This window comes from Bifidobacterium sp. wkB344 (assembly GCF_003688305.1).
Classification (GTDB): Bacteria; Actinomycetota; Actinomycetes; order Actinomycetales; family Bifidobacteriaceae; genus Bombiscardovia; species Bombiscardovia mizhiensis.
The window spans coordinates 1-115,343 of the sequence record NZ_NPOQ01000009.1 but is presented as its reverse complement, the minus strand read 5'-3'; the positions used below and the strand labels follow the sequence as shown (position 1 = coordinate 115,343).

The 115,343-nt window shown below is 61.0% G+C and carries 112 protein-coding genes, 6 tRNA genes and 1 pseudogene (1 of these 119 running past the window's edge); 23 read left to right on the top strand and 96 right to left on the bottom strand.

Annotated elements, in window-relative coordinates:
* The 7 genes from CI601_RS02005 to CI601_RS01975 all read right to left on the bottom strand — a co-directional run.
* Positions 1-330, bottom strand: the 5' portion of a protein-coding gene (locus CI601_RS02005; RefSeq protein ID WP_395947997.1) for a ClC family H(+)/Cl(-) exchange transporter. Its footprint begins 1,230 nt before the window's first position; 330 of the gene's 1,560 nt are visible here — the first part of the coding sequence; its start codon is at positions 328-330; the stop codon falls past the left edge of the window.
* A gap of 127 nt (positions 331-457) precedes the next feature.
* On the bottom strand, positions 458-994 hold the full coding sequence (locus tag CI601_RS02000) for a YbaK/EbsC family protein (RefSeq protein WP_183129706.1): 537 nt from the start codon (positions 992-994) through the stop codon (positions 458-460).
* A 73-nt stretch (positions 995-1,067) separates the two neighbouring features.
* Positions 1,068-1,565 carry a hypothetical protein gene (locus CI601_RS01995; RefSeq protein ID WP_121914101.1) on the bottom strand — a complete coding sequence of 166 codons (498 nt, stop codon included), beginning with the start codon at positions 1,563-1,565 and terminating at the stop codon, positions 1,068-1,070.
* Between the two features lie 189 nt (positions 1,566-1,754).
* Positions 1,755-1,839, bottom strand: a tRNA-Ser gene (locus tag CI601_RS01990).
* A 93-nt stretch (positions 1,840-1,932) separates the two neighbouring features.
* Positions 1,933-3,219 carry a serine--tRNA ligase gene (gene serS / locus CI601_RS01985; RefSeq protein ID WP_121914100.1) on the bottom strand — a complete coding sequence of 429 codons (1,287 nt, stop codon included), beginning with the start codon at positions 3,217-3,219 and terminating at the stop codon, positions 1,933-1,935.
* Positions 3,220-3,389: 170 nt separating this feature from the next.
* The gene (gene sdaAA, locus CI601_RS01980; protein WP_121914099.1) at positions 3,390-4,265 is read right to left on the bottom strand and encodes an L-serine ammonia-lyase, iron-sulfur-dependent, subunit alpha; all 876 of its coding nucleotides are present in this window, start codon (positions 4,263-4,265) and stop codon (positions 3,390-3,392) included.
* Between the two features lie 12 nt (positions 4,266-4,277).
* On the bottom strand, positions 4,278-4,955 hold the full coding sequence (locus CI601_RS01975; protein ID WP_121914098.1) for a serine dehydratase beta chain: 678 nt from the start codon (positions 4,953-4,955) through the stop codon (positions 4,278-4,280).
* Between the two features lie 220 nt (positions 4,956-5,175).
* Between CI601_RS01975 and CI601_RS01970 the strand changes: the two genes are divergently transcribed.
* The 4 genes from CI601_RS01970 to rpiA all read left to right on the top strand — a co-directional run bounded on the left by CI601_RS01970 (position 5,176) and on the right by rpiA (position 9,915).
* On the top strand, positions 5,176-6,270 hold the full coding sequence (locus CI601_RS01970; RefSeq protein WP_121914097.1) for a diacylglycerol kinase family protein: 1,095 nt from the start codon (positions 5,176-5,178) through the stop codon (positions 6,268-6,270).
* A gap of 61 nt (positions 6,271-6,331) precedes the next feature.
* Entirely contained in the window at positions 6,332-8,005 is a 1,674-nt protein-coding gene (pgm, locus tag CI601_RS01965; protein WP_121914096.1) for a phosphoglucomutase (alpha-D-glucose-1,6-bisphosphate-dependent), read from the top strand.
* Positions 8,006-8,065: 60 nt separating this feature from the next.
* Positions 8,066-9,109 (top strand): ribonuclease H, encoded by a 1,044-nt coding sequence (locus tag CI601_RS01960; RefSeq protein ID WP_121914095.1) that lies wholly within the window; start codon positions 8,066-8,068, stop codon positions 9,107-9,109.
* Between the two features lie 107 nt (positions 9,110-9,216).
* Positions 9,217-9,915, top strand: coding sequence for a ribose-5-phosphate isomerase RpiA (gene rpiA / locus CI601_RS01955; protein ID WP_024626759.1), 699 nt, complete (start codon positions 9,217-9,219; stop codon positions 9,913-9,915).
* A gap of 87 nt (positions 9,916-10,002) precedes the next feature.
* Here rpiA and CI601_RS01950 read toward each other — a convergent pair whose 3' ends face one another.
* Positions 10,003-10,092, bottom strand: coding sequence for a 30S ribosomal protein bS22 (locus CI601_RS01950; RefSeq protein ID WP_004268639.1), 90 nt, complete (start codon positions 10,090-10,092; stop codon positions 10,003-10,005).
* 67 nt (positions 10,093-10,159) lie between these two features.
* A complete protein-coding gene (locus CI601_RS01945) occupies positions 10,160-10,810 on the bottom strand; it encodes a hypothetical protein (RefSeq protein ID WP_121914094.1) in 651 nt (216 codons plus the stop codon).
* 90 nt (positions 10,811-10,900) lie between these two features.
* On the opposite strand from CI601_RS01945, the gene radA reads away from it, so the two are divergent.
* From radA to CI601_RS01925, 4 genes are all read left to right on the top strand, one after another.
* Complete coding sequence (gene radA / locus CI601_RS01940) at positions 10,901-12,307, top strand: DNA repair protein RadA (protein ID WP_121914093.1); 1,407 nt, start codon at positions 10,901-10,903, stop codon at positions 12,305-12,307.
* A 123-nt stretch (positions 12,308-12,430) separates the two neighbouring features.
* Positions 12,431-13,294 (top strand): ABC transporter substrate-binding protein, encoded by an 864-nt coding sequence (locus CI601_RS01935; protein WP_121914092.1) that lies wholly within the window; start codon positions 12,431-12,433, stop codon positions 13,292-13,294.
* Positions 13,295-13,319: 25 nt separating this feature from the next.
* Positions 13,320-14,177 (top strand): amino acid ABC transporter permease, encoded by an 858-nt coding sequence (locus CI601_RS01930; protein WP_024626763.1) that lies wholly within the window; start codon positions 13,320-13,322, stop codon positions 14,175-14,177.
* Positions 14,174-14,941, top strand: a complete 768-nt coding sequence (locus CI601_RS01925) for an amino acid ABC transporter ATP-binding protein (RefSeq protein WP_121914091.1) — start codon at positions 14,174-14,176, stop codon at positions 14,939-14,941. Before CI601_RS01930 ends, CI601_RS01925 begins: the two co-directional genes overlap by 4 nt.
* Before the next feature lie 21 nt (positions 14,942-14,962).
* Here the strand turns inward: CI601_RS01925 and CI601_RS01920 are convergent, their stop codons facing one another.
* From CI601_RS01920 to nusA, 5 genes are all read right to left on the bottom strand, one after another.
* A complete protein-coding gene (locus tag CI601_RS01920; protein ID WP_121914090.1) occupies positions 14,963-16,096 on the bottom strand; it encodes a riboflavin kinase in 1,134 nt (377 codons plus the stop codon).
* Between the two features lie 119 nt (positions 16,097-16,215).
* Entirely contained in the window at positions 16,216-17,274 is a 1,059-nt protein-coding gene (gene truB / locus CI601_RS01915) for a tRNA pseudouridine(55) synthase TruB (protein ID WP_259465280.1), read from the bottom strand.
* Positions 17,258-17,761: a 30S ribosome-binding factor RbfA gene (rbfA, locus tag CI601_RS01910; RefSeq protein ID WP_121914287.1), complete on the bottom strand. Its 504-nt coding sequence runs from the start codon at positions 17,759-17,761 to the stop codon at positions 17,258-17,260. The genes truB and rbfA overlap by 17 nt, the downstream gene beginning before the upstream one ends.
* Positions 17,762-17,890: 129 nt before the next feature.
* A complete protein-coding gene (gene infB, locus CI601_RS01905; protein WP_121914089.1) occupies positions 17,891-20,659 on the bottom strand; it encodes a translation initiation factor IF-2 in 2,769 nt (922 codons plus the stop codon).
* Positions 20,660-20,842: 183 nt separating this feature from the next.
* Entirely contained in the window at positions 20,843-21,901 is a 1,059-nt protein-coding gene (gene nusA / locus CI601_RS01900) for a transcription termination factor NusA (RefSeq protein ID WP_121914088.1), read from the bottom strand.
* Between the two features lie 140 nt (positions 21,902-22,041).
* Between nusA and CI601_RS01895 the strand changes: the two genes are divergently transcribed.
* Positions 22,042-22,857 (top strand): hypothetical protein, encoded by an 816-nt coding sequence (locus tag CI601_RS01895; protein ID WP_147437924.1) that lies wholly within the window; start codon positions 22,042-22,044, stop codon positions 22,855-22,857.
* Between the two features lie 425 nt (positions 22,858-23,282).
* Here the strand turns inward: CI601_RS01895 and yicI are convergent, their stop codons facing one another.
* The 14 genes from yicI to CI601_RS01825 form a co-directional block, all read right to left on the bottom strand.
* Positions 23,283-25,703 (bottom strand): alpha-xylosidase, encoded by a 2,421-nt coding sequence (gene yicI / locus CI601_RS01890; RefSeq protein WP_121914086.1) that lies wholly within the window; start codon positions 25,701-25,703, stop codon positions 23,283-23,285.
* Position 25,704: 1 nt separating this feature from the next.
* Entirely contained in the window at positions 25,705-26,562 is an 858-nt protein-coding gene (locus tag CI601_RS01885; protein WP_024626772.1) for a carbohydrate ABC transporter permease, read from the bottom strand.
* A gap of 4 nt (positions 26,563-26,566) precedes the next feature.
* The gene (locus CI601_RS01880) at positions 26,567-27,535 is read right to left on the bottom strand and encodes a carbohydrate ABC transporter permease (protein ID WP_121914085.1); all 969 of its coding nucleotides are present in this window, start codon (positions 27,533-27,535) and stop codon (positions 26,567-26,569) included.
* A 112-nt stretch (positions 27,536-27,647) separates the two neighbouring features.
* Positions 27,648-28,940: an ABC transporter substrate-binding protein gene (locus tag CI601_RS01875; RefSeq protein WP_259465279.1), complete on the bottom strand. Its 1,293-nt coding sequence runs from the start codon at positions 28,938-28,940 to the stop codon at positions 27,648-27,650.
* Positions 28,941-29,144: 204 nt separating this feature from the next.
* Entirely contained in the window at positions 29,145-30,173 is a 1,029-nt protein-coding gene (locus tag CI601_RS01870; RefSeq protein ID WP_121914083.1) for a LacI family DNA-binding transcriptional regulator, read from the bottom strand.
* A gap of 134 nt (positions 30,174-30,307) precedes the next feature.
* Positions 30,308-30,393, bottom strand: a tRNA-Ser gene (locus CI601_RS01865).
* 108 nt (positions 30,394-30,501) lie between these two features.
* Positions 30,502-31,464: a tRNA pseudouridine(38-40) synthase TruA gene (locus tag CI601_RS01860; protein WP_121914082.1), complete on the bottom strand. Its 963-nt coding sequence runs from the start codon at positions 31,462-31,464 to the stop codon at positions 30,502-30,504.
* Positions 31,465-31,542: 78 nt separating this feature from the next.
* Positions 31,543-32,187 (bottom strand): 50S ribosomal protein L17, encoded by a 645-nt coding sequence (rplQ, locus tag CI601_RS01855; protein WP_024626776.1) that lies wholly within the window; start codon positions 32,185-32,187, stop codon positions 31,543-31,545.
* 125 nt (positions 32,188-32,312) lie between these two features.
* On the bottom strand, positions 32,313-33,308 hold the full coding sequence (locus CI601_RS01850; RefSeq protein ID WP_015022327.1) for a DNA-directed RNA polymerase subunit alpha: 996 nt from the start codon (positions 33,306-33,308) through the stop codon (positions 32,313-32,315).
* Between the two features lie 75 nt (positions 33,309-33,383).
* Entirely contained in the window at positions 33,384-33,782 is a 399-nt protein-coding gene (gene rpsK / locus CI601_RS01845; RefSeq protein ID WP_015022328.1) for a 30S ribosomal protein S11, read from the bottom strand.
* Positions 33,783-33,862: 80 nt separating this feature from the next.
* On the bottom strand, positions 33,863-34,240 hold the full coding sequence (gene rpsM, locus CI601_RS01840) for a 30S ribosomal protein S13 (protein ID WP_015022329.1): 378 nt from the start codon (positions 34,238-34,240) through the stop codon (positions 33,863-33,865).
* Positions 34,241-34,373: 133 nt separating this feature from the next.
* Positions 34,374-34,487 carry a 50S ribosomal protein L36 gene (gene rpmJ / locus CI601_RS01835; protein WP_015022330.1) on the bottom strand — a complete coding sequence of 38 codons (114 nt, stop codon included), beginning with the start codon at positions 34,485-34,487 and terminating at the stop codon, positions 34,374-34,376.
* A gap of 25 nt (positions 34,488-34,512) precedes the next feature.
* Positions 34,513-34,731 carry a translation initiation factor IF-1 gene (infA, locus tag CI601_RS01830; RefSeq protein WP_015022331.1) on the bottom strand — a complete coding sequence of 73 codons (219 nt, stop codon included), beginning with the start codon at positions 34,729-34,731 and terminating at the stop codon, positions 34,513-34,515.
* A gap of 184 nt (positions 34,732-34,915) precedes the next feature.
* Positions 34,916-35,377 (bottom strand): Hsp20/alpha crystallin family protein, encoded by a 462-nt coding sequence (locus CI601_RS01825; protein ID WP_121914081.1) that lies wholly within the window; start codon positions 35,375-35,377, stop codon positions 34,916-34,918.
* A gap of 383 nt (positions 35,378-35,760) precedes the next feature.
* On the opposite strand from CI601_RS01825, the gene gdhA reads away from it, so the two are divergent.
* Positions 35,761-37,107 (top strand): NADP-specific glutamate dehydrogenase, encoded by a 1,347-nt coding sequence (gene gdhA, locus CI601_RS01820; RefSeq protein WP_121914080.1) that lies wholly within the window; start codon positions 35,761-35,763, stop codon positions 37,105-37,107.
* Between the two features lie 231 nt (positions 37,108-37,338).
* On the opposite strand, the gene CI601_RS01815 is transcribed toward gdhA, so the two are convergent.
* From CI601_RS01815 to CI601_RS01675, 29 genes are all read right to left on the bottom strand, one after another.
* Entirely contained in the window at positions 37,339-39,351 is a 2,013-nt protein-coding gene (locus tag CI601_RS01815; protein WP_121914079.1) for an ABC transporter ATP-binding protein, read from the bottom strand.
* Positions 39,344-41,227, bottom strand: coding sequence for an ABC transporter ATP-binding protein (locus CI601_RS01810; protein ID WP_259465278.1), 1,884 nt, complete (start codon positions 41,225-41,227; stop codon positions 39,344-39,346). The genes CI601_RS01815 and CI601_RS01810 overlap by 8 nt, the downstream gene beginning before the upstream one ends.
* A 242-nt stretch (positions 41,228-41,469) precedes the next feature.
* Entirely contained in the window at positions 41,470-42,042 is a 573-nt protein-coding gene (locus tag CI601_RS01805) for an adenylate kinase (protein ID WP_121914077.1), read from the bottom strand.
* A gap of 241 nt (positions 42,043-42,283) precedes the next feature.
* Entirely contained in the window at positions 42,284-43,612 is a 1,329-nt protein-coding gene (gene secY, locus CI601_RS01800) for a preprotein translocase subunit SecY (RefSeq protein WP_024626782.1), read from the bottom strand.
* A 185-nt stretch (positions 43,613-43,797) separates the two neighbouring features.
* The gene (rplO, locus tag CI601_RS01795) at positions 43,798-44,262 is read right to left on the bottom strand and encodes a 50S ribosomal protein L15 (protein ID WP_029676013.1); all 465 of its coding nucleotides are present in this window, start codon (positions 44,260-44,262) and stop codon (positions 43,798-43,800) included.
* A 2-nt stretch (positions 44,263-44,264) separates the two neighbouring features.
* The gene (gene rpmD / locus CI601_RS01790) at positions 44,265-44,450 is read right to left on the bottom strand and encodes a 50S ribosomal protein L30 (protein WP_024626784.1); all 186 of its coding nucleotides are present in this window, start codon (positions 44,448-44,450) and stop codon (positions 44,265-44,267) included.
* On the bottom strand, positions 44,450-45,211 hold the full coding sequence (gene rpsE / locus CI601_RS01785; protein ID WP_024626785.1) for a 30S ribosomal protein S5: 762 nt from the start codon (positions 45,209-45,211) through the stop codon (positions 44,450-44,452). The genes rpmD and rpsE overlap by 1 nt, the downstream gene beginning before the upstream one ends.
* The gene (rplR, locus tag CI601_RS01780; RefSeq protein ID WP_015022343.1) at positions 45,208-45,579 is read right to left on the bottom strand and encodes a 50S ribosomal protein L18; all 372 of its coding nucleotides are present in this window, start codon (positions 45,577-45,579) and stop codon (positions 45,208-45,210) included. Before rplR ends, rpsE begins: the two co-directional genes overlap by 4 nt.
* A 1-nt stretch (position 45,580) precedes the next feature.
* Positions 45,581-46,120 carry a 50S ribosomal protein L6 gene (gene rplF / locus CI601_RS01775; RefSeq protein ID WP_015022344.1) on the bottom strand — a complete coding sequence of 180 codons (540 nt, stop codon included), beginning with the start codon at positions 46,118-46,120 and terminating at the stop codon, positions 45,581-45,583.
* Between the two features lie 16 nt (positions 46,121-46,136).
* On the bottom strand, positions 46,137-46,535 hold the full coding sequence (gene rpsH, locus CI601_RS01770; RefSeq protein ID WP_024626787.1) for a 30S ribosomal protein S8: 399 nt from the start codon (positions 46,533-46,535) through the stop codon (positions 46,137-46,139).
* 80 nt (positions 46,536-46,615) lie between these two features.
* Positions 46,616-46,801, bottom strand: coding sequence for a type Z 30S ribosomal protein S14 (locus tag CI601_RS01765; RefSeq protein ID WP_015022346.1), 186 nt, complete (start codon positions 46,799-46,801; stop codon positions 46,616-46,618).
* A 1-nt stretch (position 46,802) separates the two neighbouring features.
* Complete coding sequence (gene rplE, locus CI601_RS01760; protein WP_024626788.1) at positions 46,803-47,375, bottom strand: 50S ribosomal protein L5; 573 nt, start codon at positions 47,373-47,375, stop codon at positions 46,803-46,805.
* Entirely contained in the window at positions 47,372-47,707 is a 336-nt protein-coding gene (gene rplX / locus CI601_RS01755; RefSeq protein ID WP_015022348.1) for a 50S ribosomal protein L24, read from the bottom strand. Before rplX ends, rplE begins: the two co-directional genes overlap by 4 nt.
* A 1-nt stretch (position 47,708) precedes the next feature.
* Entirely contained in the window at positions 47,709-48,077 is a 369-nt protein-coding gene (gene rplN / locus CI601_RS01750; RefSeq protein WP_015022349.1) for a 50S ribosomal protein L14, read from the bottom strand.
* Positions 48,078-48,156: 79 nt separating this feature from the next.
* Positions 48,157-48,423 carry a 30S ribosomal protein S17 gene (rpsQ, locus tag CI601_RS01745; RefSeq protein ID WP_015022350.1) on the bottom strand — a complete coding sequence of 89 codons (267 nt, stop codon included), beginning with the start codon at positions 48,421-48,423 and terminating at the stop codon, positions 48,157-48,159.
* A gap of 2 nt (positions 48,424-48,425) precedes the next feature.
* Positions 48,426-48,689 (bottom strand): 50S ribosomal protein L29, encoded by a 264-nt coding sequence (rpmC, locus tag CI601_RS01740; protein ID WP_015022351.1) that lies wholly within the window; start codon positions 48,687-48,689, stop codon positions 48,426-48,428.
* Positions 48,689-49,108 (bottom strand): 50S ribosomal protein L16, encoded by a 420-nt coding sequence (gene rplP / locus CI601_RS01735; RefSeq protein WP_015022352.1) that lies wholly within the window; start codon positions 49,106-49,108, stop codon positions 48,689-48,691. The genes rpmC and rplP overlap by 1 nt, the downstream gene beginning before the upstream one ends.
* 3 nt (positions 49,109-49,111) lie before the next feature.
* Positions 49,112-49,957 (bottom strand): 30S ribosomal protein S3, encoded by an 846-nt coding sequence (gene rpsC / locus CI601_RS01730; RefSeq protein ID WP_024626789.1) that lies wholly within the window; start codon positions 49,955-49,957, stop codon positions 49,112-49,114.
* Positions 49,957-50,316 carry a 50S ribosomal protein L22 gene (gene rplV / locus CI601_RS01725; protein WP_024626790.1) on the bottom strand — a complete coding sequence of 120 codons (360 nt, stop codon included), beginning with the start codon at positions 50,314-50,316 and terminating at the stop codon, positions 49,957-49,959. Before rplV ends, rpsC begins: the two co-directional genes overlap by 1 nt.
* A 21-nt stretch (positions 50,317-50,337) precedes the next feature.
* The gene (gene rpsS / locus CI601_RS01720) at positions 50,338-50,616 is read right to left on the bottom strand and encodes a 30S ribosomal protein S19 (RefSeq protein ID WP_015022355.1); all 279 of its coding nucleotides are present in this window, start codon (positions 50,614-50,616) and stop codon (positions 50,338-50,340) included.
* A 15-nt stretch (positions 50,617-50,631) separates the two neighbouring features.
* The gene (gene rplB / locus CI601_RS01715; RefSeq protein ID WP_015022356.1) at positions 50,632-51,462 is read right to left on the bottom strand and encodes a 50S ribosomal protein L2; all 831 of its coding nucleotides are present in this window, start codon (positions 51,460-51,462) and stop codon (positions 50,632-50,634) included.
* A 35-nt stretch (positions 51,463-51,497) separates the two neighbouring features.
* Positions 51,498-51,800, bottom strand: coding sequence for a 50S ribosomal protein L23 (gene rplW, locus CI601_RS01710; protein ID WP_015022357.1), 303 nt, complete (start codon positions 51,798-51,800; stop codon positions 51,498-51,500).
* 5 nt (positions 51,801-51,805) lie between these two features.
* A complete protein-coding gene (rplD, locus tag CI601_RS01705) occupies positions 51,806-52,480 on the bottom strand; it encodes a 50S ribosomal protein L4 (protein ID WP_015022358.1) in 675 nt (224 codons plus the stop codon).
* Between the two features lie 4 nt (positions 52,481-52,484).
* On the bottom strand, positions 52,485-53,138 hold the full coding sequence (gene rplC, locus CI601_RS01700; RefSeq protein ID WP_015022359.1) for a 50S ribosomal protein L3: 654 nt from the start codon (positions 53,136-53,138) through the stop codon (positions 52,485-52,487).
* Between the two features lie 16 nt (positions 53,139-53,154).
* Entirely contained in the window at positions 53,155-53,463 is a 309-nt protein-coding gene (gene rpsJ / locus CI601_RS01695; RefSeq protein ID WP_006295278.1) for a 30S ribosomal protein S10, read from the bottom strand.
* Between the two features lie 285 nt (positions 53,464-53,748).
* Positions 53,749-56,514: a bifunctional acetaldehyde-CoA/alcohol dehydrogenase gene (gene adhE, locus CI601_RS01690; RefSeq protein WP_121914076.1), complete on the bottom strand. Its 2,766-nt coding sequence runs from the start codon at positions 56,512-56,514 to the stop codon at positions 53,749-53,751.
* A 337-nt stretch (positions 56,515-56,851) separates the two neighbouring features.
* Positions 56,852-57,343: a 30S ribosomal protein S9 gene (gene rpsI, locus CI601_RS01685; RefSeq protein ID WP_015022361.1), complete on the bottom strand. Its 492-nt coding sequence runs from the start codon at positions 57,341-57,343 to the stop codon at positions 56,852-56,854.
* A gap of 20 nt (positions 57,344-57,363) precedes the next feature.
* The gene (rplM, locus tag CI601_RS01680) at positions 57,364-57,813 is read right to left on the bottom strand and encodes a 50S ribosomal protein L13 (protein WP_024626794.1); all 450 of its coding nucleotides are present in this window, start codon (positions 57,811-57,813) and stop codon (positions 57,364-57,366) included.
* Between the two features lie 204 nt (positions 57,814-58,017).
* Entirely contained in the window at positions 58,018-58,650 is a 633-nt protein-coding gene (locus CI601_RS01675; protein WP_024626795.1) for an AbrB family transcriptional regulator, read from the bottom strand.
* A 107-nt stretch (positions 58,651-58,757) separates the two neighbouring features.
* On the opposite strand from CI601_RS01675, the gene CI601_RS01670 reads away from it, so the two are divergent.
* Positions 58,758-59,420 carry a YigZ family protein gene (locus tag CI601_RS01670; RefSeq protein WP_121914075.1) on the top strand — a complete coding sequence of 221 codons (663 nt, stop codon included), beginning with the start codon at positions 58,758-58,760 and terminating at the stop codon, positions 59,418-59,420.
* A gap of 209 nt (positions 59,421-59,629) precedes the next feature.
* On the opposite strand, the gene CI601_RS01665 is transcribed toward CI601_RS01670, so the two are convergent.
* A tRNA-Ser gene (locus CI601_RS01665) sits at positions 59,630-59,716 on the bottom strand.
* 226 nt (positions 59,717-59,942) lie between these two features.
* On the opposite strand from CI601_RS01665, the gene dinB reads away from it, so the two are divergent.
* A complete protein-coding gene (gene dinB / locus CI601_RS01660) occupies positions 59,943-61,214 on the top strand; it encodes a DNA polymerase IV (RefSeq protein WP_121914074.1) in 1,272 nt (423 codons plus the stop codon).
* On the opposite strand, the gene dapC is transcribed toward dinB, so the two are convergent.
* From dapC to CI601_RS01640, 4 genes are all read right to left on the bottom strand, one after another.
* Positions 61,211-62,365, bottom strand: coding sequence for a succinyldiaminopimelate transaminase (gene dapC, locus CI601_RS01655; protein ID WP_121914073.1), 1,155 nt, complete (start codon positions 62,363-62,365; stop codon positions 61,211-61,213). The genes dinB and dapC overlap by 4 nt on opposite strands.
* Before the next feature lie 70 nt (positions 62,366-62,435).
* Positions 62,436-62,753, bottom strand: coding sequence for a ferredoxin (fdxA, locus tag CI601_RS01650; protein ID WP_015022367.1), 318 nt, complete (start codon positions 62,751-62,753; stop codon positions 62,436-62,438).
* A 57-nt stretch (positions 62,754-62,810) separates the two neighbouring features.
* Positions 62,811-64,334, bottom strand: a complete 1,524-nt coding sequence (locus tag CI601_RS01645) for an amino acid permease (RefSeq protein WP_024626799.1) — start codon at positions 64,332-64,334, stop codon at positions 62,811-62,813.
* Between the two features lie 93 nt (positions 64,335-64,427).
* Positions 64,428-65,657 carry an FAD-binding protein gene (locus CI601_RS01640; RefSeq protein ID WP_121914072.1) on the bottom strand — a complete coding sequence of 410 codons (1,230 nt, stop codon included), beginning with the start codon at positions 65,655-65,657 and terminating at the stop codon, positions 64,428-64,430.
* A gap of 392 nt (positions 65,658-66,049) precedes the next feature.
* Here CI601_RS01640 and CI601_RS01635 point away from each other — a divergent pair, with 392 nt between their 5' ends.
* The 5 genes from CI601_RS01635 to CI601_RS01615 all read left to right on the top strand — a co-directional run bounded on the left by CI601_RS01635 (position 66,050) and on the right by CI601_RS01615 (position 73,407).
* Positions 66,050-67,114, top strand: coding sequence for a uroporphyrinogen decarboxylase family protein (locus tag CI601_RS01635; protein WP_121914071.1), 1,065 nt, complete (start codon positions 66,050-66,052; stop codon positions 67,112-67,114).
* Between the two features lie 50 nt (positions 67,115-67,164).
* Positions 67,165-68,355, top strand: a complete 1,191-nt coding sequence (locus tag CI601_RS01630; protein WP_024626802.1) for an ABC transporter substrate-binding protein — start codon at positions 67,165-67,167, stop codon at positions 68,353-68,355.
* 9 nt (positions 68,356-68,364) lie between these two features.
* Positions 68,365-70,185: an ABC transporter permease gene (locus CI601_RS01625; RefSeq protein WP_121914070.1), complete on the top strand. Its 1,821-nt coding sequence runs from the start codon at positions 68,365-68,367 to the stop codon at positions 70,183-70,185.
* Positions 70,182-71,963 carry an ATP-binding cassette domain-containing protein gene (locus CI601_RS01620; RefSeq protein ID WP_081709206.1) on the top strand — a complete coding sequence of 594 codons (1,782 nt, stop codon included), beginning with the start codon at positions 70,182-70,184 and terminating at the stop codon, positions 71,961-71,963. The genes CI601_RS01625 and CI601_RS01620 overlap by 4 nt, the downstream gene beginning before the upstream one ends.
* Positions 71,964-72,075: 112 nt before the next feature.
* Positions 72,076-73,407, top strand: coding sequence for an O-acetylhomoserine aminocarboxypropyltransferase/cysteine synthase family protein (locus CI601_RS01615; RefSeq protein ID WP_024626805.1), 1,332 nt, complete (start codon positions 72,076-72,078; stop codon positions 73,405-73,407).
* Positions 73,408-73,568: 161 nt separating this feature from the next.
* On the opposite strand, the gene rpmG is transcribed toward CI601_RS01615, so the two are convergent.
* The 13 genes from rpmG to CI601_RS01550 all read right to left on the bottom strand — a co-directional run bounded on the left by rpmG (position 73,569) and on the right by CI601_RS01550 (position 83,798).
* Positions 73,569-73,736: a 50S ribosomal protein L33 gene (rpmG, locus tag CI601_RS01610; RefSeq protein ID WP_015022386.1), complete on the bottom strand. Its 168-nt coding sequence runs from the start codon at positions 73,734-73,736 to the stop codon at positions 73,569-73,571.
* Between the two features lie 46 nt (positions 73,737-73,782).
* Positions 73,783-73,856 (bottom strand) — tRNA-Met (locus CI601_RS01605).
* A gap of 4 nt (positions 73,857-73,860) precedes the next feature.
* A tRNA-Thr gene (locus CI601_RS01600) sits at positions 73,861-73,932 on the bottom strand.
* 1 nt (position 73,933) lies between these two features.
* Positions 73,934-74,015: transfer RNA gene (locus tag CI601_RS01595), tRNA-Tyr, on the bottom strand.
* Between the two features lie 116 nt (positions 74,016-74,131).
* On the bottom strand, positions 74,132-75,127 hold the full coding sequence (nrdF, locus tag CI601_RS01590; RefSeq protein ID WP_029678084.1) for a class 1b ribonucleoside-diphosphate reductase subunit beta: 996 nt from the start codon (positions 75,125-75,127) through the stop codon (positions 74,132-74,134).
* A gap of 170 nt (positions 75,128-75,297) precedes the next feature.
* The gene (gene nrdE, locus CI601_RS01585) at positions 75,298-77,493 is read right to left on the bottom strand and encodes a class 1b ribonucleoside-diphosphate reductase subunit alpha (protein ID WP_121914069.1); all 2,196 of its coding nucleotides are present in this window, start codon (positions 77,491-77,493) and stop codon (positions 75,298-75,300) included.
* A gap of 51 nt (positions 77,494-77,544) precedes the next feature.
* Complete coding sequence (nrdI, locus tag CI601_RS01580; protein WP_015022389.1) at positions 77,545-78,042, bottom strand: class Ib ribonucleoside-diphosphate reductase assembly flavoprotein NrdI; 498 nt, start codon at positions 78,040-78,042, stop codon at positions 77,545-77,547.
* A 175-nt stretch (positions 78,043-78,217) separates the two neighbouring features.
* The gene (gene nrdF / locus CI601_RS01575; RefSeq protein WP_259465295.1) at positions 78,218-79,213 is read right to left on the bottom strand and encodes a class 1b ribonucleoside-diphosphate reductase subunit beta; all 996 of its coding nucleotides are present in this window, start codon (positions 79,211-79,213) and stop codon (positions 78,218-78,220) included.
* Positions 79,214-79,278: 65 nt separating this feature from the next.
* Entirely contained in the window at positions 79,279-79,767 is a 489-nt protein-coding gene (gene nrdI / locus CI601_RS01570) for a class Ib ribonucleoside-diphosphate reductase assembly flavoprotein NrdI (protein WP_024626810.1), read from the bottom strand.
* Between the two features lie 178 nt (positions 79,768-79,945).
* Entirely contained in the window at positions 79,946-81,046 is a 1,101-nt protein-coding gene (locus tag CI601_RS01565) for a histidinol-phosphate transaminase (RefSeq protein ID WP_024626811.1), read from the bottom strand.
* A gap of 119 nt (positions 81,047-81,165) precedes the next feature.
* Positions 81,166-81,459: a co-chaperone GroES gene (groES, locus tag CI601_RS01560; RefSeq protein WP_015022393.1), complete on the bottom strand. Its 294-nt coding sequence runs from the start codon at positions 81,457-81,459 to the stop codon at positions 81,166-81,168.
* A gap of 178 nt (positions 81,460-81,637) precedes the next feature.
* A complete protein-coding gene (locus tag CI601_RS01555) occupies positions 81,638-83,068 on the bottom strand; it encodes a hypothetical protein (RefSeq protein ID WP_121914066.1) in 1,431 nt (476 codons plus the stop codon).
* A 76-nt stretch (positions 83,069-83,144) separates the two neighbouring features.
* The gene (locus tag CI601_RS01550) at positions 83,145-83,798 is read right to left on the bottom strand and encodes a GNAT family N-acetyltransferase (RefSeq protein WP_024626813.1); all 654 of its coding nucleotides are present in this window, start codon (positions 83,796-83,798) and stop codon (positions 83,145-83,147) included.
* 80 nt (positions 83,799-83,878) lie between these two features.
* Between CI601_RS01550 and CI601_RS01545 the strand changes: the two genes are divergently transcribed.
* From CI601_RS01545 to CI601_RS01530, 4 genes and pseudogenes are all read left to right on the top strand, one after another.
* Positions 83,879-84,556 carry a 5-formyltetrahydrofolate cyclo-ligase gene (locus CI601_RS01545; RefSeq protein WP_024626814.1) on the top strand — a complete coding sequence of 226 codons (678 nt, stop codon included), beginning with the start codon at positions 83,879-83,881 and terminating at the stop codon, positions 84,554-84,556.
* A 101-nt stretch (positions 84,557-84,657) separates the two neighbouring features.
* A complete protein-coding gene (locus CI601_RS01540) occupies positions 84,658-84,870 on the top strand; it encodes an FmdB family zinc ribbon protein (RefSeq protein WP_024626815.1) in 213 nt (70 codons plus the stop codon).
* 72 nt (positions 84,871-84,942) lie between these two features.
* Positions 84,943-85,281: pseudogene (locus CI601_RS08595) on the top strand (SAF domain-containing protein); the annotation flags it as partial.
* Between the two features lie 688 nt (positions 85,282-85,969).
* Positions 85,970-86,380, top strand: coding sequence for an MscL family protein (locus tag CI601_RS01530; RefSeq protein ID WP_395947996.1), 411 nt, complete (start codon positions 85,970-85,972; stop codon positions 86,378-86,380).
* Between the two features lie 9 nt (positions 86,381-86,389).
* On the opposite strand, the gene CI601_RS01525 is transcribed toward CI601_RS01530, so the two are convergent.
* From CI601_RS01525 to rpsO, 19 genes are all read right to left on the bottom strand, one after another.
* A complete protein-coding gene (locus CI601_RS01525) occupies positions 86,390-86,635 on the bottom strand; it encodes a hypothetical protein (RefSeq protein ID WP_081709208.1) in 246 nt (81 codons plus the stop codon).
* Positions 86,635-90,342 (bottom strand): helicase, encoded by a 3,708-nt coding sequence (locus CI601_RS01520; protein WP_121914065.1) that lies wholly within the window; start codon positions 90,340-90,342, stop codon positions 86,635-86,637. The genes CI601_RS01525 and CI601_RS01520 overlap by 1 nt, the downstream gene beginning before the upstream one ends.
* Positions 90,343-90,350: 8 nt before the next feature.
* Complete coding sequence (locus CI601_RS08500; protein WP_024626820.1) at positions 90,351-91,925, bottom strand: FHA domain-containing protein; 1,575 nt, start codon at positions 91,923-91,925, stop codon at positions 90,351-90,353.
* Positions 91,926-92,319: 394 nt separating this feature from the next.
* Entirely contained in the window at positions 92,320-92,700 is a 381-nt protein-coding gene (gene rplL / locus CI601_RS01510) for a 50S ribosomal protein L7/L12 (protein WP_015022403.1), read from the bottom strand.
* A gap of 103 nt (positions 92,701-92,803) precedes the next feature.
* Positions 92,804-93,325: a 50S ribosomal protein L10 gene (gene rplJ, locus CI601_RS01505; RefSeq protein ID WP_024626821.1), complete on the bottom strand. Its 522-nt coding sequence runs from the start codon at positions 93,323-93,325 to the stop codon at positions 92,804-92,806.
* 280 nt (positions 93,326-93,605) lie between these two features.
* Positions 93,606-94,340 (bottom strand): 5'-methylthioadenosine/S-adenosylhomocysteine nucleosidase, encoded by a 735-nt coding sequence (mtnN, locus tag CI601_RS01500; protein WP_051354083.1) that lies wholly within the window; start codon positions 94,338-94,340, stop codon positions 93,606-93,608.
* Between the two features lie 64 nt (positions 94,341-94,404).
* Positions 94,405-95,625 carry a 3-deoxy-7-phosphoheptulonate synthase gene (locus tag CI601_RS01495; protein ID WP_024626823.1) on the bottom strand — a complete coding sequence of 407 codons (1,221 nt, stop codon included), beginning with the start codon at positions 95,623-95,625 and terminating at the stop codon, positions 94,405-94,407.
* Positions 95,622-96,743 carry a 3-deoxy-7-phosphoheptulonate synthase gene (locus CI601_RS01490; RefSeq protein ID WP_121914286.1) on the bottom strand — a complete coding sequence of 374 codons (1,122 nt, stop codon included), beginning with the start codon at positions 96,741-96,743 and terminating at the stop codon, positions 95,622-95,624. The genes CI601_RS01495 and CI601_RS01490 overlap by 4 nt, the downstream gene beginning before the upstream one ends.
* A 170-nt stretch (positions 96,744-96,913) precedes the next feature.
* Complete coding sequence (locus CI601_RS01485) at positions 96,914-98,278, bottom strand: C1 family peptidase (RefSeq protein ID WP_024626825.1); 1,365 nt, start codon at positions 98,276-98,278, stop codon at positions 96,914-96,916.
* A 114-nt stretch (positions 98,279-98,392) separates the two neighbouring features.
* Positions 98,393-99,376, bottom strand: coding sequence for a CPBP family intramembrane glutamic endopeptidase (locus tag CI601_RS01480; protein ID WP_081709210.1), 984 nt, complete (start codon positions 99,374-99,376; stop codon positions 98,393-98,395).
* Positions 99,377-99,552: 176 nt separating this feature from the next.
* Positions 99,553-101,283, bottom strand: coding sequence for a cell division protein (locus tag CI601_RS01475; protein ID WP_024626827.1), 1,731 nt, complete (start codon positions 101,281-101,283; stop codon positions 99,553-99,555).
* A gap of 144 nt (positions 101,284-101,427) precedes the next feature.
* A complete protein-coding gene (locus CI601_RS01470; RefSeq protein WP_024626828.1) occupies positions 101,428-102,147 on the bottom strand; it encodes a pyroglutamyl-peptidase I in 720 nt (239 codons plus the stop codon).
* 22 nt (positions 102,148-102,169) lie between these two features.
* Positions 102,170-102,961, bottom strand: a complete 792-nt coding sequence (locus CI601_RS01465) for a 2-C-methyl-D-erythritol 4-phosphate cytidylyltransferase (protein ID WP_024626829.1) — start codon at positions 102,959-102,961, stop codon at positions 102,170-102,172.
* Between the two features lie 118 nt (positions 102,962-103,079).
* Complete coding sequence (locus CI601_RS01460; RefSeq protein ID WP_024626830.1) at positions 103,080-104,060, bottom strand: polyphenol oxidase family protein; 981 nt, start codon at positions 104,058-104,060, stop codon at positions 103,080-103,082.
* The gene (locus CI601_RS01455; RefSeq protein ID WP_024626831.1) at positions 104,057-104,938 is read right to left on the bottom strand and encodes an aldo/keto reductase; all 882 of its coding nucleotides are present in this window, start codon (positions 104,936-104,938) and stop codon (positions 104,057-104,059) included. Before CI601_RS01455 ends, CI601_RS01460 begins: the two co-directional genes overlap by 4 nt.
* A 78-nt stretch (positions 104,939-105,016) precedes the next feature.
* The gene (locus tag CI601_RS01450) at positions 105,017-107,164 is read right to left on the bottom strand and encodes a DUF2207 domain-containing protein (protein WP_183129705.1); all 2,148 of its coding nucleotides are present in this window, start codon (positions 107,162-107,164) and stop codon (positions 105,017-105,019) included.
* Positions 107,165-107,265: 101 nt separating this feature from the next.
* Positions 107,266-107,850 (bottom strand): LemA family protein, encoded by a 585-nt coding sequence (locus tag CI601_RS01445; protein ID WP_024626833.1) that lies wholly within the window; start codon positions 107,848-107,850, stop codon positions 107,266-107,268.
* Positions 107,851-107,930: 80 nt separating this feature from the next.
* Positions 107,931-110,684: a polyribonucleotide nucleotidyltransferase gene (locus CI601_RS01440; RefSeq protein ID WP_121914063.1), complete on the bottom strand. Its 2,754-nt coding sequence runs from the start codon at positions 110,682-110,684 to the stop codon at positions 107,931-107,933.
* Between the two features lie 250 nt (positions 110,685-110,934).
* Positions 110,935-111,204 (bottom strand): 30S ribosomal protein S15, encoded by a 270-nt coding sequence (rpsO, locus tag CI601_RS01435; RefSeq protein WP_024626835.1) that lies wholly within the window; start codon positions 111,202-111,204, stop codon positions 110,935-110,937.
* A 319-nt stretch (positions 111,205-111,523) separates the two neighbouring features.
* On the opposite strand from rpsO, the gene CI601_RS01430 reads away from it, so the two are divergent.
* Positions 111,524-111,853, top strand: coding sequence for a DUF4176 domain-containing protein (locus CI601_RS01430; RefSeq protein ID WP_121914062.1), 330 nt, complete (start codon positions 111,524-111,526; stop codon positions 111,851-111,853).
* Between the two features lie 636 nt (positions 111,854-112,489).
* Positions 112,490-113,716 carry a hypothetical protein gene (locus tag CI601_RS01425; protein WP_121914061.1) on the top strand — a complete coding sequence of 409 codons (1,227 nt, stop codon included), beginning with the start codon at positions 112,490-112,492 and terminating at the stop codon, positions 113,714-113,716.
* A 162-nt stretch (positions 113,717-113,878) separates the two neighbouring features.
* On the opposite strand, the gene CI601_RS01420 is transcribed toward CI601_RS01425, so the two are convergent.
* Positions 113,879-114,595, bottom strand: a complete 717-nt coding sequence (locus tag CI601_RS01420) for a hypothetical protein (RefSeq protein WP_121914060.1) — start codon at positions 114,593-114,595, stop codon at positions 113,879-113,881.
* A 488-nt stretch (positions 114,596-115,083) separates the two neighbouring features.
* Positions 115,084-115,341 (bottom strand): hypothetical protein, encoded by a 258-nt coding sequence (locus tag CI601_RS01415; RefSeq protein ID WP_121914059.1) that lies wholly within the window; start codon positions 115,339-115,341, stop codon positions 115,084-115,086.
* Positions 115,342-115,343: the final 2 nt, after the last annotated feature.

Below are 115,343 nucleotides of genomic sequence, written 5' to 3'. Positions count from 1 at the left end.
AGCAGGCATGCGCATGCCATGGATGACCACGCCCTCCACCTGCGGGATGCCAGATCCGGAGGCCATGGGAACCCGGCCGACCATCCAAGCCAGGGCCAGGCCCACCAGCAGGGCGGCCAGCAGCCAAGGAAGAACCATCAGGGGCCGGTCACGCATCTGTGCATAGGTCCATCGAGCGAACTGGGTGCCGTAGCCGATACCCTGGCGGTAGAGCACCACCAGCACTCCCACCAGCAGTCCGCAACAGGCGGCCCTGAACGCTACCAGCCATCGGCTGGCACGACCCGGCCTGATCGCCGGCACCGAGTCGGAAGAATGGGTCTGAGCCATCTCATCTGCCGACGACCCTCTGTTAGACAGATTCAGCCTCACCGGCCTGCTCCTTCCCGCCTTCGCACACAACGGTTTCCAGCATCCCCCCAGGCAAAGACCAGAAGCAATGACCCAGTCGACGGCTTCAACTCTCCGGCAATATGAACACCCGGGATACCAGCTGCCGAGCAAGGTTCGGCAGGCAAGAGGCAGGCAGACAGACGGATACATCGTCGGAACCCAGCGGCAGAGCGGTCTGTTGATCAGTTGCTGTCAAGTTGCCGTCCAGAACGACGGTGTCCACCTGGCCCTGATGATCCACCAGATCCAGCAGCGAGACCCGGCCCGGCACCGTATCCAGACACTGACGCAGGGTGGCAGCCGAGGCCATGTGCAGCCTTCGGCATCCGACCACTTCCCGCACCTGGCGCAAATCAGGCCGCACTATGCCCTTGGCCACCAGGAGTATCAGCAGACCTCCCGCATCCTCCAGCAGCAGGAACTTGGAGAGGTTTTCTACAGAGAGCCCCAGCAGGTCAGCAATGCCCAACTCCATACCCTGGTCGATGGTGTCCAAAGGCGGATGCTGAACGACGCGCCAATTCGTCTTCAAACCGTCCAGGAGCTCTCGCACAGTCGTAGGAACAATCCGGTTTCCCGCGTCCACTGGTCTCTTACCCATACTGCTCAAAGCGCCAAGATCTGCTCTTGCAGCAGGTTCAGTGTTGTCATTGTCTAGGCTCATGAGCACCTTGTCAGTCGTTGACCACCTCTGAGTCGGGCTTCAGCTCCTTCTCCTTCTGGCCTATCCGCTTTCTGTCTATGCGATAGTAAGCGTTGAAGAGACCGCCGGAGGTCAGCAGAAAGACAAGGAGAACCAGCAGCCATATGTTCTCTTCGGCATCGTATGTCTCAAGCAATTCATAAGAGGAGGAGATCATCTTCAGCCAACCTGCAACCGACACGAAGTACCAGGCAGTCGCCTGGTCAAGGAAGCTCAGCGCCCGTCGACGCTCAGACCGGGTCCTGGTGGCCTGACGAAGAATTTCGTGCCCGCGTTTGCGCTCCAAGTGGATCTTGACGATGGGGGCCAGCCACCACCAGGGCGAGACCTCATCCCAATTCTTGCTGAGCTGATCAAAGTCGTCCAGGAGCTCCTGATATTCCTGCAGCTCCATCAGCCCCTGGAAGAGTGGGAATGTGAAAAGCAACCAATCCCCGATCAGAGAGACAATGGCGATGAATTGATCCACGACCCGACCTTTCCCTTGCAGAGCCGACACCCAAGGGTCGACTCGCGTGATTAAGCATGGCTACCGTCCTTTATTGTAGGCACCGAGCTCCAATTCAAACCGCTGAACAACCGCTGACCTAAGGACTGAGAACATAAGCTCCCGCGAGTACAAAAATGCCCCGGATATAGCTCCGGGGCATCCACCAGGCGGACAGGGCGGGATTCGAACCCGCGGTGGCTTGCGCCACAACGGTTTTCAAGACCGTCTCTTTCGGCCGCTCAGACACCTGTCCATAAGACGTGCCAATCAGGCACGTCACTCATCATACGACATCAAGGTTGGTCCAACCACCAACGGAATGTCGACCGATCCCAGCAGAGGCGGTTCAGGCCTCCCAGGTCTTGGGCTCGATGACCTCCTTGCCGCCCACATAGGAGCGCATGGCCTCAGGGATGACGATGGAGCCGTCGGCGTTCTGGTGGTTCTCCAGGATGGCGACCAGCCAGCGGGTGGTGGCCAGGGTCCCGTTCAGGGTGCTGACGGGACGCGTGGAGCCGTCCTCCAGCCGCTCGCGTTCGTTGAGGCGGCGGGCCTGGTACTCGGTGCAGTTGGAGGTTGACGTCAGCTCACGGTAGCGGCCCTGGGTGGGCACCCAGGCCTCGCAGTCGAACTTGCGCGCAGCCGAGGACCCCAGGTCCCCTGCGGCGGTGTCGATGATCCGGTAGGGTACGTCCACCTTGGCCAGCATCTCCTGCTCCATGGCCAGCAGCTGCTGGTGTTGGTCGCGGGAGTCCTCCTGCTTGCAGTAGACGAACATCTCCACCTTGTCGAACTGGTGGACGCGGATGATGCCCATGGTGTCCTTGCCAGCAGAACCAGCCTCCCGCCGGTAGCAGCTGGACCAGCCGCAGTAGCGCAGCGGGCCTTGGCTCAGATCCAGAATCTCATCCTCGTGCATGCCAGCCAGGGAAACCTCGGAGGTACCCACCAGATACTGGTCATCAGGTTCACGCAGACGGTAGATCTCGTCGGCATGGGCGTTCAGGAAACCGGTGCCGGCCATGACCTCGGGCCGGACCAAGGTAGGAGTGATTGTGGGAATGAACCCATGTTCCATGGCCTGGTCCACGGCCATGGTCAGCATGGCGATCTCCAGCCGGGCCACATCACCGCGCAAGAAATAGAATCTAGATCCGGAAATCTTGACGCCCCTGCGCATGTCGATGCCAGCCACGCCCACGCCCAGGTCCAGGTGGTTCTTGGGCTCGAACCCCTCCTTGGCGAAGTCGCGCGGGGTACCGACCTTCTTGACCACCACGTAGTCATCCTCGCCGCCCTCGGGCGCCTCAGGCTCCACTACGTTGCTGAACTTCCACATGAGGTCGGTGTACCTGGCGTTGGCCTCGTCGGAGGCTGACTTGCAGGCGTTCACCTTCTCGGACAGGCTCTTGGTCCGGGCCAGAAGATCGGCTTTCTCATCAGGAGACGCCGAACCCATGCGCTTACCGAGCGACTTCTGCTCGGCCCTGCAGCTCTCGTAATCCTGGAGCGCAGCCCTGCGCTCACTGTCCGCCTTCAGCACCTCGTCGACGAGTTCGACCGATTCGCCGCGTTTGCGCTGTGATTCACGGACAACATCCGGATGTTCCTGAATGAACCTGATATCTAACATATCTGAATTGTATGACTTTCAGAGGACACGAAAACCGGCCCCGCACACCTCTTTCCGGGCCTTATGACCTCTGCTGCAGCCGGTCCGGCCGCCGCCGACCAGCCAGGGGAAGCAACCACAACGGGAAGGCAGACGGAATCCATCCGTCCCTTATATGCATCCGCCATGCATCACTTGCCGAATACGGTCTTTCGGAACCGTTTGCCGGTGGGAGTGCCCGCCAGTCCGCCGATGCCGGTCTCTCTCAGTGATGAGGGCATGCTTTCCCCGATGGACTTCATGGCTGCGATGACCTCATCGGGCGGGATCCTGCTGACGCCACCGGACAAGGCAATGTCAGCAGCGATCAAAGCATTGGCTGTACCGATGGCGTTGCGATTGACGCAGGGCACCTCCACCAGTCCGGCCACGGGATCGCAGACAAGCCCCAGCAGATTGCTCATGGCTATGGCGAAGGCCTGGGCACTGGCGTCAGGATCGCCTCCTGCGCCTTCAACCGCCGCAGCGGCAGCCATGCCGGATGCGCTGCCCACCTCGGCCTGGCAGCCTCCTGTAGCCCCGGAAATCATCGCCTTGTTGGCCGTGACCAGTCCGAAAGCCCCTGCCGTGAACATGCAGCGGATCAGTGCATTGTCATCCAGCCCCAGTCGGTTCTTGAGCACGGTGAGCACTCCGGGCAGGGTTCCCGAGGAGCCGGCCGTAGGCGTCGCGCAGATGATGCCCATGGCCGCGTTGACCTCATTGGTGGCCATGGCGGCCTCGACGGCCTGCAGCATGGCATCGCCGCTCAGGCTGGTTCGCGTCTTCCGGTAATGCTCCATCAGAGCCGCCTGGCCACCGCTCAGCCCAGTCTTGGAAAACACGCCATCGCCCTGGGATCCCCTGGCCGCAGCAGCCTGCATGACCTGCAGGTTCTTGGCCATTCTTTCCCAGATCTGTTCACGAGTCTGGCGCGAACGACGCACCTCCTCGTCGATGGCCACTTCGGATATCGACGAGCCGCGCTCTTCGGCCATACTCACGAGTTCAGCGATCGAAGTGAACATGCGCCATGCCTTCTAGTCGATATAAATCATCCGGGACGAGTGACCGGCAATTTGCTTCTGCCGCTGCGTAGACAGCGGATTGTCCAAATCGAACTCGTACACCGCCATGCCAGCCGGACCCTCGGGCTCATACCTGGTCTGCTTGGTCACGCCCTCTTCCCGGAGCAGATCGCGTATGCGCTCCAACCGCCGGCCGGCGCCGTTCTCGGATTCATCCAGCTCCACCAACAGGATGGGCAAAAGCCCTGGAGGAGTGATCAGGCAGCCGTCCAAGTTGATACTCCGTACTTCAATGGTCCCGCCCCCAATAGAGCAAGCCGCGTAGATCACCCGACCGGCTGGGCCCTGCAAGTCCAGGACGGCGGTGTTTGGGTGGTCGATGGGGCTGGGTTCATCCTCCTCATGGAAGGTTAAATCCATGCCCTGCCTGCGGGCGATGCCGATGGCATCAGGCACCCGAGGATCATCCGGCGCAAAGCCCAACAGGCCACTGATGATGGCATAGTCGGTACCGTGGCCGCTGTGCGTGCGAGCGAATGAATCATAATAATGAATATCAGCACGGCTCGGAGCACCCCCGGCAAGGATGTGGCCAACCCGACCAATGGCCACCGCCCCAGCTGTGTGTGAGCTGGAGGGTCCGATCATGATGGGACCTATGATGTCGAACACGCTCTTGTACTTATCCATGCCTGCCTCCTCTTCCCATACCCCCGGGCTTCCCCAGACTTCCAGCGTACGAAGACTTTGCAGCTCCAGACCGAAGGGACCACATGGACCGAATGCCATCATAACTTTGCGATTTTCATAACTCAATCAGCTCATACTGTCAGCGTGATTGCTGTAGAGGGTTCGTTCACGTCGGACACACCCAAGGGATTCGGGTCGACGCCACGCGCACAATAGAATCATGCCAATTCCAGCGGTCGTCATCCTCGGCATCCTGGCGGTGGCGGCCATTGTCGTCACGGCAGTGGTGCTGATCATTCGCGCCCAAAGACGACATAGGTTCGCCATGCAGATCCTGACCCGAGACGACGACCAGCTCAGCTACGCTTTCGTCATCAACCCCTCCAAGCCTCAGGCTGCCGCTGCTCGCGAGCGCATCCAGCAATACTGCCGGGACAAGGGCATCCGCGAATTCAGCTTCATCGAAACCCAGCTGGATCGGGATGGGAAAGCCTGCGCCCGCATGGCGCTGGAGCGTGGAGCCAACGTAGTCGTTGCCGTGGGCGGGGACGGGACCGTACGCACCGTAGCCAGCGCCATGGCATCCAGCGACCATGTCATGGGCATCATCCCTATAGGTACCGGGAATCTCTTCGCAAGGAACATGGGCATTCCCGTTGGCGATCTGGACGCGGCCCTGGCCGTGGCCACCTCGTACGGATCCACCCAAGTCGACGTGGGCCGTATGGCTCTGCTGGACCAGGACGAGCAGGAGCAAGGCCGTGGTCATGCCTTCCTGATCATCGCAGGCATCGGCTTCGATGCCCTGATGATTGACGACACCGACCCCAATCTGAAGAAGACGGTCAGCTGGCTGGCCTACTTCATCAGCGGCGCCAAGCATCTGTTCGCGCCCAAGTACACAGCCGACATCACCATCACCCGGCCCGACCAGGTCACACAGACCAACACCTCGGTGACCTTCCGCACCTTCATGGCCGGCAACTGTGGGGAGATCCCAGGATTTTCCCTGATGCCCGACGCCTCCTATGAGGACGGCATCCTGGACTTCGAGATCATCGACACCTCCGCTGGACTGATCGGCTGGGCCAACCTCTTCGGAGACGTCATGCATCAGACCATCACCCGAAAGGCCAGCCAGAGCCCTCTGTCGACCAACTCCACCATCGTCCAGCTGCAGGGGACCAAGGCAGAAATCCGCCTGGAGAAGCCCGCCTTGGCCCAGGTGGACGGCGACATTCTGGGCGAGACCTGCCACATCGCAATCAGCGTGGAGCACCGAGCTCTGAACGTGCGGGTTCCCCAGTCCGACTGAGCTGAAGGAGTCCGTTCACCATCTGTAGGCTTTCTCATGCCGGGGTGGCATGATGGGAGCCATGACAGCACAGAACGCGGGCAAGCCTGCCAGCCCGGAAGATCTGATCAACGTAGACGATCTGATCGGCAGGTACTACGATCTCATCCCCGACCCCTCCACGCCCTCCCAGCGGGTGTCCTTCGGCACCTCCGGGCATCGTGGCTCCGCCCTGACCACCTCCTTCAACGAGGCCCACATCGTGGCCATCAGCCAGGCCATAGCCGAACAGCGAGCCAAGGACGGAGTCACCGGACCGCTCTATCTGGGCCGCGATACCCACGCCCTCTCCCTGCCCGCCTGGAAGACCGCTATCGAGGTCCTGACCGCCAACGACGTGCGAGTGCGCATTGACGCCAATGATGATTACACTCCCACCCCCACCGTCTCCCAGGCCATCCTGACACACAACCGGGCGGCCGACGGCACCCAACGCTTCTCCGGCAAGGACCTGGCCGACGGCATCGTGGTCACTCCCTCCCACAACCCGCCTACCGATGGCGGATTCAAGTACGACCCGCCCACAGGCGGACCGGCTCCGGCCGAAACCACCAACGCCATAGCGCAACGGGCCAACGAGCTTTTGGGCGACTATAGACAGGTCAAGCGGATTCCCTTTAAGGATGCCATCAAATCCGACCTGGTTGAGCGCTTCGACTACCGGGAACACTATGTGGCTGACCTGGGCAATGTCATCGACTTTGATCTGATCAGATCTTCAGGTGTCCGTCTGGGCATTGATCCGCTGGGCGGGGCCTCGGTCAACTACTGGCCGCTGATCAACGAAAAGTACGGTCTGAACATCGGCGTCGTCAACCCGAAGGTGGATCCGACCTGGCGGTTCATGACCATTGACCACGATGGGAAGATCCGCATGGATCCAAGCTCCCCCTATGCCATGAAGGGCCTGGTGGACCGCCTGAATGCTGGGGCCTGGGACTCCTACGACCTGGTCGGAGGCACGGATCCGGATGCCGACAGGCATGGCATTGTCTGCCCGGGAACCGGGGTCATGAATCCCAACCACTACATCGCCGTATGCGTGGAATACCTCTTCTCCGGCAACCGTCCCGGATGGCCGCAGGGCGCCGGCATCGGCAAGACCTTGGTCTCCTCCTCCCTGATCGACCGTGTGGCTGCCTCCATCGGTGCCAGGCTGATCGAGGTACCTGTGGGCTTCAAGTGGTTTGTCGACCCTCTCTTCAAGGGCGAGGTGGCCTTCGGCGGTGAGGAGAGCTCGGGGATGAGCTTCCTGCGCCGGGATGGTCGCGTGTGGACGACCGACAAGGATGGGCTGATCCCCGACCTGCTGGCTGCCGAGATCACAGCCAAGACCGGAAAGAACCCGGCCCAGCTCCATCAGGAGCAGGTGGAGCGCTTCGGCCAAAGCTGGTACAAGCGTGTGGACACCCCGACCACCTTGGAGCAGAAGCAGAAGTTCGCCCAGTTGAACGGCGACGATGTGACGGCCTCCACCCTGGCCGGCGAGCCCATCACCGCCAAGCTGACCGAAGCCCCGGGCAACGGAGCCAAAATCGGAGGCATCAAGGTAACCACCCAGAACAACTGGTTCGCCGCCCGCCCCTCCGGCACCGAGAACATCTACAAGGTCTATGCCGAATCCTTCGTTTCCCCTGAGACCCTGGACCAGGTTCTGGACGACGCCGACCAGGTGGTCGCCAAGGCCCTGGGCTGAGCTGCAGACAGGACCATCGCTGGCGCAGGGGTTCTCTATCTGTTTGTCTAGTCTGGAACCATGACCAATGACAAGAATCTGGTCGTCTCCACCGACGGCAGCGCACTGAGCAATCCCAACGGCCCCATGGGCTGGGCCTGGGCCGATCACGAGGGCGGCGATGCGGATGCAGGCGGCGCAAGCAACGGCACCAATCAGATTGGCGAGTTGTGCGCCGTCGTGCAGGCGCTACGAGCCCACCCAGGCGAACGCCCGCTGGTCATCGAAACCGACTCCCAATACGCCATCAACTGCTCCACCACCTGGGTGCCCGGGTGGAAGAGGAAGGGCTGGAAGAACTCCCAGGGTAAGCCGGTCAAGAACCGCCCTCTGATCGAGGCTATCGATCGGGAGATCCAGGCACGGCCGGGATCAGTCAGGTTTGTCTGGGTCAAGGGCCACGCCGGCGACACCTTCAACGAGAAAGTGGACACGCTGGCCCGCGGCTATGCCACAGCTGCAGGCAAAGGCGATCGGGAAGGCTGTCTGCCCGTTGAGGGCTGGCGATCACTGCTGGCCTCCCCCTACGCCAAGGGCACGCAGGTGCCGTCCGCAGTCAAGGAGGAGCTGGACGGAGGACCCCAGGTTCTGGACGATCTTGGCCGCAAAAAGGTTCGCCTGGACCAGAAAGAGCAGAAAGACCTGGCCGAAACCGCCGTCGAATCCGAGGCCGTGGATGCCGAGCAAGCCGAGTCCGTAGCCGCAACATTCTCAGGGTCGCCGGCCGCGGCAGCAGATGAGCGGGACGACGTGCCGTCTGAAGCCATCAATGACACGCCCGCTTCTGGCATAGCCGATGGTCAAAAAGACGACCCCTCGCCGGCTTTCAACGATACTTCGGACACCGACACGATTGATCAAGAGACCAAGAATTCCGGCGCTCGAGGGCTGAGAGCCAACGGCCGGATCCGCATCACGCCACCGCCTTCTGGCAGCAGCATGTTTACTGGACAGGACCTGCATATCGTCGGCAGCATCGATCTGGACGCCGCCATCGACCCTGACGGTTACGTGACCATTGATGAGGCGCCTTTCCGCCTGCATGCCATCGAAGTCAAGGATTGAGCTGTTCATGGACCGTCAAGGGCCATCGTCTACACTGGAGTGAACCTGAACGAACAAGACCCGCGGATATCAGCTGTTAAAAGCATGGCGGGCATGAAGGAGCGTCTATGGACAAGACCGAGCAGGACAGACTGAAGAAGGCCGCCGGCATCGAAGCAGCCAAGCTGGTCGAGAACGGCATGACCGCCGGACTGGGCACCGGATCCACGGTCCGGTTCTTCGTGGATGAACTGGGACGGCGCGTCAAGGAAGAGGGCCTGGAGTTCACCGGCGTGACCACCTCTCGGCGTACCAAGGAACAGGCTGAAGGCTACGGAATCCGTATCGTCGACATCGACCAGGTAGACCACATCGACGTCACCATCGACGGTGCCGACGAGGTCGACAAGAACTTCAACGGCATCAAGGGCGGCGGCGCAGCCCTGCTCTGGGAGAAGATCGTAGCCACCAACTCTCGAAAGATCGTCTGGATCGTGGACGAGTCCAAGGTGGTCGACACCATCGGCCGCTTCCCCCTGCCGGTGGAGGTCATCCCCTTCGGCGAGCGCCACGTCCTGGACCGCTTCAAGGAGCGCGGTTATAACCCGGTACTGCGGCTGGACGACCAGGGGCAGCCGGTTCTGACCGACGAGCACAACCACATCATCGATCTGCATCTGGATCGGATCGAGCACCCGCAGGACCTGGCCCAGGACCTGATTACCACCGTGGGTGTCGTGGAACACGGTCTCTTCCTCAATATGGTTGACACAGTCATCGTGGGTGATCCCAACGGGCCCCGGGTCATGACCAACGCCAACAAGTGAAGATAGACGGATATATATACATGAAGCCCCCCGCGTCCAATCGATGCGGGGGGCTTCGTTGACCCTGATGGGCCATAAGTCATAAAGCTACTTGCGCTGGTGACGAGTCTTGCGCAGCAGTTTGCGGTGCTTCTTCTTGCTCATCCGCTTGCGGCGCTTCTTGATGACAGAACCCATCCGAGCCTCCGATCCTTAGTTACCTGGAAGTGTCCAACTTGCTTATCGTACACCGCTTGGGGGACGATCAGAGCGGAAAGGCCTTGTAGAAAGCCTCCAGCACAGTCCGCTGACCCTGAGCGCGGAAGACCACCGTGTCGTTCTGCCAGATGACCAGTGCCTTGTGTTCGTCGTCACCATCCGCCTTCTCCAGGTAGGATCCGGTGACCGTGCCCCCGCTGCGAACCTTGCCCGAAGCCAGCTCCTTGCCGGACATGCCGGTGGACTGGCTGTCATAGAGGGCCTTGGCATCCTCGCTCCTGGACCACTGGGCCAGGTGGAGGGTCACGTCACCGCCCGACCTGCCGGTGGAATAGACCAAGCTGTACTCCTCTATAGGCGTACGGGTACTCCACTCGCTGTCGGAATCAGCCTTGACTCGGGCGAAGCCACCCACTGTGTCAGGCATGGCCTTGAGCAGCTCCGAGGCCGAGTCCGGCAGGGGCGCCGCTGTGGCCTTCGGGCTGGCCTGGGAGGGTCGTGAAGAAGCGGAGGCCTGAGCTTGTGCATCTGGTTGTTGGCTGCGCACCGCCCAGTGTGGCCATACGAAAGCCGACAAGAGCACCAGAACCACTACCGCAGCCAGGGCTATGACCAAGCCTATACGTCGACGGCGTTGCCGATCATGCGCAGAGGAATCGGACGAAGAAGACAGGGGTGCAGAAGGATTGTCAGCCATGCCTCCATTCTCTCATGGGCGGGGTGTCGGCACTGCGAAGAAGGCGTGAAAGCCCGAATCCTCGTCCCTGAATCCCGATAGCGTGCAGGTATGGCCAAGACGACGACGCAATACGTGTGCACGGAGTGCGGATGGACAGGCGGCAAGTGGTTCGGACGCTGCCCGGAATGCGGCCAGTGGGGAACCATCGAGGAGTTCCACGAAGCCCGCGTGGGTGCAGGAGGGGGTCTGTCCTCCTCAGGAGGCAGTCATACGGCACCTGCACCTCCAGAGACCGGCCTGGCCCGGCCCATCACCAGGGTGGGCACGGACCAGGTCAAGCGCATCCCCACAGGATTTGAGGAGTTCGACCGGGTCCTGGGCGGGGGCATCGTACCCGGGTCGGTCATCCTCCTTGCCGGCGAGCCGGGCATAGGCAAGTCCACCCTCCTGCTGGAGACCGCCGGCCGCGTAGCCAACCGGGGTGGCGAGGGTTGCAAGGTACTCTACATATCCGGCGAGGAGTCCCAGGCCCAGGTGCGGATGCGGGCCAGTCGGGTGGGGGCCCTCAAGGACTCGCTGCTGCTGGCTTCCACGACCGACCTGGCCACGGTGCTGGGGCTGATCGAGCGTGAAAAGCCGGCACTTGCCATCGTGGACTCCGCCCAGACCATCGTCTCCAACCAGGTTGACGGCATCTCCGGAGGCTCCACACAGGTGCGTGAGGTGGCCATCAGCCTGATCGACATGGCCAAGTCGCATGACATCCCCATTCTCCTGGTCGGCCACGTGACCAAGGACGGCTCCATAGCCGGGCCGCGGACCCTGGAGCATCTGGTCGATGTGGTCTGCCAGTTCGAGGGCGACTCCCAGACCGCCCTGCGCCTGCTGAGAGCTGTCAAGAACCGGTTCGGCCCCACCGACGAGGTGGGCTGCTTCGACATGGGCGAACAAGGTATCGAGGAGGTCAGCGATCCCACCGGGCTCTTCCTGTCCACGACCGGGCAGGAGGTGGAGGGCACCTGTGTGACCTTCACCTTGGACGGCCACCGCAGCCTGCCCATCGAGATCCAGGCCCTGGTCACCACCTCGGTTCTGCCCACGCCCAGACGCAACACCAACGGGATCGATGCCAACCGCCTGGCCATGCTGGCCGCGGTGCTCTACCGTCACGGCCGGGTCAACCTGCTGACGAGGGACCTGTATGTGTCCACCATCGCCGGCGGGCTGGCCAAGGAGCCCGGATGCGACCTGGCCATCGTGGCCGCCCTGGCCAGTGCAGCTAAGTCCCGGCCCATCCTGCGCACGACCTGTGCCATGGGCGAGATTTCGTTGACAGGGCAGGTCAGGCCTGTGCCTCAGCTCAACCACCGCCTACAGGAGGCCGCTCGTCTGGGATTTACGCGAGCGCTGGTTCCGCCCGACCGGCATTCAAGAGGTCGCAAGCCCATTCAGGGACTGGAAGTGGTCGAGGTCACCTATCTGGCCGAGGCCCTGGAGGCCCTGGGACTGGTCTGAGCCAGCGGCCGCTGGTCCCCTATCGCACCCTATGGCGCTCACCCGCCGACTCGTTAACCTGCCGGACTAGGATGGAGTCGCCGGAAGACCGACACCCATCATCATCGCGAGGAGCAGATCAGCATGACCATCTTCACCAGGAAAACCATACGCAGGCTGACGGCGGCCGCACTCACGACAGTCACGCTCATGGCCGGCGCGGCCTGTGGCTCCTCATCGGGCAACAGCGGGCAATCAGCAGACAAGCAAGACATCACCCAGCAGACCATCAAACCCGGCACCCTGACCATTGCCACCGGAGATCCGGCCTACGCCCCATACGTGCAGGACAACAAGCCAGAATCCGGCAAGGGCTACGAGGCGGCCGTGGCCTATGCAGTGGCAGAGAAAATGGGCTTTGACAAGGCACACGTCACTTGGACCCGGACCACCTTTGATGCCGCCATCGCCCCGGGCAGCAAGGACTACGACCTGAACATCCAGCAGTTCTCCATCACCCCGGAGCGCCGTCAGGCTGTGGACTTCACTCCCAGCTACTACAACTCCACCCAGTCGCTGGTCGTCAGAAAAAACTCGCCATATGCTTCTGCCACCTCCCTTGCTCAGATCAAGGACGCCAAGATAGGAGCCATGGTCGGCTCCACCTCCTACGAGATGGCCCACAAGCTGGTCAAGCCTGACATCGATACCTTCAACGACGACGTGGCCTCGTCCCAAGCCTTGGATGCCAACCAGATCGACGCGCTGGTCGTGGACACCCCCTCAGCCGTGACCATGGTCGATTCCAAGCAGGTCAAGGATGCCAAGATCCTCGGGCAGATCAAGGGATCGCAGGACCCGGAGGGCATGGGCATAGTCCTGCCCAAGGGCTCCAAGCTGACCCCGGCCGCTTCCAAGGCTGTCACCACCCTGAAGAAGGATGGAACCCTGGACAAGCTGCAGAAGCAGTGGCTGCACGTCTACACCTCCCTGCCCACCCTGGGCTGAGAGAAGAAAGGAAACCTTGTCGTTCATGGCCCCCTCGGCACAGGACGCGGTCAGCGATATCCAACGGGAACGGGAACGCTATGGCCGTCGACAGAATCTGCGCTCCGTGGCAATCAGCATCGCCAGCACGCTTGTACTGGCCCTGCTGATTGCCCTGGGGCTGCACGCCTCACCCGGCTGGCCCCGCGTCAAGCAGTCGTTTTTCTCCGGCGCCTACTTCGCGAAAGCCTTCCCCAAGGTCCTCCAGGGGCTCTGGCTCAATCTTGAGGTTCTCTTCTTCGCAGTCATCGGCGTGGCCCTGCTGGGCACCCTGCTGGCCATGATCCGCACCAGCCGGAACCCGCTGCTCTTTCCCCTGCGGGTGCTGGCCCAGGTCTACACCACGATCATGAGGGGCATCCCCATGATCGTGGTCCTCTACCTGATCGGCTTCGGCATCCCCGGATTGGCCATCTTCAACCGGATTCCGGCAGCCCTGCTGGGCACCGTGGCGATCATCCTCTCCTATTCGGCCTACATCGCCGAGGTACTGAGGGCAGGATTCCAGGACGTCGGCCCATCCCAGAGGGCGTCGGCCCGCTCACTGGGTCTGACCTCGGGACAGACCATGCGTCTGGTCGTCATCCCCCAGGCCCTGCGCAAGGTGGCTCCGGCACTGATGAACGACTTCATCTCCATGCAGAAGGACGTGGGGCTGATTTCGGTTCTGGGAGCCGTTGACGCGGTCAGAGCGGCCCAGATCATCGTGGCCACTTCCTACAACTTCACTCCATACGTGGTGGCCTCGGTGCTCTTCATCGCCACCTCGGTCCCCTTCATCCTTCTCAACGACTGGTATTCCAACCGACTGCGCAAGCGCGAACAGAGTGGAGGCATGGTATGAGCGAACAGGCAGGCGCCGAACAGGACCAGCCAGTGCTCCGTCTGGAGGATGTGCGAAAGACCTACCCGGGGGGTAACCAGGTTCTGCGTGGCATCTCCATGACCATCATGCCCCATGAGACCGTAGCCCTGCTGGGCCCCTCCGGCTCGGGCAAGTCCACCCTGATGAAGTGCATCAACCTGCTGGAGACGGTCAATGACGGACGGATCTGGCTGGGCGGCACCGACATCACCGATCCTCGGATCAATCGAGATGCCTGCCGGGCCCGGATCGGCGTAGTCTTCCAGCAGTTCAACCTCTTCCCCCACATGAACGTCCTGAAAAACGTGACCCTGGGAGCCATCAAGGTCCACGGCATGCCCAAGGATCAGGCCAGGGAACGAGCCCTGGAACTCCTGGACCGGATCGGCATGAGGAAGAAGGCCGGAGCCTACCCCGACCAGCTCTCCGGCGGTCAACAGCAACGGGTGGCCATCGCCCGAGCCCTGATGACCGACCCGGAACTGCTCCTGCTGGATGAGATCACCTCAGCCCTGGACCCCATGCTGGTGGGCGAGGTTCTGGCCATGGTCTCGGAGCTGACTGCCGGGGGCACCACCATCCTCATGGCCACCCACGAAATGAGTTTCGCCCATCATGCGGCCAACCGGGTGGTCCTGCTGCTGGACGGTGTCATCGCCGAGAACGGAACACCGCAAGAGGTCATGGACGAGTCCGAGAATCCGCGCACCAGGGAATTCTTCAGCCACTTCCGAGGACTGTGAGTTCCCAGGTGCCTACAGTTTTCAGTTGGCGGAAAACGCTCTTTCTGCCGCCTGGGTCAGTTCCAGGGTGCGATCAGCGTCCAGGGCCAGCTGTCGTTTGAGCGGCTCCTCGCCCGCATATCGATTCTGACCACGCAGACGGCTGAGGAACTCCACGCGGACCCGGTGGCCGTACAAATCCACCCAATCCGGCCGTACAGCGTTGGCCTCCAGGATTCTTGGCATCTGTTCTCCTGGGGCTAGGAAGGTCTCCTTAGTGCCAATGGAGATGGCGGCAGGCATTCGCCAGGGCGAACCCTGAGCCAGTCGACCCTCTCGTCCCTCCGGCGTCGCCATAGGATCCGTAGGCAGACCCAAGTCAACCAGCCAACCCGCATAGACCCCGTCTGCGGGCATCATCCCCTGACTGTCGGGTGCAAGATTGGCAGTCGGGAATCCCAAGCGGCGGCCCCGCTGCTCCCCATGGACCACAGTGCCTTGAACCATGTGTGGCCGGCCCAGAATATCCAGGGCCGTATCCACGTCGCCATCCAGGATCAGCTGCCGAAGATGAGAACTGCTCCAGGCCCTTACCCGACGTCGCGCCAGGCCGTCAGCGTCAGGCAGGGTGCAGTCACCCGGACCCTGGTCATCCACGACTTCCAAGTTGAACAGTCCTGTATCTGCCAGATCACCAATGGCCTTGATATCGCCGACTCGCCCTGCGCCCATCTGCGCGTCGCGGCCCAGGACCAACGTCCGCATGGCCAACTGTTCGGTAAGCTGCTTGAGGAAGAACCGATAGGACTTGGCTGCAAAGGCCAGCGTGTATCGCACCACCACAACCTGTTCCAGCCCCAGTTGGGCCATGAGCCGCAGGCGCTCCTCCAGCGGCATGATCTGATCAGGGTCATGGCGAATCAGGTCCAGGGACGGTTCAGTCATATCATGGCTGTCAGCATAGCTGTGGACCAGTTTGGGACTGGGGTCGAAGACCATGGCCATGGACCGATCCCGACCCTTGGCCGCGAGCTCGACCACCCGGCGCAGGAGCGCCTGATGACCCCGATGCATGCCATCGAAGACACCGATGGTGACCACGCTGGACCGGGCCCCCAAGGTTCCCGGCCACCTGACAATGCCCGACTCATCCGGGCTGACATGGCTGACCTTCATCCGCTTCCCATCACTTAGTCATGGCGGCCCCCGAACCCGGGCGCCGAAAATTCCTTAAGCACTGTATGCCCACCGTCGCACCCTGGCAAGACCCTGGGGCCAAACCCGAGCCTGCCCGCTCAGGCCTCGGGATGGAAGACCACATCCGGCTTGGCCCCGCCCCGTGGACTGGGCACTAGGATGGCAGCCAGACGTTGCCTGCTCTCAGGTCCGGCCATGGCGGCCGTGGGCCCAGCGACAGGCAGATCCAAGAATCCACCATTGGCCACTCTGGCGGCCTGATCGGCATCCAGGCTTAGGACGGGCATGCTCATACGTGCCGCCTGTGCCAAACTCAGCGAACCGTCCAAGATCGCCTGCCGGTCACGGTCCAGAACCATACGACTGCGGACAACCGTCTCACCTTTTCGGTTCCGGTAGGTGTGAGGGGCCACATGACCGCCCAGTACCCTGGATGTCAGGTCGGAATCCTCCAGGTCGAATGGACCCACACGAATCCTTCTTAGTGCAGTCAGGTGGCCGCCCAGATCCATTCGCTCTCCCAGGTCGCGAGCCAGGGCACGGATGTAGGTGCCGCTGGAGCAGGTCACTTCCACATCCGCATCGACCACCCTGGTGCCCTGGTCGGGCAGGTCCACACGGCGCAAGTCCAGCAGACGGAAGGATGCAATCCGAATGCAGCGGGGTTCCAGCTTGACCTCCTGGCCTGCCCGAGCCAGGTCATAGGCCCGCCTGCCCTTGACCTTAATGGCGGAAAAGGCATCGGGTACCTGGTCGATCCAGCCAGTGAAGCAGCGATCAATCAGATCCTGCAGACCCTGGGCTGTCAGCTCGTCCACCCTCTGCGCAGCTCCAGGACGCACAGGCAACAAATCCCCGTCCGCATCATCCGTGGTGGTGCCCAGCCCCAGACGCATGGTGGCCCGGTAGGTTTTGTCATGGCCGACGATAACCGTCAGCAAGCGCGTGGCCTGACCGAATCCAATAACCAGCAGGCCGGTGGCCATGGGATCCAGGGTGCCGGCGTGGCCTACGCGGCGCATGCCGAGGCTGGACCGGACGGCTGCCACCACGTCATGGCTGGTCACACCGCTCGGCTTGTCAACAAGGATGATGCCCGAGGTCGGTACCCCATGGCCGGAATCCATCATGTCCGACGACTCAGCGGTCGGCTTCATCCGCATCCTCAGCCGCAGACTCATCAGGAGCAGAGTCCGAACCATCGGCCTCTTCCTCGTCGTCATGACGGTATGGATCGGGGTCGCCAGCATAGCTGGCATTGACCCGGGCCTTGGCCATGGCCTCGTCCCGGTGACGGGCTGCAGTCAGCACATCCTCAATCTCGGTCGCCTCGGCAGGCACCTCATCATAGATGAAGCGCAGCGTAGGTGTCAGCCGCAGATCAGCCCGGGCACCGACCAGGGTGCGCAGCCGGCCGGAGGCCTGCCGCAGGGCTTGCTGGGCGCGCTTGCGTTCCCCGGCCTCATGACCGGACCTACCCAGCTGGGTCCAGTAGATCTTGGCTATTTGCAGGTCGTTGGTGACCCGAACCTCAGTGACGGTGACCCCTGCCAGGCGCTTGTCGTGCATCTGGGACTCCAGCGCAGAAGCCACGACCCGTTGTATCAGGGCCGCTATGCGTACAGCGCGGGGATTTCCAGCCATCATGATTCCTTTCTCGAACCGTCTATGACCAATCGTCGTATTCATGGACATCCGCCCCGGCCAGGGAATACCCAGACCGGGGCGGATCACCACAGATCCTCCGACATATAGTCGGAAGGTCGACAGGCTCTACTTGCGTTCCACTTCCTGCATCTCGTAGGTCTCGATGATGTCGCCCACCTCGATGTCGTTGAAGGAGCCCAGGTTGATGCCAGCCTCGTAGCCTTCGGACACCTCGTTGACATCGTCCTTGAACCGGCGCCGGGAGGAGATCTCCAGATCGTTGATGGTGACCACCCCGTTGCGAGCGATGCGGGCCTTGGTGCCCCGCTTGACGGTGCCGTCCTGAACCATGACACCCGCGATGTTGCCGAACTTGGAGGAACGGAAGATCTCGCGGATCTCGGAGTGGGAGGTGGTGACCTCCTCGTACTCCGGCTTGAGCATGCCCTTGAGCGCAGCCTCGATGTCCTCGATGGCGTTGTAGATGACCGAGTAGTACTTGATCTCCACACCCTCGCGATCGGCCAGATCCTGGACCTGCCGGTTGGGCCTGACGTTGAAGCCGATGATGACGGCCTTGTCGACCGTGGCCAGGTTGACATCGTTCTGGGTAATGGCGCCCACGCCCCGGTGGATGACCTGGATCCCGACCTCGTCGGAGACCTCGATCTTCATCAGGGAGTCCTCCAGGGCCTCGACCGAGCCGGAGGAGTCGCCCTTGATGACGATGTTGAGCATGTCCACCTCGGACTTGGCGAACTGCTCCTTCAGGCTCTCCAAAGAGACCACCTTACGGCGCTTGGCCAGCTGAGCGGCACGGGCCGAGGCCTCGCGCTTCTCGGCGATCTGTCGAGCGGTGCGATCGTCGGGCGCAACCAGGAAGAGGTCGCCGGCGGTGGGCACCGAGGTAAGCCCCAGCACCTGGACAGGTGTGGAAGGACCGGCGGCATCCATCTGCCGACCGTTCTCGTCCAGCATGGCGCGCACACGTCCATAGGCCGATCCAGCCACGATGGCATCGCCCACATGCAGGGTGCCCTGCTGGACCAGCACAGTGGCTACAGCTCCGCGGCCCTTATCCAGACGGGCCTCGACCGTGGCGCCTCGAGCGTCCATGTCGGGGTTGGCCCGAAGGTCAAGGTCGGCGTCGGCAGTCAACAGGACGGCCTCCAGGAGCTTGTCCACATTGGTGCCAAGCTTGGCGGAGATGTCGACGAACATGGTGTCGCCGCCATACTCTTCGGATACCAGACCGAACTCGGTCAACTGACCGCGCACCTTCTGGGGATTGGCCCCCTCGACATCGATCTTGTTGACAGCCACCACGATGGGTACATGAGCAGCCTGGGCGTGATTGATGGCCTCAACGGTCTGAGGCATGACGCCGTCGTCTGCGGCCACCACCAGGATGGCCACATCGGTCAGCTCGGCACCACGAGCACGCATGGCCGTAAAGGCCTCGTGGCCAGGGGTATCCAAGAAGGTGATCTTGCGATCCTCCCCGTCCAGGGTGACCGTGGCCTGGTAGGCACCGATACGCTGGGTGATGCCGCCGGCCTCCTGGGTGGTCGTATTGGTCTTGCGGATGGTGTCCAGCAGACGGGTCTTGCCGTGGTCGACGTGGCCCATGACCGTAACCACCGGAGGCCTGGGCTGCAGGTTCGCGTCATCCTGGCCCTCACGTTCTTCGTCCAGGTTGATGTCGAACTGCTGAAGAAGCTCCTTGTCCTCCTCCTCGGCTGAAACGATGCGGATCTTCCATCCGATCTCGTCGCCCAGGATTTGGAAGGTGGCCTCATCCAGGGACTGGGTGGCCGTGGCCATCTCGCCCAGGTGGAAGAGCACCGTAACCAGAGCGGCGGGATTGACGTTGATCTTGTCGGCCAGATCGGCCAGGGTGGCGCCCTGACGCAACTGGACAGTACGACCGTTGCCTGCAGGGATGCGCACGCCGCCGATGACGGGTGCCTTCATCTCCTGGAATTCATGCCTCTTGGCCATCCGATTCTTGCGGGCCTTGGAGGACTTGCCTCCCTGGCGACCGAAGGCTCCAGCAGCGCCGCCACGACCGCGACCGCCACGGCCTGAACCGCCGCGGAAACCGCCTGAGGGTGCCGACGAAGCGCCGCCGAAACGGCCGCCGCCCTGATGCGTCTGCTGACCGGGACGGCTATGGCCCCACTGCCCTGGACGGGCGCCCTGCCCGGAACGGCCACCACGACCGTTGCGGAACCCGCCCCGGCCCCTGCGGGAGTCGTTGACGGTGGGCCTGGCCATGGGGTGTGGCCTGGGGATGTCTGAAGGCATGGGAGCCTTCATCCCCTGCTTGCGGCTGAAAGGATTGTTGCCTGGACGAGGAGTGGACGCTCCCGGCCGTGCGCCATGACGCGCTGCTGCAGCGTTGGATCCGCCGGAGCGACCATTGTTGCGCGACCCCTGAGGGCCGGGCCTACCCATGGCTGAAGGCTTGGGCCCACGGGACTGACTGCGCTGCTCATGCTCATTGCGGTTGCCCTGAGGGGCACCGGGCTTGGGGAAGTGGCCACCGGGACGCTGCTGACCCCGTGGGGCGTCGCCACCCGCCGAGGGCCGATGGCCCTGTCCGGGCTTGGGCGCAGACATGGATTTCTGAGTGCCACCGGACTGCGGGCGGCCATGCTGACCCTGGCCGCTTCCATGATTAGGGCTGCCGGGGCGTGCATTTCGTGCGGCGGCCTGACCGGCGTCACCCTGTCCCTTTTGAGGGAAAGCGTTCTTGAGTCGACGAACCACTGGGGCCTCGACAGTAGAGGATGCGGACTTGACGAACTCACCCATGTCCTTCAATTTCGCCAGAACAGTCTTGCTGTCTACGCCAAATTCCTTGGCCAGCTCATACACGCGTGCTTTGGGCACTTACTTTCTCCTTACCGGACCGCGCATATGACCGGCGCGATCACTCTTTGATGACGGCGAACATATCCTGTCTCATCGTGCGACCATGATCGTGTTACCTCGTCTCTGTGCCGGGGCCGACGGCATGAACCACCGGACTCGGGATACCGGATCCAGCATACTCGCGTCGTCGGATGTTTGCTCTCAGGCGTCTTCACCAGCAGCCGAAGCTGATTGCGCCTGCAGCTCACGCAATTTTTGCTGGTGGGCCTCCTCGGACTCGATGCCGATCTTCCAGCCGGTCAACTTGGCGGCCAGACGGGCGTTCTGGCCCTCTTTGCCGATGGCCAGGGAGAGCTGGGCATCCTTGATAAAGGCGATGGCCGTGCGGTTGGACTCGCTGACGATCTGCACCTGGCGGACCACAGCCGGGGACAGGGCCGCCGCTACGAACTCAGCAGGATCCTTGGACCAGTCCACAATATCGATCTTCTCGGGTCCCAGATTCTCCATGACGGCACGGACGCGAGCGCCAGCAGGACCGATCAGCGCACCCTTGGGATTGACCCCCTTGGTGTTGGCACGGACCGCAATCTTGGTTCTGGCCCCGGCCTCACGAGCGATGGCCATGATGGAGACTGCGCCGGAGACCAGCTCAGGCACCTCCCGCTCAAAGAGGCGACGAACCAGCTCCGGATGGGAACGCGACACGATGATTTCCGGCCCCTTGAGCCCACGGGAGACATTGACCACGTAGACGCGAATCCGCTGGCCGTGCCGGTAATGCTCTCCAGGCACCTGCTCGCGGCGGGGCAGAATGGCTTCGACATTGTCTACGGCCACATGCACATTGCCTGGATCGCTGGCATCCTGCTGCACGACTCCGGTGATCAGATGGCCCTTCTGACCCGAGAAAGCCCCGAAGACACGCTCGTCATCAGCCTGGCGGAAGAGCTGGCGGATGACCTGGCGGGCCGTGGAGGCCGCCAACCGATCGAAGTCCTTCGGTGTGTCGTCATATTCCTCGCCAAGATCATATCCCGGTTCAGGCTCTTCTGGCGTGGGCTCCCGAGCGATTTCGTCTTGTGCCCAAATGGTAAAAGTCCCCGCACGTTCGTCCAGCTCCACCCGTGCGTGCTTGGCTGCGTGAGGCGACTTCTGGTAGGCCAGAAGAAGGGCCTCGCTCAATGCTTGATCCAAGGTCTCGGCATCAATCCCTTGTTCGTGTGCCAGCTGATGAATTTCAGCCAGGTCCAGTTCCATGTCAAGACCTCCTATGAAGTTATTCAGACTGCGCTTCTTTTAGTCTGCAATGCCTACTATTCTAGCCTTTCATGCAGACACAGCCGGTTCCTGAATACCACGGGTGGGCGAGTCGTCGGCCAGCGATCCTGGCACGACGGATGAGAGCCGGTATCGGCGTGCTTCTGCTGGCCGTCACCATCTCAGGATGTGCACCCTCAGCGGTGCACGTCAGTCAGCACGACCCCGACAATCTCCGCCCCACAGCCTGTGAGCAGGCGTGGACACAAGCCCGGCAGTCGGAGCGGGTTCAGCAGGATCAGGCAGACAGCCGGGCCCAGGCATGGGTCCAAGCGGCCCGCGAGTGCCCTGCTCGCCTGGACGAAGCTACGGTACACGCGGCCCAGGCTTTGACGGCCTCCCAGGACGACGCACAGGCAAATCGCCAAAAGGCTACGCTCAGGCTGGTCCAGGCTGCACAGCGGTTGGATCCGCTGGCCAAGGCGCTGCCCACCGAATTAGCCGATCAGGCCATCACCGGCGAAGACCGTTCCGGTTTCGAACTCTCGGTCCTTGCGGCCCGCAAGACGGATGCTGCATGGATGCTGACCTTAGCCGATGCACACACTACTGCGGCGCAGATTCTGGTCGGTCACACCAAGCACGATCCCCGGCAGGGGGTCTATCCCACCACTGATCTGCTGGCGCACCCTGACGAGTGCACCGATCCCGCCAACGGAATACAGGCCCCCACCCCTGCCCTGATCGAGATGGATACGGCCCGGACCCTTCTGACTGTGGGGAGAAAACTGAACGGCTCCTCAGGGACAATACGAACTGACGCCAGCCAGAACGCGCAAAGCCGCCAGGAAGCCACATCGGCCCTGGTCGACATGATCGTAGCCCATATAGCCATGGCCATGAACCTTGGCTACCCGACCACTTCGTCAACCCTGCTGCAGACACCAAAGCGCTGACTTCCAAGACGGATCAGCCGCCCGCAGGCCGCTCTGATCGCACCCTCAGGTTTCCTCATCCGCATATACGAACAAGCCCTGCCAATGCGTGCTCAAGACCTGATCAAACATGAAGATCAATCGCCAAGCACAATAGATTAACCATCACTCACCGTAGATTTCACGAAACTTTGCGAGTGGCGTTAAAGGTTCAGACAGTGATACTATAGAACGTGTTCCACAGGAGCATTCCATAGGAACGCGGGGGGTATGAACCCGTGCAATGCAGGAGGCGACCCGGTGCTGGCCATCGCATCGCCTTCTGCATTGGACGGTCTTTTTCATTTGCTCAGCTCAGAGCTGTGTCAGGCTGCCTGTGGTATTACGCGAACATCCGACCCGACCGGCAAACCGACAGCCTTCTTTACGGATGCAGCCCTCCTTGTTCAATCTGCTGACAGAACCAGACGCCCGTTCCGGGAAGCCTTACCCTCGCCCATCCCTAGGCAACCGGTGAATTCCCGACCATCGGAGGAAGTGATGGTCACTGCGTTTCCTGAGCGTTCCGCCTGGAAGACAAGGCTGCTTCCATCTTCCTCGGTTACCGTCGCACTGGCTCTTCCATCGTGAGCCAGGAAGACTGAGACCGTAGAATCGGTTCCATAGGCATATTCTGTAGAATCCTGTCCCGGGCGAGTGACCAAAAGAGTGCCATCACGCACCCAGAGCGGAACCGTGTCGAAGCCATGCTTTTCGTGCATCCACTGGCCGGACTGTCGGCAGTCCACCTGCCGGCCGGTGAACCAATCCGTCCATACCCCCTGGGGCAGGTAGTATTGCACATCACCCGTATAGGAAAAGACCGGCGCCACCAAAAGCGAGGGCCCGAGCATATACTGGCGGTCGCAATCCAGTGCCGTCCTGTCGTCAGGGAACTCCATGAACATGGAACGCATGACCGGGACACCGCGCTCATGTGCGCCAAGTCCGACCTGGTAGAGGTAAGGCATCAAGGATATCTTCAACCTGGTGAACTTTCGCAGCACGCTCACTGCAGTCTGCTCAGGAGGATTGACCACTCCCCTGCGCTGATCCTCCTCATCGAAGAGCCAGGGGACCCGGTAGACAGTGGATCCATGCAGCCTGGAATGGGAGGAGAGCAGACCGAACGCTATCCAGCGTTTGTAAACGGCAGGGTCGGGTCTTGCTCCCTCAAAACCGCCGATATCATGGCTCCAGAAACCAAAACCGGAACTTACCAGCGATAGGCCAGCCCGCAGGGTCTGGGCCATGCCATTGAAGGTGGACTCGCAGTCACCGCCCCAATGAACGGGCTGCTGCTGGCCTCCCACCGTGGCGGATCGGGCATACAGGCAAGCCTGCCCTTTTCCGTAGACCTCTTCGATGGCCTTGAAGACGGTCTGATTGTACAGTTGCGTATACCAGTTATGCATGCTCGCGGGATCCGAACCGTCGAACCAGACCACATCGGCAGGGATGCGCTCGCCGAAATCGGTCTTGATGGCATCTACGCCCTGCTTGAGAAGATGCTTGACGTTCTCTTTGAACCACTTGCATGCGTCTGGATTGGTGAAATCCACCAACCCCATGCCAGCCTGCCAAAGATCGGTCTGCCATATGTCTCCATTAGGCTTGCGAACCAAGTAGCCCTTGTCGGCAGCCTGGTCAAAAAGGACACTTTCCTGCCCGATATATGGATTGATCCAGGCGCACACGTGCAGCCCCTTCTCCCGGTGGAGGCGCCCCAGGGTCCCCTCTATGTCAGGGAAGAAGCGTCGATCCCATTGGAAGTCTGTCCAGTGGAATTCCCTCATCCAATAGCAGTCGTAGTGAAAGACGCTCAGGGGAATATGCCGTTGAGCCATGCCATCGATCATGGATGTCACGGTCTCCTCGTCATATTTCGTGGTGAAGGATGTGGTCAGCCAGAGCCCATACGACCAGGCGGGGACCTTGGCCGGACGACCCACCAAGGCCGTGTATCGCTCCAGGATTCGTTCAGGGTTCGGACCGGCGATCAGATAGAAGTCCAGAACTTCGCCAGGCACACTGAACTGCACGGTCTCCGTGTTTTCTGTGGCCACTTCGAAGGAGACATGCCCGCGGTTGTTGACCAGTACACCGTAGCCCTTGCTGGTCATATAGAAGGGAATGTCCTTATACCCTTGCTCGCTGGCTGTGCCGCCATCTTCGTTCCAGATGTCTATGCTCTGCCCGTTCTTCAGATAAGGGCCGAATCTTTCGCCGAAGCCGTAGACCCTCTCCCCGACTGTCAGCCCAAGTTGCATGGCAGTGAAGACCGGAGACTCATCATAGGCCCTGGCCGTGGGCGCGACGCCGAACTCACCCACCGGTTGCGTACTTACGGCGGCGTCGGGAGCCAGAGCGAACCTTGCCAAAGACTTGCCCCTGGCATGGGTGAGTTCCTTGCCCTCGCAGGCAAAGGCCATGTCGAAAACAGGACCCTTGGTCATGGTCAGGCTCAGGTTGCCCGAGGTCAGAGTCACCGAAGCCCCATCCTCCCCGATCTCGCCGTCGCCAGCGCCTTGAGCGGTAGCCTTGACGAATCCGGAATCAGGATCCTGCTCGTGCACAGGGAAGCCCGGACAGGTCCTGGTCCCCTTCCAATGGGTTGCCTGCACCCGGATGATCCCCTCAGCCGGCGAGGTGGCATGGATCCGGAAGGTCGGCAGGTTCAGAGTGTCGGCCCTGCCGGTCACGACCCTGGTCGTAGCCAGGACATCGATGCTCCTCCCATCAGGTCCTACCGATAATTCATAGGGAGAACGTGCGTAGAGAGCCTCGACGCCGGGCCGGGTCAGCCAATATCCATTGGTGAACTTCATGTTATTTCACAGCTCCTGTAGTAATGCCCTTGGAAAGGGTTCTTTGGAAGATCAGATAGAAGATCAGCGTAGGTACGATGCTGATCAGCGAGGCCGCAGCCGTGGTGGTCACATCCATCAGCCTGTCTCCGGTCAGCGACGCGATGGCAATGGGCACCGTCTGCTTGGAATTATCGATCAGGAAGGCCATGGGAATCATGTACTCATTCCAGGTCCAGATGAAGAAGAAGACCAGCATGACGCTCAGCGTGGGCTTGGAGATGGGGAAGACGATGTCTTTGAGAATCCTCCACCGGCTGGCCCCGTCGATTGTGGCAGCTTCCAAAATGGCCTTGGGGAAGGTTCCGTAGACGCTGGACAGAAGATAGGTGCCGAATGCGCTCTGGATGACCGTGAATATGATGACAATCGACCATTGTGAGTTGTATAGGCCCATGGCCTTGAACATGATATAGAGCGGATAGAGCAGAGCTTCCTGCGGCATCATGTTAGCCAGCATAATCAGCAGGACGATCCAGCGCCTGCCCTTGACGCGGCCGATGCCCAGAGCGAAGGAGTTGAGCACCGACAGTCCGACAGCCAGGAATGACACCAAGGCACAAATCCATACGCTGTTCCAGACTTTCTGCGGGAATCGAACTCTGGTCCAGAATTTCACCAATCCAACGGCGCTGAATTCGTGCGGCCAGGAAAGAGGACCTGAGGCATTGTAGTCCGCCGTGGTTTTGAAGGCGTTCAGCAGAAGAACAAAAAACGGAAAGAGCATGATCAGTCCGCCGACGATCAGCAAGGCCAGAATCAGCCAATCTCCTGTCGTCCGATTCTTCCGTGCCTTGGGAATCTTGCTTACAGCTGTCATGATGTTACTCCTCGTCCTCTTGCTCGACCCGCTGCTGGACGTTGGTGAAAACGACAGAGATCACGATGATCACGATGGTCAGAGCCGTGGATATGGCGGCGCCATAGCCGACCTGTTGAGATTGGAAGAACTGCGTGTACGAATAGTATGAGGGCACGATGGTGCTGTCGCCCGGCCCTCCCTTGGTCAGCATGTACACCGGAGCGAAAACCTTCAAGGCTGCGATGGTGCAGGTCAGGGCTACCACGAAGATTTCCGGCTTGATTGCCGGCAGGGTAATGACTTTGAACCTCTGCCACCAATTGGCCCCGTCCAGACTCGCCGCTTCATAGAGCTCAGGATCGACACGCTGCAGACCGGACATGAATATGACCAGGGGATAACCCAGCTGGATCCAAATCATGATGATCATCAGGAATATCAAGGCGGTATCGGGCGATCCCAGCCAGTTATGCTGAAAACGTCCCAGCCCCATCCCTTTGAGTATGGCATTGAGAGCGCCGTTTTCGGGTCGGAAGATCCAACCCATGACCAGAGCCGCCACCGAGATAGGCAGAAGCTGAGGGAAGTAGTAAACAGCGCGCATGGTTGAAGCGGTCTTGGCTCCGAACCGTTTTTGGACCACATCGAAGACCAGCGAGGCCAGAATCAGGCCGATCAGAATGGGGATAACGACCATGGCCACGATCATCCAGATGGAGTTGCGGAAAGAAGCCCAGAATGTAGCATCCCTGATCAGCCGCGACCAGTTGTCAATCCCGATCCACCGCGGAGGCCGTATCCCGCGGTAGTTGGTAAAGCTTAAATAAATGTTCCAGATTGCCGGCACGATGATGATCCATAAAAGAACCAACAACCCCGGTATCAGATACCACCAGAATCGATTTGAGGGATTGCCCGGTATCCTGGACATCCCGCGTTCCTCATCGGTCTTGGCAGCGACCGGTGCAGGATTTGCACTTCGAGATCCCATTGTTCGTTTCTCCTCAGCCTGAAAATGTGTCTATCAGGGCCCGCTGCAGATGGCAGCGGGATGGAAGCCGGCGAGGCCGTATCAAGAGCGCACCCGCCGGCCTATGGTTTGACTACTTTTTCAGCCCCGATGTCTCGACGCCTTTGTCATATTTGCCCTGAAGCTCCGTCAGCACGGCCTTGGTGTCCTTGGTCCCGTTGACCAATTCCTGTAGACCCGCGTTGAGCTCGTCATAGAAGGTTGAGGTAGGCCAGTCCGGATAGTAGCCCAGACGATCATCCTTGATGACCTGGTTGAAACCGGCGATCAGCTCCTTGCTCTTGGGATCGTTTATCTGTGCAGGATCTGCTGCAATGGGCAATCCGCCGGAGTTGCCCATCAGGTTCTGATTCTCTTTGCTCAGCGTCATATCAATGAACTTCGCTGCAGCGTCCTTTTTCTTGGAACGCTCGGGAATCACCCAGATGTTGCCCGATCCGCCGGGGATCTTCTTGGTTTCAGGGAAGAGGCCGACCTCCCAATTGACATTGGGAATGTCGCTTTGGAAACGTCCGAACCACCAAGAGCCCGAGAACAGCATGGGATAGGTCCCCTTCATGAAGTTCTGTCCTGCATCCTCGGCTTTGAGCCCTGTCGAGTCTTTGCTGATGTAACCCTTGTTGACCCAGTCCTTGATGGTATCAGTCGCATAGGTCATGGCCGGGCCTTGCCAGTCCACCTTCCCGTCGTAGCGCTGATAGGCGTCGATCAAGCGCTGGTCGGCTTTTTGCAGGACCAACTGCCACCAGAGATGTTGGAGCGGGTATTCAGCCACGCCCTCGGACAAGGCTGTGACGCCATTGTCCTTGAACTTTTGCATGGCCTGCTCCAATTCGGGCATGGTCTTCGGTATGGCTATGCCGTACTTGTCGAACATGTCCTTGTTGTAGTACATCATCACCTCCTCGCCATAGGTGGTGATGCCGTACCAGTCGCCGGATCCCATGACGCCCTTCTCGTCATACCGGCCCGGGACCGCCAAGGATCCAGTGATCTTCTTGTTCCACTGGTATTTCTTGACATAGTCATTGAGGTTGGACAGCAGACCCTGGCTTGAGAGCAGGCCCGCAGTGGCGTTGCCTTTGTTGTATTCCATCACATCTGGGGCGTCATCAGAGTTGAGGATCTGGCTGGCGTTTTGTCTGATTTGCTCGAAGGTCTTCTTCTCGAAGTTGACCTTGATACCGGTCTTCTTCTGAAAATCAGCAATGGCCTGCTTCCAGGCCTTGCCCTGGGCGCCGTTATCCTCCTCGTAATACCAGATCTTGATGGAATCAGGATGCTCCTCTTGGGCGCTGTCACTGCCGCCGCATCCGGATAAGGCCATGATGCCCGCCAGACTTGCCACAGCCGTAACAGCTGCCATGATTCTCCGGGGAAACTTCATCGCTCCTCTTTTCCTAGCTTCATCGCTTGATGATTCTCCGTATTGGACAACCATTTATTAATTTAATGATTTGACTATAATTGACATAGTATTTCGATGTTTTTCGATAACCTATGACACTACCGGGGCTCAGGTTTTCCGCCAATGTGGCGGCCTGGGCACCATAGAAATCGCATACGGCCCTCAGCTCTGTGGCCGGACCGGGCCAACAGATCCCCTGCGCTTGTAGTCGGAACGCATCAGCTCCACTGTTCCTGGCTTTTTCCCAAGGCCCTCCAAACACTCCATCAGCATGTCCACCCCACGAGAACATGTTTCATGCGGCATCATGGGAATCTCGTCAAGAGGACGCTCGAGAACGGAAGCATTGCCAAAGGTGCTTAAAGCCAGCATGGAAATATCCTTCGGGATGGAAAGCCCTCGTTTTGACAGCGCAACAATGATGTTGTTCATGTGGCTGATGCTGGTCTGGGCCATGATCGCTGTGATCTCCGGGTCCAACCGAAAAGCCTGATCGATCAATTGACTGACGTGCCTGGCGTCGTCGCCAGTGGAGCACAGGAAAGTCATCTTCATACCCAGCACCTGGGCCCTGTCTATGACAGCCTTTTTGGTCCGAACCAGGAAGTTGGAACCTTGCTCATAGGACTGACTGTTGGCTCCGACCATAAGCAGATGCCGATGGCCCATCCGATAGAGCTCATCGACGGCGCGCCGACCCATGGCACGAAAATCCACATCAACAGAAATCAAATTGGACGGATTTCTGGCATACCCAATGGAGACATAAGGCACCAAGGAAGTATGTGCTTGAGCTACACGTGGATCCTCCATGGTCACGTCCAAGAGGAGCACGCCATCAATCATGCCACTGTATGACATTCGCAGGAGTTCGTCCGTATCATCCTCATCCATCAAAAGCACCACGTTGTAGTGATAGTGTCTAGCTCTGGCGGCTACGGCGAAGAAAAAGGTGGCGTAGTTCGAATAGTCGGTATAAGGATGCATGGGCGAGCTCAGCACGATCAGATGGGTTCTGCGATCCCTTCGCAACATGGCGGCTCCGGATCCGGGGTGGTAATCCAATTGCTGAACCGCCTTGAGGACCCTGATCTTCGTTGCATCGCTTACAGGCCGCTTGCCCGAAAATACATAGGAGACAGTGCTTATGGAAACTCCAGCCAGAGCGGCAACGTCCTTGATACCGACCAAAGGACCTCCTTTAGCAGGAAGACATGAGTCCCTTCATCTTAAGGTTCAGTCTTGCACACCAAGGCTCATGCACATACCCTCACCAGACAGTATATGAAAAAAGGCCCCGACCGTCGGGCCGGGACCAATGGGGGCGGTTGAGGCGAGATTCGAACTCGCGGAGGGAGTTGCCCTCACACGCTTTCGAGGCGTGCTCCTTAGACCGCTCGGACACTCAACCATGGTCGTTGCCCGACACTGCCGAACAACAACTTTTCTATTATGCCACAGAGTCCCTACCTGGCAAGCGGCGTGGCGCAGTCAACGGTTACCACAAACAGCCAGAGGGTCATAGTGTGCGGCGGGCCCGGATGGCCTGCGCCCGTTCAGCCAGCTGGTCATCAGGCGGGTAGGCCACATGCTCCAGGGTCAGGCCCCGGGCATCTATGGGACCGGTGGAACCTTCGCGCAGGGGGTGGGCTACCTTGTCGGCAAACCATTGCACAGACCGGCGTCCCAGGCCCACCTGAATGCAGGCTGCAACCAGTGACCGGACCATATTATGGGCAAATGCATCAGCTACGATCCGAAAGACGGTCAGCCCGGATTCCATGAAAGCCGGAAGGTATCCGACGGTGCTCTGGCCCGGAGCAGTACCGAACAGATTCGCAGTCGGAACCAGATCCCAGTGTGCGGCCAGGACCTTGCGGATGGTCGTGCCGCCGGGGTTTGGCCTGGCGAAAGACCCAAAGTCATGCAGCCCGATGCACTCCGCTGCAGCCTCGTTCATAGCTCGCAGATCCAGGCTTCCCTCCAGATTCAGCACAAAGCCTCGCATGCGAGGATCCCCTGGCTGACCCCCCTGGCTGACTCGATACAGATAGGTGCGTTCCAGGGCAGAAAAGCGGGCATCGAAACCCGCTGGGGCCAATCTGAGACCGAGCAGAACGATGTCAGCAGGTAGCAGGTGCCGGAGGCGGCGTTCCAGGGCTTCAACACCATCGACCTCCATATGGCCCCTGCAGGACTCGAGCACAAGATCGGGAATGTCCAGGTGAGCCACCTGGTGGGATGCGTGAACCCCGGTGTCGGTCCTACCAGCCACGACCAGTCTTGGTTCCCAGACGTCGTGGTTATGAGGAACTCCGCCTTGTGAGCCGCGGGCTCCGGTGATCAGAGACAGGGCCTGCTCGATGCAACCTTGGACCGTGCGAAGCCCTGGCTGCCGGGCCCAGCCATGGAAGCCGCCACCGTCATAGGCCAGATCCATGCGCAGCCTGACAAGGGACATCTTCCCCTCCTGACCTTCCATCAAGACCTCCCTGGCAGCAATGACAAACGGGGCCGGAGAGCCATGCTCCCCGACCCCGTCATCGAATGCAATAACCGATTACTCGGCAGACTTCTCGGCATCCTCAGCCACGTCGGCATCTTCCTCAGCCTGGGCTTCTGCCTGATCCGCCTTGTCGGCGGTCTGTTCCAGATCCTCGGCGGCCTGGTCAGCCTGGGCCACGTCCTGATCGGACTCATTGGCCTCGACAGCCTGGTCAACGGCATCCTTGGCAGCACCTTCAGCGACAGCGGCATCGGTGGCTGCCGCCACCTCGGCATTGTCGTCCTTGGCGGCCACCTTTGCTGCGGACTCAGCCTCCTTGACCACGGCCTTCTTGGCCGACAGGGGCTCAGTGACCAGCTCGATCACGGCCTGTGGGGAGTTGTCTCCACGGCGGGGCGCGATCTTGGTGATGCGGGTGTAGCCACCTTCACGCTGCTGCATCTGCTCGGCGATCTGCGTGAACAGGATGTGGACCACAGACTTGTCACGGATGACACGCATGACACGACGGCGGGCAGGTAGATCCCCACGCTTGGCGAAGGTGATCAGCCGCTCGGCCAGGGGACGCAGGCGCTTGGCCTTGGGCAGAGTGGTCGTGATACGGCCGTTGGCAAAGAGGCTGGTGGCCATGTTGGCCAGCATCAGCCGCTCGTGTGCCGGGCTGGAGGCCAGACGTGGGCCCTTGCTAGGTTTTGGCATTGGATTATCTCCTTACGGCCCGGGAGGACAGGTGGGCATACGCCCGAACATCCGACTTCCCGGAATTGCTGTCAGCAGGCAAAGGAACCCTTCCCCTCGCCCACTCATACGAAGGCTGCGGCCTCTCACTCGTCGTCAGGCGAGAAGAAGGTGCCCCCCTCGAGATTATTGGTGTCGAAGCCCAGCGGGGAGGCCTTCAGCGACAGCCCCATGCCCTCAAGCTTCTCCTTGACTTCGTCGATGGACTTCATGCCGAAGTTGCGAATGTCCAGCAGATCCTGCTCGGTGTGCGAGACCAGCTCGCCGATGGTGTGGATTCCCTCGCGCTTGAGGCAGTTGTAGGAACGCTGCGTCAGGTTCAGATCCTCAATCGGCACGGACATCTGCGGATCGGCTTCTTCCACCACAGGCTCGGGTCCGACCTCCACGCCCTCAGCCTGGGTGTTGAGCTCGCGGCAGAGGCCGAAGAGTTCAACCAGGGTCGACCCGGCGGATGCCACCGCGTCACGCGGCGAGATGGCCGGCTTGGTCTCCACATCCAGGATCAACTTGTCAAAATCCGTGCGCTGCTCGACACGGGTGGCCTCGACCTTGTAGCTGACCTTGAGTACTGGAGAGTAGATGGAATCGACCGGGATGCGGCCAATCTCATCGTTGTCCTGCTTGTTGAGCTGGGCCTGGACGTATCCACGCCCACGCTCCACCGTGAACTCGATCTCCAGCTCGCCATCCTCGGCCAGGGTCGCAATATGCAGATCAGGATTGGCCACGGTGACACCGGCCGGCGGGGTGATGTCCCCCGCGGTGGCTTCGCCCTTGCCGCTCTTGCGCAAATACATGACCACAGGCTCGTCGTACTCGCTGGTCAGCACGATGCCCTTGATGTTGAGCAGGATCTCAGTGACGTCCTCCTCCACACCAGGCAGCGTGGTGAACTCGTGCAGGGCACCCGAGATGCGGACCGAGGTCACAGCCGCACCGGGTATGGAGCTCAGCAGGGTACGACGCAGGGAGTTGCCCAGGGTGTACCCGAATCCGGGCTCCAGCGGCTCGATGGTGAAACGGGAGCGCTGGGCATTGACGACTTCTTCAGTAAGAGTCGGACGCTGTGCAATAAGCACTGTTGCTATCCTTTCAGCTCCAACCGGTGGTGCACTCACCGGTCTTCGCGGGTGGATTCATGGGTTTTTTAGTGCTCAGACGCGACGGCGCTTGGGAGGACGAACGCCATTGTGTGCCTGTGGGGTCACATCAGAGATGGAACCGACCTCCAGGCCTGCGGACTGCAGGGAGCGGATGGCGGTCTCGCGGCCCGAACCCGGGCCCTTGACGAAGACATCCACCTTCTTGACCCCATGCTCCATGGCCTTGCGGGCTGCGGATTCGGCGGCCATGCCCGCTGCGTAAGGAGTGGACTTGCGGGAGCCCTTGAAGCCTACGTCGCCGCCTGAAGCCCAGGCCACTACAGCACCGGAAGGATCGGTGATGGAGATGATGGTGTTGTTGAATGTTGACTTGATATGCGCCTGCCCGACCGGAACCGACTTGCGATCCCGACGACGAGGCTTGCGCGCGGCCTGCTTTGCTGCTGCCATTGATCCTCGTTTCCTTGTCACGAATAACTGATTGCTAGTGCGATTTGTCGGGGACCCTCATCCCCGTTTCGCATTCGGCCTTACTTGGTCGCCTTCTTCTTTCCGGCGACGGTGCGCTTGGGTCCCTTGCGGGTGCGGGCGTTGGTCTTGGTCCGCTGACCACGCACGGGCAGACCCCTGCGGTGGCGCTGGCCCTGATAGCAATTGATCTGGATCTTACGGCGAATATCAGCGTCGATCTCACGACGCAGATCACCCTCGATCTTATAGTTGCCTTCGAGGTAATCACGCAGCGTAATGAGCTGCTCATCCGTGAGATCCTTGACGCGGGTGTCCGGATTCACTCCGGTCGCGGCAAGTGTTTCCTTGGCGCGGGTACGCCCAACACCGAAAATGTAGGTGAGGGCTATCTCTATGCGCTTCTCGTTGGGGATGTCGACTCCGGCAAGACGTGCCATTGCGATTCCTTTTTTGTTCTACGCAGGTCGTGCACCGAGTCTTCCGGTCTCCCGGCCCGGGCCTGCGCACCCGGGGTTCAGCCTGTTGGCTGTGACTCAGCGCCTTTGGTGTTCGTTGCCGCTGGGAATCCGCTCAGCCCTGGCGCTGCTTATGGCGTGGGTTTTTGCAGATCACCATGACGCGGCCGTGACGACGAATCACGCGGCAGTTCTCGCAGATTCTCTTCACACTAGGGCTGACCTTCATGGTTTTCCTTTGCTTGTGTACCTTGTTACTTGTACCGGTACGTAATCCGTCCGCGGTTCAGATCGTAGGGACTCATTTCGAGCACCACCCGATCCTGGGGCAGAATGCGAATGTAGTTCTTACGCATCTTGCCGGAAATGGTGGCCAGCACCAGGTGCTTGTTCTCGAGCTCGACGCGGAACATCGCATTCGGGAGAGCCTCGACCACACGCCCTTCCACCTCGATCACACCATCTTTTGCCATAAGCCTTCTATCCGATCCTCGGCCGGTTACACAGCGCGTCGAAAGACACGCCAAATGGTAAGTATAGCATGAGTAGACCCAGAATTGGGCAATAGCGTGTTGACACGACAAAAGGGCCGTCTGGACGGCTGCCGCTCAATCAGTATAGCAGTCATTCAGGCGGTCCGTTACGGATCCGAGTCCCTCAGTCTTCGATGGCGATGTTCTGCGTGTTGTCAGCAGGTTCGATGCTGGTCTTGGGCAGAGTCACCTCCAGGGTGCCGTTGGCATAGTGGGCATGAATGTCCTCCTGGCGGACCTTGTCACCAACGTAGAAGCTACGGGAGCAGGATCCGGTGTAGCGCTCACGCCGAATCCACCGTCCCTGGTCATCCTTGTCACCCTGGTCACCGTTCTTCTGGGCGGAGACAATCAGGTAGCCATCCTCCAGACGCAGGCCAATGTCCTTCTTGTCGAAGCCAGGCATGTCGATGGAGAGTTGGTACTGTCCATCCTTCTCACGCACATCCGTGTTCATCAAGGGGCTGTTCAGCGCGTTCTTGGCGCTCTGGCCCTGCCGACGCCCGTCACGCCAGTTGTTGAAGAAGGGATCGTCGAAGAAGTCGCCGAAGATTGAATTGTTCATCAATGCGGGAAACATAGCCATAATCACATCTCCTGATTCTCTAAGTCATAGTTTCTGCGGACCGGAACCCCAGGTGGACATCCTGACCTGTCCTCCCGGGCTCCCTGCCCTTCACTTTGTCCAAACCGCAGGCCCCGGGTTCCATGCCCAATGTTCACCCAAGGAATAAAAGTTGAGTCTCTTAGACTCAACTTTTGACAGTAACCCAGCTTGCTCTTCCTCGTTCTCTCATTCTTCGGGCCTTCAATGACCACATGTCAGACATTACGAACCAGAATTCTTGTGACGTAACTTTGAGGCATTTACCATAGGATAAGATTCCGCCAGCCCCCGCAGGCTCTTGAGGGCGGACCCAATCGCATGTGGACCGGACGGACCGGCCATTCCTAGTCAAAGGAGCTCAGATGCTCACCAACGAATACATCAAGCGCGTATACCAGCAGGTTGAGAAGCGCGACAGCGAACAGCCGGAATTCCTGCAGGCTGTTCGCGAAGTTTTCTCCAGCCTGGAACCCGTGGTGGAGCGGCATCCCGAGTATGAGGCCAATGGCGTGCTGGAGCGTCTGGTCGAGCCCGAACGTGCAGTCAAGTTCCGTGTGGCCTGGACCGACGATCAGGGCCACGTTCAGGTCAACCGCGGCTACCGGATCCAATTCAATTCGGCCATCGGTCCCTACAAGGGCGGCCTGCGCTTCCATCCGACCGTGACCGAGTCGGTCATCAAGTTCCTGGGCTTCGAGCAGATTCTGAAGAATTCGCTGACCGGTCTGCCCATGGGCGGCGCCAAGGGCGGATCCGACTTCGACCCCAAGGGCCGTTCGGATGCCGAGGTCATGCGCTTCTGCCAGGCCTTCATGACCGAGCTGCAGCGCCACATCGGACAGTTCACCGATGTGCCCGCCGGCGACATCAACGTAGGATCCCGCGAAATCGGCTACCTGTTCGGCCAGTACAAGAGGATTCGCGACGAGTACTCGGGTGTTCTGACCGGCAAGGACCTGACCTTCGGCGGCTCCCTGGCCAGAACCGAGGCCACGGGATATGGCCTGTGCTACTACACCCAGGAGGCCCTGCAGACGCTGCGCAAGGATTCCTTCCAGGGCAAGACCGTCGTCATCTCCGGTTCGGGCAACGTGGCCATCTTCGCCACCGAAAAGGCCCAACAGCTGGGCGCCAAGGTGGTAACGGCATCCGACTCCAACGGCTACGTTTATGACCCCAATGGGATTGACCTCGACGTGGTCAAGGACATCAAACTGGGCCACCGCGGCCGAATTCGCGAGTATGCGGACCGCGTGGACTCCGCTGAGTACCACGAGGGCTGCAAGGGCGTCTGGACCGTGCCCTGCGACATCGCCCTGCCCTGCGCTACGCAGAACGAAATCGACGAGGAATCCGCAAAGACCCTGGTCGCCAACGGATGCACCGTGGTATGCGAGGGCGCCAACATGCCCTCCACCCCCGAGGCCATCCAGGTCTACCAGGATAACAAGGTGCTCTACGGGCCCGCCAAGGCCGCCAATGCCGGCGGCGTGGCCGTCTCCGGCCTGGAGATGAGCCAGAACTCCCTGCGCCTGCAGTGGACCTTCGACGAGGTGGATCAGCGACTGAAGGACATCATGACTGGAATTTTCCAGAAGTCCTACCAGGCCTCCAAGGAATACGGGCGTGAGGGCGACCTGATGCTGGGCGCCAACGTGGCCGGCTTCACCAAGGTGGCCGATGCCATGGTGGCCCAGGGCATCCTCTGAGATCGAACCTGATTCCTATTCATAAAGGGCCTGACCTGCTGAATTTGCAGGTCAGGCCCTTCTTTTCATGGGGATACCAGTAGTTCAGATGGGGATTGAATTTGCCAAGCCATAAGCTACGTGTAGGGGCGGGAGCATCAGTCACGTGCCGCCCCGCCCCACTGGTTTTGCTTATTGCCGAATCGCAAACTATCGGTGCCTTCTCCCAAGGTTCGGCAATTCAGGAGAACCCTACTCCAGTTCCAGGGCTCCGGTGTAGAGCTGGTAGTACTCGCCGTGCCTGGCTATCAGCTCATCGTGATTGCCACGCTCGATGATCCGTCCGTGATCCAGAACCATGATCACATCGGAGTTGCGGACCGTGGAGAGCCGGTGGGCGATGACGAAGACCGTTCGGCCGCGCATCAATGCGTCCATGCCCTGCTGGACCACCTCCTCGGTCCTGGTGTCGATTGAGGAAGTGGCTTCGTCAAGGATCATGGCCGGCGGATCGGCCACCGCCGCCCTGGCAATGGAGATCAGCTGGCGCTGACCCTGGGACAGTCCGCTTCCGTCGCCCTCAAGAACGGTCTGGTAGCCCTGGGGCAGCATACGGATGAAGCTGTCGGCGTTGGTCATCCTGGCAGCTTCGATGCACTCCTCGTCCGTGGCATCCAGGCGCCCGTAGCGGATGTTGTCCAGGACGGTGCCCGTGAAGAGGTTGACATCCTGAAGGACGATGCCCAGGGAGCGGCGGAGGTCAGGCTTACGGATGTTCCTCACATCGATCCCTTCATAAAGGATCTGCCCCTGCTGGATGTCATAGAAACGGTTGATCAGGTTGGTGATCGTGGTCTTGCCGGCCCCCGTGGCGCCAACCAAAGCCACTTTCTGCCCGGGCTTGGCAAACCAGGTGATGTCGTGCAGAACAGGCTTGCTCGGGTCATACCCGAAGCTGACATCGGTGAATCGCACATCCCCCTGGAGGAGGGTGTATCGGCCATCAGGGGAGGTGATGGCCTGGTCCTTGGCCTTCAGAGCCACATCGCGCGCATCGCCGGGAAGCTTCATGGCGGCCTCCAGCGAGCGCCTGCCATCGTCATCGGCCTCACGCTTCCAGGCCCAGTGCCCTGTTTCATGGTCGACGGGGGTCATGGTCCGGCCGTCCGAAGCCAGTTCGACACTGACCAATCTGACCGTACCCTGGTCGGACTCGACAGGCTGGTCCATCAGGTCAAAGATCCGGGAGGCGCCGGCTAAAGCCATCATGACCATGTTGAACTGCATGGAGACCTGGCCGATGGGGTTGATGAAGGAGCGGGAGAGGGTCAGGAGGGAGACGATGGTTCCCAGGGTCAGCGGCCCCGCCCCGGTCAGTCCTACATTGCCCATGCCCGCGATGCCAGCCAGTCCGCCGACGATAGCCAGGATGACATAGAGCAGATAGCCCATGTTGCCCACGACCGGCATGGTGACGTTGCCGTAGGTGTTGGCCTGGGCCGAAGCATGGAAGAGCTCCTCGTTCCTCTCCTCGAAGACCTTGGCGGTGGCGTCCTCATGGTTGAAGACCTTGATGACCTTCTGTCCGTTGACGGCCTCTTCCACGAAGGCATTCACCTGGCCCAGATAGCGCTGCTGGTGAACGAAGTACCGGCCGCTTCGGGTGACCAGAATCCGGACCACCACAATCAGGACCGCGGCGAAGACCAGGGTCAGGACGGTGAAGGGGATGGAGAGCCAGAGCATTGAGATCAGGGCTGCCAGTGCGGACAGAACCGAAGAGACCATCTGCGGGAAGGACTGTGAGATGGCCTGACGGAGGGTATCCGTGTCATTGGTGTAGCGGCTCATGGTGTCGCCGTGCTCATGAGTGTCGAAGAAACCGATGGGCAACTCCTGCTGGTGGGCGAACATCTGGTCGCGGATGGTCTTCAAAGTGCCCTGCTCCACCTTGACGATCAGCCAGTTCCAGAACCAGGAGCAGAAGGTCCCCACTGCATAGAGGCAGCCCATCAGAATCAGGGTCCTCATGAGCGGTCCCCAGTCAGGGTCGGCGGCCCCGACCAGCGGCAGGATGTAATAGTCAATCAGCGGTTGGAGGAAGAAGGCCGATGCCGCCTGGGCCCCGGCGCTGATGATGATGCAGACCACGATCACCGCCAGCTGCCAGCGGTAGGCCAGCAGGTAGCGCAGGATGCGACGGGTCGTTCCCGGCGCGGCTTTGTCCAGGCGGGGCTTGCGGTCCTTGAATGATCCGTCACTCATGGTCCTTGTCCTCCTCGCTCTGGTTTCTGGTCTGTGATTCGTAGATGGATCGGTACTCCTGACAGGTTCGCAGGAGCTCCTGGTGGGTGCCCTTGTCGAGAATCCTGCCCTCCTCCAGGACCACGATCATGTCGGCGTCCTCCACAGAGGCCAGACGCTGGGAGATGATGATCTTGGTGGTGTCGGGGATCTCCTGGCTGAAGGCGTGACGGATCAGCTGGTCGGTCTTGGTGTCCACGGCGCTGGTAGAGTCATCCAGAATCAGGATGTCGGGCTTCTTCAGCAGGGCACGCGCTATGCACAGACGCTGTCGCTGGCCGCCAGAGAGGTTGGTGCCGCCCTCGTCCAGGTAGGTCTGATAGCCGTCGGGAAACTCCCGCACGAAACCGTCGGCCTGGGCCAGAGTACAGGCGCGCACCAGCTCTTCGTCCGTGGCTTGAGGATTACCCCAGCGCAGGTTCTCGGCGATGGTCCCGGTGAAAAGGACATTCTTCTGGAGCACCATGGCCACCTGGTCGCGCAGGACGGTCAGGTCGTATTGTCGTACGTCCACACCGCCCACCTGGAGGGACCCCTCGGTCACGTCATAGAGACGGGGTATGAGCTGGACCAGGCTCGATTTGGAGGAGCCGGTCCCACCCACGATGCCCAGGGTGGAGCCCGAGGGAACGTCCAGATTGATGTGACTCAGAACGGGGCGTTCGGACCTTTCCGAGTAGCGGAAGGTCACATCCTGGAAGCTGATGGACCCGTCGGCCACCTTCATGACCGGCTTAGCAGGATCATGCACAGTGCTGACCTCATTCAGCACCTGGCAGATGCGCTCCGCCGAGGCCTGGGAGATGACGACCATGACAACGATCATGGAGACCATGTTCATGGCCATCATGATTTGGATGGCATAGGTGACTAGGGCGGTCAGATCGCCTGTGGTCAGTCCCAGGGCCGCATTGTTCCCGGATGCCACAATCTGGGAGGCGCCCATCCAGGATATGACCAGCAGAGAGGCATAGATGCAGAAGTTCAGCAATGCCGGGTTCAGGCTCATGATCCGCTCGGCCTTGCAGAAGGCACGGTAGATAGCCAGGGAGATACCGTTGAATTTGCGCTCCTCGTAGTCCTCCCGGTTGTAGGACTTGACCACCCTGATGCCCTGAAGGTTCTCGTCCACCACATTGTTGAGGTGGTCGTAGGTGTGGAAGACCCGCTCGAAGATGGGATGAACCAGCAGGGACAGACCGATCAGGCCAAAGCCCAGGATGGGGATGGCGATCAGGAAGACCAGGGATATGGGCCTGGAGATCCTATAAGAGAAGAGCCAGGCCACGATGACCATGATCGGCGCCCTGACCCCGACCCTGATCACCATCTGATAGGCGTTCTGCAGGTTGGTCACATCGGTGGTCAGCCTGGTGATGATGGACCCCGTTGAGAAGCGGTCGATGTTGGTAAAGCTGAAGGATTGCACTTTGGCGAACAGATCGCTGCGGACATTCTTGGCCAGGCCGGAAGAGGCGATGGCCGCATACCGCCCGGACATGAACCCGGAGAATAGGGAGACGGCCGAGCAGGCCAGCAATATCAGCCCGAACTTGAAGATGGCCGGCATGGACCTCCCCGAGACCCCTTGGTCAATCAGGGAGGCCATGATGGTCGGGATCACTATCTCGAGGACGCTCTCCAGAAAAACGAAGGCCGGAGCCAGAAAACTGGCCTTTCGGTATTCGCGCAGGGAGCGCAGAATAGTTCGGATGGTGTGCTTTGGACGCGCTGGTTCCTGCTTATCCGATCTGACCACGGATGCCGTAGAGCCCTTCAAGTAGACCTCTTCTGTTACTGTACTGGTTTCTGTATTTTCCCGGCCAATCACCGACATGCAATACCCTCGCCAGAGGGTCTGAATGCACCAAGGCTATCACCCTGTCCGCCAGTGTTGGGCGGACGCGCAGGGATTTCCGCCCTCCACAAAAAGAAGCTGTCATGCCACTTGGGTCATGCAGCTTCTTTGCCTTAGCCAGCCTTATCAGCGTCTTTTGAACCAGCCACTCTTAATCTTGGTTTTTATCTGTCAATGTCTGATTCAAGGGGTGACAGGCCTCCCGCCTGACGGGTGATGAGTTAACGCTCGTCAAGCTGAGTGATGATCTGCTTGGATATCTGATCGACCTCACCCTGGCCGTCCACTGCGACCAGAAGGCCACGGGTCTTATAGGTGTTCAGCAGCGGGGCGGTCTCTTTGGCATAGATATCCAGCCGCTTGGCGATGGCCTCGGGGGTATCGTCCGCCCGGCGCTCCTCCTTGGCACGCTTGGCGATGCGCTGCATGAGCACCTCATGGTCGGCATCCAGGGCCACCACAGCTGTCAGCGGTGTACCGAGCTCTTTGAGCATCTTGTCCAGCGCCTCGACCTGGGATGCCGAACGGGGGTAGCCGTCAAGAATCCAACCCTGGGCGGCATCATCCATGCCCAAGCGGTCCTTGACAATCTTATTGGTCAGCTCGTCTGGAACCAGTTCCCCCTTGTCGGTGTAGGCCTTGGCCTGCTTACCCAGCTCGGTTCCGTTCTTCAGGTTGTAGCGGAAAATGTCACCAGTGGATATGGCCGGAATCCCATAATGTTTACTGAGCAAGGCCGCCTGCGTGCCCTTGCCTACACCTTGAGGTCCCATGATCAACAGTCGCTGTGCCATTCCCTATCCTTTGTTTGATGTTTTTGGTCTACAATCCTGGCGGATCAAACCGCGCAGAACCCTCTTTACCGTATGCTAGCGTCTGCCCGGTCCAAGAGCAGGTTCAGCACACTCACACTCATACGAACTGTCATCCTGGCGCAGGCCTGACACAAAATGGTCCGGCTCCATGCCAACAAGTGACAGGGTCGGACCATAAGCTGCTTGGATCGATACCGCGTGCAGGTGTCTGGCCGAAGGGTCAGCCCTCCTTGTGGTCGCCCTCCAGCAGGAAACCGGTGTACTGGAACTGCTCGGTCTGCGCCCTGGCCTGGCGCAGGGTGTCCAGACCGACGCCGGCGATAATCAGTATGGTGGTCCCGCCGAAGGGTAGCTTGGAGTTGATCTTCAGCAGCATGATCAGCACCGTGGGAATCAGGGCCACGAAGAGCAGATAGATGGCTCCAACCGTGTTCAGCCGGTTCATCACGTATGACAGGTACCGGCTGGTAGCCCGTCCGGCCCTGATGCCCGGGATGAAGCCGCCGTACTCCTTCATATTGTCGGCCGTCTCATCGGGGTTGAAGGTGATGGAGGTGTAGAAGAAGCAGAAGAAGACGATCATGACCGAGTAGAGCACGATGTACCAGACAGAGGTCGTGTTGGCCATGTTGGCGTTAATCCACTTGACCCAGTTCTGATCGGACTTGCCGAACTGGGCGATAAGGGTGGGAATAGCCAGAATAGAGGAGGCGAAAATAGGGGGAATCACGCCTGACATATTGATCTTGAGCGGCAGATAGGTGGATGATCCGCCGTACATCTTGCGGCCGATCATTCTTCTGGTGTACTGGACGGGGATGCGGCGCTGTGCCAGCTCCACGTAGTCGACCAGAATCAGGATGACCACCAGAACAGTCACCACAATGCCGAATTTGACCCAGTCACCGTTCTTGCCGTTGGTCCCCCAGCCGATGTTCCAGAGCTGGGGCAGGAAGCCGGAGCAGATGGAGATGAAGATCAGGACGGACATGCCGTTACCGATGCCCTTGTCGGTGATCAACTCGGCCATCCACATGATCAGACCGGTGCCGCCGGTCATGATCAGGACCATGACCACCAGATTCCAAACGGAGCTGTCGGGAATGACCTGCTGCTGGCATGCCCCGTTGAAGAGCGCGCCGTTGCGGGCTGTAACCAGAATGGTCGTGGACTGCAGCACGGCCAGACCGATGGTGAGATACCTGGTATATTCGGTCAGCTTGGCCTCGCCCGACTGGCCCTCCTTGTGCAGAGCCTCGAAGCGAGGAATGACCACGCGCAGCAACTGCACCACGATGGATGCGGTGATGTAGGGCATGATGCCCAGTGCGAAGATGGACAGCTGCAGCAGAGCTCCGCCCGAGAACAGGTTGACCAGACCGATGAAGTCCTCATTGCCGGCCGTGGTGATGCACTTCTGCACGGAAGGATAATCCACGCCTGGGGTAGGTATGAACGACCCAATGCGATAGATGATGATGATGCCAAGAACGAAGAAGATTTTCTTCCTCAGCTCCTTGGTCTTGAAGGCCTGGATTAACGTCCTCACCTAAGTTCCCTCCCTACGCGACCGCGCGTTGGTCTCGGTGCATCGCACCTTCTTGCTCCGACCAGCTTAACCGATGGTTCCGTCAAATCATGATGGCAACCGGGTCGGAAACGAATTCCGGCCCCCGCCCGCTTGGAGCGGGGAGGGCCGGAATCATCTGCCTTGCGGTCTGTCCCCTGCGAGTATCAGTTCTCGGAGACGGACCCGCCTGCGGCTTCTATCTTGCTTCTGGCCGAGGCCGAGGCCTTGACGCCCTTGAGGGTGAAAGCGGCCTTGACGTCGCCGTCACCCAGGACCTTGACAGGGCGGCCCTTGCGAACCGCCCCCTTGTTGACCAGATCCTCGACGGTGACCTCGCCGCCCTTGGGGAAGAGTCCTTCCAGAGCACCCAGGTTGACCACCTGGTACTCCTTCTTGAAGGGGCTCCTGAATCCACGCAGCTTGGGCAGCCGCATGTACAGGGGCAGCTGGCCGCCTTCAAAGCCCGGACGGACCTGGTAGCGTGCCTTGGTGCCCTTGGTGCCACGACCGGAGGTCTTGCCCTTGGACCCCTCACCGCGACCCACACGGATGCGGTCGCGCTTGGCGCCCGGAGCAGGACGCAGATCGTGCATCTGCAGGATGGTGGGCTCTTGCTTGTCGCTGGCCATAATCAGTCTGCCTCCTCTACGTTCACCAGGTGGCGGACCTTGTTGGCCATCCCCCGGTAGACGGGGGTGTCCTCACGCAGGACGGTCTGGCCGATCTTGTGAAGGCCCAGAGACCTGACGTTCTCCTTCTGGCGGTCGGTGGCATGAGCCACGCCCTTGACCAGAGTGATCTTGATCTGCTTGGTCATCACTCACCTGCCTTCGACTGCTCGTCAGCCTTGGCCTTGGCCTCTTCGCGTTCCTTGCGCTCGTCGGCAATGCCGGCGGCACGTGCGCGCAGGAGGGAATCGGGGGCGACCTCCTCCAGGGGCAGACCGCGGCGTGCCGCGATCTCCTCGGGCTCCTCCAGCTGCTTCAGGGCAGCTACAGTGGCCCGCACCATGTTGACGGCCGTGGCCGATCCCATGGACTTGCTCAGGATGTCGGTGATGCCGGCGCACTCCAGGACGGCGCGAACCGGACCGCCGGCGATAACGCCGGTTCCTGGGGCTGCAGGTCGCAGGAGGACAGTACCGGCCGCATCGTGGCCGATCACCGGGTGGGTGACGGTGCCGCGGATGCGGGGAACAGTGAACATATGCTTCTTGGCATCCAGCTGACCCTTGGAGATGGCTGCGGGAACCTCGCGGGACTTGCCGTAGCCAACGCCCACGGTGCCCTTGCCGTCGCCCACGACCACCAGGGCCGCGAAGCTGAAGGTACGACCTCCCTTGTGGACCTTGGAGACGCGGTTGATGGTCACGACCCTGTCGAGCATGTCGTCACGCTCGTCGCGGTCGCGACGGCCACGACGGCCATCCCTACGGCCGTCACGGGAACCGCCCCGACGACCGCCTCGGCGATCATCGTTCCGGTCGTTCCGATCCCTTCTGCCACCCTGGCTGGACTGAGCGTTTGTGGAATCTTCAGTCACCTGGGTTGTTTCCTTTGTCGTTTCGTTGTCGCTCACAGTGCCAAACCTCCCTCACGGGCGCCTTCCGCAACCGCTGCGACCCTTCCGTGGTACTTGTTGCCACCACGGTCGAAGACCACGGTGGTGATGCCAGCTTTCTTGGCCTTGGCCGCGATCTGCTCGCCGACCTTGCGTGCGGCCTCGGTCTTGGTGCCCTTGAAGGAGCCGTAGTCCGAAGCCATGGTCGACTCGCTGACCAGGGTGACACCCCTGGTGTCGTCGACGATCTGGGCGATCATATTGCGGTTGGTCCGAGTAACCACCAGACGGGGACGCTCTGCCGTGCCAGAGACGTGCTTGCGCAGACGGGCATGGCGGCGCAGACGGGCGATCTTCTTGCCTTTGCCTAGTATCGAGACCGTCATATCACTTACCAGCCTTTCCAGCCTTGCGCAGGATGTGCTCATCGGCGTACTTGATGCCCTTGCCCTTGTAAGGCTCGGGAGCACGCAGGGCGCGGATGTTGGCCGCGGCCTGTCCGACAGCCTGCTTGTCGATGCCGGAGACGACCACTTCGTTGGCGTTCGGCGTCTCGAAGGTGATGCCCTCCGGGGGGTCGACAGTGATGGTGTGCGAGTAGCCCAGCGAGAACTCCAGGGACTTGCCCTTGGCGACCACACGGTAGCCGGTGCCGACGATCTGCAGGTGCTTGCTGTAGCCCTTGGAGACGCCTTCAACCATGGACGCCACGATGGAGCGGCTCAGTCCGTGCTTGGCCTTGGTGGTGCGGTCCTCGTCGGCGGGGGTCATGATGATCTCGTTGCCCTCGACCTTGCCGGTGATGCCCTCAGGCAGCGTGTATCCGTCGGAACCCTTGGGGCCCTTGGCGGTGAATTCCTGGCCCTTGAAGGCCACCTCCACACCTGCCGGAACGGCGATGGGGAGCTTACCAATATGCGATGCCATGTTCAGCTCTCCTTTCTCACCATACGTAGGCGACGATTTCGCCGCCGATGCCCCTGTCGAGGCATTCCTTCTGGGTCATCAGTCCCGAGCTGGTCGAGATGATGGCGATTCCCAGCCCGCCCAGGGGCATGGGCAGGGAATCCGACTTGGCGTACCGGCGCAGACCGGGCTTGGAGACGCGCTTGATGCCCTGAATGGACTGGCGTCCATCGGGACCGTACTTGAGCGTGATCTCCAGATCCTGCCCGACGCGCGCCTCCTTGGCGCGATAATCGGCGATGAAGCCTTCGCGCTTGAGAATCTGCGCGATGTTCGCCTTGAACTTGGAGTACGGCATGTCAACTGTTTCATGCTTGGCCGCACTCGCATTACGCAGACGTGTCAGCATGTCTGCGATGGGATCTGTCATTGTCATGTGGGCTTATGCCCTTCCTCGCCGTGGTTTCCGCCGCCGGGCAGCAATCTGCCCTGACCGCGGACCTTCAGCGTCGATCTTTACCAACTGGACTTCGTCACACCCGGCAGCTCGCCGCGATGTGCCTTCTCGCGAAGGCAGATGCGGCACAGGCCGAACTTGCGATAGACGGAATGAGGACGACCGCAGACCTGGCAGCGCGTGTAGCCACGCACCTTGAACTTCGGCTTGCGTGCCGCCTTGTTTCTCAGAGCGGTTTTTGCCATATCAGTTCTCCTTGAAGGGGAAGCCCAGCTGCTTGAGCAGCGCCCGGGCCTCCTGATCGTTCTTGGTGGAGGTCACCACGGTGATATCCATACCACGCTGGTGATCGATCTGATCAGGATCGATCTCGTGGAACATGGACTGCTCCGTGAGACCGAAGTTGTAGTTGCCCTGGCCGTCGAACTGACGGTCGCTGATGCCGCGGAAGTCGCGGATACGGGGCAGTGCCAGGGTCAGCAGTCGATCCAGGAACTCCCACATGCGCACGCCGCGCAGGGTGGCGAAGGCACCGATGGCCTGTCCCTCACGCAGGTGGAACTGCGCCACGGACTTCTTGGCCTTGGTGATCTTGGGCTTCTGGCCTGTGATGGCCGTCAGGTCCTTGACCGCGCCCTCAATCAGCTTGGAGTCGCGTGCCGCGGCCCCCACGCCCATGGAGACCACAACCTTTTCGATCCTGGGCACCTGCATGGGGTTGGAGAACTTGAACTCCTTCTCCAGCTCGGGCACGATGCTCTCGCGGTACTGCTGCAGCAAACGAGGGACTGCCGGTGCTTCAACGGTGGTATCGCTCATGACAGCTCCTTGCCTGACTTCTTGGCGAAGCGGGTGCGCACGACCTTGACCTTGCCGTCACGCGCCTCCTCCTTGATGTTCACGCCGATGCGAGTCGGCTTCTTGGTCTCCGGGTCGATGACCATCACGTTGGAGCGATGGATGGGCGCCTCGGTCGGGACTATGCCCGACTCCTGCCCTTGCTGGGTGGCCCGCACATGCTTCTTGACGATCTGAATACCCTCGACGATCAGACGGTCATTGGGCAGAATCCGCAGAACCTTGCCCTCCTTGCCGCGATCCTTGCCGCGGATGACCTTGACCTGGTCGCCTGTCTTGATCTTGGCTACCACTTCAGATCACCTCCGGTGCCAGGGACACGATCTTCATGAAGCGCTTGTCGCGCAGCTCACGACCGACCGGTCCGAAGATACGAGTACCGCGGGGTTCACGGCCGGTACCGAGGATGACCGCCGCGTTCTCGTCGAACTTGATGTAGGAGCCGTCATGACGACGATGCTCCTTGACCGTACGGACGACGACCGCCTTGACGACCTCGCCCTTCTTGACCGACCCGCCGGGAATGGCATCCTTGACGGTGGCGACAATCACATCGCCAATGCCGGCATAGCGTCGCTTCGACCCGCCGAGCACGCGGATGGCCAGGATCTCCTTGGCACCCGTGTTGTCGGCGACCTGAAGCCGCGATTCCTGCTGAATCATTGATTCTCCTTAGCCGCGCTGGTTCTCCGCAGACACCCCACGCCGGGGCGGAATGAAATGCGGAGCCTGGCCGAACTTGTTACTTGGCGCGCTCGACGATGGAGTCGAGACGCCAGCGCTTGGTCTTGCTCAGAGGACGGGTCTCCATGATACTCACGAAGTCGCCCACATGGGCCTCGTTCTTCTCATCATGGGCCTTGACCTTGCGGTTGCTGCGGACGACCTTGCCGTAGAGGGGGTGGGTCGAACGCTGCTCCAGCTCTACGGTGATGGTCTTGTCCATCTTGTCGGACACGACGTAGCCGCTGCGAACCTTGCGGAAGTTGCGCTCCTGCTTGTCAGCCATGCTTACTTCTCCTCAGCTTTGCTCTCGGCCTTTGCTTCGGCGGGCTCCTGGCTGATGCCCAGCTCGCGCTCACGCAGAACGGTGTACATCCTGGCGATGTCGTGCTTGACGGCCTTGAGGCGGGAGGTGTTCTCCAGCTGTCCGGTGGCCGACTGGAAGCGCAGGTTGAACAGCTCTTCCTTGGACTTCTTCAGGAAATCCTCGATCTCCGCATTGGTCTTTTCATTCAGATTCTTGATGGAATACTCGGCTGTTCCGACTGACATCAGATGTCACCGCCTTCACGTGCAATAATCCGGCACTTCATGGGGAGCTTGTCAGTAGCGCGGCGAAGGGCCTCGCGGGCCACATCCTCGCTCACGCCGCCGATCTCGAAGAGCACCCGGCCGGGACGGACGTTGGCCACCCAGAACTCGGGCGCACCCTTGCCGGAACCCATTCGGGATCCCAGTGCGTGCTTGGTCAGGGGGCGATCCGGGAAGACCGTGATCCAGACTCGGCCACCACGCTTGATGTACCGGGTCATGGCGATACGGGCCGCCTCAATCTGGCGGTTGGTCAGGTAAGCCGGAGCCAGGGCCTGGATGCCGTAATCGCCGAAAGCGATCTCGTTGCCGCCCTTGGACATGCCCGAACGACCCGGACGATGCTGCTTGCGGTATTTAGTCCTCTTTGGGATAAGCACGGCTCACTCCTTTGCTTCGGTTGCGACGGGTGCCGAGGCGGTCTGCTCCTGAGTCGCCGCCGGCGGCGTGGCCACACCGCTGTTCTGCTTGGCTGCATCCTGCTCGCGGCGGGTACGCCCCTCGGAGGGACGGACGCCACGACGGGGACGACGATCGCCGCGCCGACCGGGGCGGTTGTTCTGCTGAGCCTGCTGCTCCTCGAACTGACGCTCGGTCATATCGCCCTTGTAGATCCAGACCTTGACGCCGATGCGACCGTAAGTGGTCCTGGCCTCGAAGAAGCCATAGTCGATCAGGGCGCGCAGAGTCTGCAGGGGCACACGACCCTCGCGGTAGAACTCCGAGCGGCTCATTTCGGCTCCACCCAGACGGCCGGACAGCTTGATCCTGATGCCCTTGGCGCCGGCCCGCATGGCATCCTGCTGAGCCTTGCGCATGGCCCGGCGGAAGGTGACGCGGTTGGTCAGCTGCTCAGCGATGCCCTGAGCCACCAGCTGGGCATCGATGGAGGCGTTCTTGACCTCGAAGATGTTCAGCTGGACCTGCTTGCCGGTGATCTTCTCCAGCTTGGCGCGTACACGCTCGGCTTCGGCGCCGCGACGGCCGATGACGATGCCCGGTCGGGCGGTGTGGATGTCGACGCGCACACGGTCACGGGTCCGCTCGATGACGATCTTGGAGACGCCTGCGCGCTCCAGGTCCTTGTTCATCTCCTTGCGGATCTTGTCGTCCTCAAGCACGAAGTCGCTGTAACGCTCCCCCGCCTTGTTGGAGTCGGAGTACCACTTGCTGCGGTGCTCCTCGGTGATGCCGAGTCGGTACCCAAACGGGTTGATCTTCTGCCCCATTATCGGGCTCCTTCCTTGTCGGCCACCACGACGGTGATGTGGCTGGTCCGCTTGTTGATGCGGGCCGCACGACCCTGGGCGCGGGCACGGAACCGCTTCAGGGTGGTTCCCTCGTCCACGTAGGTCTCACGAACCATCAGCTCGTTCTCGCGGAAGGGCTGGTTGGCCTTGTCCGCCTTGACGCGAGCGTTGGCGATGGCGCTCTCCAGGCACTTGCGGACCGGAACGGCCGCGTCCTGGGGGGCGAACTTCAGAATGGTCACGGCCTCGGTCGCCTGCTTGCCTCGGATGAGGTCGACGACGCGGCGAGCCTTGCGAGGCGTCACGCGAACGTGACGTGCAATTGCCTTAGCTTCCATGTGTCTCTACTCTCCCTCGCCTCAGCGGCGTGCTTTCTTGTCGTCCTTCACGTGACCCCTGAAGGTCCGGGTGGGGGCGAACTCGCCGAGCTTGTGGCCGACCATGGCCTCGGTGACGAAGACCGGGACATGCTTGCGGCCATCGTGCACAGCGAAAGTGTGCCCGATGAAGTCCGGGGTGATCATGGAACGACGGGACCAGGTCTTGATGACGTTCTTGGTGCCCTTCTCGTTCTGCTCGTCGACTTTCTTCTGCAAGTGGGCGTCGACGAATGGGCCCTTCTTGATGCTACGAGTCATCTTTCCGACACTCCCTTACTTGCGGTTCTTACCATTTGGACGACGACGCACGATCATCTTGTTGGAGGCCTTCTTGGGCCTGCGGGTGCGAACCTCGCCCTTGCCCCAGGGAGACACTGGCGGCTTGCCGCCACGGGTGCGTCCGCCATGCGGGTGGTCGACCGGGTTCATGGATTCACCACGGGTGATAGGCCTGCGTCCCATCCAGCGGGCACGTCCTGCCTTGCCGAGCTGGACGTTGGCGTGGTCGTTGTTGCCGACTTCGCCCACCGTTGCACGGCAGCGGGAGTCGACGTTGCGAATCTCGCCGGAGGGCATACGCAACTGGGCGTAGGCCCCGTCCTTGGCCACCAGCTGGACGGCAGCACCGGCCGAGCGGGCGATCTTGGCACCGCCCAAGGGCCGCAGCTCAATGGCGTGGACGATGGTGCCGGTGGGGATGTTGCGCAGAGGCAGGTTGTTGCCGGGCTTGATGTCGGCCTGGGGACCGGTCTCGATGACGTCGCCCTGCTTGATGCCCTGCGGAGCGATGATGTAGCGCTTCTCGCCGTCTGCAAAGTGCAGAAGGGCAATACGGGCCGAGCGGTTGGGATCGTACTCGATCTCAGCCACCTTGGCGGGCACGCCGTCCTTGTCCCAGCGACGGAAGTCGATGAGACGGTACTGACGCTTGTGTCCGCCGCCGCGGTGGCGGCTGGTGACGCGACCATAGGAGTTGCGTCCGCCGGTCTTGCTCAGCTTGCGAACCAGCGACTTCTCGGGCTTGGAGCGCGTGATTTCGGCGAAGTCCGAAACCGAGGCGTTGCGACGGCCCGCGGTCGTCGGCTTGTATGTACGGATAGCCATAATCTAGTTCTTCCTTAACTTTTCTCGGCTAGCCTTCAGTTGTTGGTACCGAAGACATCGATCGACTGGCCCTCGGCCACCTTGACGATGGCGCGCTTCTCAGCGGCGCGACGACCCCAGCCCGTACGGGTCCGGGTCCGCTTGCCCTGCCGATTGAGGGTGTTGACCGATGTGACCTTCACATTGAAGATCTGCTCGATGGCCTGCTTGATGGCGACCTTGTTGGCATCAGGGTCCACCACGAATGTGTACTGGCCGCGGTCCGAGTTGGCGTAGCTCTTCTCGGAGACGACCGGGCGCAGAATGATGTCGTGCGCTGGCTTGTGAATAGCTGCCATGAAAATCAGGCCTCCTTGACGGTCTCGGACTTGGCGCCGCCCTTGACAGCTAGGAAGGCATCGAAGCCATCCTTGCTGAAGACGACATCCTCGGCCGTGACCACATCGTAGGTGTTGAGCTGATCGGCGAAGAGGACATGGACGGTGGGCAGGTTCCTGACGGAGAGCCACTCGTTGATGTTCTCGCGGGACAGCACGACGGTGGTGAATCGGTTGTCGACCAGGGGCAGCAGTGCTGCCTTGGCGGCCTTGGTGGACGGGGTCTCGCCAATGCCGAAGTCGACCACGTGCACGCGTCCGGCGTTGACCCGGTCGGACAGGACGTAGCGCAGGGCTGCGGCCTTCATCTTCTTGGGGGTGCGCTGGGAGTAGTCACGCGGCTGCGGGCCGTGGACAATGGCGCCACCAGTCCACTGGGGAGCACGGATGGAGCCCTGACGAGCACGACCGGTGCCCTTCTGCTTCCAAGGCTTGCGGCCGCCGCCGGAGACGGTGGACCGGGTCTTGACCGAGTGTGTGCCCTGGCGGGCCGCAGCCAGCTGGGCCACGACCACCTGGTGGATCAGCGGCACATGCGAGCGGACATCCTCCTCGGCGATACCGAAGATCTGCTCGGGTGCATCCACGGTCCCGGTGTTCTTGCCCTGGGCGTCGGTGATGTTCAGAGTCAACTTAGCCATGGTTTCAGGCTCCCTTCACTGCCGAACGAACCAGGACGATGGCGCCGCGGGGCCCGGGCAGGGCACCCTTGATGGCGATGACGCCCTTCTCGGCATCTGCGGAGACGATGGTCAGGTTCTGGACGGTCGAGGTGTCATGACCCATACGGCCGGCCATCCGCTTGCCCTTGAGGATGCGGCTGGGCGTGGCGCAGGCACCCACTGAACCGGGACGGCGCTCGTTCTTATGCGAGCCGTGGGTGCGGCGGTAGGACTTGAAGCCCCAACGCTTGATGGTGCCGGCAAAGCCCTTGCCCTTGGTGGTGCCGGTCACATCGACCTCGCTGCCCTCGGGCAGCAGATCCAGGCCCAGCTCCTGGCCGGGCTGATAGCTGTCGGCATCGGCGGTGCGGACCTCGACCAGGTGGCGACGCGGGGTCACTCCGGCCTTGGCGAAGTGTCCAGCCAGCGGCTTGGTCACCTTGGTGGGGTCGATCTGTCCGTAGCCGATCTGGATGGCCTGGTAGCCGTCCTTTTCCTGATTCTTGACCGCGGTCACCACGTTGGTGGACACATCCACCAGGGTCACCGGGACGAAGAAGCCGTTCTCGTCCCAGACCTGGGACATGCCCAGCTTGCGGCCCAGGAGAGCCTTGCGGTTCCTCTGCTCTTCAGCCATGCGGTTTCCTCCTCCCCTACAGCTTGATCTCAATGTTGACGTCCGCCGGCAGATCGATGTGCATCAGCGAATCCACAGCCTTGGGCGTGGGATCCACGATGTCGATCAAGCGCTTGTGGGTGCGCATCTCGAAGTGCTCGCGGGAGTCCTTGTACTTATGAGGAGAACGGATGACGACATACACGTTCTTCTCAGTCGGCAGCGGAACGGGGCCAACCACAGTTGCGCCCGCGTTCGTCACCGTCTCGACGATCTTCTTCGCCGATTGGTCGATGACCTCGTGGTCATAGGACTTTAGCCTGATGCGGATTTTCTGTCCCGCCATTGCCGTCCGCCCTTTCTAGCGATCTATGAACTGATTACCCAGTCTGTTTCGAGGGCACGGAACGACAGCCACAGGAGACATTCCTCCCGACAGGCCTCAGCCGGATCCATGCGCAGCCGTGGAGAATCCCGTGGGGATGGGACTCCTCGCTGCACCCGCTATTGTGATTGACAAAATGCGAGCCCAAAACAGGCAACTTTCTTATTAAAGCACGAGGGTTCCCCTAGAAGAATCCGGGCGTGTCGCGCCGCTTCCAGGGGAACCCTCGCCTCAATTCCGGCCCTGTCAGGCCCGCTGGGAGGCCTCCTGGACCACATCTTCGCCCTGGCGGGCCACCCTCATCCGGTGGCCCTCCTCCTGGCTGACCCCATAGTAGGCGGCCACGGCGATGTCCTTCATGTCCTCAATCAGCGGAATGCGGGGGTTGGCCGGCGTGCACTGGTCCTCATAGGCCCGCATGCCAATCTGATCCAAGGACTGCCAGTAGAGGTCTTCATCCACTCCGGCAGCCTGGAAGGAGGCATCCATGCCCAGGCGCTCGTCCCTGTAGGATTCCACAGCACGGGCCAGGAACTCCACCCCCTCCTCGGGAGTAGCGGATTCGATACCCAGCACATGGGCCAGCTGCCTGTAGCGCTCCGGGGCCACATACTCGCTGTACTTGGGCCAGCTGGTCGGCTCCTCCGGGATGCGTCCGTTGTAGCGGATCACATAGGGCAGGAGGATGGAGTTGGCGCGCCCATGGGCCACATGGCAGAGGGCTCCGATGGTATGCGCCATGCCGTGGCACATACCCAGGAAGGCCGAGCCGAAGGCCATGCCCGCCATGGTCGCCGCATTGTGCATCTTCTCCTGGGCGCGTACCTTGACCTCGCCGCCCGCGGTGCCCACGGCAGGCTCCAGGTTGTCCCAGATCAGCTTGGCCGCATGCAAGGCCATGGCGTCGGTGTAGTCGTTGGCGTAGACCGAGACGAAGGCCTCCACGCAGTGGGTCAGGGCATCGAAGCCCGAGTCGCAGGCCAGCCTCTTGGGCTGGGTACGGGCCAGAACCGGATCCACGATGGCCACGCTGGGGGTCAGGGCATAGTCGGTGATGGGGTACTTGTATCCGGTCTTATGGTCGGTGATGACCGCGAACGGGGTGACCTCCGAACCTGTGCCCGAGGAGGTGGGAATGCAGACCAGCTTGGCCTTGGTGCCCAGCGGCGGAATCTTGAAGGCCCGCTTGCGGATGTCGAAGAACTTCTCGCGGACATCGGCAAAGGAGATCTCCGGATGCTCATAGAGCAGCCACATGATCTTGGCCGCGTCCATGGGACTGCCGCCGCCCACGGCGATGATGGTGTCGGGGCCGAACTCATCACGCATCATAGTCGCGCCGCGCTCCACCGTCTCGACGCTGGGCTCCGGCTCTACGTAGTCAATGATGCGGAAGGTGACCGGCTCGGGCCGGGCCCGCAGCTGATCGATGATCTTGTCAACGATTCCCAGCTGCTCCATGACCCTGTCGCAGACGATGACGGCCCGGCGAATGCCGAACATGTCACGCAGGTAGCGGACGGAGTTGGGCTCGAAGTAGGTCTTGGCCGGCACCTTGAACCACTGCATGTTGTTGTTCCTCCGAGCAATCCGCTTGATGTTGATCAGATTGACCGCCTGGACGTTGCCCGAGACCGAGTTGCCGCCGTAGGACCCGCAGCCCAGGGTCAGGGAAGGGGCGATGGCGTTGTAGATGTCGCCGATGCCACCCAGGGAACTGGGCTGGTTCCAGACAATCCGGCAGGCGTGCATGCGCTGGCCGTACTCGCGCACCAGCCTCTCGTCATCGGTGTGGATGGCCGCCGTGTGCCCGGCGCCGTAGCGCAGCATCTGCTCGCAGAGGGTGAAGCCCTCCTCCTTATTGCTGGCCTTGAGCACGGCCTGCACCGGAGCCAGCTTCTCCAGGGTCAGGGGTTCCATGGGGCCGACCTGGTCGCATTGGGCTGCCAGGATGGTCGCATCCTCGGGGATCTCGAAGCCGGCCTGGCGGGCGATGAACTGGGGGGACTTGCCCGGAACCTCGGAGTTGAGCCTGGGAGCGGGAGCATCAGCACCAGCATGAGCCCGCACGCCGAACATGTACTCCTCCAGCTTGGCCTTCTCCTCAGGGTTGACGAAGTAGGCCTTGCGCCGCTTCATCTCCTCGACCACCCGGTCATGCACATCCTGATGGGCGATGATGGCCTGCTCTGTGGCGCAGATCATGCCGTAGTCGAAATGCTTGGACAGGATCAGGTCGTTGACGGCCCGTGGGACGTTGACCCTGCGATCCACATAGGCCGGGGCATTGCCTGCACCTACGCCCAAGGCAGGCTTGCCTGAAGAGTAGGCGGCCTTGACCATACCGGTACCGCCGGTGGCCAGAATGGTGGCCACGCCGGGGTGCTGCATGAGCGCGCCAGTGGCCTCGACCGAGGGGTGTTCGATCCACTGGATGCAATCCTGCGGTGCGCCTGCCTCGATGGCGGCGTCGCGGACGATCCTTGCCGCCTCCACCGAGCAACGTTGGGCGTAGGGGTGGAATCCGAAGACGATGGGACAGCGGGTCTTCAGGGCCAGCAGCGATTTGAAGATGGCTGTCGAGGTGGGGTTGGTCACCGGGGTCACGCCAGCCACGACTCCCACCGGCTCGGCCACCTCGATGATGCCGTCCACATCGTTCTCACTGATGATGCCCACAGTGCGCTGCCTGGCCAGGTAGTTGGTCACATGCTCGCAGGCGAAGATGTTCTTGGTGGCCTTGTCTTCCACCAAGCCTCGTCCGGTCTCCTCGACGGCCATCTGTGCCAGGGGCAGGTGCTGGTTCAGGGCCGCGATCGAGGCCTTGGCCACGATCCGATCCACCTGTTCCTGGTCGAGCTCCTCAAAGGCGTGCAAAGCCGACTGCGCTCGGACGACCAGGGCATCCACCTCCCTGCGGGCCAGCTCAGTGCTGTCGGCCCGGGCGCCTTCCCTGCCGGCTTCTGGCTCCTTCAGTTGATGGTCATGCTTCTGCTTCTGCGTTCCAGCCAAGATATTGGCCCTCCTCATGTTCCGCGAATACCGATGAGGGCCAGCAGAAAGTCTGAGGCGGTCTCAGACCGCGCCGGTCCACGAAAGGCATCCGTCATAACGTGACGAAAGTCACAATATAGACCAGAGGGGGCACCTTTGAGCCCCAGGATGAGCGAACGTTCGCTTGAAGCGTGTCGTGTGGGAATTCGTGGTTTTTCTGGTCATTTTCCGCACCCAAACGTGCGCTTTGCCGTTCGCTTCAGACTGGGCCGTCCAGGTATGAACAGGCATGAATCCAGGCATGAAAAATCCCCAAGGTCCGGGGGAACCTCGGGGATGGAAGAAACTGCAGACGTCAGCGCTTGGAGAACTGCGGGGCGCGACGGGCCTTGTGCAGACCGGCCTTCTTGCGCTCCACCACGCGGGCGTCACGGGTCAGGAACCCGGCCTTCTTCAGGGCAGGACGGTTGGCGTCCCTATCGATGGCGTTCAGAGCACGTGCGACGCCCAGACGGACTGCGCCGGCCTGACCGGTCACGCCGCCGCCCTCGACGCGCACAACCACATCGAACTTGTTCTCGAGTTTGAGCAGCACAATGGGCGAGTTGACCTCGCGCTGGTGCAGCTTGCTGGGGAAGTACTCCTCCAGGGTGTGTCCGTTGATGCTCCACTTGCCAGAGCCCGGAATCAGACGAACGCGGGCGACTGCCTCCTTGCGGCGGCCGGTGCCGTAGCCCGGCTCGATGGCGGAGGTGCCGGTACCTGCACCGGCGTTGGTCTCGGAAGTGTAGGAAGCGCTGGTCTCCTCGGCCTCAAGAACCGCGGAGCTGTTGTTGTTGTCAGCCATGGTGATTATCTCCTCTGGTCCTACTTGGCCTGCTGGGCGACCTGATGGATCTTGTACTCAATGGGCTGCTGAGAGGTGTGAGGATGTTCCTCGCCTGCGAAGACCCGCAGCCTGGTCAGCTGGACCTTGGCCAGCTTGTTCTTGGGCAGCATGCCCTTGACCGCCGTCGTGATGATGCGCTCGGGGTTGTGCTCCATCAACTGCCCATAGGAGTCGCGACGCAGGCCGCCAGGACGGCCGGAGTGAGTGTAGAGCACCTTGTCGTTCTTGTTGCCCGTCAGCACCATCTTGGACGCATTGATGACGATGACGTTGTTGCCGGAGTCGGCGTAGGGCGCATAGGTGGGCTTGTTCTTGCCGCGCAGCAGATCGGCCACCTGAGCTGCCAGACGCCCCAGCACCACACCGGAGGCGTCGACGATATACCAGTCATGTGTCAGATCGGCTGGTTTCGGGGTGAAAGTCTTCACGATTCAACCTTTTCCTTGCATTGTGTTTCGGGCTCTCCGCACCGCATGCTGCCATGCTGGCCGAAAGCCATGTATTCCGTGGGCTCCCTTAAAGTCCTAGACGGCGAGTGGGAAAAGCGCTTTGAGGACCCCTTAGGGAAACACAACAATCCATTATTGTAACGCCTGAGTGCCGTTCGTCAAAATTCGCGTCGGCCCTAAGTTTCAGCGCGAGGCGGCTGCCCGTGCCACCTGCCCATCAGGGTCCTTGCGCAGAGCCTCAAGGGTCGCCTGCCCGGTGTTGGGATTCAGGGCCACCGCCCGGCGGACCATGGCGGCCAGCACATGGGGGGCATTCTGCTCGTCGCGAGTGCCCAGGGCCCCCAGAAAGTCCAGGGTATCGGCATCGGTGCGCTCATCCTGGGCACCCTCCAGGCGCATCTTCCAGGAGGTCATGGGATTGGTCAGCGCAGCAGCCCTGACTCCGGCGTCCTGGTCCTTGGTGAGCAGACCGGCCAGCCAGTTCTTGTCATCCTTGTTGGCAGCCACCGCCCGGCGGACATCTGCGCTGGAATCCTGGGAGAGCTTGACCAGAATGTTGGGGAAGGGCATGGTCTGCGCCAGGTAGACCCTGTCCTCCACCGGCGTGTGCTCATTGCCAGCCACCGCCTCCAGCAGTGCCGTGAAGCGTGAGAAGGCGGCCTGGTCGGACCTGTCGGGCAGAGGGCTGCGGGCGAATTCGTGCAGCTCGGCCGTATCTGTGGAGTGCCTGAGCCTTTCATAAAAAACGGTCAGGGCCTCATGGGGCTTGCCGGGTGATGGGGATTCGGTTTCCGGTTGGTCCTGGGGATTGGTCATGCGGTCAGCTTAGGTCGCCTCCTTGATATCAGACCCGGCCCGAGATCCCCTTTAGCATGGAGATAATGCAAGAACCGAGGAGACGATAAGCATAGGAGGCAAGCCGATTGCTCACCATACTGGATACGCCGCAGAAACCGGCTACGGGCTCCCTGACTGAGCGGAAGTCCGAGTTCATCGGCCAGGCCTGCCATGTGGAGGATCAGGAGGCAGCCATGGCCTTCGTCCAAGAGGTCCGTGTGCAGCACCCCAAGGCCCGGCACGTCTGCCACTGCGCGATCTGGGGACCGGAGGGCCGCACCAGCGAACGCATGAGCGATGACGGGGAGCCCTCTGGGACGGCCGGCAAGCCCATACTTGAGGTCATGCGTCGGCAGGGGGTGACGGACTGCGTCCTGACGGTGACCCGTTACTTCGGAGGGATCCTTCTCGGGTCAGGGGGGTTGATCCGGGCCTACTCCTCAGCAGCCTCTTTGGCACTCAAGTCGGCAAAGCAGGCACGTGTGCTCCCGACCCAGCGATTCACGATCACCGTGGACTATTCGGAGTACGATCCCCTGCGCCGTCTGATCCGCACCTCCGGGGGGCAGGTAGAGACTGAGGATTTCACTGATCAGGTCCAGCTGACCTACGACCTGGAGCCCGCCGCAGTGCCAGCCTTCCATGGTCGGCTGGACGACCTTCTGCAAGGCCGGGCTCAGCCGAGCGCATTGGGCGAAGGCCGCAGGCTGATCCCCCTGTCTGGGAACCAAGCTTCGTCTGCCTCATGACTGTCGGGAGGGTCATACAACCATTGCTCGGTTGCAGCCTTACCCGCCGGACAGGCTCACGCCGCACGCCGTCGCTCTTCCGCCATGTAGACCGCGACCTTCCAAGCCCGAGCTCCACAAAGGAAATGGGAATAAGCACCCTCGGCAATGAACGCCAGTAATGAATAAGACCGGCGATCGTGCAAAATCAGCGATCACCGGTCATCAGGCGGAGACGAGGAGATTCGAACTCCTGGACCGCTTGCGCAGTCAACACCTTAGCAGGGTGCCCCTTTCGGCCACTCAGGCACGTCTCCATGCAGGCTCCCGATTCAGGACTCCAGTCCCAAAGTCTCGAGAACAAAACAATAGAATACCATGATAGACCGACCTGACTCGCCGGTGCGACAGGGTGCAATGCAGCACAGTGCGGATTCGTCCATTTTCATGGATAAAAACCATAAATGTGAATCTTTTCCAAGAATTTACGACTGAGAATAATTTATTGCATGTTCCTCTGGGACCCCCTTCTATCATGGAGCCATGAGTACCGCACCAAGGCTTGCAGCCGCCAAGAAAGACTGGGGACATGACGAGACCGGCTGCACGGTGCTGCACATTGACATGGATGCCTTCTACGCCTCCTGCGAAGTCGCCCGACACCCTCAATTGCAGGGCCGGCCGGTCATCATCGGCACCGGACGGCGTTCGGTGGTCTCTGCGGCCAGCTATGAAGCCCGGGCTTTCGGCATCAACTCGGCCATGCCTCTGGCACGTGCCGAACGACTGTGTCCTCAAGGGGTCTTCCTCCCGGTCGATATGACCTATTACCGGAATATCTCACGAAGGATATTTGATACGGTTTTCTCACGAATTACTGATCAGATCGAGCAAGTCTCGGTAGACGAGTGCTACATGGACGTGTCCGGGGCACTCATGCGCTGGGGCATGCCCACGGCCATAGCCCGGTGGATTCGAGCCAGCGTGGCCCGCCAATTCCACGTGACCTGCTCGGTGGGCATCGCCACCAACAAACTGGTAGCCAAGATGGCCTCCACCAACGCCAAGCCCGACGGCATGCTGCTGATTCCCAAGGCCCGACAGGCCGAGTTCGTCCAGCTGATGCCCCTGCGCGGCATCCCCGGCATCGGACCGGCCCTGGAGAAGCGGCTCAACGCCTGGGCCATCAAGGACGTGGCCGACCTGGCTACCATGAGCGAGCGGGATCTGACTCGGGCCACAGGTTCGAACCTTACAGCCAGGAAGCTGGCACAGGCCTCCCACGGTCTGGACGACGATCCTGTCCAGCCGCGAGCGCCAGAGAAGTCCCTGGGTGCGGAACGCACCTTTCTGCACGACACCACCAGCATGAAGCAGGTCTGCGACCTCCTGCGCGTCTGCAGCAACGAAGTGGCGACCGGACTGCGATCGCACGACCTGATCGCCCGAACCATCACCGTCAAACTACGCTTCGATGACCTGCGCTATATGACCAAGGCCCACACCCTGGAGACCCCGGTCAACTCAGCCAACCGCATCTATCCGCAGGCAGTCGGTCTGCTCAAGGCCATGCTGGGGCTTCCCGATGGCGTGCCTATGGACACACCCCTGCCCAGGCTGATCCGTCTGGCCGGTGTCAGCGCATCCGGTCTGAGCCGGGTGGAGGACACTCCCATCCAGCCATCCTTGGATGACATCATCCACGAGAGCAAACGCCGCACCGGCAGCGAGGCCCAGCGCCTGGATCAGGCAGAGGCCACCATGGACTCCATCAGGAGCCGCTACGGCAAGGGCTCAGTTAGCATGGGCCTCTAAGCGGCGCTCCGCAGACGCCCCAAGGCCAGCTCCAGCTGCTCGTCAGTGATGGTTGACGAAAATCGCAGATAGTGGCCATCCCCGTAGAACTCCCCGGGACTGGCCAGAATACCCATACGGGATAGGTCTGCCATATCGGCCCAACAGTCGCCCGAGCGGGCTTGTGCCCAGATATATAGGCCGCCTTGCGGCATGACGGCATCATATCCGTAAGATCTGAGACCTTCAGCCAAGGCATGCAGGCGGCGGGCATAGATGTCGCGCTGGGCCTTCACAGCATCGCCATCCTCCAGGGCAGCCCGCATCGCCCGTTGCACCGGACCTGGCACAATCAGCCCCACCTGCTTACGGTAGGCGGTCATGGCCTCCACCAGATGAGCATCTCCCGCCACCAAAGCTGCCCTGTATCCGGCCATGTTGGACTGCTTGCTCATCGAGTACAGACAGAGTATCCCGCTGGCATCGCCGCCACAGACTTGGGGCTCCAGGATGCAGGGCGAGGCGGTGATCTGCACATCCTGCCCGACTTGAGCGGGTCCTGACCAATCCAACAGGGCGTAGCACTCATCGCTCAGAACCGTGGCCCCTATCGAACGGGCCGCCCGTACAATCTTCGCCAGCCCGGCTCGGTCGATGATCCGCCCACTGGGGTTGCCTGGCGAATTGACCCATATTGCTCGCACGCCGGGCTGATTCACCCATGAAGCCGTGTCAGTCGGATCGTCCACGGTCGTCACTTGTGCCCCAGCCAGCTGGGTTCCGATGGCATAGGTGGGATAGGATACCGTCGGCTGCACCACCCGGTCCCCCGGTCCCAGATGCAGAAGGGAGGCCATGAGCGCCACCGCCTCCTTGGACCCGACCGTGGGCACCAGATCCGCGCCAAGAGCATTCAGATCTACCCCCCGGCGACGACGGAACCAATCGGCCGCAGCCTGCCTCAGAGATCCATCACCGGCAGTTTTGGGATAACCTCGTGCCTGACCATCATCCGAAGCGGCAGCCAAGGCATCCCTGACCGACCTGGGTACAGGGTCCACCGGCGAACCTACCGACAGATCGACCAGACCGCCGGGGCATTGCTCAGCACGCCTCCTGTAGGGGTCAATCCTCGACCAGTCGTATGGGGATTCGAAGGAGTGGAAACCCATGGTCAGCCTTTCTCGTATAAATAAGCCGCGGAGGGATGGCTCCCATCCGCGGCTCGTCAGCCTGAATCGACTACTTGTTTGGGGGCAGGGCTGCCACACCCTCCGGATCATGATCGTAGGGGCCGACCGCAGCAGCGCCGCCGGCATCCCCCACCTGGGCGAAGAAATCAGTCGCCGCATCCTTGTACCAGGTCCACTCCTCGGGCAGATCATCCTCGTAGAAGATGGCCTCTACCGGGCAGACCGGCTCGCAGGCGCCGCAGTCCACGCACTCGTTGGGATTGATGTAGAGCGAACGGACGCCCTCGTAGATGCAGTCCACCGGGCATTCGTCCACGCAGGCCTTGTCCTTGACGTCCACGCAGGGCTGAGCGATGACGTAGGTCATGGGTTACCTCCTGAGTATGCGAGTATTCACTCTACACTGCAGCGCCGACGCTCCAGGTCAGTCCAGACCGGCCTGGGTGGCCTTGGATATCTTCCCGCTGAGCTGATGACGACCGAGCAGGGAGTGCCGGTAGGAATAGCCGAAGTAAATGGCCAGGCCTGCAGCCAGCCAGACCACGAATCGAATCCAGGTCAGCACGGTCAGGTTGAGCATGAGCCAGAGGCAGGCCAGGGCGATCAGAATGGGCACCCAGGGGTTGCCGGGCATCTTGAAGGACCGGGGCAGATCAGGCCGGCGCTTGCGCATGATGGGCAGGGAGATGGCCACCAGAAGGAAAGCCGAGAGCGTGCCGATGTTGACCATGTCGGACAAGACGTCTATGGGGAAGCAGGATGCCACCACGGCAACCACGATGCCACCCAGGATCTGAATGCGGGCCGGGGTGCCATGGCGGCCGGTGCGGGACAAGGCACGCGGAAGAAGCCCGTCGCGGCTCATGGCGAAGACAATGCGGGTCAGCCCCAGCAGGAGCACCATGACCACGGTGGTCAGCCCCACCACGATGCCGAAGGAGATGATCTTGGCAGCCCAGGGAGCCCCCACCATCTCGAAGCCGGTGGCCAGTGAGGGGTTCTTGGCCTTGGCAAGATCCTTGTAGGAGACCATGCCGGTGGTGACGATGGCGACCAGGATGTACAGGGTGATGACGATCAGCATGCCCAGGCCGATTCCGCGGGGAATGGTCTTGTGGGGCTCCTTGGCCTCCTCGGAGGTGGTGGCGACGATATCGAAACCCACGAAAGCAAAGAAGACCAGGGCCGCGCCTGAGAGGATGCCGGGGATACCGTAGATGGTGGGCTGCATGCCAGAAACCCACTGCCAAAGGGGTTGGCCCATGATCCCTGGCACGCTGGCACCCGGAACGGCAGAAGCAGGCTCAGAGGGCGGGATGAAGGGCCGGTAGTTGTCCAATTTGACGTAGAAGAAGCCCACCACGATGACGAAGACCACAATACCGATCTTGAGGACGGTCAGGGCACCGTCGAACCGGGCTGAAAGCTTGGTGCCCAGGACTAGAAGGACCGTGAAGAGGGTGACGACCGCCAGCGGAGCCAGGTCCACATCCAGGCCACCCAGATGGAAGCTGGAGCTGAAGGAGGTACCGCCCATCAGGTGGATGAAGTCGTTCAGGTAGACACCCCAGTACTTGGAGATCACCGATGCGGCCATGAGCATCTCCAGAATCAGGTCCCATCCGATGATCCAGGCCACCAGTTCGCCCATGGTGTTGTAGGTGAAGGTGTAGGCCGAGCCTGAAACCGGGATCATGGAGGCGAACTCCGCGTAACACATGACGGCCGCAGCACAGACGATGCCTGCGATGACGAAGGAGATAATGACGGCCGGACCCGCATGGAAGGCCGCTGCCTGGGCGCCCACCGAGAAGATGCCGGCGCCCACGGCCACTGCGACGGCCATGATGGCCAGATCCCAGGTGGTCAGCGTCCGCTTGAGCGACCTGCCCTCCTCCCCGGTCTCTGCCAGGGTCTGTTCAACCGATTTCTTCCTGAATAACTCCATCTTGCTCCCGACTCACGTGTCCCGCTCCGGCCAGTAATCATAGGATATGGTGTCGTACAAAACCGAAATACGCTCATCAGGTGAAAGCAGGAGCTACCAAGCCAGATCGATGCCAGGGGTAACAGGCTCGGGAATCAGGCGGATGCCGAAGGTGGAATCCACGCCTTTCTGGATGGCACGGGCCAGGGCCACCATGTCATCGGAACCGGCACCTCCGCGGTTGGTCAAAGCCAGTGTGTGTACGTCGGACAGGGCGGCAGCCGACGTCTCCTCCAGGGCGAATCCCTTGTGGAAGCCTGAATGATCGATCAGCCAAGCCGCTGAGGTCTTGACCAACGCTGAGTCTTCGACAGGATAGCGCGGGGCATCCACCGGTAGGGCATCCGCGGCCTCAGGGCTGATGATCGGATTGGTGAAGAAACTCCCGCAACTATGACGGTCAAGCAGCACCCGCTCGCCCCTGGGGCCGTGAAGGTCATCCTGGACTGCCTCCAGAGCTTCTTCCAGGTCGGAGGTTCGACGGCAGGATCCCATCCAATCGGTCAGGTACCGGTAGGGATCCTCCAGCATCCCCTTGCCTGCTCTGACGGTCAGAACCGCCCGGCGGATCCGCTCCAGGGGAAGGGTTGCCCCAACCTCCACACCCAAGGCCTTAGCCAGCTGGGCGGAACCCACCTGAGCGGCGGACCCATGTCGTAGGACCAGGGTAACCGAAAGGACCACGTAGCGCGGCGTGGGGAAGAACCGTGCGTCAGGCACAGCCGGCGCCTGATACATGGTCTGCTTGAGCAGGGAGGTCCTGTATCCGAAATCCAGATCCGAGGCCCGCAGATAGGCAGTGACCTTGTCCTGGCGGTCCCAGACCTCGACCGAGTCAACCAGGCGGCCGACCTCCTGGCCGTATGCGCCGATGTTCTGGACCACCGAGGCCCCGACAGTCCCGGGGATGCCGGATAGGCCCTCTACCCCGATCAGGTGCATGCGCACGCAGTAGGAGACCAGATCATCCCAGTTGGTCCCAGCCGTTGCGTTAATGTGAACAACAGGAGCACCACCTTCAGGCGGAGCCACCTCGTCGGGCACGCTGATGTCCTGACGGGTGTCACGCACAACCACGCCGGGAAAATCCTGGTCGGAGGCCAGCAGGTTGGATCCCCCGCCGATCAGGCAGAGGGGCAACCCCTTGGAATCCGCGTCCTCCACAGCCTCGATCATGCCCACACGGCTTTGGGGCTGAACGAAGGCGGCCATGCTCCCGCCCACACCCACAGTGGTGATATCGGCAAAGGTCGGAATGGTGTCTCTGGAGGATACGTCAGACATGCAATTCACTGTATCATCGTTCCCTTATGAGGGCCTCTCCCGAGCAGGAGCCATGCCAGACCTGAAATGCCCTTGTCGCCCTTGGCGATCATCAATCGGTCATACTCGGATAGCAAAGCAAGGACATCAAGGTGACTGCGAAGTCCTGTCTGACCCCCCTATCAGCTTTTCCTATAGCTTTCGCAAGACCCGCGCAGGGTCAGGGGACGATTAGCGGCGATAGATATTACCTATATGCCAGGTCGTTGACGGGCCTGCTTCCTGGGGGTTTTATGTGACAAGAGCTTTGGGAAGGGGAATCTCCAAAGCCCTGTTTCCGGACGAAGGGCACCGGAACCACCTGGACACCTGACCGGGCGTTCATAGGACACATACCAGGAAATGAGCATGCAATGACAGAAGACAGAAGAACCCAGTTCCACCAGATAGCCCATGGCCAGGGGAACCAAGCCTGGCTGACCTCCGCCTGGCAGCACCACATCGGACACGAGTACGGTGCTGAGAATTTTGCCGCAGCCACCTTGGACTTCGTTCGCAAGTGGGATTGGGACTGGGTCAAGATCAACCCGAGGGCCATCTACTACGCCGAGGTCTGGGACGCAGTCTACGACAAGGATCACTATGACTGGCTGATCCCGCGCACCGTCCGCACGGCCATCCAGGAGGCAGGGGATATCGCCCGCATCGATCACCGCGACCCCGAAACCAACAAGGTGCTCCAAGAGCAGATCCAAGCTGCCAGAGGCATCCGAGACGGCCTTGAGGACCGAGCAGTCATCGACACGGTCTTCTCCCCGCTCTCAGTCCTCCTTCAGTTGGCCGATCTCCCCCTCTATCCCGAGGGGCAGGGCTCCGCGCAGGAAGATGACAGGGGTCTGAACAGACAGACGCTGATCTTCGACCAGCCCGAGGCGGCCAAGTCGGCGCTGGACAACATCGCCCGGACCCTTGCCGACTACGCAGCCCTGCTGGTCAGCCGCAAGGAGCAGGGCGGGGCTGGTCTGGACGGCATCTTCTTCGCCGAGACGGGTCTGGCCAGCCATGGCTACTTCAACCAGGCGCAACTGGAGGAATGGGCCAAGCCCTATGACCGGATCGTGATCCAAGCAGTCAGACAGGCCAATCCGGAAGCCCTGGTCCTGGTGCATACCTGCCGGGAGGATGCCCATCCCGAAGAATTCACCGACCTGAATCCCGATTTTCTCCACTGGGACCAGTTCCGCCCAGGCAATCCTGAAATCAGCACCGACTTTCCAGCGGTACCCGTGGGAGGAGCCGACTTCGAACTCTTCAACCCAGGCGGCGATGTAAACCAGATCCGCGAGGAATTGGACCAGACCATCCAGGCTCGTCAAGGCCGTCCCTTCCTCCTGGCACCTTCATGCACCATTCCAACGCCCGCCGACGAGGAGGCCCTGCGGGTTCTGAGCGGAACCCGGGCCCCCAAGGAACTCTGAAGCCACAAACAACCCACCGACATCAACCGTCAAACTCCAAGGGAGACATCATGGTCATCACATCAAAGCAGCACCGGCAGCACAGTGGCACCATCAGGGCAATGGTTGCCCTCATGACCACCATGGCCATGGCCGGAGCGCTGTCGGCCTGCGGATTGGGAGGCGACAAGGGCTCCTCCGCAGGATCGTCAGACCATGTGACCATCGCTGCCATCTACCCTAAGACCGGTCTTTACGCCGAGTACGGAAAGATGTTCCAGCAGGGCTTCGACCTGGCCAAGGACCAGGTCAACAAGAAGGGCGGAATACAGGGCAAGCGCCTGGACATCGACTACTACGACACCCAATCAGATGCCAAACAGGATGCCGCCGTCGCCCCAAAGATCGCCTCCGATAAATCAGTCATCGCCGTTGTGGGCGACTACTCCTCGCCGGCCTCTTCAGCCGCATCGCCTATTTTCCAACAGGCCGGGCTGGTTCATTACGGCTTCAACAACTCCTCGCCGACCTTCACGAATTCGGGCGATCATGTATGGACACCTCAAATATCGCAGAAGACCTACCAAGAAGCCAACGCTGAGGCGGTGTCCAAGCGAGCCAAGAAGATCTCCGTCGTCTATATAGAAAACGACTGGGGGAAGGAATCCTTCCAGTACTTCAAGGAGGCTGCGGAACGGCTCGGGGTGCAGATCGTCTACCAGTCCTCCTATCTGCCCGATTCCACGGACCTGACTCCAATACTGATCCCGGCCAAGAATGCCGCCCCCGAGGCCGTGGTGGACATCGGTTACGGACCAGATGGGGCGCTGATCGCCAACACCCTTCGGGACAAACTGGACTATAAGGGACCCTTCTTCGGCGGTCAGGAGACCAAGGAGTTCCTCTCCCTGACCGGAGCGAACGCCCAAGGGGCCATCATTACCGGCGTCTTTTCGGCAACAGGCACCAAGGATGCGAAAGCCAAAGCCTTCGTCAAGAGCTTTGAGGACCGGTATCACACCGTCCCCGGCAACTTCGAAATCACTGCCTACCAGGCCATCAAGGACCTGGCCTACGCGGGCGAGAAGACCAGCCCCACTAGGGAGGGCATCCAGGAGGCCCTAAGCAAGGTCAAGGACTTCCCGCTCTACCAGGGCCAGGGAGGGACTTTCCGGTTCAACACCAAGACCCGCCGGGCAGATACGATCAAGCCCATCCTCCTTCAGGTGGATCAGGGCAAATTCAAACAGATCGAGGAGTGAGCAGCGATCATGGTCGAGACGCTCTTTTCCGGACTCATCCACGGCGGCGTATACGCCCTGGCCGCCGTGGGTATGTCCCTGGTCTTCGGAGTGACCAATGTGGCCAACTTCGCACAAGGATCCCTGGTAGCGGTCGGGATGATGACGGCCTGGTGGGTAGGCTCCTCCCTAGGCTGGGGACTCGTTCCCACCATCCTGGCCGTCGTCCTGGTCACGGGCCTGGTCGGCCTGATCACCAACCTCCTGGTCATCACTCCCCTGGAGGGTCGGCAACCGATCGCCTCCCTCCTGGGCACCGTGGGTCTAGGACAGGTCCTGGATAACGGGATGCAGCTGATCTTTGGCTCTCAGACCAGGCCCTTCCCCCAGCTGTTGCCCACCCACAACCTGCATGCGCTGGGCATCAGCTTCGGCACCTCCGACCTGGTCATGGGTCTGGTGGCCCTGGCCAGCATGGCTGCGCTCTGGGCCTTCCTGACCTACGGCAGGACCGGACAGGCCATCAGGGCCACCTCCCAGGATTCCCAGGCCGCATTGCAGATGGGAGTACCGGTCACCTCCATTCGCACCATAGCCTTCGTTATCGGCTCGGTCTTGGCTGGTATCGCCGGAATTTTCATCGGTCTGTTCAAGACGAATATCAACCCCATGGACGGCAACGCCATCGGCATGACGGCCTTGGTGGCCGCCGCCATCGGCGGACTGGGCTCCATCCCCGGAGCCATTATCGGCGGCCTGGTACTGGGTTTGGCCGAGGCCGTAGGCGTAGGACTCTTCGGCGATGGTGTGCATGATCTAATCACCTTCGGCACCCTTCTGCTGGTTCTGATCCTCAAACCCTCAGGATTCCTGGGCCGCAAGGCAGACATGGGCAAGGAGCCCATGACCGGAACCCTCCCGGAAGCCGCCAGACCCATCCGACTGCCACTTTGGGCCAACCTCGGCCTTGCGGCAGCCGCTCTGGCCACCCCCTTCATTTTCTCCGACCATCTGGCCGGCATCGGGACCCAGGTTGCCATATACGCCATTGCCGCAGTGGGCCTGACGCTGATCTCGGGCTCGGCCGGGCAGACCATACTGGGGTTGGCGGGACCTGTGGCCGTGGGAGCCTACGCTTCGGCTCTATTGACCATGCGTCTGCATTGGCCTTTCACGCTCTCCCTGCTGGGCGCGGCTGTCATCGCCGCCCTGGCCGCATCCCTGCTGACATTCCCGGTATGGAAGCTCAGTGGCCACTATGTGGCTATCGCCACCATAGGGGTGGGAGCAGTCATGGTCGCCATCATCCGCATCTGGGAACCTCTGACCAGGGGCTCGCTAGGTCTGCAGGGCATTCCGCTGCCAACATTCCTGGGCAAGCCGCTCTACACCCAGCAGATGCAGTACCTACTGGACCTGATCGTTCTTCTACTAGTCCTCGCAGTGATCTCTCGGATCAGGTCCTCACACCTGGGTCACGTCTTCGAAGCCATCGGCGAGGACGGACAAGCGGCCTGGTCCCTGGGGATCAGGACAGGGGCCTACAAGGCGCTGGCCTACGCCCTGGCATGCGGATCGGCGGGTATCGCTGGTGCTCTGCTGGCGCACCAATACACCTACATCGATCCGACCCTCTTCAACCCGACCATGTCGACCCTGATTCTGACCATCATCGTCCTGGGCGGCATGAAGTCCCCGACCGGAGCCGTGATCGGCTCCCTGATCCTGGTAGGGGCCCCTGAACTGCTGCGCATCCTGCCCGAGGTGAGAATCATGGCCTACGGACTCGTCCTGATCATCTTCATCATCTGCAGACCACAGGGTCTGTTCTCAACCAAAAGGAGGGCATGATGACGGGCAGCCGACACAATACCGAACCCGTACGCGACAGTCCCGATCAGCCCCTGCTCAGCGTGCGCAATCTGAGCAAGAGCTTCCAGGGACTGCAGGCAGTGGCCGAGGTGAACATGGATCTGGCATCCGGCCAGGTGATAGGCATTATCGGCCCCAACGGATCAGGCAAGTCCACGACCATCAACCTGATCTGCGGCTTTCTCAAGCCCGACTCGGGCCAGATCAGCCTTAAGGAACGCACCGTGACCGGCCTGCCCGCTACGGACATGGCCGAGCAGGGGGTGTCCCGCACCTTCCAGAACGGCAGGGTCTTTCCGACCATGAGCGTTGAGGAGAATGTGGCTGTAGGGTTCCATAGACGCCTGGAAGCCCGCAGACCCTTTCGCCGCCTGGAGCGGTGGCCCATCCTGCGATGGATCCCCCTGCTGACGCAGACCTGGCTGACGCTGATGCCCGGTCCCGCCTGCCGGAGGGAGGCGGTCGTCGAGCGCAAGGCCGTCCAGTCCGAAATCGACAGATTCAGCGAGCGCCTGGAGGAACATCGCACCCAGGCCGCCTACACACTCTCCTACGCCAACCGGCGCCGCACTGAGATAGCCAGAGCCCACGTCAGCTCCCCCGACATCCTGGTTTTGGACGAGCCCACGGCAGGAATGAACCAGTCGGAGACGGCCGAGGTGCTGCAACAGCTCCTGGAGCTCAAGGCCCACGGGCAGACCATGCTCCTGGTGGAGCACAAGATCGACCTTATCGAAGCACTGTGCGACCAGGTCATCGCCATGGACGGCGGCAGGATCATCGCCTCCGGACCTCCCAAGCAGGTCAGTGCCGATCCCCGCGTCATCGCCGCATACCTGGGCGACCGCAGACCCCGCAACGATGCCCCCATGAACGGGCAGGCAGATGTTCTGGCCCGGCAGAACGCCCTGGCTCCGGCCACCGTTGTAGAACCGATCGATGGCCAGGATTCCGACAGCACAGGAACCAAGCTAAAAACCAAAGCTGAGTCGTCTGATGACAATGAGGGGAAGCCAACCACCGAGGGGGATCGAACCTTGCTCTCCCTGGATGCCGTGGATGTGAGCTATGGCCCGGTCAAGGCCCTGGACCATGTCAGTCTTCGCGTTCCCCAAGGCGGCATCGTCTCCCTCCTGGGCGGAAACGCTTCAGGCAAGTCCACAACCATGAAGACCATCCTGGGCCTGCTCGCTCCAAAGGAGGGAACCATCCGTTTGGATGGACGGGAAATCACCCACACCCCCACCAAGGATCGGGTCCGTTCCGGAATCGCCTCGGTGCCTGAGGCGAGAAGGGTCTTCGCCGCCATGAGCGTGGAAGAGAACCTGCGCATGGGTGCCTACACCCAAAGGGAACGCAGTCAGATTGAGCAGGATCTGGAAGCTATATATGAGCGCTTCCCCCGCCTGGCCGAACGTCGTGGGCAGCAGGCCGGCACCCTTTCAGGAGGCGAACAGCAGATGCTGGCCTTCGGCAGGGCCCTGATGAGCCATCCCCGGTTGATATGCATGGACGAGCCGACCATGGGTCTCTCCCCCAAGCTGGTCGACCAGGTGCTTGAGCAGATCGCCTCCCTTCGGGACCAGTTGGGCATCTCCATCCTTCTGGTCGAGCAGCAGGCCGAGCTGGCCCTGTCCATCGCCGACTACGGGTACGTGCTGCAGAACGGCCTGATCCGTCTGGAGGGGCCCGCCCGACAGCTCTTGAATGATGAACGTGTCCGCCAGGCATACCTGGGCAAGGCAACCTCCCGATAGCGGGCAATAAGGAACACCTATGAGCGGAGCCTTGCCCGAGACCCTGAAAGAAGATTCGATGGTGGGCTAGCGAAGGATTCACGACCGGACATAAGCAGAGGAAGACACCCGCATGAGCAAAGGATTTGCAACAAAAGCCGTCCATGACGGCTATGACTGTCAAAGCCAGGGCGGAGGCGCGGCCAGCGTCCCCATCTACCAGTCGGCAGCTTTTGACATGGTCACCGCCGACCGGGGCGATGCCCTGGCCGCCGGCGAAATTCAAGGGTTCTCTTACTCACGCCTGGCCAACCCCACGGTCAAGGTCCTGGAGGAGCGTCTGGCCAGTCTGGAGGGTGGCAAGGGGGCTGTGGCCATGGCTTCAGGGATGGCCGCCGTGTCATCCACCCTCATGTGCGCAGCCGAAGGTGGCGGGAGGCTGATCTCCCCTGTCGATCTTTATGGAACCTCCGTGGATACCATGAAGACCTTCTTTCCCAACTTCGGCATTGAAACGGATTTTGTGGACGACATCAACGATCTTGACGCGGTGGAATCCCTGATCCAGGACAACACCAGGGCCATCTTCGCCGAGTCCGTGGCCAATCCGTCCACGGCCATAGCTGACATCCCCGGCCTGGCCGACCTGGCCCATCGGCATGGGCTGGCCCTGATCATCGACAATACGGTGCCCACACCGTACCTGCTCAACCCGATCGACTTCGGTGCCGACATCGTCGTCCATTCGACCACCAAGGGGATCAGCGGCCATGGCAACTCCCTGGGCGGGGTCATCGTGGATGCAGGACGGTTCGACTGGGGCAACGGCCGCTTCCCGCAGATGAGCCAGCCCGAACTGATCATCAGCGACGAGCGGCACGGGTCCATGGTCAGCTTTCTGGATGCCTTCGGCAAGATGGCCTTCCTCCGCAGAGTCCATACCAAGTACCTGCACACCTTCGGAGCGGTCATGAGTCCCTTCACCGCCTACCTGCAGCTGACCGGCCTTGAGACTCTGCCCCAGCGGGTCGCCACCGAGGTGAAGACAGCGACCACTCTGGCCCGCCACCTGCTGACCATTCCCCAGGTGGAGCAGGTCAACTATTCGGGCATTCCCGAGGGTCGGCACCAAGGGAATGCAGACCAGCAGGACCGCCTGGCCTCGACCCTGCTGCCCAAGGGTGTCGGCACGATCCTCTCCTTCAAGGTCCAAGGAGGCTATGAGCAGGTCAAGCGCATCGTGGACTCGGTGCATCTCATGAGCTACATGCCTAACATCGGCGACTGTCGCACCCTGATTGTGGACCCGGCCAGGATCACCCACAGGGAGGTTCCAGAACCCTACCGCCTCAGCGCCGGTGTGGGCGACGACCTGATTCGAATCTCCGCAGGCCTGGAGAACCCGGACGACCTGATCGCCGATCTGGATCAGGCATTTGCGACCGCCTACCAGGGCACTCTCTAAGGCTGAGTCCCCTACATCACCAAACCCGTTCTGCTCCCAGCAGTATCTTCAGATAATGCGGAGTAGGCATATAGGCAGATTTGCATAAAGAAGAACCTGTACATAAAAAAAGGACCCGGCCAAATGGTCGGGTCCTGATGAAGCCAGAAGACGGGAAGAACTCAGCGGGTCTCCCGGTGCAGGGTATGCTTGCCGCAACGGGGGCAGAACTTCTTGAGCTCCAGACGGTCAGGAGTGTTACGACGGTTCTTGGTCGTAATGTAATTACGCTCCTTGCACACGGTGCACGCCAGCGTAATGCCAGGACGGATATCTGCGGCTTTTGCCATGGTTCACCTCTATAGTCGTTGCACGACCGACGTATGTCGGCCACAGTAGCGAGGAAGAGACTCGAACTCTTGACCTTACGATTATGAGTCGTACGCTCTAGCCAGCTGAGCTACCCCGCCAGAGAGCCTCGGGTGAGAATCGGACTCACGACCTCTTCCTTACCAAGGAAGTGCTCTGCCACTGAGCTACCGAGGCGTGGCGGATAGAGGATTCGAACCTCTGAAGCATTACGCGGCTGATTTACAGTCAGCTCCCTTTGACCGCTTGGGAAATCCGCCATGTCGCACTAGAACCGGAGCTCCGTACGGCAACTTGCCTATAATGACATGTTTTTCTGTTTTCCGCAAGTCCCGCTCCAACGTCGTGTCTTCCGTGTCAGAGCGGGACAGACAGGTTAGAAATCCCAGTCGTCGTCGTCCGTCTCCACGGCCTTGCCCATGACGTAGGAGGAGCCCGAGCCGGAGAAGAAATCGTGATTCTCGTCGGCGTTGGGGCTCAGGGATGCGATGATGGCAGGATTCACATCGGTGGTGTCCGAGGGGAAGAGGGCGGGATAGCCCAGGTTCATCAGGGCCTTGTTGCCGTTGTAACGCAGGAACTTGGTAACATCCTCCACCAGGCCCACCCCGGAGTACAGGCTCTCGGTGTATTCCACCTCGTTGTCGTACAGGTCGCCCAGGAGCTCGTAGGTGTAGTCGCTCATGGCCTGGCGCTCGGAGTCGGAGACCTTGGCCAGCCCCTTCTGGTACTTGTAGCCGATGTAGTAGCCATGCACGGCCTCGTCACGGATGATCAGACGGATCAGATCGGCCGTGTTGGTCAGCTTGGCATGACTGGAGAAGTACATGGGCAGGTAGAAGCCCGAGTAGAAGAGGAAGGACTCCAGCAGGGTGGAGGCCACCTTGCGCTTCAGGGGGTTGTCGCCCTCGTAGTAGTCCAGGACAATCTGGGCCTTGCGCTGGAGGAACTCGTTGTGCTCGCTCCACTCGAAGGCGGCATCGATCTGAGGGGTGGAAGCCAGAGTCGAGAAAATGGAGGAGTAGGACTTGGCATGGACCGACTCCATGAAGGCGATGTTGGTGTAAACAGCCTCCTCATGAGGGGTCAGTGCATCCGGGATCAGGCTGACGGCACCCACGGTCCCCTGGATGGTGTCCAGAAGGGTCAGTCCGGTGAAGACCCGCATGGTCAGAGTGTGCTCCTCCTCGCTCATGGCCTGCCAGGAGGGCAGATCATTGCTGACGGGAACCTTCTCGGGCAGCCAGAAGTTGCCGGTCAGACGATCCCAGACCTCCAGGTCCTTCTCGTCCTCCAGACGGTTCCAGTTGATGGCGGAGACCCGGTCGATCAGCTTCAGCGGCTGCCGGGGAATGGAAATGGGTGGGACCATGGTTGATTGCTCCTTGTTGGATAGGTGTTCGACAGTGCGAAGCGGATCACGACTGGACCGTCAGTCTACCGCATGGACGGACCCGGCCTGTGGATGTGGATACCAAAGGGCCGGCGCCGCCCTCAAAGACGGCACCGACCTGGGATTGCATATGCCTTGGGGCAGACGCCTTAGAGCATGCAGCTGACGCAGCCCTCGACCTCGGTGCCCTCCAGCGCCTGCTGGCGGATCCTGATGTAGTAGAGGGTCTTGATCCCCTTGCGCCAGGCGTAGATCTGAGCCTTGTTCAGGTCGCGGGTGGTGGCCGTGTCAGGGAAGAAGAGGGTCAGCGAGAGCCCCTGATCCACATGCTGGGTGGCCTCGGCGTAGGTGTCCACGATCTTCTTCCAGCCGATCTCGTAGGCATCCTCGAAGTAGTCCAGGTTCTCGTTGGTCATGTAGGGAGCCGGGTAGTAGACGCGCCCGATCTTGCCCTCCTTGCGGATCTCGATCTTGGAGGCGATCGGGTGGATGGAGCTGGTGGAGTGGTTGATGTAGGAGATGGACCCGGTCGGGGGGACGGCCTGGAGGTTCTGGTTGTAGATGCCGTCCTTGAGGATGGCCGCCTGAAGCTCCTTCCAGTCCTCAACCGTGGGGATGTGGACCTGGTACTGGTCGAAGAGGTCCTTGATCCGCCGGGTCCTGGGCTCCAGGGAACGGCTGCCATCGGTGTACTTGTCGAAGTAGTTCCCCTGGCCTGCCGGCTTGGCGTAGTCGGACTTGGCGAAGGAGGCGAAGGCCTTCCCCCGCTCCACGGCCAGGGCGTGGGAGGCCCTGTAGGCGTGGTAGGCCACGGTCATGAAGTACATGTCCGTGAAGTCCAGCCCCTCCTCGGATCCGTAGTGGATGCCCTCGCGTGCCAGGAAGCCATGGAGGTTCATCTGCCCCAGGCCGATGGCATGGCCCTCATCGTTGCCCCGCTTGATGGAGGGGACAGCCTCGATGTTGGTGTGGTCGGAGACGGAGGTCAATGCCCGCACCGAGGTCTCGACCGTGTCGGCCAGTCCGCCGTCCATGGCCTTGGCGATGTTCAGGGACCCCAGGTTGCATGAGATGTCGCGACCGATATGCTCATAGTCCAGGTTCTCGGAGTAGGTGCTGGGCTCCTGGACCTGCAGGATCTCCGAGCAGAGGTTGGACATGGTGATCCGGCCGTCGATGGGGTTGGCCTTGTTGACCGTGTCCTCGAAGAGGATGTAGGGGTAGCCGGACTCGAACTGGATCTCGGCCAGGGTCATGAAGAAGTCACGGGCGTCGATGTACTTCTTGTGAATCCGCTTGTCCTTGACCATCTCCTCGTAGTGCTCGGTGATGGAGATGTCAGCAAAGGGCTTGCCGTAGACCCGCTCCACGTCGTAGGGCGAGAAGAGAGCCATGGGCTCCTTGCGCTTGGCCAGCTCGAAGGTGATGTCGGGGATGACCACGCCCAGGGCCAGGGACTTGATGCGGATCTTCTCGTCCGCGTTCTCCCGCTTGGTATCCAGGAAGCGCATGATATCAGGATGGTGGGCCGACAGGTAGACGGCGCCGGCACCCTGGCGGGCACCCAGCTGGTTGGCATAGGAGAAGGAGTCCTCCAGGAGCTTCATGACCGGGACCACGCCGCTGGACTGGTTCTCGATGTGCTTGATGGGTGCACCCATCTCACGCAGGTTGCTGAGCAGCAGGGCCACGCCGCCGCCCCTCTTGGACAGCTGCAGGGCGGCGTTGACACCACGGGAGATGGACTCCATGTTGTCCTCGATACGCACCAGGAAGCAGGAGACCGGCTCGCCGCGCTGGGCCTTGCCCAGGTTCAGGAAGGTGGGGGTGGCGGGCTGGAAGCGTCCGGAGATGATCTCATCCGTGTACTTCATGGCGGCCTGCTCGTCCCCGTCGGCCAGCTCCAGGGCCACGGCCACGCAGCGCTGGGGGAAGTCCTCCAGGTAGCGCTTGCCGTCGAAGGTCTTCAGCGCATAGGAGGTGTAGAACTTGAAGGCACCCAGGAAGGTTTCGAATTCGAAGCCGCTCTCGGCTGCATGCTGATAGATCTTGTCCAGGAACTCCGGGGTGTAACGATCAAAAACCTTCCGGTCGTAGTACTCGTGATCCAGGAGGTAGGCAATCCTCTCGGCCGTGGAGGGGAAGGTCATGGTGTTGGGCCGCACGTGCCGATCCATGTACTGGCGCTCGGCCTCGTGGTCCTTGTCAAACTGAATCCTGCCGTCCTTGTCGTACAGATTCAGCATGGCGTTCAGGGCATGGTAGTCGTGAGCCGGATCGAAGGTCTCCTCATCCTCGGATGCGGTCCTATCCAGGGCCAGGGACGTGTCCTCGTTTGCTCCCATCGGGTGTCCTTTCATGAGTATTGCGGTGATAGTGCGTGTAATGAAATTGGCTCAGGACTCGGGGTGGTTGCGGAAGAAATCCACAACCCCACGGCGAACCTTCTCCTGGTCCTCCTTGGTGCCCATGAGCTCGAAATAGTAGAGGAAGGGTACATTGCACTTGCGGGAGATGATGTCCCCCGCCATGCAGAAGGCCTCCCCGAAGTTGGTGTTGCCCGAGGCGATGACCCCACGGATGCCGGCCCGGTTGGCCGGATCGTTCAGAAAGCGCTTGATCTGCGGCATGACCGCCTTCTTGGCTGATCCGCCCCCATAGGTGGGAACGATCAGAATGTAGGGCTGTCGAATGTTGAGCGGCGGATCCTTGGGCCTCAGAGGGATACGGAAGACGTCAATCCCCTCGTCATCCAAATGGCAGTTGGCGATGAACCGGGCGGTGTTGCGCGAGGCCGACGAGAAGTAGACCACGGCCCCCAGGCGCTGACCCTGGGCGGCGAACTCGGGAGCGCTGAGCTCCGAATCAGTTCCGGCGGTCTGCTGTTGCTCCATGCTTCCTCCTGATCAGGCCATCCAGAGCCTGTCTTGACGGTGATGCCCGCCCTGAGGACGGACCGATCAGAACCCGCCCAGCGCGAGCCTGAACTACTATATGTGCTGTTGATATCGGAAACGGTGAGCATATCTAGGGTTTTCTGTGCCCAATATCACACCGGTTCCGATTCGTTCAGAAGTCCCAGTCGTCGTCGTCCGTGGACTCGGAGTGCCCCATGACGTAGGAGGAGCCCGAACCCGAGAAGAAATCGTGGTTCTCGTTGGCCGATGGCGATAGGGCCGCCAGGATCTCCGAACTGACATCGGTCTGGTCGGCTGCGAACCGGGCCGGATAGCCCAGGTTCATCAGCGCCTTGTTGGCATTGTAGCGAACGAAGGCGAAGACATCCTCGACGAAGGGGAATCCCTCATAGATCTGCCCCGAGTAGACCATCTCCAGGTCGTAGAGCTTGTCCAGCAAATCGTTGGTGAACTTCTCCAGCATGGCCTGGTCGGCCTGGGTCCTCTCCTCCAGACCCCGCTGATACTTGTAGCCCGAGTAATAGCCATGGATGGCCTTGTCGCGCAGGATCAGCCGAATCATGTCGGCCGTGTTCATCAGCTTGGCATGACTGGAGAAGTAGAGGGGCAGGTAGAAGCCCGCGTAGAGCATGAGGGAGGAGAGCATGGTGGAGGCCACCTTGCGCTTCAGGGGATCCTCGCTGACGTACTCGTGCAGGACCGTATGGACGCGCTCCTGGAGGACGTCGTTGGCCACAGCCCAGCGGTAGGCCTTGTCGATCTCCTCACTGGAGCAGAGGGTGGAGAAGACCGAGGAGTAGGACCGGGCGTGGACAGACTGCATGAAGGCGATGTTGGTATAGATGGCCTGCTCCTGCTCGGTGCGGGCGTGATCGATCTGCACCAGCTCGCCGATGGTGGCCTGGGTGGTGTCCAGCATGGTCAGTCCGGTGAAGACGCGGACGGTGGTCTGACGCTCATGATCGGTCAGGGTGTTCCAGGATGGGATGTCGTTGGACAGCGGCACCTTTTCGGGCAGCCAGAAGTTGGAGACCAGGCGGTTCCAGACCTCCAGATCCTTCTCGTCGGTGATGTTGTTCCAGTTGACCGGACGGATCCTGGCTTCAGGGGTGACACGGTACTGGGGCGGGGTGATGGACTTGCGCATCATCTCGTCGTCGGCATAGACACCGGCCTCTGGCTTGGTGCTCTCTTTGGTGCTTTCCTGCTGGCTCATGACAAAACCGCCTTTCGTGAATCAGTCGACTGCTGCTGGAGCTGCACTCCCATTCCGGCCAAAATGGCTCTGACCGCCTGAACATCCTCCGAGGTGCCCAGCAGCTCGAAGCGATAGAGCTCGGGGACACCGCACCGGCGGGCTATCAGCGGGCCGGCCGCGCAATAGGCGCTGCCAAAATTCCGGTTACCCGAGGTGACGACCCCGCGGATCAGTCCGCAGTTGACCGGATTGTTCAGGAAGTGGATGACCTGCTTGGGCACGGCCCCCTTGGCTGACCCACCGCCATAGGTGGGCACCAGCAGAAGGTAGGGCGCATCCATAACAGGCATGGGCTGGCGCCGCTCGTACAGGGGGATACGGATGGGCTCCTCCACGCCCAGCCGCTGTACAAAGCGGTGGGTGTTGTTGGAGACGCTGGAGAAATACACCAGCCTGGAGGCACCATCGGGAGGATCGTGCCGATCCATATCTGCTGAAGACATAGGGACTGCTGCTCCTTGGTAAACACTATATATTGGATTGACTTGGCCAGCCAACCACAATATATAGGTTTATCCAAGACGACACAAGTTCACAGAAGCAAAACCGCCTCCGCTGTGAGATTCCATACAAGGACGGAGACGGCAAGCATTTGCCTTTACACTCGCACCATGGCGACCGTCAGTCAGAGATTGGCCCCTGCGGCAGACCCTGTCGCCGCAGGTCGGCGCAAACCTCCAGGACCCGGTCGTTGGCCTCCCGCTCCCCCACGGTGATGCGGATGCCCTCACCAGGGAAGGTTCTGACCGACAGGCCTGCATCGCGGAAACGCTGATCAGCCTGCGTGGCGGCCTGACCCAGAGGCAGCCAGTAGTAGTTGGCTCGAGGTTGGGGGATATTCCATCCCTGCTCCTGCAAACCAGCCAGGATTCTGGCCCGTTCCTGCTTGAGTGCCTGGACCCGTTCGGCCAGGCGGTCCTGTGCGTCCAGGCTGGCCATTGCCGCCGTCTGGGCCACATCGGAGACGCCGAAGGGCAGGGCCACCTTGTTCATGCCGGCAATGATCGGCTCGGCAGCCACGGCGTATCCAATCCGCAGCCCCGCCAGTCCGTAGGCCTTGGAGAAGGTCCGGGCCACTATCACATTGGGATGCTCGCGCATGAGCGACAATCCGTCGGCGCGGTCAGGGTCGTCGTTGAACTGTATATAGGCCTCGTCAAAGAGCACCGGCAGGTCGGTGGGCAGGGCCTGCAGCAGACGTTCGGCCTGGTCGCGGTCGACGTTGGTCGCAGTCGGATTGTTGGGATTGTTGACGATGACCAGTCTGGTGTGGTCGTTGACCGCGGCGATCATGGCATCGATGTCATGCCGCCCCTCTTTATCCAAGGGCACAGGCACCCCTGTGGCTCCAGCCGAGGTGACGATGATGGGATAGGCCTCGAAACTGCGCCAGGGATAGACCACCTGGTCGCCATGGCCGGCCACCAGGTCAACCAGCTGGGTAATGACCTCAGTGGACCCGCATCCCAGCTGGATACATGCGGGATCCACCCCGTGCAGCTGGGCCAGCCGCTCTACCAGACGGGTGCCACGCATATCCGGATAACGGTTCAGATGGCCCAAGGCCTGTTCGGAGACGGTCTGAACCACGCCCGGCAGGGGCGGATAGGGGTTTTCGTTGCTGGAGATCTTGTAGCTGGTCAACCCGGGAACGGCTGGTGCCGGGCTGCCCTGCCGGTATCCGGGAAGGGAATCAATGCTGGCGCGATGACGATAGTACATGGGCACCATGCTAGTGGCCGCCATATGCTCCTGCGGTGTCTGTTCCGCTGCACGGTCCTCCCGAGACGCGAATGGCCCCCGGTCCTTGCGCAGGACCAGGGGCCACTATCACCGTCTCTTTACTTGAGGATGGCCAGAACGTCGCGCGCGGACACGATCAGGTAGTCCTCGCCGCCGTAGTTGACCTCGGTGCCGCCGTACTTGGAGTACAGAACCTTGTCGCCAACCTTGACATCCATGGGGATGCGCTCGCCCTTGTCGTCACGACGGCCGGGGCCTGCCGCCAGCACCTCGCCCTGCTGGGGCTTCTCCTTGGCGGTATCGGGGATGACCAGCCCGGAAGCGGTCTTGGTCTCCGCCTCAGCCTGCTTGATGACGATCTTGTCTTCCAACGGTGTGAGTGAAATCGACACTGTGGACCTCCTACATCTTGTGAGAACAGCCAATGAACCCACGCCGGAACGTCGATGAGAGGCTGACGAACACTCACCACGCATTCCTTTGCGCTACAAGTCATAGTAGCGCGAAATTAGCACTCTGCCAACTTGAGTGCTAACGCTGGTGGTGAAAGAATGATCGCCGATTGGTCCCTCAGGACTTGTCTGCCGGACGACGCCGAGCCAATATGGCCTCCACACCGATGGACAGGGAGTCCTCGCTGCGGTCGGGCACCTCGACCTGAGCCTGCATCTCCCTCTTGTGAAAGTCGTCGGGCTGCCCATCGGCCTTCTTCTTCTCGGGGGGACGGGCCACGGAGACCTGCCGGGTGGACTTGATCTCCAGGCTGTGAGGACCCTCGTCTTCGTTATTCTTGCCGCCCTTGTCCGATCCCTCACCACGGGCTGAACCCAGGGAGAAGGAGATCAGATCCTGGCCCGCCGCCATGCCGAAGGCGTCCAAGGCCGGAGAGGGATTGATGCGCTTGAGTTCATTGGTGGCATCGTCCTGAGCCTTTGCTGAGGACGATGATCCCCCGGATGTGGAGGACTGAGCCGACGAAGCTGAGTGCACTTTGCCGGCAGACGCAGAGGCCGATCCAGACTTGCCTGACCGGGTAGCAGCGGATTGCACGGATGCCGACTGCGGAGAGGCAACTGACTTGCCCACTGACGACTTGGGCGCTGCTGGCTTGGAGGCAGCCTTTTGAGCCCTTGAAGATTTGGTAGTTGCCGGCTTCGAAGCCTCCGGTCGAGAAGCCGTTTGTTTGGCTGGGGTCCGTTCAGAGGCTTTCTTGGTAGTGGACGGCTTGTTCGACATATGTGCGGTCTGTGCGGCTGTCTTCTCGCTCGACTTGACGGACCCGGCCGAACTCTTGGCCTTGCTGCTACTGACTGCAGACTTCGCAGGCTTGGCCGAATTGTGCTGCCTGGCCTTGAGGGCTGCCTGCTGATCAGCCTTGGCCTGGGCCAGCGTTTGACGAATCTCACCCTGATCAAGCACATCCGTGGCAGTTTCCGTGCCGCCTCCATTCTTGGCCTGCCCAGGTTTGCTGGGGGTCCTGCTCTTAGTCAGAATGGCTGCCTGCTGACGACGCTGCCGGGCACGCCGCTGGGCTAAATTGCGCTCCCAGGCTCGGGCCTGGGCCGAAGCATGCGCGCCAGCGACCAACACCACTACCACCAGCGCCAGGGGAATCAGAGTAAACCATGGGCTGTAGTCCATAAGGAAGGAGCAACCAGCCACCAGCAGGGTGACGACCAAGAGGGCAAGGACCAGGATGCGACGACGACGTATGGCCGCGCGGCGCAACTGTCTGATCTGCTTGATGCGCTGGGCTTGACTGCGCCGGTTGCCATCCTGCTGCCCTTGCTGCATGACCAACCCTTTCACCGTCCTCGACTGCCTGTCGCAGAACCTCATGCCGTCTTCCCGACCCACCATATGCAGGGAGGTGGAAAGCCTGTCCTGGCGATGCTCCGAGGCCCGCTTCATGCCCTTGACGGTGCGAAACGGCAACCAACCCAGCACCAGAATCACTGCAATCACCAAAACCACGATGCTGCTGAGTGATTCATAAACCATAGGTACTACGTTAGTTGACGGTATGCCCCAAGCGGCAAGTCAAACTCAGCGTGTCGACCATGTCCGTCCCAGGGGCTCATAGACGAGCCAGCAAATCCGGATCGAATTGGTCGCTGATCCAGGCAAAGGTCAGGTGGTCCCGCCACTGTCCGTTGACATACATGTAACTGCGGCGCAGCCCCTCCGGCTCCATGCCCAGCTTCTGGACTACGCGCAGGGATCGTTCGTTTTCAGGCAGAATCGCCACCTCAAGCCGGTGCAGATGGGGTCCCCTCCTGTCTCTGAATGCCCAGTCAGCCAGCATGGCCAGAGCCAGGGGTGCGAACCCATGACCAATCCAATCCTGATCCACCCAGTAGCCCGCTGTCGCTGTACGCATGGATCCGTAGCGGATGGCGCCCAGGGAAATCTGCCCCACGATGCTCTGATGAAACTCCATCAGAAAGACCGCGGAAGTGCCCTCCTGCCGGGCACGCTCCAGCTCCTGCATCCACTGAGCATAGGTCATGCCAGGCCCGTGGCGGGGATCCCCTGACTCCCACGGGGCCAGCCAATCGCGATTTCTCCATCGGACCGCGTTCCAGGCTGCTTGGTCGCCCTCGCGGATGGGCCTCAGTAGGAAGTCCCCATGACCCGGGGGCGCAGTCAGACCGTCAGGCAAATCCAGGGCATGGTCCGAACGGGCTCGGGAACCCTGCCAGACCTGGCGGAAGGTATGCAGAACCGACATGACTCCATGTTCTCACCGAACGGCAGCTGAGGCAGACATGCGTCCACCAGGGAGAACCCCCTGCTGGTAGAACTGAGGACATGAACGAGCAGGAACGCATCGATAGGGACAAGCAGGATCGACGCAGCCGGCTGCTTGAAGCCCGACGACGTATCGACCCGACCCAGTGCCTGGACGCAGGGCGCAAGCTTGCCGATCTGCTGGCAGGCCAGGTACTTGCCAGGGTCGAACGCTCCCGAGGCGGCCAAAGCCTGACCGTAGCTGCTTTTGCCTCCATTCGCGGGGAGATAGCCATGGACCCCAGCCTGGACCTGCTACTGGGCCGGGGCGACCAGGTGCTCATCCCCATGCTGGGAACAGGCACCCAGGTAGGTTGGGGTCGATTGCAATCCCGGCAGGATCTGGATGACATGAAGCGGATTCCAGGTTGGCGGCCTGACGAACCCGATATGCCTGCCCTGCCGGCACGGGTCTTGGGTAAGGCCGATCTGATTCTGGTGCCAGCGCTGGCCATCGACCATGCCGGCATTCGTCTGGGTCGGGGCGGCGGCTGGTATGACCGGGCTCTAGGCCTGCGTGCCGAACAGTCCCCAGTGGTGGGCATCTGCTGGCCCGGCGAATTCGTGGAAGCCCCCCTGCCCCATCTGGACCATGATCTCCCCGTGGATGCAGTCCTGACGCCTGAAGGTTTCACGCCCACAGCCACAGGTCTGTCACGAAGGCCCGGCACAGACCATAATGGTGATGAACAAGGCTGACGAGAGGCCCGGTACCGATTCTTCTGGTCGAAGCCACCACTAGGATATTGGGTGTTGAACCAATCGTCGCGCGAACCGACCATCAGCGGAGGGAAAGAACGGTGCCCACCTATCATTATCGCTGCAAGAACTGCGGATACGACTTCACCAAGGAGCAGTCCTTCAACGACGAACCCATCACCATCTGCCCCAAGTGCGGGCAACAGCAGGTCCGTAAGATCTTCTCCGCAGTGCCCATCGAGTTCAAGGGCCATGGCTTCTACCGGACCGATGGAGCCTCATCCTCTTCTTCGAGCTCCACAAGCAGCAAGTAGACCAAGAGGCACATTCGACCACATCGACCATGCAGACCCTGACGCCGGCCAAGCTTCTGGCAGGCTGGGGACATGGTCGATTTTTCTATTTTCAGCAACAAGGGTAAGCCTTCAGCGGCAGCCGGATCCCTGACCCGCCGACGGCGACTTTTTCGGCTGAGGCGCCTGGGGACCGCCCTGGCATTGGGGCTGGCAGTTTTCTGCACCTTGCAGATCCTGACCCAGGCCCAGGGCCGCCTGTCTATACTGGTCGCCGCACGACCCATTGCACGAGGATCAGCCATCGAACCTGCCATGGTTGAAACGCGGATCATGCATGGCAGGGAAGGTCTGCCCGGCCTGATCTCCTCGTTTGCACAAGTCCGCGGACGGCGGCTGATGATCAGCGTCCATTCGGGGCAACCGCTGACCACGGCCATGATCAGTAGCAGACCGGCACAGCCACCCGGAACGACCCCGGTGACGGTCCGCCTTGCCGACGATCCGGGCAACCTGCAGGCTGGCGACCAGGTGAGTTTGCTGGCTTCGGGGAACTGCCCAGCCGCCGCCAGCCCGCATCCCGCCCAAGACCGACCAGGTTCTGATAGGACGCCAGGGATTCCCCATAGCCAGCAAGCCAGCGACCTGCAGACACCTACTTCCGGGCAGGCCTCAGACGGCGGACACTGCATGATAGCCGAGAAAGCTCTGGCGCTACAACCGGCGCAGACAATCCCCAGGGACCGATCCGACCCGGAAGGACGGGAGGGCGACCAAGTCCGGCAAGCGTCCCAGGCCGTCTTCGCCCTGAACGCTGGTCAGGCTCTACTCTTGTTGTCGCTGGATCCATCCACCCCCGTCATCGCCATCCGCCCCGACAACACTCCCGCACCAACACCCTCTAATCATGTCGGAAAACCGAAACCATTCTGGGCCCGCGATAATGGAGGAAGAAGCAGGCATGGGCACTCCATGCCTCACATCAGCTACGGAAGGATGCAGGATGGCCTCGATCAATCAGGTGGCGGCCAAGGATACCGCCGAAGCAGTCCACAAAATCTCACAGATCAGCAACAAAGGCGTGCTGGGCGAATTCAAGCAGTTCATCTCGCGCGGATCCATGGTGGATATGGCCGTGGGCGTGGTCATGGGTTCGGCGGTGACCAGCGTGGTCAACGCCATCGTCAACAATCTGATCAGCCCGCTGATCGCCATGATCTTCGGCAAACCGGACCTGTCAGGACTCCTGACCATCAGCTACCGGAACGCCACTATTTCCTTTGGTGCTATTCTGACGGCTCTGCTCAACTTCCTCTTGATCGCCATCGCCGTCTACTTCTGCATCATCATGCCCATCAACAAGCTGCGGCAACTGAGCCGGGCAGCCTCGGGCATCAAGGACCAGCCCAATGCACCCAGCCCGCAAGACCAGAGCCTGCAGTTGCTTCGCCAGATCGCCGACGATATCCACCGGTCAACAGGTGCAGACAGGCAACAGGACGGAACCGAACTGCCCAAGGGTCAGGATTAGGATCAGCGGTCAGTCGCCACGCTCATTGGGGAAGAGCCCCCAATGCGGAGGTAGCTCGCCCAGGATCCTCCGGTCATCCCCGTCAAGACGATCCTGCGCGCAGACCCGGTCCTGAGGATCTTCCTCGATGCCATCGACATCGAACCGTTCCCTGCCTGGTCGAACCACCCGGTGATGCCGACGCGGGCGCGAAGTTGCAGGCCCATCAGGCTCACCGGTCTGCTTCCCGCGTTCTGGCTGATCATCCTTCGCCATTAACGCGCCTGCTGGTAGATATCGGCAAGGCGGGCGACGATCCTGTCGGCTTCTTTGTCGGGGTTGACAAAGGCCGAAACGCTCCAAACGGTCATGACCGACCATCCGAGATACTGCAGGTCCTCGGTGGTGAAACGGTGACGTTCCCGGGTGGACTGGGTATGCATGAACTCGGCGTCGTCTGTCAGCACCGCCAAAGCATAGGGCTTGTTCTTGAGCCCGACCACCAGCGGAATTCTGGGCGCCTGGTCGTACCCGTAATCCAGGGCTACATCCAGCCCTCGGGTCCGCAGCCGCTGGGCCAGATCCCGGAAGAGCACATTGGTGGACTGCTCGGCCTGCTCGGGTCGGACCGGTTCCGCATCAGGGTGCTCAGCCCAGGTCAGCAGATCCTTGAGCAGACGCGGCCCGGGCTGGTGAAGGCGGTCGTCCTCCAGATCCTCGGCGGAAAATGCCGCGACGATGTCCAGATTCCGATCCGGCAGAACAAGAGCATCCAGCAGCATACCCTTGCCCCCTTCGCCTTCCAGATCGCCAAACTGCTGCAGGAGACGGCCGTGAGTGGTCTTGGCAAAGCCCAGAGTGAGGATTACATCCGTGGCTCGAGCACCACAGACCTCGTCAATGCCGACGATGCGTACATGCCGCAGGAACTTGGCGAAAACCCTGTCCTTGGCTGCTGCTGATTTGAGTTCGGCGCCCAGCCGGGAACGATGGGTTGCCGACAGGGTGACCACAGTCAGCAGATAACTGTTCGGCACCAGGGAGAAGGATCCTGCCCTGCGCTTGAGCATGTCGACAACGGCAGCGACCTCCTGTTGACTGGACTCGACCAGACCGGTGGCCATGACCGGGACGCCAGCGCCCTCCACCCTGGTCAGGGTCACCCTGCCAGGTTCCCGACAATCGGGGACAGGTGCCGACAGATCCCCATAACCGTGATCCTTCAGGAAGGCGTCCAACCGAGTCGAGCGGCGTGAGGGACGGGCTTTGACGGTGACCGGGACCAGATGGTCGATCAATTGCAAAAGGCCATCCGAAGTGATGGTAGGCCGGTGGGCGATGACCGCCACCTGCCGGGCCCGAGCCAGCACAGTCAGCACCTGGATGGAGGGCATATGGGCCCCGGCATCGATGATGACCGTGTCAGCCAGCTGTGTCGGATTGGTCCTCGTTGCCAGTGTGGCCGGAGTCGCGATGATGATGGGCTTGGCTGCCGACAGTATGCCAGGGTGGGCCTGTTGGAAGACCGCAAGGGAGGCACCGGGGTTGCCGGCTAGCATGGTGTGCAGCTGATTGGCCTCCTGGGTGCGCGAGAAGAGCAGCTCGGACAGACGCTTTTCGCTCTCCTGGGCAACCATGGGCCCTACGCTGGCCACATGCTGGGCATCCACCTGGCTGAAACGGTCGGCTGCATTGGACAGGGCGGAACCATCCTGGTTGGAGATGATCTGCGAGGAGCGCATGATGTCGTCGAAGACCGTGGTCCACCAGGCCAGTTGCAGCTCGGCCCGTACCGCCTTGCCTTCAACCTGACGGTTGCGCAGGTCCTGGACCAGGTCCTGCAGCCCTGCCTCGTTGAATTCACCCTCCAAAGCGCAGCGCTCGGGCAAGGTATCCAAGGCTGTATGGTCGTCAAAGAGCGCCTTGAGCCGCTCCTCCACCTTGTTGAAGTCCATGGTCTCCAGATCGCCGCCTGCCGGAGTCGAGTCCAGGACGGTGTCCAGAGCTGTCATGTCGCGGATCAGGGATTCCTGCGTGTCGATGATGACGTCCAGTTTGGGCGGCAGGACCGGCCAGCCGCCGTGGGGGACGAAGGTCCGCCACTGCTCGGCCTGCTTGGAGACCACCACCAGCGACTCATGCAGATCCTCGACCTGGGCGCCGGGCCTGAGCAGGCTCTTGGCCTCCTTGACCAGACGTCTACGTTCCCAGAATCCCAGATTGGTGCCATTGGCCTTGCGATCGGCCTTGGACTTGGTGGCCTCGATCATGGCGGGGATGTCGCGCTCGAAGATGGAAGGCTGGAAGACATCCAAGACCCGGCGCAGGTTCTTGAGAACCACCACCTGCCGTCCCCAATCCTTGACGGTGGCCGGCACAGGGAATCCGCAGGTCTCTACAGTGGATTTGACCTGCTCACGGGTGTCCGGCAGAAGCCGCTGCAGAAGACGAACCACGCGGGAGTAAGCGTCCACAGCCTCGTTCTCGCTGACCAGGGTGGCGCCGTACCAGGGGGTGTCCTGGGGACCGATGACGAATTCACCCAGCTCGGCAGCCCTCTCCAGCTTGTCCGCCCACGTATCCAACTCGGGCTGCAGGTTGTGGGCCGTAGCCGCGCCCAGACGGACACGAGTGGCAGGATGCGTAGGCATATTGGCAATGTTGGCCAGATTCTGAATGGTCTGGTAGGCCGAAACCCCCCAACTGGAATCCACCCCATGCAGATCGCCCAGGTAGCGGGTCAGTCGGGAGCGGACACCCACAAGCTCGTCAGCCACCTGATCAAAATGCTCGCTGGACTTACCGGGTTTGAACCCCACTGCATCGATCAGTCGTTGGTCCAGGATCCTGCCCAGTTGGTCGTCGGTCAGATCAAGGGCCATGTCAGCCATCCCAGCGGCATCCAAACGATGCTGGAAACGCCGCTTCTCCTCCACCACGCAGGGCACATAGAGCACGGTCCTGCCGGCGGTGACGCAGCGCGAGGCAATGGCCAGGGCGTCATCGGCGCTGTGGCGGCCGGTCTGCTCATCCACGAGCACGCTGTGCCCGGTCGCCACCAGCTGGGCGGCATAACGGACCCGGTTGTCCACATCTCCAGCCTCAAACTCGCTGTGAGGGTCAGCATCGAAGGGGCTGTAGTCGGGCACTGGTCCGCCCTTGAGCCGCTCGGAGGCCGCCTGGTCGCCAGCCAGGGCATCCAGCAAATCGTTGCCGGTGGATCCAGCGGTCATCCGGTCCAGAATCCGCAGGCTTTCGCCCAGCAGCTGTGCCGATGGCTCGATAAAGCACCCCAGAACGATTTTCCGCTCAATGGTGAAGTCGCTGATATGCGGCGTGATCAGAGCCGTCATGTCCTTGAAAAGCGATGAGGTTTCAGGGGTGCCGCCCTGATAATGGGAGGCGGAAAACAGACGATCCGGATCCAGGGTGATGCCCCGCTCGCGCATGGCCGAGATCAAAGCAGGATTAAGATCCACCTTGCCTGTGAATCTGATAGAGGCCCTGGAGGCCCCCTGTGTGCTCTCATCGATGCGCACGGGATAGAGCAGTACGGGCATGTCGCGCCCCTGCCAGGCAGCCACCCCCACCACCATGGAGAGCTGGGCGAAACCGCTGGCACGCTCCTTGGCAGCCTGATCATCCAGAACCCGCTCCATGCGACGGTGGGCCGCACGCAACATGCCGCGATCCCGGAAAAGCGCATCCAGATGAACCTGGCCGCTGGCGAAAAGCTGGGCAATCCCGGAAGGATGCGCGTGCGTCAGATCCATCTGCGCGGCCAGCTGCGACACATTCTCCAAGGGAGTCAGTCCCACCTGGTTCTGATAGTCCTGGCGCCATCCCCGGATTCGCTCCAGGGGAGTCAACGGAGCCTTGACCTCTTCTGCCGCGCGCTCGGAGGCGGACCCAGCCGTTGATGCCTGTGCATCAGCCCGTTTGTCCTCTTCCGATCCACCGGTGCTCATTACCGTCTCGCTCATCCGTCCACTCACTTCCGCACGGCGTTCAGATATTCGTGATACCCGTCATTGTTGCGCAGGGCCGCGTCGATGTCCTGGTCGCCCTGAGCCTCCAACCAGGCGTACAGATCATCATAGAGGGCCGGATTCATCGCCAGGAAGGGCAGCAACTGGCGATGCTTGGCCATGGCGAACTGCAGGGCGAAATCCCCGGTGCGTTTGGCATCATCGGAGCTCATCCCATCCACTTCGATGGCCTCCTGACCACGGTCATAGTCACCCTTGGAAACCCGCTCAAAAACGGATCCAGGCTCGAAAGCCGGCTGATACCGCTGGTCATCATCCGGCTGATCCGCTGGCTGAGGACGCCGATCCTGATCTGACTCCTTCTTGGAAAGGCGGGCCAGCTCTACGGCTCCCAGCGGAGTGAATCCCTGGCCCGTGTCCGCTTCGCTCACCCGGCCTTGCCGAGATTGACCATCTGCATAACCCCTGCGGCCGGAAGCTGCGCGATCATCACGATGATGGCGATCATCACGGGCATCGCGAGCATCCTGGTCATAGCGATCCTGATCGGGGGCCGATTCAGCGGAACGGGAACGACGAGCATCAGCGAAAAGATCGCGATCGACCGGCTGGCTATCCTCCTCGCGAGTGCCGACCAAGGGCAGACTCTGCTCGGATTCGCGTTCCTGCCATGGCAGAGGCTGGCGGGCTTCGCCACCACGCCGGTCACCTTCGCGGTCCTCGAATACTCCATCATCCGGCTGGTCGGAATAGGCTCCGCGAGGGTATGATTCCTGGCCCTCAGCCGAGCCGACATCGGCCAGTCTCCTGTCGGTCTGGCCATGCTCGGCTGAATCAGCATTGTCAGAATACCGAACTTGCTGGCCTCGGGAATCTGCTGGCTCCGGTCTTCCTGAGAAAGGCGACGACGGATTGCCCTGTGAACCGCGAGCGGCTGGGACATTCCTAGGACGATCTGGTGAAGCGCCTCCGGCCTCTGGGGAGGAATCGGCTGTCTTGGCAGCGCCCAAGGCCATATCGTGAAGGGCAGTGACCCGGTTGCGAACCCCGTCGGCCTTGAAGATGCCAGTGGGCTCGCCGGCGCGCATGTCCAGAATGTCGTCGACGGACATTTCAGCCGCATCAGGCTCCACCATACCCCGGGGCTGTGTGGAGTATGAGAAGAGGTCAGGCACCCGGGGCGAGGGATTGGTCGTATCCTCTTCGGGATTGTTGATGCACACGAAGTCGACCGGGACATCACCGAACTGGAAGCGAGCCGAGCTGCTGGACAGGGGGAAGGCGGCATCCACAGGCAGCCTGACCAGGGAGCCGTCGGACTGGATCAGATAGGAGCCGTTGGTGGAACCCATATCGCGCAGGGTGGCCAGACCGTCCTGGTCGACGGAAAAAATGGCATGTCGTTTGGACATGGATTTAGTCTGATCAGGCACCTCCAGACGGCGCCGACCGTCATCGGCCAGCGGACGCAGGGGCTTGCGGCCAATCTCGACGGTCTCGCCAGGCTTGAGCCGGGTCTCTTCCGCCCCATTGAACTTGATTATCCACACCTGCCCCGGTCGCCGATCGTCACTCACGTTTTCGACCTCCCAAATCTGCAGCCGCCTTCACTCGGTACTACCGCCTATTCTGTCATGAAACCCAGAGATAGGATTGATTGCGTGCCGAATTACCTGATAAAGGACACATGAGAGGCTCGCAGGCATAGCACACCTCTTGGAGCCGTCCGGATCGGGAGTATCTGCAAGTCTGATTGTGGTAAACGGCAGGTGGTTCATTGCCTGCCATGAATCAATTTAGACACTTCGATCCACTCTTGTGCGGAAAGCAAGCGACTCATAATCGTTTGGTCCAAAGCCGACCCAACAGGCACACCCATCCCCCAGGGTATGGCCGGGTATGGGAAAGCCCCGAGCCGTCGGTGACGACACAGGGCTTTCCAGCATGCAAGGGCTCGGAAAGAGCCGATGACTACTTGAGCTCGACGGTGGCGCCGGCCTCTTCCAGCTGAGCCTTGGCCTTGTCGGCGTCCTCCTTCTTGGCACCTTCCAGGACGGTCTTGGGGGCACCGTCAACCAGAGCCTTGGCGTCGGCCAGGCCCAGGTTGGTGATGGCCTTGACGGCCTTGATGACCTGGATCTTCTTGTCGCCGATAGCGGAGAGCACGACGTCGAACTCGGTCTTCTCCTCCTCAGCAGGAGCAGCAGCACCGGGAGCGGCAGCGGCCACGGCCACGGGGGCGGAGGCCTCGACGTCGAACTCGTCCTCGAACTTCTTGACGAAGTCGGACAGCTCGACCAGAGTCATTTCCTTGAACGCGTCGATGAGCTCGTCAGCGGAGAGCTTGGCCATAATGGCTTCCTTTCATTTGTGGCGACCGGCATTGACTGGTAGGCCGATCACCGAACATCTTTTTTTGTGTTTGCCGTATGGATCCGGGCCAGTGGCCGTGGACTCAGGCGGCCTTTTCCTGCTTCTCGCGCAGGGCGTCGAACGTGCGCACAGCCTTGGTAGGCACAGCGACGAACAGGTTGGCGGCCTTGGACATGGTGCCCTTGAGCGCGCCGGCCATACGGGAGAGCAGAACATCGCGGGATTCCAGATCCGCGATCTTCTTCATGGCATCTGCATCAGCAACGGCTCCATCGATGAAGCCGCCCTTGACAATCAGTGCCGGGTTGTCCTTGGCGAAATCACGCAACGTCTTGGCGGCATTGACGTAATCACCCTTGACGAAGGTGATGGCGCAGGGGCCGGCAAGCATCTCATCGAGACCCTCGATTCCAGCCTCTTTGGCCGCAATCCGGGCTAGCGTGTTCTTCGCCACGTTGTAGGAAGTATCGCGGCCTAGCTTGTTTCGCAGATCGGCGACCTGCGGAACACTGAGCCCGCGGTACTCGGTGAGGATGATGGCATCGGCGTCACGGAACTTGTCCGTCAGCCTGGCGACAGCCTCTTCCTTTTCGGGCCTTTTCATGGCGTTCCTTCCTAGACAGACCTCTGGAGGGAGCCGGACGACCGAGCATGGCAGGCAAAAAGAAAGCCCTGCCGACAGGCAGAGCGGAAAACAGGCCACGAGGACCAATTGAAAACTCAACCTGTGCTGGCTCGATCAACCGAACTTAGGAGACCCAAGGGTCCCGACCAACGGTCTTTGGTATGCAAGGGGTAATAATACACAGGTCAGCTGCAGCCGTCAAGTTCACAGGCCCATAGGTGCCAAGCTGCACGGCCGAGGGCTCCTTGCTGATCGGCGCTCAGAGCCCGCGCACGATGCCCAGCACCAGCCTGGCGGCCGTGTCGGCATATTCGGAGATGTCGAACTCGCGGAAGACCTCATAGTCGGTGTCGGCATTGTCGCTCAGAGCGCGAATAACCAGGGCTGGCACCTTGTTGCGGGCCGCCACATGGCAGACAGCTGCTCCCTCCATCTCGACCGCATCGGCCCCGGTCTGCTCCTTGACTTCGGCAATCTTCTCAGGGCTGTCAACAAAGTAGTCACCTGTCGCAATGGTGCCGACGATGTGCTTGATCCCCATGGAGTCCAGGGTCCGGCTTGCCAGATCCAGCAGATGAGGATCCGAGTGGAACTCCTCGGTGCCGGGGGCCGACTGGGCCACCAAGCGCATATCAGTGTCCAGATACCGCAGGGTGCCTCCAAGGACCACGTCGTTGATGTGCAGATCCTTGTTCAGGTTGCCCGCAATACCAGAGAAGATAACGGCCCTGGGATGGAAGGCATCGATCAAATACTGTGTGGTGGCGGCGATGTTGACGGTGCCCATGCCACCCACGGTGGCAGCCAGACGAACCGGGCCGTGTGCCCCATCAAGGGTGCCACATATGACCTTCAGGCCAGCATCACCAGCATGGGGATCGTGATCCGCCTGCTTCAGACCTCGGCCGATCAGGGCCACCTCCTCATCCATGGCCCCGATGACGGCAACCGGCCGCCGATCTTCACCCTTCAGGGAAGCATCCGCTTCGCTCATACCTGACTCCTTATCCAAGATTTCACCTGCAACTGCAGCCCGACCAGACTACTGCAGGCGCAAGTCAACGAGCCACGCTTCGACGGCGGTCCACTGCTCCTGCCAGCTCCTCCAGCAAATCCTGGGTATCAGGCCAGGAGATGCAACGGTCGGTGATCGAACACCCGTAGACCAGCTGGTCCAATGGGGCCGGCTTCTGATTGCCTCCGCGTATGAAACTCTCCATCATCAGGCCAGTGACGCCTTCCTCACCGTCACCTATCCGCCGGGCCAGCTCATGGACAACCTGAATCTGGCGCCGCTCGTCCTTGCCGGAATTGCCGTGGGAAGCATCAATGAGCAGTCCGTGGGCAGCCGCGCTGTCCTTAGGCATGCGCTTGCGTAGCACGGCAAGGGCTGCCCGCACCGAATCCTGATCATAGTTGGGGCCGGACTTGGAGCCACGAAGGACCAGATGGCAGTCGGGGTTGCCCATGGTCGCCACTGCCGCAGCCTGACCCTCATGGTCTATCCCGAAGAAGGTGTGGCGCTGAGAGGCCGCATAGCAGGAATCAATGGACACATCCACGCTGCCGTCCGTGGCGTTCTTGAAGCCGATGGGCATGGACATGCCACTGGCCAGCTGCCGGTGGACCTGGCTCTCCGTGTTCCGGGCACCAATGGCCCCCCAACTGACCGCATCAGAAATGTACTGCGGCGATGTAGGCTCAAGAAATTCCGTGGCCGCCGGAAGTCCGGTTTCCAGCACCCCTAGCAGAATGCGCCGTGCCAGGACCAGGCCCTTCTGGATGTTATAGCTGCCATCCAGGTCGGGATCGTTGATCAGACCCTTCCAACCGACCGTGGTCCGAGGTTTCTCGAAGTAGACCCGCATGACGATCAGCAGCCGATCCTTCAACCGCTCATTGACGGCCGACAGACGACGAGCATAGTCCAGTGCGGCATCGGGGTCGTGGATGGAGCAGGGGCCCACAATGACCAGCAACCGGTCATCCCGCCCATGCAGGCAATCCACGATCTCCTGCCGGGAGCGGATGACCAGGTCCTTGGCCGGTCCATCCAAGGGATAACGAGTCAGCATCTGCGCGGGCGAGGGCAAACGGTCAAGCTCAAAAACTCGCCTGTTGACGATCCGGCCTATGCCTACCTCGTCCTCCCACCTGGGCACGTTCCCCGTCTGCAGGGGGTTGACGCCAGCCGCCAGCGCCTTGTGCACCAGTTCAACTTCATAAGCCTTACTGGGTCGGGGCAGGGGCTCCTGCGGCTCGTCCTTCATCCGGCTCATGCCTTCATCCTTTCCCGACGAGCTTGCACAGCATCGGCCAGGATCTGCAGCAGTTCCTCGGTCCTGTCCCAGGAAATGCAGGCGTCGGTGACGGACTGGCCGAAGACCAGCTGATCCAGCGGGGCCGGTTTCTGGTGGCCGCCCTCAAGAAAGCTCTCCATCATGATGCCTGACAGGCCCTGCTCACCCTTGGCGAGGCGGTCTGCCAACTCTTCAACCACCTGGGCCTCACGCACTGGATCCTTGCTGCAGTTGCCATGGGCTGCGTCGACGATCAGGCCCCGGCAGGCTCCAGGACCCAGCGGAGCCTGATGCATGGCTTCCAGGGCGGACCGGACGGATTCCGAATCGTAATTGGGGCCATGGCTGGAACCGCGCAGAATTATGTGGCAGTCAGGGTTGCCCCTGGTCTCGGCAGCGATGACATGGCCGTCCAGATTGATGGACAGGAAGTGATGCTCGGATGCTGCTGCCAGGCAAGAATCAACCGCTGCCTTTACGCTGCCCTCGGTCGAATTCTTGAAACCCATGGGCATGGACATGCCGCTGGCCAGCTCCCTGTGGACCTGGCTCTCCGTGTTCCGAGCACCGATGGCCCCCCAGCTGACCGCGTCAGAGAGATACTGTGGGGTGATGGGATCCAGCCATTCTGTGGCCGCCGGGATCCCCTGTCCCAGAACCTGCCAGAGCACCTGACGAGCCAGGCGAATCCCCTTGCGAATGTTGAACGTTCCATCCAGGTCGGGGTCATTGATCAGCCCCTTCCAGCCCACCGTGGTCCGGGGTTTCTCAAAGTAGACCCGCATGACGATCAGCAGCCGATCCTTCAATCGCTCATTGACCGCCGACAGGCGACGGGCGTACTCCAGCGCAGCCTTCGGGTCGTGGACTGAGCAGGGGCCGGTGATGACCAGCAGCCGGTCGTCCCTGCCATGCAGAACATTGCGAATGGCCTGGCGGGAGTCCCGTACCAGCTCCATACGCTCCGGATCCAGGGGTCGCGAGCGCAGAAAAACCCTGGGAGCCGGGATGGGATCCAGCTGACGAATGTTGACATCCACTGTTTCGGGAAAGACGGCCGTATCGGCAAAATACTGCCGCTCCTCTTCCGGGATGATATCCGGTTCCTTGACGAATGCCACGGTCGCTCTCCTCTCTGTCGTACTGCGACGATCTTGCCCGAATTCCTTATGACCACCCGCATCCGGACCAATGCGGACGGTTCGTTCCCGCAGCCCATGCAGACCGCGGAAACGAACAATTAGATGGATAAATTAGGTGTGGTTGCTCAGGCTAGGGCACCCATGGGATCCCAGGCGGGCAGCATGATGGCCTCTTGATCGAAGGCCTGGCGATACTCCTCGGACAGCATGGACTTGGGCACGGCCACCTCGTAGACATACTGGCTGAACCAGTCGTCGCTCATAGTGAAGTAGCCCTTGTTGGCGATGTCACCGCCCCAGGAGTTCTCCACCCTCCAGCGGTTGGTGGTCCGGCCGTCGTCGGCCACATCCACGCCCACGAATGCCATGGCATGGTTCTGGGCCGAATCGCCGAAGCGCACCCTCTGCTCCTTGTCCATGTCGAAGTCCACTCCGTAGACCCTGCCATACTCGAACAGATCAGTCGCCCACTGACCGGCCTTGCGGTCCATCATGGGGTGGCAGTCGGCGCCGAACCAGACCGGCAGGCCCTGCTCGCTCATCAGACGACGGGCGCAGTCCTTCATGACCTCTACAGGAACGTTCAGGTACTCGGTGGGATCGCCACCAGCAACGTTGCCCAGATGTTCGATGCCAATCTTGCGGCCCTTGGGGTGCTCGGGGCGTGGATCGTCGACCAGGCAGACATAGTCTTCAAGCCCGGCATTCACGTAGCGCTTCCAGAACTCCTGTGGGGTGATCCGCCCATCCCGGTGGAAGACGCCGTCCTTGTCGGTCCACTCCCAGTCGAAGCTGGTGGGCGGAGTGCCCAGATGAATGGTCAGGATACGATGACCGGCCTCCAGGGTTCGATCGACGATCTCGTCGATCCCGTCCGGATTGGCCACCATGTGAGCCGTGGCCTGGTGGAGCAGGCGACGCAGCTGATCGTTCATCTGGCTGGTGTTCTGCGAGGAGGCGGTCTCGGGATAGAACTGCTTGGGCACTGCGCCGTACTTCTTATAGATGTTCATGGCCATGATCCACTGGCCGCCATCGCCCATGACGTCGCCCATCATGAAGCGCATGAGCTGGGAGTCGACGGGCTCGCCAGCACGCACCAGAGCCGCCACGTCGCGTAGGAAGTAGTTGACACGCTCAAGCTTGTCATAGTACATGGCGTAGTTCTGGGACAGCTCGAAATCACCCATGGGGTTGGCTGTGCTTTCACCATCGATGTTCAGCGCCTTGCGGGCTATGAATCGGGCTACGTTCAGCGAGCTGAAGAGCCAGCAGCGGCCGGAATGCGCCTGCGAAGTGACCGTGCCATTATCGATGCTGACCGAAAATCGGTGCTGGAGCAGACGGGAGCGGTTATAGTTGTGGGCCACCTCGTCAATGCCTACCTGAGTGACGGCGTTCATGGCGACGTGGTTGGCCTCGCGCTCATCGAAGGCGGTGCGCAGGCCCTCCAAACGGGTCTGATCCAGTGGTGTCAGTACTGATGTCATACGGTCTGTCCTTGTTTCCTTTCATGCGGATGTATCTGCATCCCTGCATCCAGCATAGCGGGAATCGGCCCTTAAGGGTTCGCCTGGCGGAGGATGTGGACAACTGTACCCTTGTCAAGCCAGGGAGAAGCGCTGTGCCGCATTGACGACGGCCAGGGCCACCAGGACGGCCAGCCCGAAGGAGATCCAGCCCTTATAGGTGCCGTGGCGTGAACGATTGGCGCGGAGGCGGTCTGCCAGCTTTCCCCGAATCAGCCAAAGGACGACCAGTCCCCCAACCAGGCCCAGAAGGGTCATCCCCTGGTTGATCATCATGCCGGTGCGGGCCGGCACCGTCTGGATCAGCCACATCGTGGCGTCAGCCAAAACCAGGTTGTTGAAGATATGCAGGGCAATGGACCAGAGGATGGAGTATTCCATGGCGATGACACCCAAAACCAGACCCAGCAGGAAGGTGAACAGGCTCTGGGTGATGTCTCCGTGCAGGCAGGCAAAGATGAAAGAGGAGGTGACGATGGCGAAGGTTCGTCCGTAGGGCTTGAGCCTGCCCATGACCACGCCGCGCAGCAGGAACTCCTCGACGACGGGGACCAGGATGGCCGTGTCCAGGGGTGACAGGAACCCATGCTGGCCCGCCGCGATCTGGGAGGTGGTGGAGTGGTAGACCAGCCCCAGGGCCTGGGATCCCTGGTTGACCACCCAGGTGAAGCCGGTCTCGATGCTGCTGGCCAGCATGATCAGCAGGATGGCCCCGATCAGCACGGCCGGACCGGGATTGGTCTGCGCCTTGTACTGCACAGGGTTGGAACCGCGCCCGAGCAGATCCTGACCGCGGGTGCCGAAGAGAAAGACCAACATGACCAGATCACCCAGCAGATCCCCCAGCCCTGGCTGACGGGCAATGCCCAGGGCCGCAGCCACAGCGGGCAGATTCAGAATCCCTGCGATCAGGTTGGCCACCACCAGATACACCAGGGCATAGAGGGATTGCAGGTCCACTCCACGGCGCACCTGGGCACTCCATGGGCGAGAAGCCGCAGCCGACCCGGACGACCCCGTGCCAGACACATGTGATGATGCGTGCCGTGATTGCTGCATGACGCTCTCCCAACCCCGTGACCCTTGGCCTGCACCTCTTCACTACCGACTCTAGGCCTCAGCAGGGGTTCAGGCCGAGATTGACGGCCACCCAACTTCCGAGCAAGGCAGAACGACAGGGCCGGATCGCAGACCATACCTACGATCCGGCCCCAAGGAACAATGTCCTTTGCTAATCAGTCCCGATCGGTCGGGGTAGCGTCATCGTTGATGGGCGGAATAACCGTAGTTTCCTGATCGGTGACTGCCTTCTCCACCTGTCCGGCCTCATCCTGGGCCGGCGCGTCATCGGCCTGGGCGGATGCATCGGAGAGGGCGCTCGGCGTCGGAGAGGGCAGAACCTGAGTAGGCATATTGGCTGAGGATCTGACAGCCGCAGCCACGTTGGCGTCCTCCTCGGAATCACTGGTGGAATCAGTGGCCACGCCATCGGTCGGTTGGCTGGCTGGAACCGGATCGACCGGTGTCTGAGGGGCTTCTACCTGGGCATCGGCAAGGGGCTGATCGACGGCCTGATCCTCGCCTTCAGCCTCCGAGGATGTCGCCGAAGCCGACGAAGCAGGAGCCGGCAGCGGATCCGCGGCAGGTACAGCGTTGACCACGGGCACGCTGGGCGCCTGCCCCTCGTCCTGGTCATTGATCACAGCCTCGTCATGGAAGCCGTCGAAGTTGCCGAAGGACTTGGAGAAGATGTTCCGCAGCTCGTCGACCCGAGAGGTAATGGTGGCCTCCCGGTGCTGCAGCTTGGCGATGTGGTCCTTGAGCCCGTCAAGCTCGGATTGGGCGGCCTTGCGCTGATCCTCGATCTCGGTTTGGGCGCGCTGCTTGGCCTCCTCCAGCAACTGGTTGGCCTTGCGCTCGGACTCCTCCCGCTTGAAGGAGGCGAACGAATCGGCATCCTTGCGGGTGGCCTTGGCCTGTTCTATCAGCTCCTGGGTCTCCTTCTCGGTCTTGACCCGCCGATCCTCCAGGTTCTTGAGCAGCTCGCCCACCTTCTTGGTGGCATCCTCCTGCTGGGCGGCAATGTCGGAGCGGACCTGCTCGGCCTCGGCGTTGACCTTGGCCATGGTCTCGGCGCTGGTGACCTTGGACTCGTCCACGATCTGCTGGGCCTCGGACTTGGCTTTGTCGGTGATTTCCGAAGCCTGCCTACGGGCGTCATTCAGGCTCTTGGAGACCTGCTCACGCACGTCGGCCAGCTTCTTGTTGGCCTCGGCCAGGGCCTTCTGGATCTGATCGTTGGCCTCTTTCTTGAGCTTGGCGATCTCCTCGTCGCTCTTGCGCCGCTTGTCGGCAATCTCCTTGGCGGCCTTGGCCTTCTGTTCGGACAGCTCCTTGTCCTGGGTGGCCTTGCTGGTGGCCAGCCGCTTCTCATGTTCCTCGCGTGAGTTCTGCAGCTCCAGATCCAGGGCCTGGCGGCGTTCGGCCACGACCTTATCGGCTGCGGCCTTGTTCTGTTCGCTCTGCTGCTTGGCGGTGGTGGTGACGGTCCTGGCTTCGTCGTTGGCGGCCTCGACGATCGACTTGGCCTTGGCGTTGGCCTCGTCCACGATGTGCTTGGCTTCAAGCTGAGCCTTGTTGACCAGGGTCGTCGCCTTCTCTTGGGCAGAGGTCTTGGTGGATGCCGCATCCTGCTTGGCGCGGTTGAGCAGCTCGGTGCTGGTCTGCTCGGCCGAGGCCAGCAGCTGCTGGGCGTTGGCCCCCAGGGAAGCAAAGGAGTTGCGCGGCTGTTCGGGCTTGCGGGACTTGACCTCCTGGAGTTCCGCCTCCAGCTTCAGAATGCGATCGTCATCGGCCTTGATCTGCTGACGCAGCCGGGCTAGATTGCTCCGCGAGGCCGCCAAGGCCTGGTCGACCCGCTCCTTGTCATAGCCTCGCAGGACAACGGGAAACTGATCTTCGGCCATGGAAACACTCCTCTTCGCCACCAGGACATGCCGGGCCGTGACAAAGATGTCTTCGGTCCGGTGGATTTACCTTGACTCTACCCCATGACCGACCAAAAGTCGCCGTCTGACCTGCCGCCGACACATTGGCCTTACATACGGGTCTCAGGCAATAAGAATGGGGCTGGAGGAGGGCCTACGATAGTAGCGAATGGTCTCGTTGACCACCTCGCGCACAGCCTCTATCTGCTGATCCAGGGGCAGACCGCACTCCTGACCGCCGCTTTCGTTGACCAGGGGAAGGCTGACGAACCCGGCCAGGACATCCTTGTGTCCTGCAGCCCAAGCCAGCAGGTTGTAGAAGAGCGCGTTGCAGACATAAGTGCCCGCGTCCGAGCTCAGCGTGGCAGGAATGCCGCAGGTGCCGAAGTCGTGCAGGATGGCCCTCAGCGGCAGTCGGGTCCAGTAGGCGGCCGGACCCTGGGAGTCGATGGGCTGGCGGTTGGCATGACGGACGGTATCTCGAGACTCCTGCTCCCCCAGATTTTCCCGATCGTCAGCGTCGTCCTCCTTGAGGTTGACGGCGCAGCGCTCCATGGCGATGCCGCGAGCCCGACGCTTGAGCCCTGTGGCGATGATGATATCCGGACGCACACGCTCTATGGCCTCATGCAGTATGGGCCAGGCCTTGGCGAAGCTGACAGGCATGGTGACGGAGGAAATAGCCAGATCCACGCCCTCCAGCGGATCCTCCTCGGTGGGGCCGACTGGCCGCATGCCTTCCATGCCATGCTCGGCCAGAGCCTGTGAGACCTGATAGGAGGGGTTGACATCAACACCCTCGTAATGATCGTATCCGGCGACGATGACCTTGATCTGCTCCATGTGCCCCATGGTACACAGGACTTCACCCGGCCAGGGAGCGCGCTATCCATTCAGCCATGGGCACGTCCGAAGGCAGGGTGATCTTCATGTTGGTCACACTGCCGGCCACGATGGCCACCGGTTCCTCGGGCAGGCGATCCACCACCACCCGGGTATCGTCGGTGGGATGGAAGTCGGGGTCTGCGGCAGCCAGGTCGTAGGCCTTGCGGAGGGTGCCGAAGCGGAAGGCCTGTGGGGTCTGGGCCCGGAACATGTTGTCTCGGTCGGGCACCTGACGGACCACCTTGCGATCCCCCAGATCCCCGGCCATCAGCATGGTGTCGGTCGAGGCCACGGCCACGGTTGCGGCGTTGAAAGTATCCAGGGCATCGATGCAGCCATTGATGGACTCCTGGCTGACGAAGGGGCGTACCGCATCGTGGATGAGCAGCTTGGCATCCTGGGGGATCTCCGCTTCGGCCAGGGTCTGCAGGGCCGCCTCGGTGCTGTCCATGCGCTCGATGCCGCCCTGAATGACCATGCGGACCTTGTCGTAGGTGTCATCGCCCACGATGGCCTCGACAGCCTCCCGCACCCGATCGTTGACCACGACCAGAATGTCGGTGACCCGGGCATTGAATTGGAAGGCGTCAATTGACCAGGTGATGATGGGTTTGCCGCCCACCTGCACCAGCTGCTTGGGGTTGCTCTCGTCAAATCGAAGGCCCAGCCCGGCCGCCAGAATCACCGCCACAACTGGCTGAATCTGCTCCTCTGGCTCGGCGTTATCCTGACTGACCTCGGACGGGGCTGCTGATGCTCTGCTCTCACTCATAAACTCAACGGTACTCACGCGAGGACAGGAAGGGGCGCAGACCCGGTGCTATCTGCACCGAACATCTGCACCCGAGGCCTGCTCCAGCTGTCAGAAGCCAGTCAATCAACATACTGCATCAGTCGTCGGCCAGGATAAGGGCCAGCATGCGCCCCTCCCCCGCCTTGCTGGCCAGCGAGGCCCGGCGGTGGGAGTACCAGAGCGGATTCTCCAGGGTACACAAGGGTCGGCGCAGGTCCTCAAGACGCCTCGACAGGGAGGGGCCCTCATTGTCATGGCTGCAGAGCTCTTCCAGATCCGGATCCTGGCAAAGGTAACTGGTGGCAGCAGCGACCCGCGGGGTGGAGTCAACGATACGGGTCACTCCTGCCGCCTTCAGTTCCATTCTGGCTGCAGCGGCGATGTCGATGGCGATTCCGCCGAATCGGCATGGTCCGGATGCGCCAGGGAAGCGCTTCTCGAAGTCATCAGCCAGGTTCGAACACACCTGATAGCAGTCTGCGCAGATCCTAGGCCCCAGCGTTGCCACGATCCTGGAGGGGTTGGCGCCCTTGTCGGCCATAGCCTGGACTGTGGCTGGAATGACGCCAGCCACCAAACCACGACGACCGCAATGTGCCGCACCCGTCACGCCGGCCTGGGGGTCGGTCAGCAACACAGGAAGGCAATCGGCCGCGAAGATGCCCAGGGCCAGGTCACGACGGGTGGTCACCTGCGCATCGGCTTCGCAGCGCCCCTGGGGCTGACCCTGGTCGGCGTCCCAGACCCTGGCTGAGTGAACCTGATCCACCAGGACCATGGGACGGTCCAGCTGGCGGCCCAGGGCCTGACGGTTGGCAGCCACCGCCTGCGGGTCGTCGCCCCCCTTGCCGCCGAGATTCAGCTGGGCATAATCGCCCGAGGAGACCCCGCCCAGCCTGGTGGTATAGACCACTTTGATCCCAGGCGCCAAGGCTATGGGAATGGTGACTGGGATCGGCCGGCCCTGATCGTCCAGTGACGGCAGGGGACTGCTGTCCAGTAGGGTCCGTTCCCGATCCCAGGCTTGGCCCTGATCGCTCTGGGTGCCCTGCTCTCTTGGTTCAGGCTTGGGACTCATGCAGTCGCCGCCCGGTTCAGGCGGTCCATCTCGTCCTCGCTCAGTTCCATGTCAGCCGCCTGTAGGGAATCCAGAATGGTGGCCGCCCTGTGAGCCCCGGGAACCACAAAGACGTTGCTGTTCTGGGACAGTTCCCAGGCCAGGACCACGCGCTGGTGGGAGACACTGCGCTCCTGAGCCACCTGCCGGAAGGCATCATAACGGGTTTCGTCCTTGGGCGCTCGGAAGCCTCCCAGGGGGCTCCAGCAGACGAAGGCCAGACCCAGTTCAGCCGCATGGTCCAGCTCCTGGCGGGAGCTGGTGAAGGTGGGTGAGAACTGGTTCTGCACGGCTACGAGATCATCGCCCAGAATCTTGCGAGCCAGGTCCATCCGCTCAATATCTACGTTGGAGACACCCAGGGTCCGGGCCACGCCCTGCTTGGCCAGCTCAGCCATGGCCTCCAGCGACTCCTGGTAGGGCACCTGTGGGTCAGGACGGTGCATATAGAGCAGGTCAATGGTGTCCACGCCCAGGGCCTGAGCGGACTCCTTGGCGTGCCGGATCAGGCTCTCCGGCCGACCATCCACAGCCCAGGTGGGTCGCCCGTCAGTGAAGTTGCGGTAGTGCCCAACCTTGGTGGCTACCAGCACGTCCTGACGGGGGCCCTTCCAGGAGTCCAAAGCCTGGCGAACCAGTCGCTCGTTGGTCTGTTCGGGGCCGCCCGATTCGTAGTATGACCAGGCGGTATCCAGATGTCGGCAACCGGCATCCAGGGCCTGGTGGATGACGTCGATGGCCGTTGCCTGGTCCGGCTTGCCCTCGATGGACAATCCCATGCAGCCCAGTCCGACCGCTGTCGTAGTAAAGGGCCCCAAGGCCCGCATCGACGATGTCATGCATGTACTCCCGTCTTGTAGATTGAGGCCGGCTTCGACACCGCCGGCTCCCCATCGAGCTTAGCTTGTGGCCCAGTATCAACGACCGCCGAAGGAACCACCACCGGAGCCGCCACCGGAGCCGCCGAAGGAACCACCACCGGAGCCAAACCCACCAATACCACTGTCGGAACTATTGCCGCTGGCCTGGCCGATCAGGCCGCCGATCTGTTCGAGTCCCTGGGTCAACTGAGTACCCAGATCAACCACCCCGCCTTGGCCAAGCATTGAATTTGCAGCCAATGCTTCAGGGCCACTCACGGAGGAAGCCACCGGAACATTCTGGCTGTAAGGCAGGAAGGTACAGTAGAGCAGGCTCCCGCGCGCATTATTATTCAGCCAGTCGAAGTCGGTCAGTTCAGGGCTGGCCTGTGCCAGCTGAGCGACAACCCGGTCACTTATACCGAAGGCCGCAGCGTAAACCAGGTAGCGGTCCCAGAGCACCAGATCCTCCACGCCCCGGTGGCTAAAATCGCTGAAGTCCAGCAGATAGCGCCGAAGCCCTGACACCTGACCAGCCATGAGCTGTCCATTCCTGCTGAGCACTTGCCAACTACCATAACGAATGGAGAATGCTGCAACAGCCACCAGAAGCACGGCCAATGGCGCACGTACCAGCACGGTGCCCGGTAGGAATCCAGCCAGCAGGATGAAAGCGGCCAAGAGCACGGCCAGGAAGGGCAAGACCTCTATACCATGACGATAGGCACGCAGGTCAGCATTGTTGGTCTCATACTTGACGGCCTTGTCGAAAGCCTCCAGATAGACCTTGCCATGATTAGCTTCGGTGCTGGAGAAGAGAGCAATCATCTCGTACAGGTCGAAACGTTCATCCTTGGACCCCATCAGAGCGGAAGCACCTTCCAGCATGGTCAGGCAGGCTTCCTCGCTTAAGGACAGGGCCAGGGAGGCTCGATCCTGACTACAGACCGGATTAATGACCACCTCCATGGACTGCCGTTTGCCTTTGTGGAGCAGCGAGCGCATCACCTTAGTCAGGGAACCTCCGCCGGAATTCGCCCGGTCCTTATACTTGACCGGAATCAGAGCGATGGCCCGCTTGGAGGCCAGGGAGAGAATGGTGGCTGACAATTGCCTGCCAATAGGGGATTCTCTGGTCAGCATCAAATCGTTGATAACAGCGGCCACGGCCGGTGACAGATCAGGAGGCTGACGGTAGTAGATAATATCGCCTCGGTACTGGGAGTCTCCATAGGTGCGGAAGGCCTGCCAGAGCATCACTACAATCAGCGCGATAGCAGCTAAGACGGTCAGTACACCAGCCAAAAGTCCGATCCGCGCCCGTCTGGTCTGCTCGGCGTGCCAGTGCTCATACTGCTGGCGCTCCTGCTTGATGATGCGGTCACGCGCCGGTTGAGAGTCGGTCCTGACCACGGAGGAAACCCTCTTCGCATCGAAGAGAACCACCAAATCCAGATGCTGACCTGGCCCGATCTGGTCAGCTGAAAAGTGGATACGGCTGTCATCGCCCACCTGGTAGGAACCCTTGCCAGCGAAATGGAGCCAGGCCTTGGCATCCTTGTCCTTCTCTGTTCCTATAAGCTTGGGAAGCCTGACATCAGCGCTCATATGCTCGACGGAAATCTGGTTGGTGTCGCCCACGGGCTCCCATTGGAATTCAGCCACATCGGGATGGGCAGTAGTGACACCGTGGAAGGTCATGTCGATGCGGAAGCGCCGACCTGAATCCTCGGCAATCTGCGGAATGTTCCAACCCAGCTCCACCTGACACCGGTCCCCCTGGGCGCCGCAGGCGGATCCTTGGTCCGAGTCGCCCGGCTTGTAGGATTCCAATCCTGAGTCCGAGACTGTGCCCATATACCAGGTGCCAGCCATGGTCTTATCCCAGTCGGGAACCTGATCGAGGTTATCAGGATCCGTCGGCGGATCGGCTTGCCTATATGTAGAGCCATTGGTCAGGTCGCGCACGCTTATGTCACTGATGCCCGTCAGCCGGTCAGGCTTGATCTGATAACGCTGGTAGAGCTCCCTCCAGGGACGTTTGTCGCCGTTGTCGTCCTCACGGGAGTTCATGGTTACGGTCAGGTCCTGACTGATGCGCAAATCGCCGTTATCCAGGACCTGGACATCATAGTCCACTGAATCGTATACCAGGTCCGGCCAATTCTTGTTGAAGATAAGCAGAGCAGCGACTATGCACGTCACCAAGGCTGCCACCAAAGCCAGTGCCAAGGCTCGGAAAAAGCGGGAAGTGCTCCAGGAGGGATGGCCTGAGACCGGTTTCCCAGAGGAGGCCGCTGGGGCGTTCACTGTCCGAAGTCCACTACGGGCGCCTGGCGGCTACCCTCGTCAGCCTGGAAGTACTGGGCCTGACGGAAGTGGAAGAGGGATGCGATGATGTTTGAGGGGACCGTCTCGATGCGGGTGTTGAACTTCTGAACCACATCATTGTAGAACTGCCTGGCGTAGGCGATCTTGTCCTCCAGGTCCTTGAGCTGACGCTGCAAGTCCAGGAAGTTCTGGTTGGCCTTGAGCTCAGGGTAGGCCTCCGCCCGAGCCATCAGAGTGACCAGGGATCGACCCAGCCGCTGCTCAGCAGCGGCACGGGCCTGCATCTGGTCTCCGCCAGCCGTCTGGGCCTGGGCCACGTCGGCGCGGGCCTTGGTCACCTCCTCCAAGACGGTGGACTCGTGTGAGGCGTAGCCCTTGACCGTCTGGACCAGGTTGGGCACCAGGTCGGCACGCTGCTTGAGCTGGACGTCAATCTGGGCCCAGCCATTGGCGACCCGGTTGCGCAGGTTGACCAGACCGTTGTAGATACCGATTCCCCAGATGACCAGCAACACGACCAGCAAAACGATGATGATGAGCACGATCATTGATACGGACATGCCATCATTCTCTCACTAAATTCAGAAGAGACAAAAACGGGACCCCGTCCAATGGAACGGGGTCCCGGCATCAGTGGGAATCAGTCCTCACTGTCGAAGGGATCGAAGTCCCTGCGCACGCGGCGACGAGGGCGCTCTGAGCGCTCCTCCCGGTCGGCCCGGTACTCGTCATAGTGCTCGTCGGCAGCGTAGCGCGGATTCTCCCTGCGGCCACGGTAGCCGCCACGTCCGGAAGAGCGACGCTCATGACGACCGCCACGGTCGCCACGGCCACGACGCTCGCCACGGCCACGGCCACCACGATCATCGTCATCATCGCGGGAGACCCGACGACGATCGCGACGTGAGCCACGGTCCTCGTCCTCGAACCAGTCTCCGCCATCCTCATAGTCGCGGTCGCGGCTCTGACGACGGTGCCGGGGACGATCCTCCTGATCCTCGTCGTCGTAGTAGCGATCATCACGCTCGGAGCGGGAACGGCGCGGGGCCTCATACCGATCCTCGCGCTCTGAGGAACGGCTGCGGCGATCACGACGATCACGGTCACCACGTCCGCCGCGCTCACGACGATCGCCACCACGGTCACGACGATCTCCACGACCACCGCGATCACGGCCACCTGCGGACTCCTGATCCTCGAAGCCGGGGATGGCCAAAGAGATCTTGCCGCGGTCGTCCACACCCTGGACGATGACCTCGACGGTGTCGCCCTCCTTGAGGACGTCCTCCACAGAGTCGATGCGCTCGCCGTTGGCCAGGTTGCGGATCTGCGAGATGTGCAGAAGCCCGTCGGTGCCAGGGGTCAGATTGACAAAGGCGCCGAAGCTGGTGATCTTGACCACCTTGCCGTTGAAGGTCTCCCCCGCCTCGGGCACGTGCGGGTTGGCGATCTGGTCGATGACCTCCTTGGCCTTGGCCGCTGCCTCGCCGCCCTCAGAGGCGATGTAGACCGTGCCGTCGTCCTCAATGGAGACGTCGGCACCGGTGTCCTCCTGGATCTGGTTGATCATCTTGCCCTTGGGTCCGATGACCTCACCGATCTTGTCAACCGGAACCTGGGTGGTGATGATGCGCGGCGCATAGGGGCTCATCTCGGCAGGCCCGTCGATGCACTCGTTGATCACGTCGAGGATGGTGGCCCGGGCTTCCTTGGCCTGCTGCAGGGCGGCGGCCAGGATGTCGGCGGGGATGCCGTCCAGCTTGGTGTCCAGCTGCAGGGAGGTGATGAACTCGGAGGTGCCGGCCACCTTGAAGTCCATGTCGCCGAAGGCATCCTCGGCACCCAGAATGTCGGTCAGGGTCTTGTAGGTGGGCCGACCGTCGACCTCGCCTGTGACCAGACCCATGGCGATGCCCGCCACAGGGGCCTTCAGAGGCACGCCGGCAGCCAGCAGGGACAGGGTGGAGGCGCAGACGGAGCCCATGGAGGTGGACCCGTTGGAGCCGATGGCCTCGGAGACCTGACGGATGGCGTAGGGGAACTCCTCGCGGCTGGGCAGAACCGGGATCAGCGCGCGCTCGGCCAGGTTGCCATGGCCCACCTCGCGGCGCTTGGGCGAACCCACGCGGCCGGTCTCGCCGGTCGAATAGGGCGGCATCTCGTAGTTGTGCATATAGCGCTTGGTGGTGGGGCCGGACAGGGCGTCGATGGTCTGCTCCATCTTCAGCATGTTCAGGGTGGTGACGCCCAGCACCTGGGTCTCGCCGCGCTGGAAGAGTGCGGAACCATGCACGCGGGGCACCACGTCCACCTCGGCGGACAGGGTGCGGATGTCGCGCAGGCCGCGGCCGTCGATGCGGTAGTCCTGGGTCAGGATGCGGCGGCGGACGATCTGGCGCTGGAGCTCTTTGAAGGCGTTGCCCAGCTCCTTGTCCTTCTCGGCCTCATCCATTTCGGTGAACTCGTCAGCCAGGGCCTCGCGGACCTTCTCCTTGATCTCGTGGATACGATCCTGGCGGGGCAGCTTCTCCGCGATGGAGAGTGCCTGGTCCAGGTCGGCGTGCGCCACCTGGTCGATGCGCTCGTAGAGCTCGTCGGTGTACTCAGGGAAGAGCTGGAAATCCTTGGTGGGCTTGGCAGCCTTGGCCTTGAGCTCGCTCTGGGCCTCACACAGAACCTTGATGAAGGGCTTGGCGGCCTCAAGACCTTGGGCGACCACCTCTTCGTCGGGCTTGATCTGGCCCTCGTCATAGATAAGGCTCCAGGCGTTCTTGCCGGCGCCTGCCTCGATCATGGCGATGGCGACGTCCCCGCCCTCGACCACACGGCCGGCCACGACCAGCTCGAAGACGGCGCGCTCGCGCTCGCTCCAGCGGGGGAAGGCCACCCACTGGCCATCGATCAGGGCCAGGCGCAGACCCGAGACCGGCCCCTCGAAGGGCAGTCCGGAAATCAGGGTGGAAGCAGAGGCCGCGTTCAGGGCCAGCACGTCATAGGCATCCTCGGGGTTGACAGCCAGGATGGTCTCCACGACCTGGACCTCGTTGCGCAGGGTATGCGGGAAGAGGGGGCGCAGGGGGCGATCAATTAACCGGCAGGCCAGGATGGCCTCGTTGGAGGGCCGACCCTCGCGGCGGAAGAAGGAGCCGGGGATCTTGCCCGCAGCGTACATCTTCTCTTCCACATCGACGGTCAGCGGGAAGAAATCGTAGTTCTCCTTGGGGCTGGACCCGGCGGTGGTGGTGGACAGCACCATGGAATCGTCATCGAGATAGGCGGCTACTGCCCCATCCGCCTGCTGGGCGAGACGACCCGTCTCGAAGCGCACCGTGCGCTTGCCGTATGATCCGTTATCGATCGTGGCTTCTACAGCCGTGATTTCGGGACCCTCCATAGGGTTCCTCCTTTTGTTTACTGCTTGTTTACTACCTGATGTCAGGATGCTCGGCATCAATTGACTGCCGGAGATCCTTCTACTTCGGTCTGGTCCTGCCGAACCCCATGTCCGGCTATCTTCATTCCTTGCGGACCAACCTTGCATTTCAATTCAGCACCATCTTCTACAACCCCATCCCGGGGTTAACGGTGCCTGGTTCAGTCATGCAAAAGCGCCCGAGCGCTAGGCCCGGGCGAAAGCATGCATATTAGTGGCGTAGTCCAAGACGCTCCACCAGGGAACGGTAGCGGTTGATGTCCACCTTCTTGAGGTAATCCAGCAACCGGCGACGATGGCCGACCATGAGCAACAGGCCGCGACGCGAATGATGGTCGTGCTGATGCTGCTTGAGGTGCTCGGTCAGGTCGGAGATGCGCTTGCTCAGCAGAGCCACCTGGACCTCGGGGGAACCGGTGTCACCCTCGTGGGTCGCGTATTCCTTGACGATTGCCTGCTTCTGCTCACTCGTAAGAGCCACGGCTCCTCCTCTTGCATTCTTCCGTTACGCGGTGCACCAGCCCTATGCTGAAGCGCTCTCGATCCGCGGGCGAAACACGCCAAAAGTCCATTATACACATTTTGCGGACCAAACAAACAGCGACGGAATCAACAAAATGAAGGAAAGCATAACGACAATTTGATAAGCGCCAAGGAGGAATAAGTCATTTCACTCCGATGTAGCGAAGATGTCGCACTGTGTTGCACGAACCGACCGTGATTTACCGTGTAGTCCTACCATAGGTTGTTAGAGAAGTTGAGGGAATGTAACTTCATTCATCCACCAAAGAGGGCACCTAATGAAACAATCCGAGCAGAACTCCATCAAATCAGAAAATATCATTCTTCCTTTGGGATCCGTGGTGAAAACCAGAAGAGACCCGGGTACCCTGCTAGTTATCATCGCCCGCGCTCCGTTGACAGTCATGCATGGAACAACGGGTTACTTTGACTATGGTTCCGTACAATTCCCGTATGGCATGACTGATCCGGCCAAGATCGTTTTCTTCAACCGCCAAGACGTGACGGAAATAGTGTTCATGGGATATATCAACGCCGAGGAACGATCCTATGAACGAAGGTTTGATGAAGTCACCAAATCAACCTCCTACCCCCACCTTCATCTCTGATTCAGTTACCGGTCACATAGGACATACTCGATAAAAGGGATAGAGGGGAGAAGACCAAAAACGACCTTGACGGATGCGTTAATGAAGCAACCGCCTAGGCTATGCAACTGAGCACGTTGAACCGCTCTTTCATGGTCGGCGATTTTCTTTCTGGCGGTTTTTAATCAATGAGCGGCATTGCTGATTCCTTCGGCACATACTGACAACAGGCAGCTACCCAAGATGCTATGGCTCATGGCCTGATCACTGCCTCTGGTGGTGTTATCGGTGCTGCAGCATGAGCTGCCGCTGGAGCAGTTGTGGGATTCAATCGCCCCTGAACCAAGTACGATTGTAGGAGGTGGAATTGGTTTAGCCGTAGGATACCTCGGTACAGTAGCCGGCAACGCTTTTTACGACGATTCCGTCAATCGCGGGAATGGAGATGGCAGTGGGGCCACATGAAGGACAATCTATGGTAGCTTTCCCGCTGTCTCCCGCATTGCCATGTGCGCGGCTCGGATTGAAACCAGGGATGATATTAGTGGGTGCGTACTGATGGTGTACCTATTGATAGATGTCGTATTAGGCTCTCCGGCGATGCTGGTCTGGTTGTTTGTGTTGATGTCGTTCAATGCGTGGAGGTCGAGGCGGCTGATGGACCGCGTCCTGGCGCCCTACCTCCTGGCGCGGGGCCTGTGCCTGCAGACCTTCCAGGGGTATGTGTGGCGGCGGCGCGGCAGGATCGGCCGGCCCCGGCCCGGGCAGGTCCTGCCCCTGGGCTCGCTGGTCGTCCTGGCCGACGGGCCTGCCACCGTATCCGGGGCCTACAGAGGCACCGGATGGTTCGACGGTCTGGGAGAGGACGGGCTAGTGGTCCGCCTGGTCGGCCAGTATGTGCAGCCACCCGAACAGGCCGCCGGGTCATCCGGTCCATGGTACGCGGGCAGGATCTGCTCCGTGGGCGGCCTTGCCTGCGGACCCGGCGTGGTCCCCGGCGACGACGCCCCCCTGCCCGAGGTCGGCGTCGGCCACACCCCCGACCCCGACCTGGTCATCTTCACCCAGGACCAGGTCAGCCTTCTGGCCTGGAAGGGGCCCGACAACCCCGTCACCAGGCTCCTGCGCGCCCGCCAGGTCCGCGCCCTCGCCCGCGACCACCGGCGTGAGGACCAGGTTCGCCGCCGGGCACGGCCGACACCGAGCTGGCACGCCAGCCGCCCCGCATGGTGGCGCTACGAAGCCATCGGCTTCCTGCCCGACCGGTTCACCCGCGTCTACTGGGACCGCGTCCGCAACCAGCCCGTTAAGGCCCCCATGCGCTACCGGACCCCGGAAGCCAGGGAATACAACAGAAGACACTACTCCGTCCCCTTATCCATCATCGCGCTGATCGTCATCATCTTCATATCCGCCTTAAAAATAGCCCGCGCATGGCACCGCTTCGAACCGTACCATCCACTCCAGGGCGGCGATGTCCTCCTGGGCATGCCCCGTCGGACCACAGCGATCGTCAGCTGCGTCCTAGGCCTCGCCATCGGCGTCGGCGCATGGGTTTGGGCCACCCACCGGCAATTCCCCCAACACCAAATGACCCCGGCCAGCAGCCGCGAACTCCAAATCGCCCTCGACAATTACTGGATCGGCATGCGATACATCACAGGAACTACCATTCCCTACACCATGCATGTCCTCGGCTACAGCGTTTACATCCTGGTGCCGCTCATGCTCCTCACTGATTTCTTCACCCTTCCCGAATGGGTCCATACCCTCATGGGCTGGCCCTTCGTCGCTCTGTTTGTGACCTGCGGGAGCCTAGTCATCATAGATACCTCCTACGCCGAGCGGATAGCCAAACGCCTGGATCGGGAATTAGCCGAGTAAAGCCCATATGCATCAGCCCCCCCTCCCCCGTGATCAATTGCGCTTTGGTCTTACGTTCGCACCTCTTGACAGCGTGCGGACAGGAATCAACCCAAAACCACAACTGACAGTTACCGACACCCATCGTGCAGCATATTCTGGTAAATTCAGCGATCCTATGATTCATGCCGCGGTGATGAGGCCTCCGAAGAGGACGATGGCGATGGCAATCAGTTCAATGATGAAGAACATGGACAGTGCCGACCAGCTGTGAGTCAGCGTGTTCCAGGGGGAATCCTTGCGCACGCAGACCAGGATAGCCACAAAAATAACGGCAAAGACCGCCACGCCCAGCCCGGCCGCGATGATGCCCAAGTTGGCCGCGTTGGCCAGGATGGCCTGATGCTGATAGACCACGAAGGTGCTGTACCAGAAGTTCATCTTGAGCAGGCAGAGGCCGGCGATCAGCTGTTCGGCAGCCAGGCTCAGCACGAAGACCACCCGCCAGAACCAGGAAGACGACTCGATGATGGACATGCCGATGCCCATAAAGGTCAGCACGGTCACCGTCCAAGCAATCAGGGCAATGCCGCGCGGATCCAGAACCGAGGCATAGTGGAGCACGCCCTGGGTATGGTTGATAGCCAGCGAGCGCCCATATCCATAAGGAATGACGATGGCCAGAAGGACCGCCAGTGCGAAGACAACCCAGCGGACCGGGCGAGCACGGCGCTGCTCAATCTCAGCCAGGGAGTATTCAGAGTCCGGAATGGTCGCCTCAGGATGAGCCGAAACCTTGTTCACTGCGGTCGCCTCATCCGGGTGCGGTTGCACGACTGAGGAACCCGTTGCCTCGCTTCTGCCGGATTCCGCGCCATCCGCATCGTCGAATTGCTCCATCGGCGACCACACCTCCAAGTCCGCTACTCGTGGACACATCGCCTACAAGCTTATACCGGGCGGCGCACCCGCGCTTAAGAGCAGAAAGTACAATTCGCAAACACTTGGCATACAGGCAATAGCAGATAAATGGAGTCATCCTGAAAGCGACACAGCCCACCCACACAGAAGCGAGGAACACCTGATTTCGGCGACCAAAAATGCTGCAGGCCCAAAATCATCCCCCATGTGCCCGAGGAGCACCCGGGCCGCGTCTTCTGACCAGCCGATCATGCGCATCTGAAAACCATGACAATCCGTGTTCAAACACCGTGCTAGTCATATACAAAGCAGACAAAACCCTCAATCAGGGCACACCAATGCGATTACTCCGGCTGGAGAGAATCAAACACTCATGTTCGAACTATGAAGCGGTTATGGATTCTCCCCGGCGCTCCAATAGTGATTCTTTTACTGATTGCAGCAGCCTGTGGAGCTTGGTGAGCGAATCAGTCGAACTGCCTGATGCCGATGACATCACGGAAACTCACATACTCGTCACCGGGGCCGCAACCTGTACCGTAATTTGTACCATAGTAGACGCGATCCGACTGGATCATTCTCCTATCCTCATCATCCAACGAATCCCAGACCCGGCGCTCGGCTTCATCCATTTTCTCGGTGATGGGATGCCTCGACGCATAACTGTCGATCAGATCCTGGGGGATGTTGTCATGAGTGGTGCAGGCCTTATCCTTGGTTGCCATTT

Coding starts and splice junctions, on each gene's coding strand:
- CI601_RS02000 (WP_183129706.1), bottom strand. CDS start 994: ATGGGTAAGAGACCAGTGGACGCGGGAAACCGGATTGTTCCTACGACT.
- serS (WP_121914100.1), bottom strand. CDS start 3,219: ATGTTAGATATCAGGTTCATTCAGGAACATCCGGATGTTGTCCGTGAA.
- sdaAA (WP_121914099.1), bottom strand. CDS start 4,265: ATGTTCACTTCGATCGCTGAACTCGTGAGTATGGCCGAAGAGCGCGGC.
- CI601_RS01975 (WP_121914098.1), bottom strand. CDS start 4,955: ATGGATAAGTACAAGAGCGTGTTCGACATCATAGGTCCCATCATGATC.
- CI601_RS01970 (WP_121914097.1), top strand. CDS start 5,176: ATGCCAATTCCAGCGGTCGTCATCCTCGGCATCCTGGCGGTGGCGGCC.
- pgm (WP_121914096.1), top strand. CDS start 6,332: ATGACAGCACAGAACGCGGGCAAGCCTGCCAGCCCGGAAGATCTGATC.
- CI601_RS01960 (WP_121914095.1), top strand. CDS start 8,066: ATGACCAATGACAAGAATCTGGTCGTCTCCACCGACGGCAGCGCACTG.
- rpiA (WP_024626759.1), top strand. CDS start 9,217: ATGGACAAGACCGAGCAGGACAGACTGAAGAAGGCCGCCGGCATCGAA.
- CI601_RS01950 (WP_004268639.1), bottom strand. CDS start 10,092: ATGGGTTCTGTCATCAAGAAGCGCCGCAAGCGGATGAGCAAGAAGAAG.
- CI601_RS01945 (WP_121914094.1), bottom strand. CDS start 10,810: ATGGCTGACAATCCTTCTGCACCCCTGTCTTCTTCGTCCGATTCCTCT.
- radA (WP_121914093.1), top strand. CDS start 10,901: ATGGCCAAGACGACGACGCAATACGTGTGCACGGAGTGCGGATGGACA.
- CI601_RS01935 (WP_121914092.1), top strand. CDS start 12,431: ATGACCATCTTCACCAGGAAAACCATACGCAGGCTGACGGCGGCCGCA.
- CI601_RS01930 (WP_024626763.1), top strand. CDS start 13,320: ATGGCCCCCTCGGCACAGGACGCGGTCAGCGATATCCAACGGGAACGG.
- CI601_RS01925 (WP_121914091.1), top strand. CDS start 14,174: ATGAGCGAACAGGCAGGCGCCGAACAGGACCAGCCAGTGCTCCGTCTG.
- CI601_RS01920 (WP_121914090.1), bottom strand. CDS start 16,096: ATGAAGGTCAGCCATGTCAGCCCGGATGAGTCGGGCATTGTCAGGTGG.
- truB (WP_259465280.1), bottom strand. CDS start 17,274: ATGAAGCCGACCGCTGAGTCGTCGGACATGATGGATTCCGGCCATGGG.
- rbfA (WP_121914287.1), bottom strand. CDS start 17,761: ATGGCTGGAAATCCCCGCGCTGTACGCATAGCGGCCCTGATACAACGG.
- nusA (WP_121914088.1), bottom strand. CDS start 21,901: ATGGAACTGGACCTGGCTGAAATTCATCAGCTGGCACACGAACAAGGG.
- CI601_RS01895 (WP_147437924.1), top strand. CDS start 22,042: ATGAGAGCCGGTATCGGCGTGCTTCTGCTGGCCGTCACCATCTCAGGA.
- yicI (WP_121914086.1), bottom strand. CDS start 25,703: ATGAAGTTCACCAATGGATATTGGCTGACCCGGCCCGGCGTCGAGGCT.
- CI601_RS01885 (WP_024626772.1), bottom strand. CDS start 26,562: ATGACAGCTGTAAGCAAGATTCCCAAGGCACGGAAGAATCGGACGACA.
- CI601_RS01880 (WP_121914085.1), bottom strand. CDS start 27,535: ATGGGATCTCGAAGTGCAAATCCTGCACCGGTCGCTGCCAAGACCGAT.
- CI601_RS01875 (WP_259465279.1), bottom strand. CDS start 28,940: ATGGCAGCTGTTACGGCTGTGGCAAGTCTGGCGGGCATCATGGCCTTA.
- CI601_RS01860 (WP_121914082.1), bottom strand. CDS start 31,464: ATGGAAGGTCAGGAGGGGAAGATGTCCCTTGTCAGGCTGCGCATGGAT.
- rplQ (WP_024626776.1), bottom strand. CDS start 32,187: ATGCCAAAACCTAGCAAGGGCCCACGTCTGGCCTCCAGCCCGGCACAC.
- rpsK (WP_015022328.1), bottom strand. CDS start 33,782: ATGGCAGCAGCAAAGCAGGCCGCGCGCAAGCCTCGTCGTCGGGATCGC.
- rpsM (WP_015022329.1), bottom strand. CDS start 34,240: ATGGCACGTCTTGCCGGAGTCGACATCCCCAACGAGAAGCGCATAGAG.
- rpmJ (WP_015022330.1), bottom strand. CDS start 34,487: ATGAAGGTCAGCCCTAGTGTGAAGAGAATCTGCGAGAACTGCCGCGTG.
- infA (WP_015022331.1), bottom strand. CDS start 34,731: ATGGCAAAAGATGGTGTGATCGAGGTGGAAGGGCGTGTGGTCGAGGCT.
- CI601_RS01825 (WP_121914081.1), bottom strand. CDS start 35,377: ATGGCTATGTTTCCCGCATTGATGAACAATTCAATCTTCGGCGACTTC.
- gdhA (WP_121914080.1), top strand. CDS start 35,761: ATGCTCACCAACGAATACATCAAGCGCGTATACCAGCAGGTTGAGAAG.
- CI601_RS01815 (WP_121914079.1), bottom strand. CDS start 39,351: ATGAGTGACGGATCATTCAAGGACCGCAAGCCCCGCCTGGACAAAGCC.
- CI601_RS01810 (WP_259465278.1), bottom strand. CDS start 41,227: ATGTCGGTGATTGGCCGGGAAAATACAGAAACCAGTACAGTAACAGAA.
- CI601_RS01805 (WP_121914077.1), bottom strand. CDS start 42,042: ATGGCACAGCGACTGTTGATCATGGGACCTCAAGGTGTAGGCAAGGGC.
- rplO (WP_029676013.1), bottom strand. CDS start 44,262: ATGGCCAGCGACAAGCAAGAGCCCACCATCCTGCAGATGCACGATCTG.
- rpmD (WP_024626784.1), bottom strand. CDS start 44,450: ATGACCAAGCAGATCAAGATCACTCTGGTCAAGGGCGTGGCTCATGCC.
- rplR (WP_015022343.1), bottom strand. CDS start 45,579: ATGACGGTCTCGATACTAGGCAAAGGCAAGAAGATCGCCCGTCTGCGC.
- rplF (WP_015022344.1), bottom strand. CDS start 46,120: ATGGCATCGCATATTGGTAAGCTCCCCATCGCCGTTCCGGCAGGTGTG.
- rpsH (WP_024626787.1), bottom strand. CDS start 46,535: ATGACAATGACAGATCCCATCGCAGACATGCTGACACGTCTGCGTAAT.
- CI601_RS01765 (WP_015022346.1), bottom strand. CDS start 46,801: ATGGCAAAAACCGCTCTGAGAAACAAGGCGGCACGCAAGCCGAAGTTC.
- rplE (WP_024626788.1), bottom strand. CDS start 47,375: ATGAGCGATACCACCGTTGAAGCACCGGCAGTCCCTCGTTTGCTGCAG.
- rplN (WP_015022349.1), bottom strand. CDS start 48,077: ATGATTCAGCAGGAATCGCGGCTTCAGGTCGCCGACAACACGGGTGCC.
- rpsQ (WP_015022350.1), bottom strand. CDS start 48,423: ATGGCTGACAAGCAGGAGCGCAACTTCCGCAAGGTTCGCAGCGGCTAC.
- rpmC (WP_015022351.1), bottom strand. CDS start 48,689: ATGTCAGTCGGAACAGCCGAGTATTCCATCAAGAATCTGAATGAAAAG.
- rpsC (WP_024626789.1), bottom strand. CDS start 49,957: ATGGGGCAGAAGATCAACCCGTTTGGGTACCGACTCGGCATCACCGAG.
- rplV (WP_024626790.1), bottom strand. CDS start 50,316: ATGGAAGCTAAGGCAATTGCACGTCACGTTCGCGTGACGCCTCGCAAG.
- rpsS (WP_015022355.1), bottom strand. CDS start 50,616: ATGACTCGTAGCATCAAGAAGGGCCCATTCGTCGACGCCCACTTGCAG.
- rplB (WP_015022356.1), bottom strand. CDS start 51,462: ATGGCTATCCGTACATACAAGCCGACGACCGCGGGCCGTCGCAACGCC.
- rplW (WP_015022357.1), bottom strand. CDS start 51,800: ATGGCAGCTATTCACAAGCCAGCGCACGACATCATTCTGCGCCCGGTC.
- rplD (WP_015022358.1), bottom strand. CDS start 52,480: ATGGCTAAGTTGACTCTGAACATCACCGACGCCCAGGGCAAGAACACC.
- rplC (WP_015022359.1), bottom strand. CDS start 53,138: ATGGCTGAAGAGCAGAGGAACCGCAAGGCTCTCCTGGGCCGCAAGCTG.
- rpsJ (WP_006295278.1), bottom strand. CDS start 53,463: ATGGCGGGACAGAAAATCCGCATCAGGCTAAAGTCCTATGACCACGAG.
- rpsI (WP_015022361.1), bottom strand. CDS start 57,343: ATGGCTGACAACAACAACAGCTCCGCGGTTCTTGAGGCCGAGGAGACC.
- CI601_RS01675 (WP_024626795.1), bottom strand. CDS start 58,650: ATGACCAATCCCCAGGACCAACCGGAAACCGAATCCCCATCACCCGGC.
- dinB (WP_121914074.1), top strand. CDS start 59,943: ATGAGTACCGCACCAAGGCTTGCAGCCGCCAAGAAAGACTGGGGACAT.
- dapC (WP_121914073.1), bottom strand. CDS start 62,365: ATGGGTTTCCACTCCTTCGAATCCCCATACGACTGGTCGAGGATTGAC.
- fdxA (WP_015022367.1), bottom strand. CDS start 62,753: ATGACCTACGTCATCGCTCAGCCCTGCGTGGACGTCAAGGACAAGGCC.
- CI601_RS01645 (WP_024626799.1), bottom strand. CDS start 64,334: ATGGAGTTATTCAGGAAGAAATCGGTTGAACAGACCCTGGCAGAGACC.
- CI601_RS01640 (WP_121914072.1), bottom strand. CDS start 65,657: ATGTCTGACGTATCCTCCAGAGACACCATTCCGACCTTTGCCGATATC.
- CI601_RS01635 (WP_121914071.1), top strand. CDS start 66,050: ATGACAGAAGACAGAAGAACCCAGTTCCACCAGATAGCCCATGGCCAG.
- CI601_RS01630 (WP_024626802.1), top strand. CDS start 67,165: ATGGTCATCACATCAAAGCAGCACCGGCAGCACAGTGGCACCATCAGG.
- CI601_RS01625 (WP_121914070.1), top strand. CDS start 68,365: ATGGTCGAGACGCTCTTTTCCGGACTCATCCACGGCGGCGTATACGCC.
- CI601_RS01620 (WP_081709206.1), top strand. CDS start 70,182: ATGATGACGGGCAGCCGACACAATACCGAACCCGTACGCGACAGTCCC.
- CI601_RS01615 (WP_024626805.1), top strand. CDS start 72,076: ATGAGCAAAGGATTTGCAACAAAAGCCGTCCATGACGGCTATGACTGT.
- rpmG (WP_015022386.1), bottom strand. CDS start 73,736: ATGGCAAAAGCCGCAGATATCCGTCCTGGCATTACGCTGGCGTGCACC.
- nrdF (WP_029678084.1), bottom strand. CDS start 75,127: ATGGTCCCACCCATTTCCATTCCCCGGCAGCCGCTGAAGCTGATCGAC.
- nrdE (WP_121914069.1), bottom strand. CDS start 77,493: ATGGGAGCAAACGAGGACACGTCCCTGGCCCTGGATAGGACCGCATCC.
- nrdI (WP_015022389.1), bottom strand. CDS start 78,042: ATGGAGCAACAGCAGACCGCCGGAACTGATTCGGAGCTCAGCGCTCCC.
- nrdF (WP_259465295.1), bottom strand. CDS start 79,213: ATGCGCAAGTCCATCACCCCGCCCCAGTACCGTGTCACCCCTGAAGCC.
- nrdI (WP_024626810.1), bottom strand. CDS start 79,767: ATGTCTTCAGCAGATATGGATCGGCACGATCCTCCCGATGGTGCCTCC.
- CI601_RS01565 (WP_024626811.1), bottom strand. CDS start 81,046: ATGTACTATCGTCATCGCGCCAGCATTGATTCCCTTCCCGGATACCGG.
- CI601_RS01555 (WP_121914066.1), bottom strand. CDS start 83,068: ATGGTTTATGAATCACTCAGCAGCATCGTGGTTTTGGTGATTGCAGTG.
- CI601_RS01550 (WP_024626813.1), bottom strand. CDS start 83,798: ATGTCGGTTCTGCATACCTTCCGCCAGGTCTGGCAGGGTTCCCGAGCC.
- CI601_RS01545 (WP_024626814.1), top strand. CDS start 83,879: ATGAACGAGCAGGAACGCATCGATAGGGACAAGCAGGATCGACGCAGC.
- CI601_RS01530 (WP_395947996.1), top strand. CDS start 85,970: ATGGTGGATATGGCCGTGGGCGTGGTCATGGGTTCGGCGGTGACCAGC.
- CI601_RS01525 (WP_081709208.1), bottom strand. CDS start 86,635: ATGGCGAAGGATGATCAGCCAGAACGCGGGAAGCAGACCGGTGAGCCT.
- CI601_RS01520 (WP_121914065.1), bottom strand. CDS start 90,342: ATGAGCGAGACGGTAATGAGCACCGGTGGATCGGAAGAGGACAAACGG.
- rplL (WP_015022403.1), bottom strand. CDS start 92,700: ATGGCCAAGCTCTCCGCTGACGAGCTCATCGACGCGTTCAAGGAAATG.
- rplJ (WP_024626821.1), bottom strand. CDS start 93,325: ATGAAAAGGCCCGAAAAGGAAGAGGCTGTCGCCAGGCTGACGGACAAG.
- mtnN (WP_051354083.1), bottom strand. CDS start 94,340: ATGAGCGAAGCGGATGCTTCCCTGAAGGGTGAAGATCGGCGGCCGGTT.
- CI601_RS01495 (WP_024626823.1), bottom strand. CDS start 95,625: ATGAGCCGGATGAAGGACGAGCCGCAGGAGCCCCTGCCCCGACCCAGT.
- CI601_RS01485 (WP_024626825.1), bottom strand. CDS start 98,278: ATGACATCAGTACTGACACCACTGGATCAGACCCGTTTGGAGGGCCTG.
- CI601_RS01480 (WP_081709210.1), bottom strand. CDS start 99,376: ATGCAGCAATCACGGCACGCATCATCACATGTGTCTGGCACGGGGTCG.
- CI601_RS01475 (WP_024626827.1), bottom strand. CDS start 101,283: ATGGCCGAAGATCAGTTTCCCGTTGTCCTGCGAGGCTATGACAAGGAG.
- CI601_RS01470 (WP_024626828.1), bottom strand. CDS start 102,147: ATGGAGCAGATCAAGGTCATCGTCGCCGGATACGATCATTACGAGGGT.
- CI601_RS01465 (WP_024626829.1), bottom strand. CDS start 102,961: ATGAGTGAGAGCAGAGCATCAGCAGCCCCGTCCGAGGTCAGTCAGGAT.
- CI601_RS01460 (WP_024626830.1), bottom strand. CDS start 104,060: ATGAGTCCCAAGCCTGAACCAAGAGAGCAGGGCACCCAGAGCGATCAG.
- CI601_RS01455 (WP_024626831.1), bottom strand. CDS start 104,938: ATGACATCGTCGATGCGGGCCTTGGGGCCCTTTACTACGACAGCGGTC.
- CI601_RS01445 (WP_024626833.1), bottom strand. CDS start 107,850: ATGTCCGTATCAATGATCGTGCTCATCATCATCGTTTTGCTGGTCGTG.
- CI601_RS01440 (WP_121914063.1), bottom strand. CDS start 110,684: ATGGAGGGTCCCGAAATCACGGCTGTAGAAGCCACGATCGATAACGGA.
- CI601_RS01430 (WP_121914062.1), top strand. CDS start 111,524: ATGAAACAATCCGAGCAGAACTCCATCAAATCAGAAAATATCATTCTT.
- CI601_RS01425 (WP_121914061.1), top strand. CDS start 112,490: ATGGACCGCGTCCTGGCGCCCTACCTCCTGGCGCGGGGCCTGTGCCTG.
- CI601_RS01420 (WP_121914060.1), bottom strand. CDS start 114,595: ATGGAGCAATTCGACGATGCGGATGGCGCGGAATCCGGCAGAAGCGAG.
- CI601_RS01415 (WP_121914059.1), bottom strand. CDS start 115,341: ATGGCAACCAAGGATAAGGCCTGCACCACTCATGACAACATCCCCCAG.